The organism is Dokdonella sp., from assembly GCF_019634845.1.
Taxonomy (GTDB): Bacteria; Pseudomonadota; Gammaproteobacteria; order Xanthomonadales; family Rhodanobacteraceae; genus Dokdonella_A.
Genome location: NZ_JAHCAQ010000001.1, coordinates 226,869 through 331,234, shown reverse-complemented (window position 1 = coordinate 331,234; position 104,366 = coordinate 226,869). Strand labels below are relative to the sequence as shown.

Here is a 104,366-nt window from a genome sequence, read left to right as displayed (position 1 = left end):
GTGAGGCCATGCTGCGCACGTTGATCGAGTACGCACGCGCACGTGGCTGGCCCGAGCTCGACCTGCACGCGCAAAGCCACGCGATCGGCTTCTACGAACGCGCCGGCTTCGTCGCCGAAGGCCCCGAATTCCTCGAATGCGACATTCCCCACCGCCTGATGCGCCTGCCACTGCAACCGCTGGCGCCGCCGCCGGCGGCGGCACCGACGCAGCATCCGCCGGCACAGGTGCTGCAGAGCCGCAGCTTCGGCGAGGCACGCGACGCGATGCTGGTGCTGCTCGCCGATGCGCGCGCCGAGGTCGCGCTGTTCAGTCGCGATCTGGAGCCTGCCCTGCTCGACAACGCCACTCTGGTGGAGGCGGTCAAGCGCATCGCGCTGACCGGCCGCCATGCCCGCGTGCGCCTGCTGGTCCAGGAGCCGCGCCGCGCGATCCGGGACGGCCACGGCCTGCTGCGCCTGGCGCAGCAGCTGTCGAGCGCGATCGAGCTGCGCGTACCGGTCGAGGACCGCGATCTCGCCGAGCCATCGGCCTTCCTCGTCAACGATCGCGGAGGCTATTTGCTGCGCCCCCTCGGCAGCCGGCCAGAAGGCGAAGGGCACACCTGCAACCCGGGCCGCCATGCGCAACTGCTGGCCACGTTCAACGAAATCTGGGAGCGCTCGCAGCCCAGCGCCGACCTGCGCGTGCTCGGCATCTGAGCGCGGCTCGAACCAACCACTGCGACGCAGCGGCGCAGGCACGGATCGCGCGAACGCGTGCCGCTGCGATCGATCACTGACTGCGCGCCAACGCACCGGCCAGCGCGCCATGTGCAGACGCAACAAACGACGGGCGAAACGCTATAATCCCGCCGCTGTGCCGGCTGCATCCACCGCAGCGGCGCCCACCAGCCACCGGCGCGCATCGCCGCGCGCCTCATCCCGAGCACGAAGGCAACCGCGTGAGCGCAAATCCGACACCCCACAACCTGTTCGAGCGGTTCCAGGCCACCTCGGCGATCGGCGGCAGCAATGCGGCCTACCTCGACGAGCTCTACGAGGCCTGGCTGGCCGACCCCGACGCAGTCGACCCGGTCTGGCGCCGCTACTTCGGCGAGCTGCAGGGGCGCGGGGTCCGTGATGCCTCGCACCTGGCCGCGATCGCGCGCATCGAGGCGGCACAGCGCCAGCCGCGCGCGGCGCAGCCCGCGTTGACGGCGGTGGTCGACGCAGGTCAGTCGCAGAAGCAGGCCGCAGTGCTCAAGCTCGTCACCGCCTATCGCTCGCGCGGACACCTCGCGGCGAAGCTCGATCCGCTCGAGCTGGAGCAGGCCTTCCCCGAATCCGACCTCAGGGCGATCGGCCTGCTGCCGCGCCCTGGCGCACCCGATCTGCAGCCCGAGTACCACGGCCTCGACGCGGCCGACCTCGAGCGCGAATTCGACACCGGCTCGCTGGCTGGTCCGACCCGTCTCAAGCTGCGCGACCTCGTCGCGCTGCTGCGCGCCACCTATGCCGGCAGCATCGGCGCCGAGTTCATGCACATCTCGGATGTCGAACAACGCCAGTGGGTGCACGAACAGCTCGAACGCGCCGGCGGCAACCCCGGTCTGTCGGTCGACGACAAGAAGCGCGTGCTGGAAAAGCTCGTGCAGGCGGACGGGCTGGAGCGCTATCTGCACACCAAGTATGTCGGCCAGAAGCGCTTCTCGCTCGAAGGCGGCGACAGCCTGATCCCGCTGCTCGACGAATTCGTGCGCCGTGGCGGCGCCGACGGCATGCGCGACATGGTGATCGGCATGGCCCACCGCGGCCGCCTCAACGTGCTCGTCAACATCCTCGGCAAGTCGCCGGAAAAGCTGTTCGCCGAGTTCGACGGCAAGTTCGACCATCCCGACGACCCGGCCCACTCGGGCGACGTGAAGTACCACATGGGCTTCTCGGCCAACGTGAAGACGCCGGGACGTACCGTGCATCTGGCGCTGGCCTTCAATCCCTCGCATCTGGAGATCGTCAATCCCGTCGTGTGCGGTTCGGTCCGCGCACGCCAGGTGCACCGCAACGACGTGGCACGCGAGCACGTGGTGCCGGTGCTGATCCACGGCGACTCGGCCTTCGCCGGCCAGGGCGTCAACATGGAACTGCTCAACATGTCGCAGGCGCGCGGGTTCGCGGTCGGCGGCGCGATCCATGTGGTGGTCAACAATCAGGTCGGCTTCACCACCTCCAACCCGCACGACACGCGCTCGACGCTGTACTGCACCGACGTCGCCAAGATGCTCAGCGCGCCGGTGTTCCACGTCAACGGCGACGACCCCGAAGCGGTGCTGTTCGTGGCGCGACTCGCGTTCGACTTCCGCCAGAAATTCAAGCGCGACGTCGTCATCGACCTCGTCTGCTACCGCCGTCACGGCCACAACGAGGCCGACGAGCCGGCGGCGACGCAGCCGCTCATGTACCAGGTCATCCGTGCCCGCCCGACCGCGCGCGAGCTGTACGCCAGCAAGCTCATCGCGGCCGGCACGCTCGGCCAGACCGACGCCGATCGACTCGTCGAGGACTACCGCAAGCGCCTCGAGGCCGGCACGCCGATCCCCGAGCTCGACCCCGATTTCAAGGACGCCTTCGCCGTCGACTGGAGTCGCCACATCGGTGCACGGCTCGACCAGCCCCTCGACACCGGCGTTGCGCGCGAGTCGCTGGCCGCGCTCAACCAGACCATCCTCGCGCTGCCGCAGGGCCTGACCCTGCATCCGCGCGTGGCCAAGATCTACGCCGACCGCGTCAAGATGGCGGCCGGCGAACAACCCCTCGACTGGGGGGCGGCCGAGAACCTCGCCTATGCCTCGCTGATCGCCGACGGCCATGACCTGCGCCTGGTCGGACAGGACAGCGGCCGCGGCACCTTCTTCCATCGCCACGCGGTGCTGCACGACCAGAACAGCGGCGGCGAATACCTGCCGCTCGCGCGCGTGCGCGAGGGCGCCAGCGTCACGATCGTCGACTCGCTGCTGAGCGAGGAGGCCGTGATGGCGTTCGAGTACGGCTATTCGACCGCCGATGCGAACACGCTGGTGCTGTGGGAGGCGCAGTTCGGCGACTTCGCCAACGGCGCCCAGGTCGTCGTCGACCAGTTCATTTCCTCGGGCGAAGCCAAGTGGGATCGCCTGTCGGGCCTCGTGCTGCTGTTGCCGCATGGTTACGAAGGCCAGGGGCCGGAACATTCCTCGGCGCGACTGGAGCGCTACCTGCAACTGTGCGCCCTCGACAACATGCAGGTGTGCGTGCCGACCACGCCGGCGCAGATGTTCCACCTGTTGCGGCGGCAGATGCGCCGCGACTGCCGCAAGCCGCTCGTGGTGCTGACGCCCAAGTCGCTGCTGCGCCACAAGCATGCGGTGTCGTCGCTCGATGAGCTGGCCACCGGCAGCTTCCAGAACGTGATCGTCGACACCACGGCCAAACATGGCCAGAAGGTCGAACGCGCCGTGCTGTGCTCGGGCAAGGTCTATTACGATCTCGTCGAGGAGGCCGGCAAGCGCGGCATCAGCAACGTGCCGATCATCCGCGTCGAACAGCTGTATCCGTTCCCGCGCGACGCGGTGGCGGCCGAACTGGCCCGGCAGGTTGCGCTCAAGGAAGTCATCTGGTGCCAGGAAGAACCGATGAACCAGGGCGCCTGGTACCAGATCCGCCATCACCTGCAGGCCGTGACGCCCGCGCAGGCGACGCTGGCCTATGCCGGCCGCGGTCGTTCGCCGGCACCGGCGTGCGGCCACCTGTCGACCCACCTGGCCGAGCAGGCCGCGCTGCTGGAGCAGGCCCTCGTCGGCCCGGTCGGCACCCAACCCAGCGCCGAGTGACGTTTTCCCGATGAGACAACGCGGCCGGGACCGGCCGCTTCCACGAACTTCGCGGCCATGGCTGGCCGCCCGCCCAGGACCACGCCATGTCGATTGAACTCAAGGTTCCCGTTCTTCCCGAATCCGTCTCCGACGCCACGATTGCGAGCTGGCACAAGAAGCCCGGCGATGCGGTCAAGCGCGACGAGAATCTCGTCGATCTGGAAACCGACAAGGTCGTGCTCGAAGTGCCCTCGCCGGTCGATGGCGTGCTCAAGGAAATCCGCTTCGACAGCGGTGCCACGGTGACGAGTCAGCAGGTGCTGGCGATTCTCGAGGAAGGCGCCGTTGCCGCCGCCACCGCGGCCAAGGCCGCCGAACCGGCCCGCGCCGCGCCCGCGCCCGCGCCACGCCCAGCCGGCGGCAGCCGGCTCGCACCGGTCGGCTGAGCTGCTGCCGCCGGCCAGCGCATCGCGACCGAGAACCGCATCGACCCCGCCCAGGTGGCCGGCAGCGGGCGTGACGGCCGCGTGACCAAGGAAGACCTCGTCAACTTCATGCGCACGGGTTCGCCCGCCGCCGCCCCCGGCGCCCAGCCCGCCGCGGCGGCTGCCGCGCGCACGAGCGGCGCGCGGCCCGAAGAGCGCGTGCCGATGACGCGCATGCGCGCCCGCATCGCCGAGCGCCTCATGCAGTCGAAGAACTCGATCGCGATGCTGACCTCGTTCAACGAGATCAACCTCGGCAAGGTCGCGGCCATGCGCAAGGAGCTCGGTGAGCAGTTCGAAAAGGCCAATGGCATCAAGCTCGGCTACATGAGCTTCTTCGTCAAGGCGGCCTGCGAGGCACTCAAGCGGCATCCGATCGTCAACGCCTCGGTCGACGGCAACGACGTGATCTACCACGGTTACCAGGACATCTCGGTCGCGGTGTCGACCGACAAGGGTCTCGTCACGCCGGTGCTGCGCGATGCCCAGGACATGGGTTTTGCCGACATCGAGAAGGCCATTGCCGATTTCGCCAATCGCGCGCGCAAGGGCGGGCTCACGCTCGACGACCTGCAGGGCGGCACCTTCACGATCACCAATGGCGGCACGTTCGGCTCGCTGTTCTCCACCCCGATCGTCAATCCGCCGCAGAGCGCGATCCTGGGCATGCACACGATCAAGGAACGCGCGGTCGTCGACAACGGCCAGGTCGTTGCCGCGCCGATGATGTACGTCGCGATCAGCTACGATCACCGCATCATCGACGGCAAGGACGCGGTGCTGTTCCTCGTCGACATCAAGAACCAGCTCGAGAATCCGCAGCGCATGCTGCTGGGCATGTGATGACCCAAGGCGTCGCCGCCGAACCGACGGCGGCGCCGGCAGGCGCCCTGCGCGGCGCCCGCCCGCTGCCTCACCTGGTCGGTTTCCCCGCTTCCGAAGGACCTGTGCAATGGATCAGTTTGACGTTGTGGTGATAGGTGCCGGCCCGGCCGGCTACGTGGCCGCGATCCGCGCCGCCCAGCTCGGCCTCAAGACCGCCTGCGTGGACATGTTCGTGGGCAAGGATGGCAAGGCCGCGCTCGGTGGTACCTGCCTCAACGTCGGCTGCATCCCGTCCAAGGCGCTGCTCGATTCCTCGCGCCAGTTCCACAACCTGACCCACGCCTTCGCGGTACACGGGATCAGCGCCAAGGATCCGGCGATCGATGTCGGCACGATGGTTGGCCGCAAGGACAAGATCGTCAAGCAGTTCACCGGCGGCATCGCGATGCTGTTCAAGCAGAACAAGGTCACGCCGTATTTCGGCAAGGGCCGCCTGCTGCCCGGTCGCCAGGTCGAAGTGACTGCGGCCGACGGCAGCAAGCAGACGCTCGCCGCAAGCAACGTGATCATCGCCACCGGTTCGGTCCCGATCGAGCTGCCGTTCGCGAAATTCGACGGCAAGCACATCGTCGACAATGCCGGCGCACTCGATTTCAGCGCCGTGCCCAAGCGCCTGGGCGTGATCGGCGCGGGCGTGATCGGACTCGAACTGGGCAGCGTCTGGAAGCGCCTGGGCAGTGAGGTGACGATCATCGAGGCGCTGCCCGATTTCCTCGCCGCCGCCGACGCCGAGGTGGCCAAGGCCGCCGCGCGCGAGTTCGCCAAGCAGGGGCTCAAGATCGAGCTCGGCGCCAAACTCGCCAAGGCCGAGATCAAGGGCCAGGAAGTGCATCTGACCTATTCCACCAAGGATGGCGACAAGCAGCTCGTCGTCGACAAGCTGCTGGTCGCGGTCGGTCGCCGCGCCTACACCGCGGGCGTCCTCGCCGACGGCACCGGCGTGCAGCTCGACGAGCGCGGCCGCGTCGTCGTCGACGAGCATTGCTGGACCGGCGTCGAAGGCGTGTGGGCCGTCGGCGACTGCGTGCGTGGGCCGATGCTCGCGCACAAGGGTTCCGAGGAAGGCATCGCCGTCGCCGAGCTCATCGCCGGCAAGGCTGGCCACGTCAATCTCGACACCGTGCCGTGGGTCATCTACACCGAACCTGAAATCGCCTGGGTCGGCAAGACCGAGGCCCAATGCAAGGCCGAGAACATCCCCTATCGGACCGGCTCGTTCCCATTCGCGGCGATTGGCCGCGCCGTCGCGATGAACGAACCGGCCGGCTTCGTGAAGATGATCGCCCACGCCGACACCGATCGCATCCTCGGTGTGCATCTGGTCGGCGCCAACGTCTCCGAACTCGTTGCCGAATGCGTGGTCGCGATGGAGTTCAAGGGCTCCTCGGAAGACCTCGCCCGCATCGTGCACGCGCATCCGACGCTCAGCGAAGCCGTCCACGAAGCGGCACTGGCGGTCGACAAGCGCGCGATCCACAAGGCCAATTGACACGAATCGCACGGGAAGGCGTACGAACTCAAGGAGACTCTCGTGCAAGCAGGGAAATTTGCTGCATCTGCCCTAGCCGCAATCTGCTTGACTGCGTGTGCCGACCCGAAGGCGGCCAGCAAAGCCAATTTCAAGAAGGCGCTGGACGCATACTTTGACCAAACACGCGCACCGGCTTGTATCGACCTTCGCTCCCTCGACGCTCCGTTTCCTGCGACCCTTCCCGACCAGCGCAACGAACTTGGAGACTCGCTGAACAATGCTGTGCAGATTCTCGCCATGGCTTCCGTCGGCCTGCTGACCGGAAGCCCGACCACGATCGCGCCTCGCGGTTTCACGCTCGACAAGCCCACACCGGTGGCCGCAACGCGCTACGACCTGAGCGAACTGGGCAAGAAGTACTACCAAGACCGCGTGATCGGTGGCGGGCTCGGCAAGATGACGCTGCATCAGCTGTGTTTTGGCACACCAAAGGTCGTTGCCATTGACAGCTACACCGAACCCGCAGACTCGATGGGCTATCGCATCTCCAAGGTCAGCTACCGCTACACGATCCAAGGCGCTGCCCAATGGACACAGGATGCTTCAATTCAGAAGGCATTCCCCGCCATCGCCAAACAGCTTGCCGGTGAACACACGGAAACTGACATATTCGTGCTCACGTCTGAAGGTTGGCAGCACCAACGACTTTCCGCACGGTAAGCTTGCACCCCGAAGTCGTCATTCCGGCGAAGACCAGAATGACGAGATTGCAGAGCGTGCGAATCTTCACCTCGTCATTCCAGCGAAAGCTGGAATCCAGCCTTTGGCGGGCGATGAAACAACCCTGCGTCTACATGCTGGCGAGCGACTGGAAAGGCACTCTCTACGTCGGAGTGACTTCCGATCTCGTCAAGCGCATCTGGGAACACAAGAACGACGCGGTGGCTGGTTTCACAAAAAAGTATCGGATACACAACCTCGTTTGGTTCGAGCAGCACGAGACGATGGAGTCGGCGATCGCCCGGGAAAAAGCGATCAAGGCATGGAAGCGCCCATGGAAAATCGACGTGATCGAAGCGTCCAACCCAAGGTGGCAGGATCTTTATCCGAATCTTCTTTGATCCATGCAAGAGCTGGATTCCAGCTTTCGCTGGAATGACGGGCCAAGAGCACACAGCATGACCGCACAAGCCTTCTCCGCCTTCCGCATCCACAACGACGCGGCCGGCTACCGCGCCGGCATCGAAGAAATGTCGACCGAGGAACTGACGCCCGGCGAGGTGCTGGTCAAGGTTGCCTACTCCTCGGTCAACTACAAGGATGCGCTGGCCGGCACCGGCAAGGGCAAGATCCTGCGCCGGTTTCCGCTCAATGGCGGCATCGATGCCGCCGGCTACGTCGCCGCCTCGACGGACCCGTCGTTCCGCGAAGGCGATGCGGTGCTGTGCACGGGCTGCGGGCTGTCGGAAACCCGCGACGGTGGCTACGCGCAATACCTGCGGCTGGACTCGAAATGGACGATCCCGCTGCCCGACGGGCTCACGCTGCGCGAGGCGATGCAGCTCGGCACGGCCGGCTTCACGGCCGCACTCGCGCTGAGCCAGATGATCCGCAATGGGCAGACGCCCGACATGGGCCCGATCGTCGTCACCGGCGCCACCGGCGGGGTCGGCTCGCTGGCGATCGACATCCTCACCCGCGCCGGCTTCGAGGCACACGCGATCACCGGCAAGGTCGAGCAGTTCGACTACCTGATCGGCCTGGGCGCAAGGCAGTGCATCGCGCGCGAAGGCCTGTTCTGGGGCCAGCGCCCGCTCGAGACCGCGCGCTGGGCCGGCGCGATCGACAACGTCGGCGGCGACATGCTGGCCGGCCTCACGCGCGTGATCGGGCCTTACGGCAATATCGCCACCTGCGGCAACGCCGCCAGCATCGAGCTGGCGACCACGGTGATGCCATTCATCATCCGCGGCCTGTCGCTGCTGGGCGTGGCCTCGGCCGGCACCGCGCGCGCGCTGCGCGACGAGGTCTGGCAGCGCCTGGCAGGCCCATGGAAGCCAATGCACCTGGCCACGATCGCGGCACACGAAGTGGATCTGGCCGCCTTGCCGGCAACTTTTGCGACAATGGTCGGCGGCCGTTCGCTGGGCCGCACGATCGTGCGCCTGGCCTGAACGGGCTTGGCGAGCCACCGGAACCGTGACTAGAATTGACCCTCCACAGGGGGAAGGCAGCCCATGTCCAAAGTACTGATCATCGACGATTCACCGTCCCAGCTCGTGAGCATGAAACGTGCGGTCGAAAAGCTGGGCCACGACGTCGTCACGGCCGAAGATGGCGCCGCGGGCGTCGAAGCGGCGCGGCGCGAGCTGCCCGACCTCATCCTCATGGATGTGGTGATGCCCAACCTCAACGGGTTCCAGGCCACACGCACGATCTCGAAGGACCCGAATACGGGCCACATCCCGATCGTGCTGGTCACCACCAAGGATCAGGACACCGATCGCGTGTGGGGCATGCGCCAGGGCGCCAAGGCCTATGTGACCAAGCCGATCGACGACGACGAACTGTCGCGCGTGATCCAGGAATACCTGCCGCACTGAACGCTGCGCGCCGGCGCGACAACCCAGCCGCCGGCGCCACCGTCCCACCCGGGGCCGGCATGACGCGCGCAAAGGCGCGTCGCACGGGTGCGCTGCCTACTGGCGTGGGTCGAAATCCGCGTAGGCGTGAGCGAGCGCCTCATACAGGCCGCGTTGTTCGGTGCTGTGCGCCTTGGGTGTGTGCACGACGAGCGTGACGATCTGGTCACCCGGAGTCTTGCCCGGCCAGCCACGCTCGCGCAGACGCATCCTGCGGCCGCTGTCGGAGCCCGCCGGAATGCGCAGTTCCACGTTGCCGCCGAGCGTGGGGACGGTCACGCTGGCGCCCAGCGCGGCCTCCCACGGCGTGATCGGCAGATTCAGGTGCACGTCGCGCCCCTCGAGCCGAAAGCGCGGGTCCTCGCGCAGGCCGACTTCGAGGATGAGGTCGCCGGACTTGCCGCCCTGCAGGCCCGGACTGCCCTGCCCGGCCAGCCGGATCTGCTGCCCCGGCATGATGCCGGCCGGAATCTTGACCTCGAGCGTGCGCTCGCCGCCGCCGCCATCACGCAGCGCGATGCGCTCGCGCCCGCCCTGCCAGGCCGTGCGCAGGTCGACCGCGATCTGCGCGTGGATGTCACGTCCCGTGCGCGGGCTGCTGCGGCGGCCGCCGGCGCCGCCGCGGGCGCCGAACAATGATTCGAAGAAGTCACTGAAATCGGCGCCTTCCTCGCCGAATTCCTGACTGTGCTGCCAGCCCGGCGGCGGGCCGCGGAACGCGTCGCCACCGCGATAGCCACCGGCGCGCAACTGGTCGTAGGCCTTGCGCCGATCCGGTTCACGCAGCGCCTCGTAGGCCTCGTTGACCGCCTTGAACCGATCCTCGGCCGCGGTCTCCTTGCTGACATCGGGGTGATACTTGCGCGCAAGACGCCGATAGGCCGCCTTGATCTCGGCCTCGCTCGCGTCGGGCTTGACACCCAAAGTCTCGTAGTAGTCCTTGAACTCCATGCGTGGTCCCCGCGTTCAATGCACGACGGCCCGCGGTGGTTCACCGCGGGCCGTCCCTGGGCGGCTGCCGGGCTGCGCCATGCAGGGCATGGCGCAGCACCGCCGTCGTGACCGGCCGCGTTGGCGGCCGGTGGCCGTCAGGCCCTGATCTCGATGCGCCGCGGCGTGGTCTCGGGCTTCTTCGGAATCGAGATCTCGAGTACGCCGTTGCGACCGGCCGCGCTGATGCCATCCGCATCGGCACTGTCGGGCAGCGCGAAGCGACGATAGAACGTGCCGTGCATGCGTTCCACGCGCGTGAACTTGCCGTGGCTTTCCTTGTTCTCGGAACTGCGCTCGCCCTTGAGCGAGAGGATGCCCTTGTCCATGTGCACCTCGATGTCCTTCGGATCCACGCCGGGGATATCGGCCAGGATCACGAAACGCTTGTCCTCTTCCTTGATGTCGACGCGCGGCGTCCACTGGCTCGTCACCACGTTGGACTGGTCGGTGTCGTCATTGCCGAGGAAACGGTCGAAAACGCCCATCAGTTCGGACTGCAGGTTGTTCGGGGTCGACCATGGGTTGTAACGGGTGATCGCCATGAGATCCTCCACTGTCGGAAGCGGCACCAGCGGCCGCGATGGCCCTCAGATGGGGGAAACGGCGCCGCGATTCAAGCCTGCCAGCGGCAGCCGAACCTGGCCGCACCGCGGCCGCGTCGCCATGTCGTGGCGACGCGGCCTTCGATCATGGCGCTGCCGCGTCGTCGCCGGCCGGGCCGGCCTCGGCGGCCTCGTCCTCATCACCGTTGCCGTTGAGACCCTCGACCTTGACCACGCCGGCCAGCGCCTCGTCGTCAGGCAGGCTGATGAGCTTGACGCCCTGCGTGTTGCGCCCGACGCAGGCGATCTCCGCCGCGCGCGTGCGCACCAGCGTGCCCTGGTTGGAGATCAGCATCACCTCGTGCGCGGCATCGAGCAGCACGGCGCCGACGAGGCCGCCATTGCGCTCGGAACACTGGATGCCGATCACGCCCTGGATGCCACGTCCCTTGCGCGGGTAACGCGACAGCGGCGTGCGCTTGCCATAGCCGCGTTCGGTGGCGCTGAGCACGCACGGCTCGCTGGCGACGGTCGCCTCCTCGCTGTCGGGCACATCGTCTTCGTCACCGCCCTGCTCGGCTGCATGCTCGACCACGAGCAGCGACACCACCTGCGCACCGGCCGCGAGGCGGATGCCGCGCACGCCGCCGGCGCTGCGCCCCATCGCCCGCACTTCGTCCTCGGCAAAGCGCACCGCGCGGCCATTGGACGCAAACAGCATGATGTCGCGGCTGCCGTCGGTCAGTTCGACGTCGACCAGTGCATCGCCTTCGTCGAGGTTGATCGCGATCTTGCCGCGCTGCAACTGGAACTCGAACTCGGTCAGCGGCGTCTTCTTGACCGTGCCGTTGCGCGTGGCGAACAGCACGAAGTGATTCGCGTCGTATTCGCGCACGGCCTGGATCGCCTGCACCTTTTCGCCCTCCACCAGCGGCAGCAGATTGACGATCGGCTTGCCGCGCGTGTTGGGGCCGGCATCGGGCAGCTTGAACACCTTGAGCCAGTACACCCGCCCCGCACTCGTGAACACCAGCAGGGTGTCGTGGGTATTGGCGATCCACAGCCGCTCGATGAAGTCCTCTTCCTTCATGTTGGTGGCCGAGCGGCCCTTGCCGCCGCGTCGCTGCGCGCGGTACAGGCTGACCGGCTGGCGCTTGGCGTAGCCGGTGTGCGACAGCGTCACCACCACATCCTCGGGCGCGATCAGGTCGAGGATGTCGAGATCTTCCTGGCTGGCCTGGATCTGCGTGCGGCGCCCATCGCCGTACTGTTCCTTGAGCGCGGCCAGCTCATCGCGGATGAGCTTGAGCAAGACATCGGGCTGTTCGAGGATCTCGATCAGCGCGCCGATCGTGGTGAGCAGCTCGCGGTACTCATCGCTGAGCTTCTCCTGCTCGAGGCCGGTCAGGCGCGCCAGGCGCATTTCGAGGATTTCCTTGGCCTGCAGCTCGGACAACTGGTAGCCGTCGGCCTTGAGGCCAACCAGCGGATCGAGATCCTCGGGCCGCGAGGCATCGGCGCCGGCTGCCGCCAGCAAGGCGCCGACCATGCCCGGCTCCCAGCGCCGCGCCAGCATGCGTTCGCGCGCCACCTCGGGCGAGGGCGAGGTCTTGATCAGCTCGACCATCGCATCGATGTTGGCCAGCGCAACGGTCAGGCCCTCGACGATGTGGGCGCGTGCGCGCGCCTTGCGCAGTTCGAAAATCGTACGCCGCGTGACGACTTCGCGGCGGTGGCGGATGAAGGCATCGAGGATCTCGCGCAAGCCCAGCGTGCGCGGCTGGCCATCGACGAGCGCCACCATGTTGATGCCGAACGTGACCTGCAACTGGGTCTGCTGGAACAGGTTGTTGAGCAGCACGTCGGCCAGCGTGTCCTTGCGCACGTCGATGACGATGCGCATGCCGTCCTTGTCCGATTCGTCACGCAGCTCGGAAATGCCTTCGAGCTTCTTCTCCTTGACCAGTTCGGCGATCTTCTCGATCAGCCGCGCCTTGTTGACCTGGTAGGGAATCTCGGTGACGACGATCGACTCGCGGCCGTTGTCATGGGTTTCGATGTCGGCCTTGGCGCGCACGAGGATGCGGCCGCGCCCGGTCTTGTAGGCCTCGATGATGCCGGCCGCGCCGTTGATGATGCCGGCGGTCGGGAAGTCGGGGCCCGGCACCAGTTGCATGAGCTCGTCGAAACCGAGCTCGGGATCGTCGATCACGGCGATGCAGGCGGCCAGCACTTCGCTGAGGTTGTGCGGCGGGATGTTGGTCGCCATGCCGACCGCGATACCGGCCGAGCCGTTGACGAGCAGGTTGGGAATGCGCGTGGGCAGGACTGCCGGCTCGAGCTCCTTCTCGTCGTAGTTGGGCACGAAATCGACGGTTTCCTTGTCGAGATCGGCCAGCAGTTCGGACGACAGCCGGTCGAGGCGGCACTCGGTGTAGCGCATCGCCGCGGCATTGTCGCCATCGACCGAGCCGAAGTTGCCTTGGCCGTCGATCAGCGGGTAGCGCAGCGAGAACTCCTGCGCCATGCGCACCAGCGCGTAGTACACCGCCGAATCGCCGTGCGGGTGGTATTTGCCGATGACGTCACCGACCACGCGCGCGCACTTGACGTAGGGGCGGTTCCAGACGTTGTTGAGCTCCTGCATCGCGTACAGCACGCGACGATGCACGGGCTTGAGACCATCACGCACGTCGGGCAGCGCACGTCCGACGATCACGCTCATCGCGTAGTCGAGATAGCTCTTCCTGACCTCGTCCTCGATATTGACGCGAATGATCTCTCTGGCCGTCTCAGCCATCGGCAACCTCGAAGTCCATGGTGGGGCGCGACGTGGCGCAAGATCGCCGCTGTCACAACGCGAACGGCGGTTTCGGCCGGGGCCGGAATACGCCTTGCGGCAGTCTTCCGACGCGCCGGGAAACAACGCGCGATTCTAGCACACGGCGCGTCGCGGACGGGCGAATTTTGCCCGCTTTTTCCGCCTTTGCAGGCGTGTCCGCACGCTATTGCGCGTGGTCGCCCTCGACCACCGCCGCCGCCTGCGCCGGCGGGCGGAAGATCCAGTATTTGGAGCTCAGGAAATTGACCAGCGCGCCGGCCACCGACCCCGCTGCCACGCCGATCGCCGGCCACTGCCGCACCAGCGGCCAGCTCGCCACGCACAGCGCATAGGCGCCGTAGTTGAGTGCGAAGCCGCCGGCCATCGCGATCACGTAGCGCAGCCACTGGCGGCGCTTGCTGCCGCCGCCCTGGCCAGCGAACGTGTAGCGACGGTTGAACAGCCAGGTGCTGCTGGCGGCGGCAAGGAACGAAAACAGGCGCGCCAGATACGGGTTCATCGCCAATTCGCGCACGAGCATCTGCACGATGCCGGCGTCGATGACGAAGCCGAGCACGCCGCTCAGCGCGAACAGGCCGAGCTGTCGGCGCAGCGACATCGGGCGTACCTAGCGCGCGCCGAACAGGGCGGCCATGCGCGCCACGTCGGGCCGCTCGACGACACCGCGTTCGCTCACCAGCGCGTCGATGAGCGCATGCGGGGTCACGTCGAACACGGGATTCCACGCGCGGGCACCCGCCACCACCGTGCGCGTGCCGCCATAGCCCAGCAACTCGTCGCCGCTGCGCAGCTCGATGTCGATGTCGGCGCCACTGGCGGTGGCCAGGTCGATGGTCGAGGATGGCGCCACCACCATCAAGCGAACACCGTGGTGCCGCGCCGCGATCGCAAGCTGATAGGTGCCGATCTTGTTGGCGGTGTCGCCGTTGGCCGCGATGCGGTCGGCACCGACGATCACCCATTGCACCTGCCCGGTACGCATCAGGTGCGCCGCAGCGGAATCGGCGATCAGCGTCGCATCGATGCCATCGCGGGTGAGCTCCCACATCGTCAGCCGCGCGCCCTGCAGCCACGGGCGTGTCTCGCCGGCAAACACGCGCGCGATGCGCCCGCTGCTGACACCGGCGCGAATCACGCCCAGTGCGGTGCCGTAACCGGCGGTGGCGAGCGAACCCGTATTGCAATGGGTCAGCACGCCGCTGCCCGGCGCGATCAAGGCCGCGCCGAGCTCACCCATGCGCCGGTTGGCCGCCAGATCCTCGTCCTGGATCGCGCGCGCCTCGCGCGCGAGAACGCGCGGCAACTCCGCGCGCGCCCCAGCCACGGATCCGTCACTGCCGCGCACCGCTTCGATCACGCGCCGCATGCGATCGAGCGCCCACATGAGGTTGACCGCGGTCGGCCGCGCCGCGCGCAGCTGCGCCAGCGCAGCGTCGAGCGTGGCCGGGTCACGCTGCGCCGCGAGCACGACGCCCCAGGCCGCGGCGATGCCGATCGCCGGCGCCCCGCGCACGGCGAGGTCACGGATCGCCTGCGCGACCTCGCCGCTGTCACGACAGTCGAGGTAGCGCTCCCGGGCGGGCAACAGGCGCTGGTCGAGCAGGCGCAGATGGTCGTCCTGCCAGAGCACGGCGCGGATCGAATCATGGCAGTCGGGGGTGGCGTCCATCGGCAGGTCGGGCAAGGATCGGGCGTTCAATTATGCCGCGTCGGTTCGGCGTGCCACGGCTGCACCTGCACACGACCGGCCGCGACCTCGACGCCGATGTCCTCGAAACGACCATCCCGCCAGCGCAGGAAGTGCGTGCCGACGAGCGTGCGCAGGTCGAACCGCGGCGGCGGCGACAGGTAGGCATAGCGCAGATCGCCTACGCGCGGCCACGGCACGGCCTGGCCATCGACCACGAGCGGCGTCCACGGCAGCGCATCGGCCGGACGCGCCGTGGCGTCCTGCAGATGGAACCAGGTCGGCCGGCCATCCTCGAAGATCCAGCACCGCGCAATGGCCGCCCGATCGGCCGCCAACGCCTTGACGATGCCATCCATCGACACGAATCCCCCCCATTCTGCTGGCTGCGGCGCGCCCACGAACACGATGCGGCACGGCGTGGTGACCAACGGCAGCGCCGCGACGGCCGCGACCGCGGCGTGGGCGCTGCGCGCGTTGTCGACCGAGCGTTGGGCGAACTCGCGCACCGCGCGCTGGCCGGCACTGCCAAGCGCCACCAGCGCGAGCAGCGTGGCGGCGCCGGCGAGATGGCGCAGGCGCCCCCGGCAGGCCGCCAACAGTGCGCCGAGCAGCACCGCAAGACCGGCCATGCCGAGGTAATACAGCCGCGACTGCATCGCCGCCTCCACTGCCGAATCGTCGGCGCGCAGCGGAGCGCCATTGAGCATCGCGACCGGCGCCTGCAGCACGGCCGGCAGCAGCAGCAGACCGAGGCCACAGCACAGCAAGGCGAAACGCGCGGCCGGGACCGCCCGCCCGATCGCCGTGGGCGAGCCGCGCCGTCGCCACGCCAGCAGCCCGCACGTGGCGGCGAGGCCGAACAGTGCCAGTGCCAGCAGCACGCGTTGCCACGACGCCAGCCGCGCCGCGAACGAGAAATAGCCCGGTGCCTCGTGCAGCCACACGCCGATCCCGCCAGCGAGGGCATCGACGAGCGCGCGTCCGCCGAGCAGGCCACTGCCGACCGTGCCGAGCACGCGCCAGCGCCACAGCAGGAACAACGCGGCGCACAGGCCGGCAGCGGCCGCCGCCCACAGCGCACGCACGCGCTGCGCCGGCTCGCGCCAGGCGCAGTGCAGCCACAGCAGCGCGAGCAGCGCCGGCGCGATGAGTCCGATTTCCTTGCTCGCCATGGCCGCGAATGCGGCCAGCAGCGCCAGCAGCAGGCTCGTCCCGCGCGGCCGTACACACCAGGCCAATCCCGCCTGCAGGGCACCCAGGATGCACGCAGCGGCGAGAACGTCGAACCGCGCCGACCACCACTGTGCCGGGCCCAGTGCCACCGGATGCAGCGCAAACACGAGCGTCGCCAACACCGCGGCCGGCCGATCGACGCCAGCCCGGCGCAACAGGCCGAACAGCGCGAGCGCCACGCCCACATGCAGCGCCAGGTCGCAGGCGGCATGGCCACGATAGGCACCGCCGAACAACCAGGTGTCGAGCCACATCGAGGCAAACCCGAGCGGGCGGAACACCGAACCCGGCACCGGGTAGTGATCGCTGCCGAACAGCGGCCATGGCGAACCGATCATGCGCGCCAGCGCGAGCTGGAAGTAGTCGTCGCGGCCCCAATCGCCATCGAGCCCCGGCCAACCGACCGCGACGAGCGTGAGCGTGATCAGCAGCGGCGCCCACCAGCCGCCATGCCGCGCCAGCCAGCCGCGCCTGGCGTCGGGCAGGTTCATCGGCGCACCAACATTCAGAGCGGCCGCCGCAATGCGGCGGCGACGAAGCGCGCGCGATCACCGGCGCAGCGGGGGATGTCGGGACTGGGGACTGCGGCGCTCATCGGCGCTCACCCGTGTCGCTGCGAGGCCACCGATTCTACGACTTGCGCGAGTTCGCGCGCGTAACGCCGCACGATGACCTCATCCTCGGCCTCGATCGTGACACGCACCAAGGGCTCGGTGCCCGATGGCCGCAGCACCACGCGGCCGCGCCCCACCAGCTCGGCCTCGATGCGCTCGCGGACCGTGCGCACGGACGTTGCGGCGACCACGGCGCGGGCATCACCCGCGACGGCGACGTTCTCGGTGTGCTGGGCGACCTTGCTCATGCCGGCGACGGCCGCGTCGAGCGGTTGCTGCGCGCGCTGCAACGCATCGAGCACCTGCAACGCGGCGATGATCGCATCGCCGCTGGTGGTGCGATCGAGCGTGAGGATGTGCCCCGAGGTTTCGCCACCGAGCACGCCGCCATGTTGCTTGAGCATCTGCAGCACGTAGCGATCGCCGACATTGGCACGCAGGAACGGTACGCCGAGCCCGGCCATCGCGCGCTCGAGACCGTAATTGCTCATCAGCGTGCCGACCAGCGGACCGCGCAAACGACCGCTCGCGTGCCAGTCGCGCGCGAGCACGTACAGCAATTGATCGCCGTCGACGAGCGCGCCATGGCGATCGACCATGACCACGCGGTCGCCGTCGCCATCGAAGCCGATGCCGACGTCGGCGCCGCGTTCGAGCACTGCCTGCATCAACGCCTGCGGATGGGTCGAGCCGACCTCGCGGTTGATGTTGAGGCCGTCGGGCGCGATGCCGATCGCGTCCACGCGCGCGCCCAGCTCGCCGAATACGGTCGGCGCGACCTGGTAGGTGGCGCCATGCGCGCAATCGAGCACGATCGACAGTCCGCGCAGGTTGAGCGCGGCCGGCACGGTCGACTTGCAGAACTCGACATAGCGCACCACCGCATCGCGCACGCGCACGACCTTGCCGATCGAAGCCGAGGCCACGGTGCTGAATGGCGCCTCGAGTTCGGCCTCGATGGCCGCCTCCAGCGCGTCATCGAGCTTCTCGCCCTCGCCGGAAAAGAACTTGATGCCGTTGTCGTGGTGGCTGTTGTGCGAGGCGCTGATGACGATGCCGGCACTGGCCCGCAGCGAGCGCGTGAAATACGCCACGGCTGGCGTCGGCATCGGTCCCAGCAGGCTCACGCCGGCGCCGGCGGCAACGAGGCCGGCCTCGAGCGCCGACTCGAACATGTAGCCCGAGATGCGCGTGTCCTTGCCGATAACGACGTTGACCGCGCCGCCCCGCGCCGCCAGCACGCTGCCGACCGCACGCCCAAGGCGCAGCATGAAATCGGCCGTGATCGGCCATTCGCCGACGCGGCCACGAATGCCGTCGGTACCGAAGTAGCGTGTGGCGCCCATCATGGCAACGGGGGAGCGGAACAGCTCGGGGGCAACGGCGCGGGCGGGCGCATCGACATCATGGGCGAGTGACGCTGCGGGGCCGACCACGGCCATCCCGCCACCCCATGCCCCGCTCCCGGTTGCCAGCCCGCCACTCAGTCGCCCATCTGTTTCTGGCGATGTTCCCAGCGTTCCTGCGCATCGAGACTGAGCGTGGCGATCGGACGCGCCTCGAGGCGCTCGATGCCGATCTCCTCGTCGGTCTCTTCGCAGAAGCCGTAGCGGCCTTCCTCGATGCGCTTGAGCGCCTTGTCGATCTTGGCGATGAGCTTGCGGTAGCGGTCGCGCGTGCGCAGTTCGAGCGAGTTCTCGGTCTCGCGCGTGGCGCGCTCGGCCTCGTCGCCGACATCACGCACTTCGTCGCGCAGGCTCTCGATGGTCTGGCGGCTTTCCTCGACCAGACTCTCGCGCCAGTCGCTGAGCTTGTTGCGGAAATACTGCAGATGCGGAGGCCCCATGTACTCTTCCTTGGGACCGGGCCGGTAGCCCTTCGGCAACGGGATGGTCGTCGTGGCCGGCAGCGCGTAGCGGCCATCCTGCAGCGTGATGCCGAGATCGGCATCCACGGATCGCTTCACGGCGCGTGCCGTGACACCTTCATTCGGATTGGACTTGCTTTCTTTCACGGATGACTTGCTCGGCGCCGCGACGGGCGCGGCGACCTTGTTCGTTGATGGAGTGGCAGCGGCCTTGGGCCTGGTCACCACGGGGGGCTTGGCTGGTGCCGCCGGCGACTTCGCGGCGCGCGGCGGTGCCTTGGCCGGCGCAGCCTTGCGCGCCACGGGCCGGGCAGGTGCGACCTTCTTCGCCACGGGCTTCTTCGCCGCGGGCTTCTTCGCCGCGACCTTCTTCGCCACGGCCTGCTTCGCAGCCGCCGCCTTCGCCGGCGCGCGGCTGGCAGGCTGGCGTGCCAGCGGCTTGGCAGGCTTCTTTGCGGCAGGCTTTTTTGCAGCAGGCTTGTTGCCGGCGGCCTTCTTGGCCACGGTCGGTTTGGTCGCCTTCGCCGCCTTGCGCGGCGCGGGTGCTTTCGCCTTGCCTTTCGCCTTGCTTGTCGCCATGTCCGGTGTTCGCCTTGTGAGCCGAGCGGTCGCGTGTTATAGCCTAAGTGTCGACCCCCGGCAACCGCGGCAATCGTGCCCGATCGCCGCGCAAATTCGCGCCCCGCCCAGGACCGCCGTCACCTCGCGAGATGTCCCGCCTGCTCATCCACCTGCTGCGCGCGTACAAGCGCGTGGTCAGCCCGCTGCTCGGGCCACGCTGTCGCTTCCACCCGAGTTGCTCGGACTACGCGCGCGTCGCGCTCGCACGCTTCGGCACGGCGCGCGGGCTGTGGCTGGCGAGCTGGCGTATCGTGCGCTGCCAACCGCTGTGTCGTGGCGGCCACGACCCGGTGCCGACGACCTTCCGCTGCTTTCCGCGCCCCCTTCCCCATCCACACGAGCATCCGCATGACTGACCTCGACAGCCACTGGCTCATCACCAACGCCGAACTGGTCAGCGACGGGCGTCGCTGGCACGGCGATCTGCGCATCCGCAATGGGCGCATCGACCAGATCGGCGCCAGCCTTGCGGCGCAGCCGGGCGAGCGGGTGCTCGATGCACGCGGTCGCTGGCTGCTGCCCGGCATGATCGACGACCAGGTGCACTTCCGCGAACCCGGACTCACCCACAAGGCCGACATCGAGAGCGAATCGCGTGCCTGCGCCGCCGGCGGCATCACCAGTTTCATGGAGATGCCCAACACGCGACCGCCTGCCACCGACCACGCCGCGCTCGAAGCCAAGTACGCACGCGCCGCCGAAGTGGCGCGCGTCAACTACGCGTTCTACCTCGGCGCCAGCAACGACAACCTCGACCAGATCCGTCGCCTCGACCCACGCGCCGCACCCGGCATCAAGGTGTTCATGGGCGCCTCCACCGGCAACATGCTGGTCGATGATCCAGCCACGCTCGACGGCATCTTCCGCGACGCGCCGACGCCGATCATCACCCACTGCGAGGACACGCCGATCATCCTCGCCAACGAAGCCGCGGCCCGCGAGCGCTACGGCGAGGACATCCCGATCGCGCAGCATCCGTTGATCCGCTCGCGCGAGGCCTGCCTCAAGTCGACCCGGCTCGCGATCGAGTTGGCACGCCGGCATGGCACGCGCCTGCACGTGCTGCACATTTCCACCGCCGACGAGTGCGCCCTGTTCGATCCGGGGCCGCTGCGCGGCAAGCGCATCACGGCTGAAACCTGTGTCCATTTCCTGCACTACTGCAGCGACGACTACGCGCGGCTCGGCAGCCTCATCAAGTGCAACCCGGCGATCAAGGACGCCGCCGATCGCGCCGCGATCACGCGCGCGCTGGCCGAGGGTCGCATCGACGTGCTCGCCACCGACCACGCACCGCACCTGGTGACCGAGAAATCGGCGCAGTACGCGCGGGCGCCATCGGGCCTGCCGCTGGTGCAGTTCGCGCTGCAGTGCGCGCTCGAGCGCGTGTTCGATGGCGTGCTCACCCTCGAGCGCGTGGTCGAGGCGGTGTGCCATGCCCCCGCCACGCTGTTCGACGTGCACGAACGCGGCTGGCTGCGCGAAGGCTGTCACGCCGATCTCGTACTGGTCGACCCGCAACGGCCGCACACGGTCACGGCCCGCGACGTGCTGTCCAAATGCGGCTGGACGCCATTCGAGGGCTACACGTTCCGCTCCAGCATCGCCGCCACCTTCGTCAACGGCATGCAGGTCTGGGATGGCGCGCACGTCGATGATCGCGTGCGCGGGCAACGACTGGGCTTCGCCCGATGATCACGCGCGCCCTGCGCCAACCGGTGCCGCGCGCAGTGCGCCATGCAGCGGGCCTGCGCGCGCGCTGCGCACTGCTGGCCGTGCTCGGCACGACACTGCTCGCACCAGCGGCCAGCGCCGGCGCGCCGTTCCCGGCCAGCGCGGCGCAGGGTTCGCTCGTGCGCGCGCAGGTCACGCCGCGCACGCGCGTGTACCTGGCCGGGCAAGCGCTGCGGGTCGCCCCCGATGGCGCGGTCGTGTTCGGCATCGGTCGCGACGAACACGGCCCGGTCCGCCTGGAGACGATCACGGCCGACGGCCACCGCGAGCAGGTGCACATCGAGGTCACGCCACGCGACTGGCCGATCGAGCGTGTCGTCGGTGTACCTCCGGCCAGCGTCGAGCCACCGCCAGCGATCGCCGCCCGCATCGCGCGCGAACAGGCACGCGTGAGCGCCGCACGCGAGCGCGACGATGCGCGCGAGGACTACCGCGCCGATTTCCAGTGGCCCGTGCACGGCCGCATCAGCGGCCGCTTCGGCAACCAGCGCATCTACGTGGTCGATGGCAGGGATGTACCGAAGGCACCGCATTCGGGCATGGACATCGCCGTGCCCGAAGGCACGCCGGTGCTGGCCCCTGCCGCCGGCATCGTGAGCTTTGCCGATGCCGACCTGTATCTCACCGGCGGCACCGTGCTGCTCGACCATGGCCACGGCGTCAGTTCGAACTTCCTGCACCTGTCGCGCATCGACGTGCGTGTCGGCCAGCGCATCGAACAGGGCGAGGTGCTCGGCGCGGCAGGCCACACCGGCCGTGCGAGCGGACCCCACGTGCATTGGGGGCTCAACTGGTTCGGCGTGCGGCTCGATCCACTGCTGCTGCTCGACGGCGCGCAGCCCGCCGCCAGCACGCCGCGACGGTGATGGAGCGCGCTGCCGATGTGGCAGCGCATCGCTACAATGGCGTGGCAACAGCCACGATGGGGGAATCCATGCGCAGCCTGCTCACGCTCGTTCTGCTCGTCCACGCCGGAACGCTGGCGGCCGCTCCACACGAATACTCGCTGTCGCCGGCCGGCTTCGCCACGCTCGACTCGGTGACGGTCGACGGCCACCTCGGCATCGACGGCTTTCCCGACGGCGCCGGCATCCGCCATCGCCTGCAGTTCAAGCGCATCGACGTCTACGCGCCGGGCGCGCGCCTGCTCACCAGCGGCGCCGATGGCGAACGCGAAGTCCCGCGCAGCGCGCGCATCCAGCTCATCGGCAGCGACGAGAACGGCCAGACGCGCGTGCATCTGGCCTTCGCGCCGGGCCTGCGCGATATCGCCGGCTCGGGTTCGTCCGCGGCGGGCAGCTTCGTGGTCAGCGCCGAAGGCGAAGCGCCGCGACTGCGCCTCATCGTGCGGCCGAGCGAAGAAGCCTTGCCGGCCGGCGTGACCCTGCGCACGCTCGGCACCGACGATGCAGTCGTCACCGCCGCCGCCAGTGCCACGCTGCCGTTTGCGTTCACACCCGACACGACGATGGCGGCGGCGCGCACGGCCACGGTTGCGGTGGACGTCGACAAGGAGCTGCTGGTCAACCGCTTCGGCGGCACGGCCGCGGCCAACGTGACGGCCGCCAGCAACTGGATCGCGGATCTGTTCGGCAGCATGAACATCATGTACGAGCGCGACCTCAACATCACCCTGCTGCAGGGCACGACGCTGTTCCGTACCACCGGCACGCCGTACACGATCGCCGCCGACGCGGCTGCCAACACGACCGACCTCAACAGTTTCGGCAGCTACTGGCACTCTCACCACGCCAGCGTGCAACGCGCGTTCGCGATGCTGCTCTCAGGCCAGATGACGGGCGGCTACAGCGCCTCGGGCATCGCCTGGCTCGATGCCTACTGCGACAGCACCTACAGCTACAGCGTCAACAAGGTGTTCACGAACCCGGCCGTGCCGGTGAATTCGTCGGCGAATCTCGTCGCCCACGAACTGGGCCACAATTTCGGCGCCGCCCACACCCATTGCGCGAGCGCGACCAATGGCAGCTCGCCGGTCGCGAGCGACACGATCGACCAGTGCTACAAGGGCGAATCGGGCATAGGTTGCTACGGCGGCGCCGTGAGCTGCCCGGTATCGGGACCAGGCGCGCACAACGGCACGGTCATGAGCTACTGCCACATGAGCGCGCCCAATGGCGCGGCCTGCGGCGCCAACGTCGCGCAGTTCCACCCGGTCCAGATCACGCAGCTGAGCGGGCTCATCGCCGCGCACACGCCAGCCTGCATCGTGCCCGTGGGTACCGACCTCATCTTCAAGAACGGGTTCGACTGACCGGCGGCGTCACCGCATGGCGGCCTGGCGTGCGCCGGGAAAGGAACGCATGAACGCCGGCGCGGCGCCCGCAGCGCCGCGCCGGGACACGGTCACTGGCGCTGTCCGGCACTCGACTCGCGCGCGGCCCTGAACTCGGAATCGCGCGGCCAGCCGGGCCAGTCGCGCGAATTGGCCAGCTCACTGCCGACCCGGTACAGCAGCTGCAGATCCTGCGCCAGACCCGTGAACGGCCAGTTCGCCTGCCATTCGTCAGCCGGCTGGTGGTAGCGATCCCTGGTGTAGGCGGCCTGCTCGGCCTCGCCGGCGGCCACCCCGCCATCGACCCAGTCGTTGCCCGAACCGAACGACAGCGCCGGCACGCCGCGCTTGGCGAACGGGAAATGATCGGAACGGAAGAAGTAGCCCGCTTCCAGATGCGGGTCGGGCGTGAACACCAGCCCCATCGCCTTGCCGTCGGCCACGAGCTTGTCGAGCAGGTCCGACGCGGCGTTGCCCGACGTGGTGAAGTTGCGCGCCGGCCCGAACGGGCTGAGCGCATCCATGTTGAGCACCGCCACCGTGGTCGCCAGCGGATACAGCGGATTGGCGGCGTAATACTCCGAACCCAGCAGGCCCTTCTCCTCGGCAGTCACATTGAGGAACACCACCGAACGTTGTGGCTTGGGCCCATGCGCGAACGCGCGGCCCATCTCGATCAATGCCGCGGTGCCGGTGGCGTTGTCGACTGCGCCGTTGTAGATGCGATCACCCTTGGCGTCGGGCGCACCGACACCCAGATGATCCCAGTGCGCGCTGTAGATGACGGTTTCGTCGGGATGGCTGCTGCCCTCGATGCGCCCGACCACGTTGCGCGAGGTGATCACCTGGCTGCGCACGTTGTAGTGCGCGGAGAAGGTCACGCCATCGAGCTGCACGGCCTTGAAGTCGCGCGTGCGCGCCTGCTGCTTGAGGCTGTCGAAATCGAGCCCGGCCTGCTTGAGCAGGTTCGCCGCCACGTCACGCTGGATCCAGCCTTCCAGTTGCGAGTGGCTGGCCTTGGGCTGCTTGCGCACGATGTCGAACATCGTGTTGGTGTTGGAGTTCTTGACCGTGGCCCAGCCGTAGGAGGCCGGCGCGGTCTCGTGGATCACCAGCAAGCCGGCCGCACCACGCCGCGCGGCCTCTTCGTACTTGTAGGTCCAGCGGCCGTAATAGGTCATCGCCTTGCCGCCGAAGTCGCCGCTACCGCTCTCGAAGTCGGGATCATTGATCAGCACCAGCACGAGCTTGCCGCGCACGTCCAGATCCTTGAAATCGTTCCAGTCGCGCTCGGGCGCAGTGACGCCGTATCCGGCAAACACCACCGGCACCTTGTCGATCGCGACCTTGGTGGAGCCGTCCAGCGCCGCACGCACGGCGATGTCCTTGCCCTGCTCGAGCACCTGCGGCTTGCCGTCGTGGGCAAACGCGAGCTTGGGCGTACCGACGATGTCGGCGCGCAACAGCGGCACCGGCTGGGTCCAGGTGCGCTTGCCGGCCTTGAGTTCACCGCCCGGCTGCAAGCCGGCGGCCTGCATCTGCTTGATGACGTAGTCGACCGTGCGCTGCTCGGCCGGCGTGGCTGGGCCGCGGCCCTCGAAGGCATCGGACGACAGCGTCTTGACCTCCTCGGACAGGCGCTGCGGGTCGAAACGCGGCGGATCGTGCGCGAACACGGGAGCCGACACAACAAGCGCGATGGCCGCGCACAGTCTGCTATTCATCGGATGAAGCCCTCGGTGACCGAAAACCGTCCGATGCTAACAGGCCAGCGCGGCGCCGCCCCATGACGAAAGCTGGGACGCCGCCACACCGGGTGTGGCTGGCGCGCCGGTCGCGCGCGGCCGGTCAGGCCGCGGGCGGGTCGTCCGCAGGCTGGTTGTCCTGAAAATAGGGCGCGACGTTGCCCTTGATCTTGAGCGTCATCGGGCGCCCGCGCCGATCGCGCGCACGACCGGCGGCGACCCGCACCCAGCCTTCGCTCACGCAGTATTCCTCGATGTTGGTGCGCTCCTGGCCGTTGAAGCGGATGCCGACGCCACGCGCGAGCACGGCCTCATCGTAGTGCGGGCTCTGCGGATCGACGCTGAGGCGATCGGGCGGCGTTTCGGACATGGCGTGGGACTCGCTGCGCAGGATGGAAAACGCCAAGGATACGTGGACCGGCGGTCACTGCGCGAACGCGCAGCGATCAACGCAACTGGCTGTCCTTGCTGCCACGCCGGTTGTAGGGGCTGAACCGCGCCGCGTCCGCGTCGTGTGCCTGCTGGCAGGGTACGCACAGGCGCACACCCGGCAGCGCCTTGCGGCGCGCCGCCGGAATCGGCGCCGAACACTCTTCGCAGTGGCTGAGACTGGGCCCCTGCTGCAGGCGGCTGCGCGCACGCTGCACCGCGTCGGCGACCGTCGCGTCGATCTGGTCCTGCACCGCGCCATCACCTGCCCAACCGGTTGCCACCCGCATGCTCCGCTGCCGCTGCCGCAGCGGCCAGAGTAGCGCCAACTGCCGGTATCGTCATGCGCCTGCCGCCGCCCCGCGCAGCCGGCGCCGGCGGCCGCGCGGGCGGCAAGGGTTGACACCCGCACGCCAAAACGTATGATGCGCGTCCCACGCGGGAATAGCTCAGTTGGTAGAGCACGACCTTGCCAAGGTCGGGGTCGCGAGTTCGAGTCTCGTTTCCCGCTCCAGGACATGTGATGAAACCCCGGCGCGCCGGGGTTTCGTTTTTTGCAGCGCTTGCGGCTACATCGACGCGTCATCCGCGGGCCCCGCGCAGCGGGCGCCACGGGTCACCGGCAGCAGCGCGGCAGCAGGATGCAGTGTCACCGGCCTGGTGGCAGAGTGGTCATGCAGCGGACTGCAAATCCGCGTACGCCGGTTCGATTCCGACCCAGGCCTCCAACGCTCCCCACGGAGCCGCAACTCCCGCCGACGCGCACCGCGCGCGCCACGCGCCCGGGTGGCGAAATCGGTAGACGCAAGGGACTTAAAATCCCTCGACCGCAAGGTCATGCCGGTTCGAGTCCGGCCCCGGGCACACCCCACCGCACCAACCCGAGCCGCAGCAGGGCGATCCGGGCGCCGACGGGCACCTCGCCTGCCGCGCTATTTCTGCTCGCGCAGGATCGGCCAGGCGGCCAGCACGTATTGCAGGCCCGACCAGATCGTGAGGATGGCGGCGAGCACCAGCAGCGATTCGCCGACGCGAAACAGGCGCAGTTCTTCGGAATCGTGCTGGTAGAGCAACACGACGATCGCGACGATCTGCATCGCGGTCTTGACCTTGCCGATCATCGCCACCCGTACCGTGGCGCGCTGGCCGATCTCGGCCATCCATTCGCGCAACGCCGAAATGCTGATCTCGCGCCCGACGATGACCGCGCTGGTGATCGCGAGCAGCGGGGTCGGATTGTCCTGCACGAGCAGGAACAGCGTCACGGCCACCATCAGCTTGTCGGCAACCGGATCGAGGAAGGCGCCGAAGGCCGAGCCCATGTTCCAACGCCGCGCGATCCAGCCATCGGCCCAGTCGGTGACCGCGGCCGCCACGAACACGAGCGCGGCGGCGATGTTGGCGCCACGGAACGGCAGGTAGTACACGACCACCATGACCGGCAGCAACGCGATGCGGAACAGCGTCAGGATGGTGGGGATCGTGATCGTCATCGCCGGGCATTATCCGTGGAATGCGCCGTAAATGCGCTCGGCCAGCTCGCGGCGGATACCCGCCACCTCCATGAGCTCCTCCACGCCGGCCCGCGCCAAACCGCCCAGGCCACCGAAGTGGCGCAGCAGCGCCGCGCGCCGGCGCGGCCCGATGCCGGGAATCTCCTCGAGCGTGCTGGTCTCGCGCGCCTTCTCGCGTCGCCCGCGATGGCCGCCGATCGCGAACCGATGCGCCTCGTCACGCACCGCCTGGATCAGGTGCGAGGCCGGCGACTCGGGCCCCGGGAACACACTGCGTCCGCTGTCGGCGAGGATCAGCGTCTCGTCGCCGGCGCGGCGCGCCGCGCCCTTGGCCACGCCGACGATCGGCACGCCCTCGACGCCGAGCTCGTTGAGCACGTCGACCGCCTGCCGCACCTGGCCCGCTCCGCCATCGATGAGCAGCAGGTCCGGCAGCACGCCCTCGCCCGCCTGCACGCGCTTGTAGCGCCGCTGCAGGGCCTGGTGCATGGCGGCGTAGTCGTCGCCGGGCGTGATGCCGGTGATGTTGTAGCGCCGGTACTGCGACTTGTCGGCACCGTCGGCACCGAACACGACACACGCTGCCACCGTCGCCTCGCCCATCGTGTGGCTGATGTCGAAACACTCGATGCGCTGCGGCGTCTCCTCCATGCCGAGCAGCTCGCGCAGCGCCTCCAGTCGCACCAGCAGCGTCTGCTTGCTGGCCAGGCGCGCCGCCAGCGCGGCCTGTGCGTTGCGGCGCGCGAGATCGAGGAAGCGCGCGCGCTCGTTGCGCACACGCGACTTGATCTCGACGGCATGGCCACAGCGCTCGCTCAGCGCCGCCACCAGCGCCGCGCCGTCCACCGGCGCGTCGCTCACGACGAGCTCGCGCGGCAGCGGCCGGTCGAGGTAATACTGGGCGAGGAACGAGCCCAGCACCGTCGCCGGCTCGCTGCAGCCGGCCAGACGCGGGAAGAAATCGCGCGAGCCCAGGCTGATGCCGTTGCGGAAGAACAGCACGCTGACGCAGGCGACACCGCCGTCGAGCGCACAGGCGATCACGTCCATGTCGGTGCTCGCACCCTGCACATAGTGATGCGCCTGCACGCGCTTGACCGCCGCGATCTGGTCACGGATCGCGGCGGCACGCTCGAACGCGAGGCCGGCGCTGGCCGCTTCCATCTGCGCAACGAGTTCGTCCATCACCGCACCGGCCTTGCCGTCGAGGAACATCTGCGCATGGCGCACCTGCTCGGCATAGGCTGCCGCGTCGACGTAACCCACGCACGGCGCCGTGCAGCGACCGATCTGGTACTGCAGGCAAGGCCGCGAACGGTTGCGGAAATAGCTGTCCTCGCAGTTGCGCAGGCGAAACAGCTTCTGGATCAGGTCCAGGCTCTCGCGCACCGCGCCCGCGCTCGGGAACGGGCCAAAGTAGCGCCCCCCGCCGTCGCGCGCACCCCGATGGAACTCCAGCCGCGGGTAGCGCTCGCTCGGCGCGGCGTCGGCGGTCGGTGCCTGCGCGCCGCTCCTGGGGCCGGTGAGGTGGATGTAGGGATAGCTCTTGTCGTCGCGCAGCACGATGTTGTAACGCGGCCGCAGCGACTTGATGAGCTGGGCCTCGAGCAGCAGCGCCTCGGCCTCGGTGCGCGTGACGGTGGTCTCCATGCGCGCCACCTGGCTCACCATCGAGGCGATGCGCGGATCCATGTTCGGCTTGAGGAAATAGCTGCCGACCCGCCTGGCGAGGTTGCCGGCCTTGCCGACGTAGAGCAGGTCGCCACGCGCATCGAACATGCGATACACGCCCGGCGCACCGGTCAGGGTGCGCACGAAGGCCTTGCCGTCGAAAGGAGGAAACGCGGTGTCGCTCACGGCCCGATTGTATGCCGCGACGCCACCCGCGCCGCGCCTCAGCGCGGCCCGCCGCGCAGCTCGGCGATCAGTGCCGCCATGCCGGTGCGCGCAAGCTCGATCACGCGCTCGAAGTCGGCCGGCCCGCCGTAGTAGGGATCGGGCACCTCGGCGTCGGGCAGGAACAGCGCCGGCTGCGTGCCGCGACCGCCACGCAGCGCGGCCAGGTCACGCAGGTTGGCGCGGTCGGCAGCGAGGATGCGATCGAAGCGCGTGAAGTCGGCCGCGACGATCTGGCGTGCACGCAACGCCGACAGGTCATAGCCATGGGCCGCACCGGCTGCGATCGACCGGCGGTCGGGTGGCTGGCCGGCGTGGTAATCGGCGGTGCCGGCCGAATCGACCGCGACCGCGAGCCCGGCGCGCGCGAACTCCACGCGCGCCACCGCCTCGAGCGTCGGCGAGCGGCAGATGTTGCCCAGGCAGACGAACAGGATGCGGGTCATCGCGCGCCCTGGGCGAGCATGCGTTCGACGCGCGCAAGATCCTGCGGCGTGTCGACGCCGGCCGGGAACGGCTCTGGCGCGAGCCGCACCGCGATCGCATGGCCATGTTCGAGCGCACGCAATTGCTCCAACGATTCGGCGCGCTCGAGCGGCGTCGGCGCAAGCTGGGCGAACTGGCGCAGGAAACCGGCGCGATAGGCATAAATGCCGATGTGGCGCAGGAACGGCGTGGCCGGCGGCAGCACCTCGCGCGAGCGCGCGAACGCATCGCGCGGCCACGGCAGCGGCGCGCGCGAGAAGTACAGCGCGCGGCCGTCGCCCCGCCGCACGAGCTTGACCACGTTCGGATCGAACAGCTCCTCGCTCGTCGTCAGCGGCGTCGCCAGCGTCGCCATCGGCGCGGCGTCGTCGGCCAGTGCCTGCGCCACCGCGCGGATGCCGCTTGGCGGCGCCAACGGTTCGTCGCCCTGCAGGTTGACCACGATGGCGGCGTCGGCCCAGCGCAGCCGGGTGGCCACCTCGGCCAGGCGATCGCTGCCCGAAGCGTGGTCGGCGCGCGTCATCGCCACCTCGACGCCGCTGCCGGCCAGTGCCTGCGCGATGCGCGCATCGTCGGTGGCGACGACCACCGCGTCCGCACCTGCGGCCAGCGCGCGCCGCGCCACGTGCAGCACGAGCGGCTCGCCGGCCAGTGCCGCGAGGGGCTTGCCCGGCAGTCGCGTGGAGGCGTAGCGCGCGGGAATGGCGACGATGAAGGCAGGCACTGCGGACATCATGAACACCCGGGAAACCAGCGGCGCAGCGTAGCCGAGCGCAGGCCCCGGCGACAATGCGGACAGTGCTAGCATGCGCGGCCGCCCCATCGTTGTCGCCGTACTTGGACGCTCCCGCGATCGCCGTTCCCGCCGCTTCGGCCCTGCCGCGGCGTGCGATCGTCATGATGGTGACGAGCACCGTGTGCTTCGGCGTGATGGCGGTGCTGATCCGCATCGGCGCGAACCACCTGCATCCATTCCAGATCGCCTTCCTGCGCAGCTTCTTCGGCGCGCTCGCGGCCATGCCACTGCTGCTGCGCCATGGCTGGCGCACGCTCTACACCGATCGCCTCATGTTCTATGTACTGCGCTGCGCCATCGGCGCGGTGTCGATGCTGGCCGGTTTCTGGTCGATCGCGCACCTGCCGCTGGCGCAGGCGATCGCACTGTCGTATTCCTCGCCGCTGTTCGTGACGATCGGCGCGGTGATGTTCCTTGGCGAAATCGTGCGCCTGCGGCGCTGGAGCGCGGTGGTGGCCGGCTTCATCGGCGTACTCGTGATCGTGCGCCCCGGCAGCGATGCGTTCACGCAGGCCAGCCTCGTGGCCCTGTTCGCGGCGGCCTGCTCGGGCGCGGTGACGATCAGCATCAAGTTCCTGTCGCGCACCGATCCGGTCGCCACCATCGTGCTGCTGACGACCTGGCTATGGGTGCCGCTGTCGCTGCCGGCCGCGCTGGCCGTTTGGCAATGGCCGAGCGCCGAGCTGTGGCCGCTGCTGATCGCACTCGGCGTGCTCGGCACCGCCGGGCAGTATTTCTGGACCCATGCGCTGCGGCTGTCCGAAGCCTCGACGCTGGCGCCGTTCAGCTACCTGCAGCTCGTGTTCGTGGCCATACTCGCCTGGCTGCTGTTTGCCGAAGCACCCGACCGCTACACCGTGTGCGGTGCGCTCATCGTGGTGGGCGCCAGTCTCTACATCGCGCGGCGCGAGGCGCGCCTGGCGCGGCAGCGCCATCAGGCGGCGCCGCAGGTGCTGAGCCAGCCCGCCGAGTGAGCTGCGGCGCCCTTGGTGCGCTGATCGCGCCGCCCGGCGCTACTGGCGCTGCGCGTAGCGCCGCGCGACGTAATCCTCGACGAGCGTGACGAATTCCTCGGCGATATGTTCGCCGCGCAGCGTCAGCGCCTTTTCGCCGTCGATGAACACCGGCGCCGCCGGCGCCTCGCCGGTGCCAGGCAGCGAGATGCCGATGTCGGCATGGCGCGATTCGCCTGGCCCGTTGACCACGCAGCCCATCACCGCGAGCGTGAGGTTTTCGACGCCGTCGTACTTGATGCGCCACTCGGGCATCTTCGCCCGCACATGGTCCTGCACGGTCTTGGCGATCTGCTGGAACAGCGTGCTGGTGGTGCGACCGCAACCCGGGCAGGCGGTGACCAGCGGTGTGAACGCGCGCAGGCCCATCGTCTGCAGCAGTTCCTGCGCGACGATGACCTCGCGCGTGCGCGACTCGCCCGGCTCGGGCGTGAGCGAGATGCGGATCGTGTCGCCGATGCCTTCCTGCAGCAGCACGGCCAGCGCCGCGCTCGAGGCGACGATGCCCTTGCTGCCCATGCCGGCTTCGGTCAGGCCCAGATGCAGCGCGTAGTCGCAGCGCGCGGCGAGATCGCGGTAGACCGCGATGAGCTCCTGCACACCCGACACCTTGCACGACAGGATGATGTGGTCGCGCGCCAGACCCAGTTCCTCGGCACGCGCGGCCGAATCGAGCGCCGAGCGGATCAGCGCCTCGCGCGCGACTCGCGCGGCGTCCCACGGTTCGGCGCGCGCGTGGTTGTCGTCCATCAGCGCGGCCAGCATGGCCTGGTCGAGCGAGCCCCAGTTGGCGCCGATGCGCACGGGCTTGTCGTTGCGCAGCGCGCTGTCGATGATGGCCGCGAACTGGGTGTCCTTCTTCTTGCCGAAGCCGACATTGCCGGGGTTGATGCGGTACTTGGCCAGCGCGCGGCCGCAGGCCGGTTCGCGTTCGAGCAACTGATGGCCGTTGTAGTGGAAATCACCGATCAACGGCACCGACACGCCCATCATGTCGAGCCGCTCGCGGATATGCGGCACGGCCGCCGCGGCCTCGTGGGTGTTGACCGTGACGCGCACCAGCTCGGAACCCGCGCGCGCGAGTTCGGCCACCTGGCGTGCGGTGGCGGCAACGTCGGCGGTATCGGTGTTGGTCATCGACTGCACCACGACCGGCGCGCTGCCACCGACCGTGATCCTGCCCACCACGACCGGCACGCTCGCGCGGCGCGCAATGCCACTGGAAACGGAAGGATTCATGTCGCGGGTGACTCCGGGAAACGGGTGGCCGCAGGGCGGCAGTCGCGCATTTTCGCACAATGGCCAACCGCACCGGCCCGGCAGCGTCGCCTTCGCTACACTGCCGCCATGCCCGACGCGCCGTTCCGCCCGAGTCCGCAACGCCAGCTCGCCGAGCAGGCCTTGAGCCGCGCCGCCGGCGCGCCGCTCGTTGCCGGCAACGCGCTCGACCTGCATGTCGACGCGGCCAGCGCCTACGCGGCCTGGCTGGCGGCGATCCGCAGCGCCACCGACCATATCCTGTTCGCCAACTACATCTTCCGCGACGACGACGTCGGCCGCGAGTTCGCCGCTGCCCTGGCCGAACGCGCGCGGGCCGGCGTGCGCGTCTGCGTCACGCGCGACTGGCTCGGCTGCCTCGGCCAGTCGGGCCTGCGCCTGTGGCGCGAACTGCTCGCCGCCGGCGGCGAGCTGCGCACCTACAATGCGCCGCGCCTGCTCAGCCCATTCGGCTGGCTCTCGCGCGACCACCGCAAGCTGCTCGTGATCGACCGCACGGTCGGCTTCGTCGGCGGCATCTGCGTCAGCGGCGCCTGGCTCGGTGACCCGGCGCGCGGCGTACCGGCATGGCGCGACAGCGCGGTGGCGATCCGTGGTCCCGCCGTCGACGAGCTCGTGCAGGCGTTCGCGGCCGTGTGGGCACAGATGGGCCCGGCCCTGCCCGACACGGTGCTGCAGGCGGCCACGCCGATCGCCGACGCGGGGACGGTCGACCTGCGCGTGGTGGCAGCCCTGCCCAACACGGCCGGCCTGTACCGACTCGACCAGCTCGTCGCCGGCATCGCGCGGCGCAACCTGTGGCTGGCCGATGCCTATTTCGTCGGCGTCGCGCCGTATGTGCAGGCACTGATCGCCGCGGCGCACGACGGCGTCGACGTGCGTCTGCTGGTGCCCGGTTCGAGCGACATCCCGGCGGTCGGCTCGGTGTCGCGGCTCGGCTACCGGCCGCTGCTCGAAGCCGGCATCCGCGTGTTCGAGTGGAATGGCTCGATGATGCATGCCAAGACCGCGGTGGCCGATTCGCGCTGGGCGCGCGTCGGTTCGACCAATCTCAACCTCGCCAGCTGGATCGGCAACTGCGAGATCGACGTGGCAGTCGAGGACGCCTCGTTCGCGCAACGAATGGAAGCGCAGTACGAGGACGACCTGGGCCATGCCACCGAAGTCGTGCTGCGCTCACCGCGGCCGCGCCGCCATGAAGGCGACGCCGAGCATGGCCGGCCGCAGGGCGGCAGCTCGGGCCGCGCCGCGGCGAGCGCGCTGCGCATCGCCAACTCGGTCGGCGCCGCCATCACCAATCGACGCCTGCTCGGCGCGGCCGAAGCGGCTCCGCTGCTGCTCGGCACGCTCGTCATCCTGCTGCTGTCGGTGGTTGCGCTGCTGTGGCCGCACCTGTTCGCCTGGCCGCTCGGCGTCCTCGGCCTGTGGACCACGCTCGCGCTGGCGGTGCGCCTCGTGCAGTTGCGGCGGCGCCACTGAACGCGGCATCAAGATACGCACAATCAATATCTTGCGGCATACAGTTGTGGTCGCGCCGAGGATCGCGCAGACTCGTTGTCCGCGCCGCATGCTGCCGCCGCGCGGCCATCACGATGCCGACGCCCGCCCCGCCACCTGTTGCCACCCGCGAGGTCTGGACTCCGACCGCGCTAGCGCGGCTCGTCCATGACCTGCTCGAGGACGCGCTGCCGCCGCTGTGGATCGAGGGCGAGATCTCCAATCTGTCGCGGCCGGCGTCGGGCCACCTGTACTTCACGCTCAAGGACGCCGCGGCGCAGATCCGCTGCGCGATGTTCCGCCCGCGCAGCAGCTCGCTGCGCTTCCGCCCCGGCGACGGCATGCGCGTGCTGGCACGCGCCCGCGTGAGCCTGTACGAGGCGCGCGGCGACTTCCAGCTCATCGTCGAATCGCTGGAGGAAGCCGGTACCGGCGCGCTGCAACGCCAGTTCGAGGAGCTCAAGGCGCGCCTTGGCGCCGAAGGCCTGTTCGATGCGGCGGCCAAGCGCGCACTGCCGCGCCTGCCACGCCGCATCGGCGTCATCACCTCGCCCAGCGGCGCCGCCGTCCGCGACGTGCTGAGCGTGCTGCGCCGGCGCTATCCGCTGGTCGAGGTCGACATCCTGCCGGTGCCGGTGCAGGGCAAGGAAGCGCCGCCAGCGATCGTCGCCATGCTCGCCGCGGCCTCGCGCGCGCGGCGCCACGACGTGCTGCTGCTCACGCGCGGTGGCGGTTCGCTCGAGGACCTGTGGGCGTTCAACGACGAAGCCGTGGCGCGCGCGATCCGCGCCAGCGCGATCGCCGTGGTCAGCGCCGTCGGCCACGAAACCGACTTCACGATCGCCGACTTTGCCGCCGACCTGCGCGCACCGACGCCGTCGGCCGCGGCCGAGCTGCTGGTTCCCGATCGCAACGACCTCGCGCGCACGCTGGGCCACCAGCGCAGGCGACTCGATCAGCTTTGGCAGCGCCGGTTCGACATGCGCAGCCAGCGCCTCGACCATCTGCTCGCGCGCCTCAACTCGCAGCGCCCGCAGGCCCGCCTCGCCCACGGCGAGCAGCGCCTGCACCAGCTCCACGCACGACTCGTGCGCAGCGCCCGGCATGCCCTCGAGCGTCGCCACGAACGCCTGGCCAACCTGCAGCGACGCCTGCACCTGCGCGCGCCGGCGACCCTGCTCGCGCAGCGCCACGAGCGCCTGCACCTGCTGGCACGTCGCCTGCGCGGCGCGCAGGCGCAGCAGCTCGAACGCGCCATGGCGCGTCTGGGCCAGCTCGCCCGCGCGCTGCACGCGGTCAGTCCGCTGGCCACCCTCGAGCGCGGTTACGCCATCCTGCTCGATGGCGACAGCGGCCGCCTCGTGCACAGCATCGCGCAGGTCACGCCCGGCCAGCGCCTGCGCGCGCGGCTCGCCGACGGCGAGCTGCCGCTGCGCGTCGAACCGCGGCCGCCTGTGCGATAGCGGCACCCGGCGATACGCGCGCCGTTGCGCGCCACGTTCAGCGCAGCGCTCCACCCATTGCGCGACCATGGTGCGTCGTCGCTGCGGTGGAGGCCGCCATGTCCACGTCCCGCCTGCCCTACTATCTCGCCAACACGGCGCAAGCTCCGAACCATGACCTCGCCGTGCTCGACAAATACAGCGGCGAGGTCGCCGCCGAGGTCGCAGTGGCCGACGCAGCCGCGATCGAGGCCGCGATCGCCGCCGCCAGCGCCGCGCAGGCGGCGATGCGCGCGCTCAAGCCGCATGCACGGCAGGCCATCCTGCAGCACTGCATCACGCGCTTGCGCGAGCGTTTCGACGAGCTCGCACTGACGCTTTGCATCGAAGCCGGCAAGCCGATCCGCGATGCCGAGGGCGAGGTCACGCGGCTCATCGACACCTTCGGCATCGCCGCCGAGGAAACCCTGCGCATCGACGGCCAGATGCCCAACCTCGAGATCAGCCCGCGCACGGCCGGCTATCGCGGCTTCGTGCGGCGCGTACCGATCGGCGCCTGCTCGTTCATCACGCCGTTCAACTTTCCGCTCAACCTCGTCGCGCACAAGGTCGCGCCGGCGATCGCGGCGGGCTGCCCGTTCGTTCTCAAGCCGTCGGAGAAGACGCCGCTCGGCGCGCTCATCATCGGCCAGATCCTCGCCGAAACCGACCTGCCACGCGGCGCGTTCTCGATCCTGCCGTGCCGCATCGAGGATGCCGACCCGTTCGTCAGCGACGAGCGCCTGCGCCTGCTGTCATTCACCGGCGGCCAGGTCGGCTGGCAGCTCAAGGCGCGCGCCGGGCGCAAGAAAGTCGTGCTCGAACTGGGCGGCAACGCAGCCTGCATCGTCGACGGCGACCAGCGCGACAAGCTCGACGCGATCGTCGAGCGGCTCATCCTCGGCGCCTACTACCAGTCGGGCCAGAGCTGCATCAAGGTGCAGCGCATCTTCGTCCACGCCTCGCTCCACGCCCAGTTGCGCGAACGCTTCGTGGCGGCGGCGCGCGCGCTGCGCTGCGGCGACCCCAGGTCGCGCGACACCTTCCTCGGCCCGGTCATCGATGCCGCCGCCGCGCAGCGCCTCGAGCAGTGGATCGCCGAGGCCGTGGCCGCCGGCGCGCGGCTGCTGTGCGGTGGCACGCGCCAGGGCAACATGCTCGCGGCGACCGTGCTCGAGCACGTGCCCGACGACGCCAGGCTCAATCGCCTCGAGGTGTTCGGCCCGGTGGCGCTGCTGTCGGCCTTCGATGATTTCGACGCGGCACTCGCGCGCGTCAACGACTCCGACTACGGCCTGCAGGCCGGCGTGTTCACCGACTCGCTCGCACACACGCTGCGTGCCTGGGACGAACTCGAAGTCGGCGGCGTCATCATCAACGACATCCCGAGCTTCCGCGTCGACAACATGCCCTACGGCGGCGTCAAACTGTCGGGCCTGGGCCGCGAAGGCATCCGCTGCGCGATCGCCGACATGACCGAACCACGCCTGTTGGTGGTGCGCGGCTGACAGCCGATCCTTTTCGCTCGGCGGCGGAAACCGGCCCCTGCCGAACGCGGCGCAGGCCGCCGCGAAACGCCCGACGAGGCAAGCGCCGCGTGCCTGCAGGAGGCCGCCCGCGGCGATGCCGCCAGCAGCTATGCTGTGCAGCCAAAGGGGGCCGACATGCCGTTGAGTCTCAACGTAATCAGGGAGCGCGCCCGCGCCTTCGCCCGAGAGTGGACCGGCGAATCGAGCGAGCGCGCCGAGGCGCAGAGTTTCTGGAATGCGTTCTTCAACGTCTTCGGCGTCAACCGCCGCCGCGTCGCCGTGTTCGAGCAGAAGGCCCAGCGCTTCACCGGCAGCCAGCATGGCCGCATCGACGTATTCTGGCCCGGTGTGCTGCTGATCGAACACAAGAGCCAGGGCCGCGACCTCGACGCCGCCTACGCCCAGGCAACCGACTACTTCGCCGGCCTCAAAGACAGGGAGCTCCCCCGCTACATTCTGGTCTCCGACTTCCAGCGCTTTCGCCTGCACGATCTGGAAAGCGGCGAGCGCAGCGAATTTCCGCTGGCCGAGTTGCACAAGGAAATTGTCCGCTTTGGCTTCATCAGCGGCTACCAGACCCGCACCTACAAGGAAGAAGACCCGGTCAACGTGCAGGCCGCCGAGCGCATGGGCAAGCTGCACGACGCCCTCAAGGCCGCCGGCTACGATGGCCACGCGCTCGAACTGCTGCTGGTGCGGCTGCTGTTCTGCCTGTTCGCCGACGACACCGGCATCTTCCCGCGCCAAGCCTTCCACGACCTCATCGCGCAGCGCACTTCGGAAGATGGCGCAGACCTCGGCCTGTGGATCGGCCGCCTGTTCCAGGTATTGAACACACCCGACGACAAACGCCAGACCACGCTCGACGAGCAACTGGCCGAACTGCCCTATGTCAACGGCAAATTGTTCGAGGAACCTTTGCCGCTGGCCGACTTCAACGCGCAGATGCGCGGCCTGCTGCTCGACGCCAGCCAGCTTGACTGGAGCCGCATCAGCCCCGCCATCTTCGGCTCGATGTTCCAGTCGGTGATGGACGCCAAGGCCCGCCGCAACCTGGGCGCGCACTACACCAGCGAAAAGAACATCCTCAAATTGATCGGCCCGCTGTTCCTCGATGGCCTCAAGGCCGAGCTGGACAAGGCCGGCAACGATGAGAAGAAGCTGGCGCAACTGCACCGCAAGCTGGCCACGCTGAAGTTTCTCGACCCCGCCTGCGGCTGCGGCAATTTCCTCATCATCGCCTACCGCGAATTGCGCCAGCTGGAGCTGGAGGTGCTGACCCGCCAGTTTGCCCGCCAGGGCTCGGTGCTGGTGCAGGTGCAGGATCACGTACTGGTCGACGTGGATCAGTTCCACGGCATCGAGGTCGAGGAGTTCCCGGCGCAGATCGCGCAGGTGGCGATGTGGCTGATGGACCACCAGATGAACCAGCGCGTGTCGGCGCAGTTCGGCGAGAACATCACCCGCCTGCCGCTGAAGAAGTCCGCGACCATCGTGCATGGCAATGCGCTGCGGATCGACTGGAACGATGTTGTTCCGGCGCTGGCGTTGGATTACATCCTCGGGAATCCGCCGTTTATCGGCTCCAAGCTGATGAGTGCCGACCAGCGCGAGGATTTGCTGGCCGTGGCCGGCAATCTGAAAGGCGCAGGTGTGCTGGATTTCGTCAGCGCGTGGTACTTGAAAGCCGCGCAGTTCATTGAAGGCAAGGCGACTCGCTGCGCCTTCGTGTCCACCAATTCCATCTGCCAGGGCGAACAGGTCGGCATTCTCTGGGGCGAAATGCTGGCGCGTGGCATGCGCATTTTCTTCGCCCATCGCACCTTCCGCTGGAACAACGAGGCACGCGGCGTGGCGGCGGTGCATTGCGTGATCGTGGGCTTTGCGCAGGGCGAGATCACGCCCAAGCGCTTGTTCGACTATCAGGACATCGCCGGCCAACCGCATGAAGTGGTGGCAGGCAATATCAATCCGTATCTGGTGGATGCGGTGGATGTGTTGCTGCCAAACCGCAGCAAGCCGATCTGCGATGTGCCGGAGATCGGCATTGGCAACAAGCCCATCGACGGCGGCAACTATCTGTTCACCACCGAAGAGCGTGACGCCTTTATTGCCATCGAACCTGCGGCGGAAAAATGGTTCCGGCGCTGGCTTGGATCAGATGAGTTCATCAACGGCTGGGAGCGCTGGTGCCTGTGGCTGGGCGATTGCCCGCCGCACGAACTGCGTGCCATGCCCGAGGCATTGAAGCGGGTGGAAGCGGTACGCGCCTTGCGCAAGGCGGGCAAAAGCGCACCAACGCAAAAACTGGCGGATACGCCGACGCGGTTCCATGTGGAGAACATTCCAGATGACAACTATCTGGTGATTCCGGAAGTGTCATCGGAACGACGCGATTTCATACCCATTGGATTTATGTCGCCAGATACGCTGTGCAGCAATCTCGTGAAGATTGTTTCGCATGCCACATTGCATGATTTTGGTGTTGTCACGTCCACCATGCACATGGCCTGGGTGCGCACTGTTTGCGGCCGCCTGAAAAGCGACTACCGCTACTCCGCCGGCATCGTCTACAACAACTTCCCCTGGCCCGAACTGGGCGACGACGGCAAACACCGCGCCGTCATCGAGGCTGCCGCGCAAGCCGTGCTCGACGCCCGCACCCAATTCCCCGATGCCACCCTCGCCGACCTCTACAACCCGCTAACCATGCCCCCGGTGCTGGTGAAAGCCCACGCCGCGCTGGACAAAGCCGTGGACGCCGCCTACCTCGCCGCCGAAAAATCCGCCGGCCGCAAACCGCCCAAACTCACCACCGACGCCGAGCGCGTGGCCTTTCTGTTCGAACGCTACCAGGCGCTGACCGAGCTGCTGCCGGCGCCCGCGCCGAGGCGCGCGCGCAAGGCGTCGCGCGCGCCGGGCTGAGCCGCGCCGGACTAGAGGTAGCGCGCCAGCGTCGAGGCGGCATCACCTGCGCCGAATTCCTCGCCCCAGTCCTCCATCAGCGCGATCAGCATGAGCTTTTCGAACTCGGCGCCGAAGCGCGCCACGATCGCGTCGGGGTTGCGGATGCTGCGGTGGTCGGCGATGAGGCCGAAATGGACGTGGCCGTTGTAGCTGAGGATCGACAGGCCCAGGCCGATCGAGCCGGTCTGCGGCACCCAGAACATGAGCTCGCGCACTTCGACGCCGGCCATGAACAGGGGCTGCTGCGGGCCGGGCACATTGGTGGCGACGGCGCTGGCCTTGCGGCTGAACAGCGCGAGTGCCGGCTCCTGCAGCGGCGCGGGCGCCATGCCGAGCGCGGCCAGCAGCCCGAACGCGACCACGGCCTGGCGGCGTCCCTTGAGGTCGCGCATGCAGGCCGCCACGCGTTCGAGCCGGCGCAGTGGATTGGGCTCGCCGATCGGCAGGTCGAGGAACACGAGGCCGAAGTGGTTGCCGAGCTTCCTGGCATGTTCGAGCGGGCGCAGGTTGACCGGCACCGTGGCGCGGATGGTCAGGCCGTCGATGTCCTCGCCGATGTCGCGCAGGTAACCCCGCAGCGCGCCGGCGGCGCAGGCCAGCAGCACGTCGTTGACCGTGCAGCCGAGCGCCTTGCCGAGCACCTTGACCTCATCGAGCGGCAACGGCTCGGCCCAGGCCACGCGCTTGGCCACGCCGAGGCGTCCCTTGAGCGCGGTCCTGGGGTCATCGGGCAGCGTCACGGTCACTGCGAGTTCGCGCGTGATCTCGCTGCCCTCGTGGGCAAACTCGGCCGCGATCGACGGATCGGCCAGCATCTGCGCCAACGTCTGCCAGGTCTTCTCGCCGGCGGCGAGCACCTTCTGCAGGCCGCCCTGCATCGGTTCGAGCAGCCGTTCGAGCACGCTGCCGCGGTCGCGCTTGAGCCAGGTCCGCGCCAGCTCGGCCTTCGCCTCGGGCTGCGGCGCGGTGTCGGTGAGCGAGAGCAGCACCTGCACCAATGCGAGACCATCGGCATAGCAATGGTGGATGCGCGCGACCAGCGCCCCGCCGCCGCGATAGTTCTCGATGACATGGAACTGCCACAGCGGCTTGGACTGGTCCAGCGGGCTCGAGGCCAGGTCGCTGACGAAGTCCTGCAACTCGCGCTTGTCGGCGGCGCCGGGCAGCGCCGCCACGCGCACATGCCAATCGATGTCGAAGTCCGGGTCGATCTCCCAATGCGCGCCGTTGACGCCGAGCACGGGGCGCTGGCGAAAGCGCCGATAGGCGAGAAAACGCTCGGCCAACAGGGCCTTGATGGCGACCGGATCGAGTGGCCCGGCGAACATGAGCACGCCGGTGATCATCATGCGGTTGGTCGGCCGCTCCATGCGCAGCCACGCGGTGTCGACCTTGGACATCGCTTCGCGCGAGCTGGCAAATACATCCTGCATGGGGCTGTTCCGGGCGACCTGGTTGCCTAGCATTGGCGCGGAGCGGTGAAAAACGCAACCACGCCGGGGCGCGCAGGCGGCGCCCGCGCTGTTACCCTAGGGCTGCTCCGCCGCCGTCCACCCGCGCGCGCCGCGCGGCGATCGGCCGGCACACCGCCGCGCCGTGCCGGTGGCCGCACGCCGAATGGCCACCTGCGCGAAACGGCCGGTGCTGTGGATGGAGCCGCCCTTGCGTTGCCCGGAAATCCCGATGGAGAACCCACGATGCGTGTCCGCCTGGCGTTGCTGCTGAGTCTGTTTGCCCCCGCGGCCCGGGCCGATGGCGGCGCGATCAGCCTCGACCTCGTCAACCATCCGGTCGGCTGGATCGCGCTGGCGCTGTTCGTGCTCGCCTACGCGGTGGTCATTGCCGAGGAGCGCATCCACATTGCCAAGTCCAAGCCGGTCATGCTGGCGGGCGGCATCATGTGGGGCCTGCTGGCCTGGTGGACGATCCACGCCGGCGGCGATGCGGCACCCGTGCACGAGGCGTTCAAGGCCATGTTCCTCGAATACGCCGAGGTGTTCTTCTTCCTCGTGGTGGCGATGACCTATGTCACCGCGATCGGCGAGCGCGGCGTGTTCGATGCCCTGCGCGACTGGCTCGTGCAGCGCCGGCTCGGTTACCGGCCGCTGTTCTGGATCACGGGCCTGCTCGCGTTCCTGACCTCGCCCGTGCTCGACAACCTCACCACGGCGCTGGTGATGTCGGCCGTCGTGCTGGCGGTCGGTGGCGACAACCGGCGCTTCGTCACGCTGGCCTGCATCAACCTCGTGGTGGCCGCCAATGCGGGTGGCGCCTGGAGCGCGTTCGGCGACATCACGACGCTGATGGTGTGGCAGGCACAGAAGGTGCAGTTCACCGAATTCTTCGCGATCTTCGTGCCGTCGCTCGTCAACTGGCTGGTGCCGGCCGCGTTCATGCATTTCGCGGTGCCGCAGGGCCACCCGCACGCGCCGGCGCAGCGCAGCCCGATCAAGATCGGCGGGCTCGGCATCTGCGTCGCCTTCGCGGCCACGATCGCGATCACGGTGGCTGGGCGCCAGTGGCTCGACATGCCCGCGGCCTGGGGCATGCTGACCGGACTGGCCCTGCTCAACCTCGTCGCCACGCGCATCGAGCGCCGCGAGTTGCGTTACGCCTTCGCCAACGGCATCGAGAACCCGTCGCGCTACTCGATCTTCCGCATCATCGCCAACGCCGAGTGGGATACGTTGCTGTTCTTCTATGGCGTGTTCGCCTGTGTCGGCGCGCTCGCCGCGATCGGCTATCTCGAACTGGCCTCGCACGGGCTTTACGGCACGCTCGGCCATACCGGCGCCAATACCGCGATCGGGCTGCTGTCGGCGGTGGTGGACAACATCCCGATCATGTTCGCCGTGCTCAAGATGAATCCGCCGATGGATCACGGGCAATGGTTGCTGGTCACGCTGACCGCCGGTGTCGGCGGCAGCCTGCTGTCGATCGGCTCGGCCGCCGGGGTGGCGCTGATGGGAGCCTCGCGCGGTGCCTACACCTTCAACGCCCATCTGCGCTGGATCGTGCCGATCGCAGTGGGCTACGCCGCCAGCATCGCCTGCCACCTGTGGCTCAACGCACGTCATTTCACCCCCTGAGGGCCGCCGAATGCACCACGCCGCCGACATCCTGCTGGCATTGTTCGTGATCTTCGTCGCCGCGCAGGTCGGCGCCGAGCTGGCACAGCGCCTGCGCCTGCCGGGCGTGGTCGGCGAAATCCTCGCCGGCTGCGCGATTGGCCCTTCGGCGCTGGGTTGGATCAGGTTCGACGAGCTTGCCGCGGGCACCCCGCTCGACCTGCTGGCCGAGCTCGGCGTGGTGTTCCTGCTGTTCGCGGTCGGACTCGAAACACGGCTGGACGACCTCAAGAAGGTCGGCCGCAGTGCGCTGCTGGTGGGCGTGCTCGGCGTGCTGCTGCCCTTCGTCTGCGGCGCGCTGTGGGCGCACGGCAGCGGCCTGGACTGGGTCAAGTCGATGTTCGTCGCCGCCGCGTTCGTCGCGACCTCGGCCGGCATCACCGCGCGCGTGCTGCAGGAGCTGGGCGTGCTCGACCGCATCGAGAGCCGCGTGATCCTCGGCGCCGCCGTGATCGACGACATCCTCGCGATGCTGCTGCTGGGCATGGTGACTTCGCTGCAGGAGGACGGCGGCATCGACCTTGCCGGCCTCGGCCTGGTGCTGGTGCAGGCGCTGGGCTTCGTCGCCATCATCGGCTGGGTCGGCACGCGCGTGATGCGCAAGCGCGGCGACTGGCTCGACCGCCCGATCAACCCGCTGTCGCCGCTGACGATCGCGCTCGCGATCTGCCTGGGCCTGGCCTGGCTGTCGACCGGCTTCGGTCTCGCCGCGATCATCGGCGCCTTCCTCGCCGGCATGATCGCCTCGGAAATCCCGCGCCGTGACGAACTCGAACACCAGATGCAGCCGCTGCTGGCGTTGCTCACGCCGTTCTTCTTCGTGCTCACCGGCGCCAAGATCGATCTTGCCGTGTTCGCCAGCGGCAGCGCGCTGTGGATGCTCACGATCGCCAGCCTCATCGCGATCGCCACCAAATTCGTCGGCGGGGCACTCGGTGCGCTCGCGCTCGGCCGCCGCGGCGCGGCGATCGTCGGCGTCGGCATGGTGCCGCGCGGCGAAGTCGGCGTGGTGATCGCAAGCCTCGGCCTCGCCGCAGGCGTGTTCTCGGGCGAGCTCTACGCCGTCATCGTCGCGATGTCGCTGCTCACCGCGATCGTCACGCCGCCACTGCTGGCGCTGCTATTGCGCGGCCACCGCGCCGGTGCAACGGACTGAGCGTGGCGTACCCGCACGGGTGGCACCGGGCCTGACGCGGCTCAATCGGCGATATCGGGCTCGAAGAATGACCAGCGCACCTGGGCGAAGCGCGCCTTCAGGTCGCGTTCCACCGCATTGATCGCGGCGATCAGCTCGTCGCCGCTGGCAGCGCCCTGCATGCGCGCCTTGATCGCCACCATCACGTCGGGACCGAGCTGCAGCGTGATGAGGCGATAGACCTCGGCGATTTCGTCGCGCGCGTCGAGGAACGCCCGCAGGTCCCGCCGCAGTTCGGCGTCGGCGCTCTGCCCGATCAGCAGTGCCTTGACCTCGATCGCGATGAAGATCGCGACCAGCACCAGCAGCACGCCGATCGCGAGCGTGCCCGCGGCGTCGTAGAGCGGATTGCCGGTGATCGCGGTGAGGCTCACCGCTGCGAGTGCGAAGCTCAGGCCGCACAAGGCGGCGAAATCCTCGCCGAACACGACGATGAGCTCGCTCTGGCGGCTGTCGCGGAACCAGCGCCACAGGCTCTTGTCGCCACGCGCCTTGTTGACCTCGCGCAGGCAGCCCCACATCGACAGGCTCTCGGCGACGACACCGAAGCCGAGCACGCCGATCGCAAGCCACGGCCAGCGCAACGGCTCGGGATGCGAGAGCTTGTGCAGACCTTCCCAGATCGAGAACGCGCCGCCGACCGAGAACAGCAGCAGCGCGACGAGGAACGACCAGAAGTACACGGCCTTGCCCTCGCCGAGCGGATGCTCCTCGGAAGCGGCACGCCGCGCGCTGCGCAGTCCGAGCAGCAGCAACAGCTGGTTGGCGCAGTCGGCCAGCGAATGCACGGCCTCGGCAAACATCGCGCCCGAACCGGTGGCGGCGGCGGCCCCGGCCTTGGTGAGGAAGATCGCGAAATTGGCACCGAGCGCGTAGAAGATCGTCTTGAGCGAATCGGCCTGGGTCGACATGGGACAGGGGCTGGCAGGGGGAATGGGGACGTCGGCGCCGCAAGCGCGGCGCGCATCGTGGCAGGTTTCACGACGCGTCGAGTGCGTCCTGGGTCTTCTTCGGCAGCGTGGCCCGCACGAGGTCGTAGGAACCGCGTACCCAGGCCGCAAGATCGGCGGTCGAGAACCGCTCGGGCTCGGTCACGCTGATCCAGAACATGCTGCCGGTGTAGGGCGCCGGCATCATGCCCGGTCGGCCGCTGAGCGCGGCGTACTGCTCGGGTTCGACCTTGAACGACAGCCGGCCGCGGTCGGGGCCGAGCGTGCACAGGGCGACGAACATCTTGCCGGCCACGCTCCACACCAGGTCCACTTCCCACTTGATCGCGCGCGTCGCGCCGGGCCAGCGCGCGCACAGGTCGTCCAGATCGGCATCACGCATGCCGCTTGCTTGGTGGCTCATGTCGTCCCCAACCCAGTGGGTCGCGCCGCCCCCGGCGATGCGCGAACCCCGCCATTATGCGCCACGCGCGACGCTGGCGTCGCGCCGTGGCATGCTGGCGGCCTGTTTGACCGCCGCTGCCGCGCATGTCGACGCCGCGCCCGCCCGCCGCCACCCGCCGCTCGCCCACGCGCGGCCGTGCGTTCCGCGCGCGTGACGGCCGCCTCTACCGCCTGCGCGCGATCCACCCGAGCGACGTGCCGGCCCTGCAACGCGCTTTCCAGCGCCTCGACCCCGAGCAGGTGCGCCAGCGCACGTTTCACCGCATCAATGAGCTGTCGCTGGAGGCGGCCACGCGCTTCGCCACCGTCGATCCCGCCGTCGGCGCCGCCTATGTGGTGCTCGACGAGGACGGCGAGATCCGCGGCGAGGCGCGCTTCTTCGTCGATGCGGTCGGCAGTGGCGCCGAGTTCGCCGTGATCACCGACCCGACCCTGGCCGGACATGGCCTCGGGCGCGCGCTCATGCATCGGCTCGTGCGCGAGGCGCGGCAGCGCGGCGTCGCCAGCCTGTGGGGTACGGTGCTGGCGCAGAACACGCAGATGCTCGAGTTCTCGCGGCGCTTGGGCGCCACCCGCGAGGCGAGTGAGGACGAACCCGGCGTGGTGCGCGTGCGCTTCGACCTGTCACACCGCCTGCGCCGGCGCTGAGGCGCGGGCGCGGCGCCCACGCAGCCGCTCCTGCAGGCGCTCGAAATACAGGTAGATCACCGGCGTGATGTAGAGCGTGAGGAGCTGCGAGGTGACGAGGCCGCCGACCACCGCGAGGCCGAGTGGTCGCCGCGCCTCGGCGCCGGCGCCGACGCCGAGCGCGATCGGCAGCGTGCCCATCAGCGCGGCGAACGTCGTCATCATGATCGGCCGGAAGCGGATCACGCTGGCATCGACGATCGCGTGGCGCGCATCCTCGCCCGCGCGCTGCCTGTCGAGTGCGAAGTCGATCATCATGATCGCGTTCTTCTTGACGATGCCGATCAGCATGATGAGCCCGACCGCGCCGTACAGGTCGAGCTCGCGGCCGAACACGAGCAGCGTGAGCAGGGCGCCGAACACGGCCGTGGGCAGGCCCGACAGGATCGTCAACGGGTGGATGAAGCTCTCGTAGAGGATGCCGAGCACGAGGTAAATCACGAACACGGCCAGCAACAGCAGCATGCCCATGCCCGCCACCGAGGCCTGGAACGACTGCGCGGTACCCTGCAGCGAAGCACTGATCGTCTCGGGCAGCTTGAGTTCGGCCACCACGCGGTCGATCGTCGCCACCGCATCGCTCAGCGCCATGCCGGGCTCGAGATTGAATGACACCGTGGTCGCCGGCACCTGGCCGAGGTGGTTGATCGTGGCGGCGCCGACCGACTGGCCGGTGCGCGTCACCGCCGACAGCGGCACGAGCTGCGCCGGGGGTACGGCCCCGGCGGCACCGCCCGGCGCCTGCGTCGGCGTCAGGTAGATCGACGACAGCACCGCGGGGTCGGCCTGCAGCTGCGGATCGACCTGCATCAGCACCCAGAACTGGTCGGAGTCGGTGTAGATCGTCGACACCTGGGCCGGACCGAAGGCCTGGTACAGCGCGGTCTCGATCGCCTGCGGCGTCACGCCGTAGGCCGCCGCCGCGTCGCGGTCGATCGTCACGTCGAGCTGCGGATTGGCGATGAGCATGTCGCTGCTCACATCGAGGAATCCGCGCTGCCTGGCCAGCGCGGCGACCACGCGCGGCGTCCACTCGAACAGCTGGCGCGTGTCGGTGTCCTGCAGCGCAAACTGGTAGACGCTGTTGGTCGGGCGGCCGCCGATGCGGATCAGCGGCAGGTTTTGCGGAAACGCCTGCAGACCGGGAATGCCCTGCAGCTTGGGGCGCAGCCGCTGCACCACCGCATCGGCACCGAGCCGCTGCCCCATCGGCTTGAGATTGACGATGAGCCGGCCCTGGTTGAGCGCGCCGCCGCCAAAGCCGGCACCGACGAAGGCCATCACGTAGGCGACATTGGGATCGGCGCGGATGATGTCGATCGCCGCGCGCTGCTTTTCGAGCATGGCCTCGAAGCCGATGTCCTGCGCGCCCTGGGTGGAAACGAAGATCTGGCCGGTGTCGTCGTTGGGCAGGAAGCCCTTGGGCACCCGCACGATGAGCACCCCGGTGGCGATGATCAGCGCGAGGAACAGGCCGAGCACCGCGCGCGGATGGTTCACGCAGGCCTCGAGCGTGTGGCGGTAGCCGGCTTGCACGCGCTCGTAGGCGCGCTCGCTCCACTGGTATAGCGGGCCGTGACGAATCGACTGTGGCGCCTGCAGCCAGCGGCTGCACAGCATCGGCGTCAGCGTCAGCGACACCAGGCCCGACACCAGCACCGCGGCAACGATCGTCACCGAGAACTCGCGCAGCAAGCGCCCGATGATGCCGCCCATGAACACCACCGGGATGAACACCGCGGCCAGTGACAGCGTCATCGACACGATCGTGAAGCCGACTTCGCGTGCGCCGTCGAGCGTCGCGCGCAGCCGATCCTTGCCCATCTCCATGTGGCGGGCGATGTTCTCGAGCATGACGATCGCGTCGTCCACCACGAAGCCGACCGCCAGCGTCAACGCCATCAGCGACAGGTTGTCGATCGAGAAATCGAATGCGTACATCACCGCGAACGTGCCGACGATCGACATCGGCAGCGCGAGCGAAGGAATCAGCGTGGCCGACAGATTGCGCAGGAACAGGAAGATCACCAGCACCACCAGCGCCAACGCCAGCATGAGGCTGAACTTCACCTCGTCGACGGACTCGCGGATGCTCTGCGAGCGGTCGTACATGATCTCCAGTTTCGCGCCCGCGGGCAGCGTGCGCTCGAAGCCCGGCAACAGCGCGCGGATGTCGTCGACGACCTGGATCGTGTTGGCGCCGGGCTGCTTCTGCACCGCCAGCACGATGCCGCGCTCGCCGTTGAGCAGCGCACCGCCCTTGTCGTTCTGCACGCCGTCGTAGACCCGCGCCACGTCGCGCAGCCGCACCGGCGCGCCATCGCGATAACTGACGATGAGCTCGCCGAACGCAGCCGCGTCGTGCATCTGGCCATCGACCATGACGTTGTAGACGCGGTCGGGACCATACAGCGTGCCGGTCGGCAGGTTGACGTTGCCGCGACCGACCGCGCCGGCGATGGTGTCGATGCCCAGGCCACGCGCGGCCAGCGCATGCGGGTCGAGATCGATGCGCACCGCATACTTCTGTGAACCCCACACATTGACCTGGGCCACGCCGCCGACCATCGAGATGCGCTGCGCCAGCGTGTTCTCGGCGTACTCGTTGAGTGCCGACAGGCGCATCGTGCTCGAAGTGAACGCGATGAAGAAGATCGGCGATTCGGCCGGATTGACCTTGCGCAGCGTCGGCGGCGAGGTCATCTGCGGCGGCAACTGGCGCAGGGCCGAGGAAATGGCCGCCTGCACATCCTGCGCGGCGGCATCGATGTTGCGGTCGAGCGCGAACTGCAGCGTGATGTTGGTCGAGCCCAGCGAGCTCTGCGAGGTCATCGAGTCGATCGCGGGGATCGTCGAAAACTGCTTTTCGAGCGGTGTTGCCACCGCCGACGCCATCGTCGCCGGCGAGGCGCCGGGCAGGCTCGCATTGACCGAGATCGTCGGGAAGTCGACGTTGGGCAGCGCGGCCACCGGCAACGCGCGATAGCCGACGATGCCGAACACGACGATGCCGAGCATGACCAGCGTGGTCATGACCGGGCGCCGCACGAACAGCGCGGAGATGTTCACGGCCGCGAATCTGCCGCGCTGGCAGCGTCCGCATCGAATTTCAGCTCGCTGCCGTCCTGCACCCGCGACTGGCCATCGAGCACCACGAGGTCGCCATCGGCGACGCCCTGTTCGATGATCGCGACACCCTCGTGCACGCGCGCCACCGTGACCGGCCGCTGCAGCGCGCTGCGATCGGGCCGCACCAGATACACGTAGCTGCCGTGCGGACCGTTCTGCACGGCCTTGGCCGGCAGCACCACGGCGTTGGCATCATGGCCCAGCGTGAGTTCGACGCTGACGAGCTGGCCCGGCCACAGCACATGGCCCGCGTTGGCGAACTCGCCGCGCAGGCGGATCGTGCCGCTGGCACTGTCGACCGCATTGTCGACGAAGGCCAGGTGCCCCTCGACCGGCGGCGCAATGCCGGGCGCGCTCGCCAGCACGAGCAGCGGCGCGGCCTGCTGCGCCGCCAGCACGCGGCCCACCTGGCTGCCCGGCAGGGCGAAGCTGACGTAAATCGGTTCGATCTGGTTGAGCGTGACCAGGGCCGTGCTGTCGTTGGCCTTGACGAGATTGCCGGGCTGCACGGCGATGCGACCGAGGCGGCCGGCCATCGGTGCATGGATCTGCGTGTAGCCGAGCGTCAGGCGCGCCGCCTCGAGGTTGGCTTCGTCGACCTTGACCGCCGCCTGCGCCACACCGAGATTGGTGCGGTACTGCTCCATCTGATCGGCCGAGAGATAGCCCTTGGCCGCGACGTCGCGGTAGCGTTCGACCTGCGAGCGCGCCTGCACCAGCGTGGCGCGATCACGCGCGAGCGCCGCCTGCGCCTGCTGCAGCGCGGCCTGTGCCGGACGCGGATCGATGCGGAACAGGAGCTGGCCCGCCGCCACCTCGGCGCCATCGCCGACCAGCGCCTCGAGCAACTGGCCGTCGACGCGCGACTTGACCGCGACCGCATTGATCGCCTCCACCGTGCCGGGTGCGCTGACCACGATCGGCAGGTCGCGCGTGACCGCGCGCGTGACCGTGACGGGCACGGAGGCAGTCCGGGGCGGCGCCCTCTCGCGCGAACAGGCCGCCAGCGCCCACAGCGCCACGGCACAGGTGCACAGCTGCCAACGCCTGGACCTCATGCCCGGCCCGCTCCTCGTCGTTGCATTGCGCCATTCTCGCCGATTGCGGCGATCGCTTCGCCGCGCGTGGCGTAAACGCGCGGTAAAGGCCAGCCGCCGGCGCCCGCGCTTACGCTGCGCGCGGGCGACCGGCTAAAATGCCGGTTTGGCTCGCCTTGTCGCGGCGCGCGGAATGTCCCGCCGCGGCACCCATCGATGAACTCGCCCCTGCTCCAGCCACCGCTACCGACCTCGCCCCGGCAACGCCGCCAGTGGCTCGCGCCGCATGGCTCGGCACTCGCGCTCGCGCTCGCACGCGCCGGCAGCGCGCGCGACGGGCTCATCGTCGTGGTCACGCGCGACACCCATGCCGCCCATGCACTCGAAGCCGAGATCGCGGTATTCGCCGGCAGCGGGCTCGAGGTATTGCAGTTTCCCGACTGGGAAACACTGCCCTACGACCTGTTCTCGCCGCATGCCGACATCGTCTCGCAGCGCGTGGCGACGCTGTACCGCCTGCCGGCGCTCAGGCGCGGCGTGCTCGTGGTGCCGGCGGCGACGCTGATGCAGCGCCTCGCACCGCGCAGCTACCTGGCGGCATCGAGCCTCATGCTCGGCGTGCGCGAGCGCCTCGACCTCGGCACCGAGCAGCGCCGCCTCGCCGCGGCCGGCTATCGCAACGTGCCGCAGGTCAACGAGCCGGGCGACTTCGCGATCCGCGGCGCCTTGCTCGACCTCTACCCGATGGGCAGCCCCACGCCCTACCGCATCGAGCTGTTCGACGAGGAAATCGAGTCGATCCGCAGTTTCGATCCCGAGACACAGCGCTCGCAGCACAAGGTCGACACCGTGCGCCTGCTGCCCGCGCGCGAGTTCCCGCTGACCGAGGACTCGGCCAAGGCCTTCCGCAACACGCTGCGCGAGCGCTTTGCGCTCGATCCGCGGCGCTGTCCGCTCTACCAGGACATCAAGGAAGGCGGTGCGCCGGCCGGCATCGAGTACTACCTGCCGCTGTTCTTCGAGCATACCGAGACGCTGTTCGACTACCTGCCCGGCGAGGCGCTGTTCGTGCTCGGCGCCGGCGCACTCGAGGCCAGCGAGGGCTTCTGGACACAGACCACCACGCGCTACGAGCAACGGGCGCACGACCTCGAGCGCCCGGTACTGCCGCCCGGCGAGCTGTACCTGCCACCGCAGCAACTGCGCGAACGGCTCAACGCCGCGCTGCGCGTCGACGTGATCGCACGCGCCGGCGACGATGCCGCCGTCGCCACCGCGCAGGGCGCGCATGCGACCGATCTGGGCACCCAGCCGGCACCGATGCTGCCGCTCAATCGCAAGGGCGAGGAACCCGGCGTGGCGCTGCGGCAATTCCTCGCCGCCTACCCCGGCCGCGTACTGCTCGCGGTTGATTCGCCCGGACGCCGCGAGGCGCTCATCGAGCAGCTGGCGCAGGCGCAGTTGCGACCGATGCCGGTCGTCTCGTGGCGCGACTTCGTCGCGGACACCGCCGCCGTCCAGCCCGACCACGCCGCGCGCCCGGGGCTTGCGGCTGCGGAGCCGACCGCGGCGCCATCGGCATCGCCCGGCGCCGGGCAGCGCTTCGGTATCACGGTGGCGCCGCTCGAGCAGGGCTTTGCGCTGTCCCAGCCCGCGCTCACGGTGCTCACCGAACGTGAGCTCTACGGCGAGCGCGCGCAACAGGCGCGGCGCCGCAAGCGTGCCGCGCGCGACCCCGAGGCGGTGCTGCGCGACCTGGCGGAGCTGTCGATCGGGGCGCCGATCGTGCACGTCGATCACGGCGTGGGGCGCTACCAGGGCCTCATCAAGCTCGATGTCGGCGGCCGCCAGCAATACGGCGAGGAGCCGGCCGAGTTCCTCGCCATCGAATACGCCAAGGGCGACAAGCTCTACGTGCCGGTCGCCCAACTGCACCTCGTGTCGCGCTACTCGGGCACGGCGCCCGAGCTGGCGCCGCTGCACGCGCTCGGCGGCGACGCCTGGGAGCGCGCGCGCAAGAAGGCTGCGCAGAAGGTGCGCGACGCCGCTGCCGAGCTGCTCGCGATCTACGCCCAGCGCGAAGCCCGCCGCGGCGTGGCGCTGCCGATCGACCGTGCGCTCATCGAGCAGTTCGGCGCCACCTTCCCGTTCGAGGAAACGCCCGACCAGAGCGCCGCGATCGCCGCCGTGCTCGATGATCTGGCCTCGCCGCGACCGATGGACCGCGTGGTTTGCGGCGACGTCGGCTTCGGCAAGACCGAGGTGGCGCTGCGCGCGGCCTTCGCCACCGCCACGGCCGGCCGCCAGGTGGCGGTGCTGGCACCGACCACGCTGCTGGCGCAGCAGCACTACCAGAACTTCCGCGACCGTTTCGCCGACTGGCCGGTCCGCGTCGAGGTACTGTCGCGTTTCAAGTCGCCGCGCGACATGCGCACCGCGCTCGACCGTCTCGCCGCCGGCGAGGTCGACGTGATGATCGGCACCCACAAGCTCGTGCAGGACGAGGTGCGCTTCAAGGACCTGGGCCTGGTCGTGATCGACGAGGAGCAGCGTTTCGGCGTACGCCAGAAGGAGGCGCTCAAGAAGCTGCGCGCCGAAGTCGACGTGCTCACGCTCACCGCCACACCGATCCCGCGCACGCTCAACCTCGCGATGACCGGACTGCGCGACCTGTCGATCATCGCCACGCCGCCGGCCAATCGCCTCGCGGTGCAGACCTTCATCGGCCCCTACGACAGCGCCACGATCCGCGAGGCCATGCAACGCGAGCACGCGCGCGGTGGCCAGGTCTACTTCGTCCACAACGACGTGGAGACGATCGAAAGGACCGCGCGCGAACTGGCCGAGCTCATGCCCGAGGCGCGCATCCGCTACGCCCACGGCCAGATGCCCGACAAGGATCTCGAGCAGATCATGCTCGACTTCTACCGCCAGCGCTTCAACGTGCTGGTGGCGACCACGATCATCGAATCGGGCATCGACGTACCCAGCGCCAACACGATCATCATCAACCGCGCCGACCGCTTCGGCCTGGCCCAGCTCCACCAGTTGCGTGGCCGCGTCGGTCGCTCGCATCACCGCGCCTATGCCTACCTCATGGTGCCCGAGGGTCGCGCGATCACCGCCGATGCCGAGAAGCGCCTCGAGGCGCTGGCCTCGCTTGACGAACTCGGCGCCGGCTTCACGCTGGCCACCCATGACCTGGAGATCCGCGGCGCCGGCGAGCTGCTCGGCGAGGAACAATCGGGCCAGATCGAGGAAGTCGGCTTTGCGCTCTACACCGAAATGCTCGATCGCGCGGTCCGCGCGCTGAAAACCGGCAAGGTGCCCGACTTCGAGCTCACCAGCAGCAACGAGGCCGACATCGCGCTCAACATCCCCGCGCTCATCCCCGACGACTACCTGCCCGACGTCAACACGCGGCTGACGCTGTACAAACGCATCGCCAGCGCGCGCAACGATGAGGAGCTGCGCGGACTGCAAGTGGAGATGGTCGACCGTTTCGGCCTGCTGCCCGATGCGGTCAAGCAACTGTTCGCGGTCACCTCGCTCAAGCTCGCGGCGACGCCGCTGGGCATCCGCAAGCTCGAACTCGGCGCGCAGGGCGGTCGCGTGATCTTCCAGCCGCAACCGGCGATCGAACCGCTGGCGGTGATCCGCTTGATCCAGTCGCAGCCGCGCGTATACGCACTCGACGGCCCCGACAAGCTCAAATTCAGGATGCCGCTCGAAGGCAGCGCCGAACGCCTGCGCGCCGCCACCGACCTGCTGCGCACGCTCGGCGCACGGGTGGCGGCCTGAGGTCGCGCCGCTTCCGCCGGTGCCGCCAGTCTGCGTTCAGGGCGGCAGCGCAAGCAGCGCGGCCAGACGCGCCCGCGCATCGTCGATGATCAGGGCCGGCGCGCGCTCGCTGCGCCGCGCCTTGCGTGCCACGAAGTCGAGCATGCGGATCGTGTCGAGCAGGGCAACGTCGCCACCACCAGGCTTCGTTGCCGACCGCCGGCGCGCCGTCCCACAGCCGCCTGTCCGCCGGCGGTTCGGCCTTGGGATCGCACGGCGCGATGAGCTTGGCCAGCGTGTAGTTGCGGCTCGGCGCAAGCACGATACGTCCGTGCGCGTTGGTCTCCAGCGCCATGGCCTGACCCGCCGCCAGGCCGAGTTCCCTGAGCAACGCCGACGGCAGTACCGCGACCGTGCTGTTGCCGTATTTGCGCAGTACCACGTGCATGCGCTCGCCTCGAAACCAGCCGTCGTCGAGGCCAAGGGCCGGTCACTCGAATCGTCAGGCATCGTTGAACGGAACCGACCACGCCATTGCAACCACCCCCGCGCGTCCCCATACACTGCGCCCCATGAAAGACGCCCTCTCCCGCTTCCAGCTCGACCGCGCCGGCGTGCGCGGCGCCCACGTCCGCCTCGATGCCGCCTGGCAGGAACTGCGCAGTCACGGCGACTATGCCGGCGCGCTCGGTGAACTGCTCGGCCAGGCGCTGGCGGCGAGCGCGCTGTTCACGAGTTCGATCAAGTTCGACGGCCGGCTGTCGGTGCAGCTGCAGGACAGCGGCGCGCTCAAGCTGTTGTTCGCCGAGTGCAGCCACGACGGCCGCGTGCGCGGCATCGCCCGCATGACGGCGCCGGCGAGCGCGCACGAGGCGCGCGTGGAACCACAGGCGCGGCTGGCCATCACGATCGAGAACCAGACGACCCAGGCGCGCTACCAGGGCATCGTGCCGGTCGAGGGCGGCGATCTGGCGCAGGCGTTCGAGCACTATTTCGTGCGCTCCGAACAACTGCCCACGCGCATCATGCTCGTGCAGCAAGGCGATCACTGCGCCGGCCTGCTGCTGCAGCAGGTCGCGGCGGCCGGCGGTGGCGGCGTGCGTGACGCCGACGGCTGGAACCGCGTCAACCACCTGCTGGCCACGCTCGGCAGCGACGAGCTCGCGCGCGTGCCGGTTGCGACATTGCTGCTGCGTCTGTTCCACGAGGAGGACGTACGCCTGCAGGAACCGCAACCACTGGCCTTCGGCTGCAGTTGTTCGCGGCAGCGCGTGGCCGACATGCTGCACTCGCTCGGTGAGGCCGAATGTGCGGCGGCGCTGGCCGAACAGGGCTCGCTGCAGGTGGATTGCGAGTTCTGCAATCGCCGTTACGTGTTCGATTCCGACGAGGTGGCCATGCTGTTCGCGAGTGAACCACCGGCCGCGACGACGCGGCATTGAGCGCCATGCATCCACGCGCCCGCGAGCTGATCGGCCTGCTCGATCTCGTCCCCCACGTCGAAGGCGGCCACTACCGCCGCACCCACGTGGCGCAACGCCAGTTCCGCGACGGCGAGCGCGAGCGGCCACTGGCAAGCGCGATCCACTACCTGCTCGCCGCCGGCGAACTCAGCCGCTGGCATCGCATCGACGCCGACGAGGCATGGCACCATGTCGAAGGCGATGCGCTGGAACTGTCGATCTTCGATGCCGAGGTCAACGCGCTGGTGCGCCGGCGACTCGGCCGTCCCGATGCGCATGGCACCTGCCCGCTCATCGTGGTGCCGGCCGGCTGCTGGCAGGCGGCGCGGCCGCTCGGCGACTATGCGCTGGTCGGTTGCAGCGTCGCGCCCGCATTCGAGCCGACCGGCTTCGCGCTGCTGGCCGACGATCCGGGCGCAGCAGCCATCCTGAGCCGCCACTGGCCCGAGGCGAGCGCCCTGCTCTGACCGCCTCGGCGGCCACGTCGCTCGACCGCGCGCGATCGCGGCGCCACTGCCGCGCGCCGTGCAGGTCAGATCGGTGCGCCCGGCGGGATCGTCGGCAACGGCCGCAGCGTGACCGACTTCGGGTCCGCGAGGTAGCGCGCGATGAGGTCGGCGGCGGCACTGCGGCTCGCGCGCGCGGGCGCCTCGCCGCGCGCCTTGCCGAGTTCGCCCTGCCACTGCTGCAGGCTCGCGCGCACCTGCGCGGCCACCTGCGCATGCAGCTTGCCCTCGTCGAGCACGTGCAGCAGCGCATCGAGCACGACCCAGTTGGCCGCGTCCTGCACCGCGGCCGCCGCGTCGCCGCGCGGCGCCTGCTGCCAGGTGCCGGCAAACACCGCCGCCAGTGTGTCGGCAACGCCTGGCTGCTGCGCATCGCGCGCATGCTGCCAGGCCAGGCGGTTGAGCCGCTCGGGTGCGAACAGGAACAGCGTGGTCTGCGCCGCGGCGGCAGCGGCGGCGGCCAGCGGATCGAACAGCGGATCCATGCGCGTGGCGAAATACTCGCGGTTGCGCGCGTATTCGCCAGCCGGCGGTGTCAGCAGGTCGAGCACGCTGGTCGGCAGCGCCAGCGTATCGGCGCCGAGCGTGGCCACCAGGCGCGCCAGTGCGGCGCGCTGGCGCGCGGCCGCCACCGGCGTGGTGCCGGCGCGATGGTCGCCGGCCGTGGCATAGGCATAGCCCGCGCCGCCAAGCAGACGCGCCACCGCCTCGGTCTGGTAGCGATGCAGCAGGTAGAGCGGCACCAGGCGCGCCTCGAGCTCGCCGACCTGACGCTGCGGCGGCAGCACGCCGGCCGAAAAGCCGCGCAGCGCCGTCGCGCGCGCCGTCAGCAGTGCATCGAAGGTTTGCAGCGTGTCGGGCCCGGAATCCCACAGCAGCCCATCGGGCTCGGCATCACCGGGACTGCGCGTGTCCTGGTCGCTGAAGTACGCGTAGCCGGCCTGCACGATGGCCGCGCGCAGCCGTGCCAGTGCAGCCTGCTCGTCGCCCGGCGCAAACTGCGCATAGGCGTGGGCGACGATGAAGTCGTCCCACGGCCCCAGCCCCACGCCATAGGCGTCGGCCAGCGACAGCGTACCGTCGGCATTGGCCTTGAGCAGCGGATGCGGGTAGTCCATCACCGAACCGTTGCCGTGGCGGCTCGCCGCGAAGTTGTGGGCAAAGCCGAGCGCATGCCCGACCTCGTGCGCGCCGAGCTGGCGCAGCCGCGCCAGTGCCATCTGCTGCGCCTGGTCGGCGAGCGCGGCCGAGTCGGCCTTGTCGTAGGGCGCGAGCAGGGTCTCGGCGATGAGGATGTCCTGGCGCACGCGCTGCGAGCCGAGCGTGACGTTGCCGCGGATGATCTCGCCCGTGCGCGGGTCGACGATGGGCTGGCCGTAGGACCAGCCGCGCGTGGCGCGATGGGCCCAGCTGATGAGGTTGTAGCGCACGTCCATCGGGTCGACGCCCTCGGGCAGCAGCTCGGCGCGGAAGGCATCCTTGAAGCCGGCCTTGTCGAACGCACTGCGCCACCAGTTGGCGCCCTCGAGCAAGGCCGAACGCACCGGCTCGGGCGTGCCGCGGTCAAGGTAGAACACGATCGGCTTGCGCACATGGCCGGCCGCATCGATCTTCTCGAGGCGGAAGCGCGGCTGTACGCGCTGGTCGACGCTCGCCGCGAGCGGCTGCGCGAAATCGACCCAGCCCACGCTGAGCCCGCCCGAGGCCGGATGGAACGCGCGCGGCGTGTAGCCGGGCGGCGGCAGGCGCACGAAACTCAGATGCTGGCGCAGCGTGAGGCTTTGCGCATCCATCGCCACGTCACGCACGTAGCGCCCCTCGCCCGGACCCTTGAACGTGAGCATGGCCTCGAGCTCGGTGTTGTCGGGAAAGCTGCGCGCCTGCGCGAGCACGGGCGCGCTGCGCTGCGGATCGACTTCGTAGCGACCCTGCTTGGCCCACTCCAGCCGCGCCGCAACGCCGTGGCGATCGCTCACCAGCAGCGAGGTCGCATCGACCAGCGCCACGCCCTGCCCCTGCGCGATCACGTCGCCGGCCCAGAGGACCGATTCGGGGAAGGCCTCGCGCACACTGGCAGCCTCGTCGGCATCGCTCGTCGCCGCGCGGAAGCGCGTGTTGTCCTCGACCAGGTAGACGCGCGCGCCGATGCGGCGGAACTCGACCCGGTGCGACTCGCTGCTCTGGCCGCGATCGAGGCCGATGTCGTTGGAGCCCAGCGCCGCCGGCAGCGAACTCAGCAGCAGGAACGGCTGGTCGAAGTCGCGCAGCCCAAGCAGCACGCGGCCCTTGGCCTCGTCGCGGTAGACGTCGAGGAAACCCGGCTGATGCGCCATCCCCTGGGTCGCCGCCGCCACCGTCACCGCCGGCGCGGCCTTACCCGCCGCTGTCTCGACCGCGCCCGCGTTGCACATGCCCAGCGCCAGCAGCGCGCAGACACCGATCGCCATCCGATTCATCGCCATGCTCCGCGCCCAGGACAACGCGCAGTGTGCCTGCAAGCGGCCCGCCGCCCATGCGCCGAAAGGCATGCCTGCACCGGCTGCCGGCGTGGCCTCAGGCGCCGACGGCATCAAGGCGCTGGCGCAGCGCCTCGACCTGCGCGCGCAGTTCGGCGACTTCGGCTTCGAGTTGTTCGACGCGGTCGGCGAGCGCGCCGGCGGCGGGTTCGCGTGGTGCAGCGGCGCTGGCCGCGGCGAGCGCCTCGAGATCGATCGGACCGCCGAGCAGATGCATGTAGCGGATCTCGCGCTGGCCCGGCGCCAACGGCAGCGCCGTGACCAGCGCGGGTTCGCGTTGCAGCAGCCGCTCGAGCGTGTCGCGCACGTCATCCAGTCCCGGGAAATCGGCCAGCCGCTCGCCGCGCGTGAGCAGTTCGGCCACCGTCTGCGGACCGCGCAGCAGCATCACGCAGAGCACCGCGCGCTGGCGCGCGGTCACGTTCCAGCGGCTTTCGAAGCGGTGCTCGTAGCGCTGCGCACGCTGCGAGGAGGCCGCCACGCGCACGAGTCCCTTGCCTTCGAGCACGCGCAGCGTATGGCCGACCACGCCGGGCTCGAGCTGCATCACCGGCTCGCGGCTGGTCTTCTGGTTGCAGGCAGCGACCAGCGCGTTGAGCGTCAGCGGATACAGCTCGGGGGTGGTCGCCTGCTTCTCGATGAGGCAACCGAGGATGCGCGCCTCGACCGCATCGAGCGCCGCGTCCGCGCCGGCAACCACCTGCCCCTCGTCCATCGCCCGGCCTCCGCCATTGCACTGGCGCCGATTCTAGCGCCTGCGCTCAGGGATCGGCCTCTTCGTCAGCCGCCGCCGCGGGGTCGGCAGCCGGCACGCAACCGGGCACGACCGCATCGGCGCCGAGCAGCCACCACTCGCGGCGATTGGCGTGGCCGATGTACTGCGCGTGCGTGGTATCGACGCAGCGACCCATGCGCCGCATCGCGTCCTCGAGGATGAAGATGCGCCGCTGCTGCGGCGCCACGGCCAGCCACTGCGCCGCGCGCGTGTACTGCTGCTGCCACGGCGCGCGGAAGCCGAAATCGCGCACCGGCCCGACCGCCATCAGCAGGTTCTGCTCCTTCCACGCCACCAGGCCGAGCTCGACGCCGGGCCCGGCCAGTTCGCGTGCGGCGCGCATGAGGCCTGCGGCCGAACTCGAGTCATTGAGCACCGGCTGCACGACGAAGCCGATCAGCAACCACAGCCAGGCGCTGCCCGCGAGCAGCGCGACCACGCCGCCGCGCAGGCGCAGCAGCGCGGCCGCGGCGACGAAACCCGCGCCGACGGCGATCACCACGCCCCACACGAGATGTGCGTCGGCGCCGAGCTCGCGCTGGGCGAGGAATTTCTGCGCCGCCGGCAGATGACCGCCCCACGCCAGGCTGCCGACCACCAGGCACAACAGGCCGATGGCGAGCGTGAGCATGAGCGCGCCCAGGCGCAGCCAGCGGCTTGCCACGATCTGCTGCCACCACGGCGCGATCGACAACGCCACCATTGGCAGCGCCGGCATGAGGTACACGTCACGCTTGCCGCTGGGGATGCTGAAGAACACCAGCAGCAACAGGCTCCATGCCAGCGGCAGCATCACGCGCGGCTCGCGCGCGCGCAGCGCATGCCACCAGCGCGGCAGGGCCGCCGGATAGGCCAGCGACAGCGGCAACCAGTTGAACAGCACCACCGGCAGGAAGTACCACACCGGCTGCACATGCGCCCACGAGCGCGCGTAGCGCCCGGCCGTCTGGCGCAGGAACAGGTCATCGACGTAGCCGGCGTACTCGGCCGTGCCGTGCATGCTGGCCGCGATCAGCACGGCGCCGCCCCACAGCAGGATCGGCGCGAGGAACGCGACCGCACCGAGCGCCCAGCGCCCGGCTTCGCCGCGGGTGCGCGTGACGCCGTCCCAGCCGCGCACGCGCGCCCACGCATACGGCAGCAGCATGAGCAGCGCGAGCACGCCCACCCCCTTGGTGATGACGCCGACGCCGGCGGCGAAACAGCCCAGCCAATAGGCGCGCCAGTTCGGCCCGCGCAGGCAGTGCAGCAACAGGCCCCAGTTGGCGAGCGTGATCCAGCCCATGACGAGCGGATCGATCTGCGCGCGCTTGACCTGGTACAGGAACTGGAACGCGAACAGCACCGCGATGGCGCTGTACAGCCCGGCGCGCGGATTCCACAGGCGCCGTCCGAGATCCCAGGTCAACGCCAGCGTCGCCATGCCGGCCGCCAGCGACGGCAGCAGGAAGGCCACGCGCCAGTTGCGCACCAGTGCATGGGCGAGTCCCATGAGCCAGAACATCACGGGCGGCTTGTCCGAGTACAGCTCACTGCCGCGATGCGGGAACAGCCAGTCGCCCGATTCGAACATCTGCCGCGCCACCAGCACGAAGCGCGGCTCGTCGGCCGGCCACGGATCGCGCAGGCCGATGCCCGCGGCCAGCAGCAGCAGCGCGAGCAGCAGAAACCAGATCAGTTCGCGCCGGTCACGGGCGGTCAGCGGCAATGGCTCGGCCATCGGTCTTGCCTTGTGCCTCGCGGCACGGTCGCGGGGTTCAGGGACTCAACTCGAAGCGGTCGGCATCCAGCCACGCCGGGAAGCGCTCGCGATGCGCGGCCAGCGCGGCTGCGTCGAGCGCCACCGTCACCACCTGTTCCTGCGCGCCGACCTCGACCAGCGGCTGACCGAGGAAGTCATGGGCGACACTGTCGCCGGCGTAGTGCAGGTCGTTGCCGTCGTAGCCGACGCGGTTGACGCCGACGCAAAAGGCGAGGTTCTCGATCGCGCGCGCGGCGAGCAGCGTGCGCCAGGCGTGACGCCGCGCGCTCGGCCAGTTGGCGACGTAGACGACGAGGTCGTAGTCGAAGCGCTGCGCAGCCTCGTCGTAGCGGTTGCGCGACCACACCGGAAAGCGCAGGTCGTAGCAGACCATGAGGGCGATGCGCCAGCCGCGCCACTCGAGCACGATGCGCTCGCTGCCGGCTGCGTAGCGCTTGTGCTCGTCGGCATGGCGGAACAGGTGGCGCTTGTCGTAGTGACGCACCGCGCCGTCAGGCGTGGCGAACAGCAGGCGGTTGAACACCTGGTCGCGCACGCGCAACTGCACGCTGCCGCAGACTGCGGCATCGAGCCGGCGCGCCTGTGCCGCCAGCCAGGCCACGGTCGGGCCGTCCATGTCCTCGGCGGAGTGGATCGCCTCGTTGGAGAAGCCGCTGGTGAAGGTTTCGGGCAGCACCACGAGGTCGCTGCCGCGCAGCGGCGCGATGAGTTGCCCGTAGTAGTCGCGGTTGGCGGCCGGATCGTGCCAGCGCGTGGCACCCTGCACCAGCGCAACGCGCAATGGCTGCGGCGTGGTCATGTCACAGGGCCTCGAGTCGCTGCGCGGCTTCCTCGAGCAGTGCCTCACTCTTGGCAAAGCACAGCCGCACCAGGCGCTGTCCCGGCGGCGGTTCGTCGTAGAACGAGGACAGCGGAATCGCCGCCACGCCGCCTTCCTTGACCAGCCATTCGCAGAAGGCAAGGTCATCGGCGTCGCTGAGCGCGGAGTAGTCGACGATCTGGAAATACGAGCCACCCACCGGACGCAACCTGAACTTCGATCGCGCCAGCAGCGCGCGGAAATGGTCGCGTTTGGCCTGGTAGAACGCGGGCAGGTCGAGGTAGTGCTGCGGGTCGGCCTCGAGCACTTCGGCCAGCGCCCACTGCGCCGGCGTGAAGGTGCAGAAGGTCAGGTACTGGTGCACCTTGCGGAACTCGGCCGACAGCGCCCGCGGCGCGATGCAGTAGCCGATCTTCCAGCCGGTGCAGTGGTAGGTCTTGCCGAACGAGGAGATCACGAAGCTGCGTTCGGCGAGCTCGGCGTGGCGCAGCACGCTCTGGTGGGCAGCCGCGTCGAACACGATGTGCTCGTAGACCTCGTCGGAGACCACGAACAGGTCGTGGCTGCGTGCCAGCGAGGCGAGCTCGGCGACGTCGTCGGCGCTGAACACCGAGCCGCAGGGATTGTGCGGCGTGTTGACGAGGATGAGGCGCGTGCGCGGCGTCACCGCGGCCTCGATGCGCGCCCAGTCGGGCAGGAAGCTGGCCGGATCGAGTGGCACGTGCACGGCACGGCCACCGCACAGCGTGATGGCCGGATCGTAACTGTCGTAGCACGGATCGAGCACGATGACCTCGTCACCGGCCTGCACGACCGCGGCAATCGCCGCGAACAGTGCCTCGGTCGCCCCCGACGTCACCGTGATCTCGGTATCGGCATTGACCTTGCGGCCATACAGGCGCTCGGTCTTGCGCGCGATCGCCTCGCGCAGCGCCGGCACGCCGGTCATCGGCGCGTACTGATTGCGCCCCTGCGCCATCGCGCGCGTGAGCGCATCGCGCAACGCGGGCGGGCCGTCGAAATCGGGGAAGCCCTGACCGAGGTTGATCGCCTTGTGCTCGAGCGCGAGCTGGCTCATCACCGTGAAAATCGTGGTGCCGACCTTGGGCAGCTTGGTCTGGATCTGCATGGCGTGGCGCACACCGTGATGCGAAAGCGGAACGACGATGCTAGCACGCGGCTCCGCTGCCGCCTTGGCTTGCGCGGGGTTCAGTCACGCCGGCGTATACCACGCCAGTTCATTCCGACACCGGAGCATGCCATGACCGAGGACGAGGTTCGCCAACAAGCCTTTGCAATGCCGATCGACAATCCGGCCTATCCGCCCGGGCCGTACCTGTTCGTCGACCGCGAGTATCTGGTGGTCACCTACCGCACCGATCCCGAGGCGCTGCGCCGCGTGGTGCCGGCGCCGCTGGAGGTGACCGAGCCGCTGGTCAAGTACGAGTTCATTCGCATGCCCGACTCGACCGGCTTCGGCGACTACACCGAGTCGGGCCAGGTGATTCCGGTGCGGTTGCGCGGCGAGGACGGCGGCTACGTGCGCATGATGTTCCTCGACGACCATCCGCCGACCGCCGGTGGGCGCGAACTGTGGGGATTCCCCAAAAAACTCGGCAAACCCGAGCTCAAGGTCCACCGCGACACGCTGGTGGGCGTGCTGCGCTATTCCGATATCCCCGTCGCGATCGGCACCATGGGCTACAAGTATTCGCGCATGGATGAGCGCAAGGCGATCGCAAGCCTCGAAGCGCCATCGTTCCTGCTCAAGATCATGCCGCATGTCGACGGCACGCCGCGCGTGTGCGAGCTGGTGCGCTACGCGATGAAGTGCGTGCAGTTCAAGGGCGCCTGGAGCGGCCCCGGCGCGTTGCAACTGTTCGCGCATGCGCTCGCTCCGGTCGCCGACCTGCCGGTGCGCGAGGTCGTCTCGGCAGTGCACCTCAAGGCCGACCTGCTGCTGCCCTACGGCGAAGTCGTGTACGACTACCTGCAGCGCTGAGCATCCGGTCCGCAGGCGGGCCGCGGCCCGACGCCCTCGGCCGCCCAGTCACGCAGGCGGCCGGGTCGCGGCAGACGGATGCGCCACCGCATGCGGACGAAAAGGCACGGTGTCGATCGCCACGGCCGCGCCGCGACGATCGACGCTGCGGATCACGCGCCGAGCACGATCCGGTTGACGCGCGCGATGAATGCGCTCGGGTCGGGCAACTGGTCGCCGGCGGTGAGCTGCGCTTCCTCGAGCAGCAACTGGGCCAGATCGGCGCTGCGCGCGGCGTCGGTCTCGGCGGCGAAGCGCTGCACGAGCGCGTGCTGCGGGTTGATCTCGAGGATCGGTTTGCTGGCCGGCACGTCGTGCCCGGCCTCGCGCAGCAGGCGCTGCATGTGCGGCGCCATGTCGTACTCGCCGAGCACGATGCAGGCCGGCGATTCGGTGAGGCGGTGACCGACCTGCACCTTGTCGACCGCGTCACCGAGTGACTGCTTGAGGCGGTCGAGCACGGGCTGCGCGGCCTGCGCCGCCGCCTCGCGCGCCTGCGCGTCGCCGCCATCGGCGGCGTCGAGCTCGCCCTTGGCGGCGTTGCGCAGCTTCTTGCCGGCGTATTCGTGCAGGTAGCCGATCATCCACTCGTCGATGCGGTCGCCGAGCAGCAGCACCTCGATGCCGCGCGCCTTGAGCGACTCGATCTGCGGACTGTTGCGCGCGGCGAGCCACGAATCAGCGGTGATGTACCAGATGACTTCCTGGCCGGCCGCCATGCGCGCGATGTAGTCGTCGAGCGAGACGGTCTTGTTCGCATCCTCGCCCTGGGTCGAGGCAAAGCGCAGCAGTTTGGCGATGCGCTCGCGGTTGGCGCCATCCTCGGCGATGCCCTCCTTGAGCACGTTGCCGAACGCCGCGGTGAACTGCGTGAACTTCTCCGGCTCGTCCTTGGCGAGCTTGTCGAGCAGGTCGAGCGTGCGCTTGACGCAGGCGCTGCGGATCTGCGCGACGAGGCGGTTCTCCTGCAGGATCTCGCGGCTCACGTTGAGCGGCAGGTCGTCGGAGTCGACCACGCCGCGCACGAAGCGCAGGTAGGTCGGCAACAACTGCTCGCTGGCGTCCATGATGAACACGCGGCGGATGTAGAGCTTGAGGCCGTGGCGCTCGTCACGGCCGCTGAACACCGCGTCGAAAGGCGGCTTCTCGGGCACGTAGAGCAGGCTCGTGTAGCTCTGCGCGCCCTCGACGCGGTTGTGCGTCCACGCCAGCGGCTCATTGAAGTCGTGGCTGAGCGACTTGTAGAACGCGCGGTAGTCGTCGTCGCTGATGTCGGCCTTGGGCCTCGCCCACAGGGCGACTGCATGGTTGACGGTTTCGAACTCGCCGCTGGGCTTGTCGCCGTCTTCGGCGCGCAGGCGGATCGGGAAGGCGACGTGATCGGAATAGCGCTTGACCAGTTCGCGCAGCTTCCAGCCGTCGAGAAACTCCTCCTCACCGGCCTTGAGATGCAGCGTCACGCTGGTGCCGCGCGCGGCAAGGTCGGCTGCTTCCAGCGTGTACTGGCCGCTGCCGGTCGACTCCCAACGCACGCCGTCGGCACTGTTGCCGCCGGCCTTGCGCGTCAGCAGCGTGACCTTGTCGGCGACGATGAACGCCGAATAGAACCCAACGCCGAACTGGCCGATGAGCTGGGTGTCCTTGCGGGCGTCACCCGACAGCGATTCGAGGAACTTGCGCGTGCCCGAGCGCGCGATGGTGCCGACGTTGTCGATCACCTCCTCGCGCGTCATGCCGATGCCGTTGTCGCGGATCGTGAGCGTGCGCGCGTCCTTGTCGTACTCGATCTCGATGCGCAGCTCGGCATCGCCCGCGGTGAGCGCGGCGTCGGACAGCGCGGCGAAGCGCAGCTTGTCGCAGGCGTCGGATGCATTGGAGACCAGTTCGCGCAGGAAGATGTCCTTGTGCGAATACAGCGAATGGGTGACCAGGTGCAGTACCTGGGACACTTCGGCCTCGAATGGGCGCGTCTCGGTTTGGCTCGTCATGGCTCCCTCGGCAAAAAATGGCTGCGGCGCAGATGGTGGCGCCCGGCGCGGGCTTCAAGCCGGCACGCCGCGAAGTCGGGGTCACTGGGCGTGGCCACTGGCCGACGGGTCGCTGGGCGCCGAGCCGGGCCTGACCACGGCGCGCCATCGCTGCGCCGGCAGTGCCGTCGTCGTCAGCACCACACGCAAAAGAACGGCCCCGTTGCCGGGGCCGTTCCGACGAGGAGCACAGACGCGACTCGATGCTCCAAGACCAATGAGGGAGGAATTACTTCCTGGCGGTGGCGCCGAGGTCTTCCTGGATGCGGGCGGCCTTGCCTTCCAGGCCACGCAGGTAATACAGCTTCGCGCCGCGCACCTTGCCATGACGCTTGACCACCACCGAGTCGATGGCCGGGCTGTGCGACTGGAACACGCGCTCCACGCCATGACCATGCGAGATCTTGCGCACGGTAAAGGCCGAGTTGAGGCCGGCGTTCTTGCGCGCGATGACCACGCCTTCGTAGGCCTGCACGCGCTCGCGGTTGCCTTCCTTGACCTTGACGTTGACGATCACGGTGTCGCCGGGGGCGAATTCCGGCAGGGCGCGGGTCATCTGGGCGGCTTCGAATTGCTGGATCAGGTTCATCACGTTCACCAATGGGTCCGATGTTTCATTCGCCCGAACCGCTGTCGCGATCGCGCGTGGTCTTTGCCTCGTGCTCGCGCCGGAACTCGTCCAGCAGCGCGCGTTGCCTGTCATCCAGCTCGAGCTGCGCCAGCAGGTCGGGCCGCCGCAACCAGGTGCGTCCCAGCGACTGCTTCAGACGCCAGCGCGCAATGGCCGCATGGTCACCCGAAGTCAGCACCGCCGGTACCACGCCCCACGCGTGCCGCTCCGGGCGCGTGTAGTGCGGGCAGTCGAGCAGGCCATTCGCGAACGAATCCTGCAACGCCGACTGCGCATCGTGCAGCACACCTTCCTGCAGGCGCCCGACCGCGTCGATGATGATCGCCGCCGCCAACTCGCCGCCGGAGAGCACGTAGTCGCCGACGGATATCTCCTCCTCGACCGCGTGCTCGATGAATCTTTCGTCCACGCCTTCGTAGCGGCCGCACAGCAGGATCAGATGATCGCGCCGCGCGAGTGCCTCCACCTTGGCCTGGTCGAGCCGCCTTCCCTGCGGGCTCAGGTAAATCGCCTTGCCTTCGCTCGACCCACTGGCGGCGCGCGCACTGGCCAGCGCCCTTGCCAACGGATCGATCATCATCACCACGCCGGGACCGCCGCCATAGCAGCGATCGTCGGCCGAGCGGTAGTTGTCACTGGCGAAATCGCGCGGATTCCATGTCGCGATCTCGATCAGCCCGCGCTCGCAAGCGCGCCCGACCACTCCCACTCTCGCACAACCTTCGACGAAATCCGGAAACAGCGTGATGACATCGATGCGCATGCGTGTTGTCGCACCTGTCCCTGCTGCCGCCGGTTTAGCCGTTGCGATCATCCCTGAGCGCGTCGATCAGAACTCCGGATCCCAGTCGACGATGATGCGCCCGCCGACCAGATCCACCTGCGTCACGAACGAACCGACCAGAAACGGAATCAGCCGCTCGCGCATTGCGTCCTTCACCACCAGCACATCGTTGGCGCCGGTTGCCACCAGATGCGACACCGTGCCCAAGGACACGCCGTGCACCGTTTCCACCACCAGGCCCTCGAGATCGACCCAGTAATACTCGCCGGGACCGACCGCAGGCAGCGCACTGCGCTCGACCCGGATCTCGCTGCCGACCAGCGCCGCCGCAGCGTCGCGATCGGCAATGCCGGGCAACGTCGCCACGATGCCCTTGCCTTGTTCACGCCCGCGGCTGCCCGCGATCGTGGTTTCACCTGTTGCCGAACGCAGCTGCCACGGCTGGTAGCGGAAGATCTGCGTCCTGGGCTCGGTATACGACTCGAGTTTGACCTCGCCGCGGATACCGTGCACCCCGACCACCTTGCCGAGCAGGACGAGCTTGGCCGCCCCGGTCACGGCAGTCAGGCTGCCTGCTTGCTGGCTTCCTTGTACAGCACGCGCACCTTGTCGGTGAGCTGGGCGCCCTTGTCGAGCCAGGCCTTGACCTTGCCCGTGTCCAGCTCCAGGCGCACTTCCTTGCCGGTCGCGATCGGGTTGAAATAACCCACGCGCTCGATGTTGCGGCCATCGCGGGCGTTGCGGCTGTCCGTCACGATGATGTGGTAGAACGGACGGCTCTTCGCACCGCCGCGGGAAAGGCGAATCTTGACCATTGATTTTGCTCGGTTTTTTTCGGAGTCTGCGCCGTCGTCGGCGGAACCGGAAGCGGTCCCTGCGCGTCGGGAGCCCGCCATTCTAGCGGCAATCGGGAAAAAATAAAGCCCCGCAACGACTTGGCATGAGTGGCGGGCGCACGCGGCTGGCGCCGTACGGGCGCCAGTCAGGGCACGAAGCCGCGGATCTCGAAGCCGTCGCGGTACAGCGTGTCGCTGGTGCCGGGCTGCGCACCGTTGGCAATCCAGTCGTAGATCAACGCCTGTTGCTCGGGCAGCAGCCCGCCGCCATAGCCGTCGAGCGGCATGCGCCCACCGACGCCAGGATCGTCGCAGTTGATCTTGCGGAACAACAGGCTGCGCGCGGGATCGCCCGGCACGACATACAGCATCGACGGATCCTCGTGGCTCGGCACGTTGACCAGATGGGCCCACGACGTACCGGCACTGAGGTCGAGCCCACCACTGGGTTGTGGTGGCGGCGCGAAGTGACAGTCGACGCAACCGGCGCTGCCGCCGTTGGTCGCGTAGTCGTCGAACAGGCCCTGCACCGCCGCGCCGTAGGTGATCGTGTAGAGCGGCGCGATATCGGCAATGCGCGTGCAGCCGCCCGGTGGCGGCGTGCCGGCAGCGGCGCCGGCGCCGGCCAGCAGCAGCCCCAGCGCGAGCAGACGCGGCGCCACCTACACGAAACCGAGGTTGCTGCTGCCGAACTGCGCGAGGTTCGGGAAGATCGCGGCAAGGTCAGCCGGCGCGGTGACCCCAAGCCATTGCGCCAACGTGGCGGCGTACTGGTCGACGCTGATGCCGGGGATCATCTGTCCGCGCGAGAAATTGTTGGGTGCGGTCAGGCTCTGGTTGGGGAAGCCGCTGATCGGGCCGCCGCCATCGCTGTACAGGCGCCCGCCATTGACCGCGCCGCCGAACGCGAACTGCACGCCACCCCAGCCATGGTCCGAGCCCGAGCCATTGGATTGCAGCGTGCGCGCGAACTCCGAGGCGCTGAACACCGTGACCTCGTTGCGCGAATTGATGTCGCCGGGCCCGAGCGCGTCCCAGAACGCCCCCAGCGCCGCATCGACGTTGGCCAGCAGTGCGGCATGATCGCTGTTGCCACCGGACATGAGCCCGGCGTGCAGGTCGAAGCCGCCATAGCGCACGTAGTAGATCTGCCGCGCCGCATAGTTCTGCTGGCGCGACAGCTTGATCAGCTTGGCGACGGTCTGCAGTTGCGCCGCGAGCGTGTTGCCCGAGGGGAACGTGGTGGCCAGTGTCGTCGCATCGAGTCCGGCCTTGAGCAGGTTGTACAAGTCGCGACCACGGCCGAACACCTTGGCGTATTCGCCAGCGAGGTCGCTCTCGTAACTGGCCTCGAGCATCGCGTTGAGCGCGTTGTCGCGCACGCTGGTCGCGCTCACGCCTGAGCATGGCGTCGGATTGCACATGCCACTGAGCGCGGTCAGCCCGCTCGATGACATCTGGTAGGGCACCGTGTTGAAGCCGATCTCGAATCGGTTGGCGCCAGCGATCGAAATGCACGGCGACAGATCCTGGTTGGCGTTGGACGAACGCACGATGTCGCCGCTGCGCCCGCCCCAGCCACGCACCGAACCGGCGGTGGTGTTGGCCTGGTGCCAAAGGTTTTCCTGGTCCGAATGCGAGAACAGTTGCGGCGGCCGGTTGCTGCTGGTCGCGTAGTCGGCCATCGTGATCGGGCGCACCAGCGGACCCACGTTGACGGCGAAGGCGAGTTTGTTGGCACGGTAGATGGCCGCCAGCCGTTCCAGCGAGCGATGCATGAAGTACTGGCTGACGTCGCCCGTGGTGGCGGCGTCGACGATCGTCTGCAACGGAATCTGGCTGCCCGTGGGCAAGGGCAGCGCAAGCCCCCCGGGGTTGCCGCTGGCGTTGTAGACGCCGCCGCGCGAGGTGGCGTAGACCGCATGCCGCGCCGCGTCGTAGGGCACCAGCATGTTCCACGAGTCGTTGCCGCCGGACAGGTATACGCACACCAGCGCCTTGTAGCCGGTCAGCGCGCGCGTCCCGGCCAGTGCAGTGCCGATCATGCGCAGCTGCGGAAACAGCGCCGGAACGCCACCGCAACAGGCAGCCGCGGCGAGACCGCGCAGGAAGTCACGACGGGTCTGGCGAATCTGGCTCATGGTCGTGTCCTCAGCGCTGGGTGGCGTAATCGGGCGACAGCATCGTCAGGTACAGCGCCGACCAGGCCTTTTCGGCCGCGCTGGCGCCGTTGAGGTTGATCAGCATGCCGGTCAGGGTCGCTTGCAGCATCGGCGACATCGAGCCATACAGCAGACGCTGGTTGATGGTGGCGACCATCGCCGCCGGCGCAGTCGCGTTGGCGGTAAGCGCGGCGAGGTTCACCAGCGGCCGGTCGACCGGGGGATTGCTCATGCCCAGGTAGGCGCGCGCGGTGAAGTTGTACCAGGTGTTGCCCGTGCTGTAGGTCGTGCTCTCGCTGACGATTTCCAGCTCCGGCGCGTAGCGACCGGCGTCGGCCAGCGCACCGGGCGGCTGGTAGTCGGGCACGTAGAAGTTGAACACGCTCGGCGACTGCAGCGGTCCCTGCGCGAGCGCGCCGATGAGACTGCTGCCGGCCGTCATCTTGACCTCGCCATAGGCGTCGGGCGCCGGGGGCTGCGCATCGAACGCGCGCCACATCGCCGTCAGGCGCAGCACCGGCTCGCGCAGCTTGCCGTAGGAATCGCCGGCCGTGAGCACGGGCGCCTGACGCGCCTCATTGTCGAGCAGGATCGCCTTGATCACGTCCCCCAGGTCGCCATAACTGGTGTCGAATACGGTGGCCACGCGCTCGATGTAGGCCGGCGACGGATTGCTGGTGACGAAGCGTTGGATGAGCTGACGCGAAATGAACGGCGCGACGTTGGGATGGGCGGCGATGATGTCGAGTTCGTCGCCGACATCCTGCGCGCAGGTCTGTCCCGCCGGAATCGTGAGGCCCGCCAGCACCGACTTGGCGCTGATGTCATGGCGCATGTTGTTGCTGCCGGTGCCGGTGGCCGGGAACAGCTCGGTGCCCCAGCAGGCCATCGGCGCCGACTGCGCGGCGAAGGTCTGGCCACCGCCGTAGAAGTTCGGCGAGGGGCTGGTCGGCGCATCGTTCCAGGTGAAGCCGGTGAACACCTTGGCGGTCTGCGTGATCGTGGTCTGGTCGTAGGTCGGGATCGGCACGCCGCCGCCGAGGACCGGCGTGAAATCCATGTTGCGCTTGATGAGCCCCACCGAGAACAGCTGCATGACCTCGCGCGCGTAGTTTTCGTCCGGGCTGGTGCTGGCGCCGGCCTTCTGGTTGCGGAACGAGGACAGGTAGCGCCCCATCATCGGATGCAGCGTGACGTCACCGAGCAGCGTGCGGTACGGCTTGAAGGCGTCGCGCGCAAGCATGTCCTGGTAGCCCGCCATCGGTACCACGTACTGGCTGATCGAACTGCCCTGGTCGGAAATCACGAAGATCTGGCTGAGCGCGAACGCCATGCGCTGGCGCAACTGGTCGGGGGCGTAGGCCGCCTGCCAGTACCAGCGCTGCAGGCGCTGCATCGAACCGACGTTCTGGCCACCGGCGGTGCGTGCGTTGACGACCTGCTCGACGGTCGGCTGGCTCAGGGTGGCCGGCTTGCCGAGCTGCTCCTCGATCCACGCGTCATAGCCGAGCGCCATGAGGCGTGCGATGTCGGCCTGGGTCGGTCCGAACGTGGCCTGGGTCAGGAACCGCGCGGCCTCGTTGGCATTGGCCGGCGCATCGCTGGCCGGATCGAATCCATAGCGGAAAATGCGGTCGTGGACCGCCGCCTGCAACGTCCCCGCGCCCAACACGCAGGCGCACACGCACCCCGACAGTGCCCGCAACAGCTTGTTCATGATGGCCCCGCACTGACCCCGAACCCGAGGTCGCAGCATAGCGCCGTGCCGAGCGCCCGGGTTGTGACACAACCCACGACGCGGCATCGCGGCGATGAACGCATCCAACGCGCCGACGCGCGGCCGGTTGACCGCCGCGGCGCCTTCAGCGGCGGGGGAAGCCGCCGGGCGGCATGCCACCGCCACCCATGCCCTTCATCGCGGCGCCCATCTGCCGCATGAGTCCCTTGATGCCGCCGCCACCGAGCTTGGCCATCATCTTCTCCATCTGCTGGTACTGCTTGAGCAGGCGGTTGACGTCGGCGGGCTGGGTACCCGAGCCGCGCGCGATGCGGGCACGACGCGAGCCGTTGAGCAGATCGGGGTGGCGACGTTCCTTTTTCGTCATCGAGCCGATGATCGCGATCATGCGCTTGACCTCACCGTCGTTGGCCTTGCCCTTGACGTGCTCGGGCAGGCTCGACACACCCGGCAGCTTGTCCATCAGCGAGGCGATGCCGCCCATGTTGATCATCTGCTCGAGCTGGTCACGCATGTCGTTGAGGTCGAAGCGCTTGCCCTTGATCACCTTCTCGGCCAGCTTGCGCTGCTTTTCCTGGTCGACGCTCTGCTCGACCTGCTCGACCAGCGACAGCACGTCGCCCATGCCGAGGATGCGCGTGGCAATGCGATCGGGGTGGAACGGCTCGAGCCCGTCGGGCTTTTCGCTCACGCCGATGAACTTGATCGGCCGACCCGTCACGTAGCGCACCGACAACGCGGCGCCGCCGCGCGCATCGCCGTCGGTCTTGGTCAGCACCACGCCCGTCAGCGGCAGCGCCTCGGCAAAGGCCTTGGCCGTATTGGCGGCGTCCTGGCCCGTCATCGAATCGACCACGAACAGCGTTTCGACCGGGTCGAGCGCGGCATGCAGGGCCTTGATCTCGTCCATCATCGCCGCATCGACATGCAGGCGGCCGGCGGTGTCGACGATGAGCACGTCGGCAAAGTTGCGGCGTGCCGCGTCGTGCGCCGCGCGCGCGATCGCCACCGGATCCTCGCCAGCGGCCGACGGGTGGAACAACACATCGACCTGTGCGGCCAGCGTGCGCAACTGCTCGATCGCCGCCGGTCGGTACACGTCGCAGCTCACCACCATCACCTTCTTCTTGCGCCGCTCCTTGAGCAAGCGCGCGAGCTTGGCCACGGTGGTGGTCTTGCCGGCACCCTGCAGGCCGGCCATCAGCACGATCGCCGGTGGCGCGGCAGCAAGGTTGAGATCGCTGTTGGCGCTGCCCATGACCGCGGTCAGCTCGTCGCGCACGACCTTGACCAGTGCCTGGCCCGGCGTGAGGCTGCGCAGCACCTCCTGGCCAAGCGCCTTGACCTGCACGCGCTGGATCAGCGCCTGCACCACCGGCAGCGCCACATCGGCCTCGAGCAGGGCGATGCGCACCTCGCGCAAGGCCTCGCGGATGTTCGATTCGGTCAGGCGCCCCTTGCCGCGCAGGCGCTGGACGGTGGCGGACAGGCGTTGGCTCAGGGACTCGAACATGACGATTGGCGCAGTCGGCAAAGCGCTGATTGTAGCGGAGGGCGCGCGGCCGGGCCGAGGCCGGCGCGGCGCCACCCGGTGCGGCCCTGGCGGCAGCGCCGCGCCGAACCCGCTGCAGGCCGGCGCGGCAGCACGCGGCGTGCCTCGCCGCGGGTCGATTCCGCCTTGCCTCTCGTGCGAAACTCGCGCTCATGGCCATCCCTGTCCTCGCGCTGTGCGCGCTCGCGCTGTACCTGCTGGCAGCCGCGCTGATCGCGCGGCCGCTGCTGGCCGACAGCACGCCGCAGCCGCGCCTGCCGATGGCGTTGGCCACGCTGGCCTTCCTTGCCCATGCCGGCGTGCTGTTGCTCGCCCACCGTGGCGCGCTGGACCTGCATTTCTTCGCGGCGTTGTCGCTCGTCGCCTGGGTGGTGGCGGCGCTGACGATCCTCGTCAACCTGTCGCGTCCGATCGCCGCGCTTGGCGTCATCGTGTTTCCGGCGGCGGCCCTGTTGCTGGGCCTGGACGTGTTTGCGGCACCGCCGACGGCACCGCAGCCGATGGACTGGCAGATCAAGCTGCATGTGACGATCGCCCTGCTCGCCTACGGCGTGCTGTCGATCGCCGCCGCGCTGGCGCTGCTGCTGGCGGCGCAGGAACGCGCGCTGCGCCATCGCCGCTTCGGTGGCCTGCTGCGCGCGCTGCCGCCGCTGACCCTGACCGAAACCCTGCTGTTCCGCCTGATCGGCGCCGGTTTCATCCTGCTCACGCTGACGCTGCTGACCGGCATCCTGTTCGTGCAGGACCTGTTCGGCCAGCATCTGGCGCACAAGACCGCACTGTCGATCGCCGCCTGGCTCGTGTTCGGCGTGCTCGTCTACGGGCGCGTGCGCCACGGCTGGCGCGGTGCGCGCGCGATCAACCTGACGCTCGCCGGCATGGCCTTCCTGCTGCTGGCGTTCTTCGGCACCAAGTTCGTGCTCGAACTGGTCCTGCACCGCACGGCGTGAGCATCAGGCGCCGGCGAACACGTCGGCCGGCACGCGCACCTGTCCCTCCATCAGCACGCGCGCCGAGCGCGACATGATCGCCTTGGTCACCGTCCACTGGCCGTCGACGAGTTTGGCTTCCGCACCGACGCGCAGCGTGCCGGATGGATGGCCGAAACGCACCACGTCGCGCTCACCACCGCCGGCGGCGAGGTTGACCAAAGTGCCCGGTACGGCGGCAGCGGTGGCGATCGCCACCGAGGCGGTCCCCATCATCGCGTGGTGCAGCTTGCCCATCGACAGCGCGCGCACGTTGAGATCGATGGCGGTCGCGTTGACGATCCTGCCGCTTGCCGCGCGATAGTCGCGCGCCGGCGCCACCATCGCGACCTTGGGCGTGTGCTGACGCGTGGCCGCTTCGGCCGCGTCGCGGATCAGTCCCATGCGCAGCGCGCCGGCGACGCGGATCGCCTCGAAGCGTGCCAGCGCCGCCCGGTCGTCGTTGATGGCCGCCTGCAATTCGGTGCCGTCGTACCCGAGAGCGGCCGCAGCGACGAACACGGTGGGAATGCCGGCGCTGATCAGCGTCGCCTGCAGTTGGCCGATACCGGGCACCTCGAGCGTGTCGACGAGGCGCCCGGTCGGGAACATCGCCCCACCCGCCTCGCCGTCGTCGGCCGGATCGATGAACTCGAGCACGATCTCGGCGGCCGGAAACGCCACGCCATCGAGCTCGAAGTCGCCGATCTCCTGCACCTCGCCGTCGGCGATCGGCACGTGCACGAGAATCGTCTTGCCGATATTGGCCTGCCACACGCGCACCGTGACCGTGCCATCGCGCGGGATGCGCGCGACCGGGAGAAAGCCGTTGGCAACCGCGAACGGGCCAACGGCGGTCGACAGGTTGCCGCAGTTGCCCGACCAGTCGACGAAGGCCTGGTCGATGCTGACCTGGCCGTAAAGATAGTCGACGTCGTGATCGGCGCGCGTCGACGGCGCGATGATCACGCACTTGCTCGTGCTCGAGGTCGCCCCGCCCATGCCATCGGTGTGCTTGCCGTAAGGGTCCGGGCTGCCGATCACGCGCAGCAGCAGCGCATCGCGCGCGCGCCCGGCCACGCGCGCGGGTTCGGGCAGGTCGGCGAGGCGGAAGAACACGCCCTTGGAGGTGCCGCCACGCATCCAGGTGGCGGGAATGCACAGTTGCTTGCCCTTGCTCATGCGGTCCTCGAATCGGTGCGCGGGGCGGCGCCGGGCGCCCAGCGTATTGGCTCGGCCGCGCGCCGTCGACCGGCGCGCATCAGCCGCCGGCCAGCCGCGCCGCCGTGGCCAGTCGCACGCGCCCCCAACTGCGCAGGCCATGCGCGGCCAGCAGCAGGAATACGGCATACAGCACCGCCGTGATGTAGAGCTCCTTGTAGATGTACTGGCCGATGTAGAACACGTCGACCACGATCCACAACCACCACGCGGCCGCATGGCGGCCGGCCTGCCAGCCCTGGGCGACGAGGCTGAACGCAGCCAGCGCGGCATCGAGCCACGGCAGGCTGGCGTCGGTCTGGTGATGCATGAAGGCACCCAGCGCCAGTGCACCGAGCGCGCCCAAGCCAACATGCAGCGCCGCGCGCGATGCGGGCAGTGGCGCGATGCGCACGCGGCCATCGTCGGCCAGATGGTGCAACCAGCGCCACCAGCCATAGACGATCATCAGCGCGAACGCGCCCTGCAGCAGCGCGTCGGAATACAGCTTGCTGTCGATGAACACCCAGCCGTAGACGGCCACCGACAGCAGGCCAAGCGGCCAGCACCACGGGCGGCGGCGTGCGGTGAGCCACACGGCCCAGGCGCTCAGCACGGCGGCGAGCAGTTCGATCCAGTCCATGCTCAGAACCCCAGCGTCAGCGTGAGCCGGGCGCTGCGCGGTGCACCGGGGAACAGATAGTTGTCGCCATCGGAGCTGCCCGTGTCGCGCCAGTAGAAGCGGTCGAACACGTTGTCGACCGCGAGGCGCCAGGTCAAGGGATGCTGCTGCCACTGCGTCGTGTAGCGCAGGCCCAGATCGAATACCTGGTACGCCGCTGCGCCGATGCGACCGTCGGGCGTGGCCGGATTGCGCGCCGCAAAGCGCCAGCCGGCGACGAGGCCCAATTGCGGCGATGCCGGCAGCGTGTAGTCGAGCTGCACGCTCGCGCGCAGGCGCGGCACGTTGACGACCTGGTGACCGTCGTAGGCTGGCGTGCCGCTGCGCCGCCCCTGCGCACGGATGAAGTTGAGGCCGGCATCGATGCGCAGCGACTCGCCGACGCGACCGTGCGCGGACAGTTCGAGCCCCGTGTGCACTTCCTCGCCGCGCTCGACGAAGGTGTAGCCGGCCGCGCTCGCGTCGGGCTGCGCGAACTGCCATGGCAGGCGGATCCGGTACAAGGCCGCACCGAGGTCGAGCGCCGCAGCCATGCGGTACTTGGCGCCGAGTTCGAGCTGGCGTGAATGACGCGGCCCCAGCGTGGCGCCGTCGTTGCTCGTCCACCACGGCGCTTCCTTGCCGAGCGACAGGCCTTCGCTGTAGCTCAGGTAGGTCGTCAGCGCGTTCGACGGCAGCCACAGCAGTGCGGCCTGCGGCAACCATTGATCGAGCCGCGTGTCGCGCTCGAGTTCGCCGCGCTTGCTCCAGGCACGATCGTGCACGCGCGCCAGGCGTGCGCCGGCGATGAGCTGCCACTGCTCGCCGAGGCTCACGCGGTCCGCGGCAAAGACCGCGTGCTGCCAGCTGGCCAGGCGCCGTACCGACGGTCCCGGCTGCCGGCTCGACGGCGCAAACGGCGGTACCTGTGCCGCATCGATGTTGGCGCTGCCGACCCAGGCGTTGACGTTGACGTGGCGGTCGATCGTGCGCGCGAACGCGTCGCCGCCAAGGCTGAGCTCGTGCGTGAGCGGGCCGCTGGCGAAGCTGCCTTCGAGCGTGGCACGCAGCTGCCTCCCGACGCGGCGATCGTCCGGACTGCGATAGTCGTAGATGTCGTAGCCGCCATCGGGGGCGAACCAGGCGCCGGGCGGATTGTCGGCGCAACTGTCCTGGTAGAAGCAGCCGTAGGCGAAGGCGACGCTGTCGTCGATCACGCTGCGGCTCTGCGCCGCGGCCAGACGCAGCCGCCAGTCGGCGCCGAATGCCTGGGTGTAGCGGGCCGACAGATTGCTGCTCGCGATCGCGACCGGCTCCTGCCACGCCTGGTAGCCGAGCATGCGGCGGCGGTCCACCGGCGACGGCATCACGCTGCCGCCGAGCAACTGGTAGCCCGAGGCCGAGCGCTGCGCACTGGTCTGGTAGTTGGCATCGAACTCGAGCGTTGCCTCGGGCGTCGGATGCCAATCGGCCGCGAGGGCAAGGAAATTGCGACGCCCGTCGCCATGCTCGATGTATGAGTGCAGGTCTTCCCAGGCCGCGTTGGCGCGCAGACCGAAGCTCGGCGTCAGCCAGGCGCCGACATCGAATGCGGCGTAGCGCGAACCGCGCGCATCGGTGCCCAAGGTGACGGCGCGGACGTCGGCGCTGCGCTTGCTGACGAAATTGACGACTCCGCCCGGCTCCATCACACCGGCCTCGAGACCGGCCAGTCCCTTGAGGATCTCGACCGCCTGCTTGTCCTCGAGCGCGATGCGCTGCTCGCCGGTCATGACGAGGTCGTTGGCGCGATAGCCGGTGCCGAGATCGAGCGCGTAACCGCGGATCGACAGGTTCTGGTAATAGCCCTCGGGCGCGTAGTTGTCGCCCAGTGCGGGATCGAGCCGCGCCAGCTCGCTCAAGGTCCGTGGCTGCCGGGTGTCGAGCCAGGCGCGGTCGATGACCGTGATCGTGGCGGGCGTGTCCTGCAGCGTGGCGCTGCCCCACGCCGTCAGCATGGCGCCCTCGTCGCGGGCCGGTGGCGCTGCGGTCACATCGACCGTGGTCAGGGTTGGTGGCGAATCGAGCTCATCGTCGGGGGCGGCCAGGCATGTGCTGGCCGGCAGGACGAGCAGAAGGCAGATACGGTGGAGATTCATGGTCGCGGTTCGTCGGCGGAGTGGACGAAGCGACGGCGCGCGACTGGCCGCGAACGCGACCGGTCACCGCATGCAAGCTCCCTACGCCGGTGCAAACCGGATCAGGTTCCAAGGGACTCTCTCAGCCCGGCGACGCCGGGCACCCCCGCTTCAGGGCGCCATTGAACCACGAATCGTCGGCGACGTGTTGCCTCAGGCGGCGCGCAAGGCATCGAGCATGGCGCGACCGTGCGGCGTCGTGAACCAGCGCGCGTGGCCATGCAGGAAGGCACTCCAGGCCAGCTCGGCATTGGCCCGATTGCGCGTGATCGCATCGAAATACTCGACCTCCGACAGCGCGAAGTCGACGTGCACGAGCGGCAGCAGGTCGGCCAGCACGGCCAGGTCCTGTGCGCCGAGTGGCCGCAGGCTGCGGTAACCGGCAACGAGTGCCAGCGCGATCGCGTTGCGCGCGCGATCCTCACCGGCCTGCAGCCAGGCGATCGCGCTGCGCTCGATCGCGGTGGCGAGATCGAACAGCGCAAACGTGCGCGCACACAGACCGAAGTCGACCACGGCCGTGACCTGTGCCGCATCGCCGGCGGTGCTCCAGAACAGGTTCGAGGCGTAGAAGTCGCCGTGCGTCCACGCTCTCGGCTGGCACACCAGCGCGGGCTGCAAGCGCGCGTGGAACGGCGCCAGCGTGACGGTCAGTTCGCGGCGCCAGTCGCGGGCGGCGAGAAACCTGGCCAAACCGGGGCGCGCCGGCAGTTGCGCGGCGAGTGCGGCAACGGGATCGGCGGCCTCGATGAGCTCGCTGCGTGCGACCAGCACATGCGTGCTGCGCTGAGGCGCCACGAACCCTGTGGCCGCCGCATGCAGGCGGGCCAGCGTCGCGCCGACGCAGCTTGCGTGCGCCGGGCGCGTCAGCGGCAGCCACGAGCGCGTGTCGCGATACAGGTCCAGCCCCGCTGCCGGCTCCTGCACGACGTACACCCAGTCACCGAGCGCGACCGTCTCCTGCCCATCGCAATCGCGATGCAGCGGCGGGATCGGCATGCCGTGTGTGCGCAGCCAGGCGGCGAAGGCATGCTCTTCGCCCAGGCTCGCGGCATCGCGCACGCTGCGATGGTGGCGCTTGACGAACACGCGGCCGCCCGCGCAATCGACCAGCGCCGCCGCCGACAGTGGCCGCGGGCTGTGCCAGACGATCGCCCGCAGCGCGCCAAGCGCGGGATAGCGCGCCAGCAGCGGGACCAGCTCGCCAGCATTGAGCGGCGGCCAATCGGGCTCGGCCATGTCGCTGTCGCCGGCCAGACCGTGCACGCGATTGCCGGCGCCGCTCATCGACGCGCCGAGCGAAGCCGCACGCGCCGACAGCGAGGCAGGCTTGGTGGCGTGGGTACGCCGGCAGGCAGGACATCCATGGCGGCCAGGCGCGCGTCGACAGTGGAAATGGCGCGACAGTCTGCGCGAGCGTTCCGCGCCGCACAAGCGGCGTCGTTCACGGCACCAGCAGATCGATGAACTCGCGAACCGGCATTGCCTCGAGTCGGGCCTGGTCGAGCGCGACCGCGAGGATGCGTTGCTGCCGCGCCGCATCGAAGCAGCGCGCGAGGTTGCGGCGGAACTTGGCCTCGAGCAAGGCAAGGCCCTCGTCGCGGCGCCGGCGATGGCCGATCGGATAATCGACGCGCACCTCGTCGAGCACGCTGCCGTCGACCAGCGTGACCGTCAGCGCATTGGCGATCGAGCGTTTGTCGGGATCGTGGTAGTCGGCCGTGAACTGCGGGTCCTCGACGCAGCGGATCTTCGCCCGCAGCGCATCGATGCGTGGATCGGCGGCGACCGCGTCCTCGTAGTCGGCGGCGCCCAGGCGCCCGAAGATCAGCGGCACGGCCACCATGTACTGGATGCAATGGTCGCGGTCGGCTGGATTGTCGAGCGGTCCCTGCTTGTCGATGATGCGCATGCAGGCGGCCTGGGTGCGGATCACGATCGCGGCGATGTCGTCACTGCCGCGCCCCATCGCCGCGAGCCGCGCCTGCAGCGTCAGCGCGGCTTCGACCGCGCTCTGCGCATGAAACTCGGCCGGATAGCTGATCTTGAACAGCACGTTCTCGATCACGTAGCTGGCGAACTCGCGTTCGAAGCGGAATGGCCGTCCCTGGAACGAGACATCGTAGAACCCCCAAGCGGGCGCCGTGAGCGCGCTCGGGTAGCCCATCTCGCCGCTGCGTGCGATCAGCGCCAGGCGCACGGCGCGACTGGTCGCATCGCCGGCGGCCCAGCTCTTGCGCGAACCCGTGTTGGGCGCGTGGCGATAGGTGCGCAGCGCCTGTCCATCGACGAACACCTGTGACAGCGCGGCCAGCGATTGCGCGCGGTCGAGCTCGAGCAGGCGGCAGGCGACCGCCGTCGAGGCAAGCTTGACGAGGGCGACATGATCGAGACCGACCTGGTTGAACGAATTGCGCAGCGCGAGCACACCCTGGATCTCATGCGCCTTGATCGCGCATTCGAGCACGTCGCGCATCGTCAGCGCGGCGCCATTGCGGCTGCGCCAGTCGGCCAGCGCCAGGATCGCACCGAGATTGTCCGAAGGATGCCCCCACTCCGCCGCGAGCCAGGTGTCGTTGAAGTCGAGCCAGCGGATCGTCGTGCCGATGTCGAACGCGGCCTTGACCGGGTCGAGTTCGAACCCGGTGCCCGGCACGCGCGCCCCGTTGGCGAGCGTGGCGCCGGGCACGACCGGCCCGAGCAACTTGGTGCAGGCCGGGTATTGCAGCGCCTCGAACGCGCAGCCGAGCGAATCGAGCAGCATGTGGCGCGCGGTATGCCAGGCCAGTTCGTTGCGCGGTTCGAAACGCTCGACGTAATCGACGATCGCGACAAGCACCTCGTCCCAATCGGCGCGCCCCTGGACAGCAATCGATGTCATCGTGGTTGGCCTCCCACCCGCATCCGCGCGCCGGCACGCTGCCCGCGGCGGCGGCACCGATCTGCCGCAACCCGGCATGATGCGCCGGTCTGGATGAACGCCGCCGACCCGAAGCGGTCGCCATGGCGAGGCGGCGAGCGCAGGTCAATCCTCACCTGGCGAGGTCCATGGCCGCTCGGGCGACTGGGCTGCGAGTCGGTTCGACCACCTCGGCGCCCTGCGCGCCGCTCCGATGGATTGGCGCCTGCGCTTGGCCGAGCGCATCTTCGCCAACGGTCTTGAACCCTTCCGAGCGCGGTCATGCGGCGCCGGCAAGGCCGGCGCCAGCCGTTCCATGCGCTCAGGCCGCGCTGCTGGCGGCCATGAAATCCTGCGCAAAGCGCTGCAGCACGCCACCGGCCTCGTAGATCAGCAGGTCTTCGTCCGAATCGAGGCGACAGGTGACGCGGACCTCGACCGCGCTGCCATCGCGGCGCTCGATCACGAGCGTGAGGGTGGCACCGGGCGCGCGCTCGCCGCGCACGCTGAAGGTCTCGCTGCCATCGATCCCCAGCGTCCGGCGCGTGGTGCCGGGCTCGAACTGCAACGGCAGCACACCCATGCCGACGAGGTTGGTGCGGTGGATGCGTTCGAAACCTTCGGCCACGATCGCCTCGACCCCGGCCAGCCGCACGCCCTTGGCCGCCCAGTCGCGGCTCGAACCCTGGCCGTAGTCGGCGCCGGCGATGATGATGAGGGGCTGCTTGCGCTCCATGTAGGTTTCGATCGCCTCCCACATGCGCATGACCACGCCATCAGGCTCCACCCGCGCCAGCGAACCCTGCACGACCGTGCCATCGACCACGGCCATTTCGTTGACGAGCTTGGGGTTGGCGAAGGTTGCGCGCTGCGCGGTGAGGTGGTCGCCGCGATGGGTGGCGTAGGAATTGAAGTCCTCCTCCGGCAGCCCCATGCGGGCAAGGTATTCACCGGCCGCGCTGGCGGGCAGGATCGCGTTCGACGGCGACAGGTGGTCGGTGGTGATGTTGTCGCCGAGCACGGCGAGCGCCCGCATGCCGCGCAGTGTGCGCGCCCCGGCCAGCGCGCCTTCCCAGTACGGCGGGCAGCGGATGTAGGTGCTCGCTGCGCGCCACTCATACAGCGGCCGGGCCCGCGCCACGCTGCCATGACGCGCGAACATCGGCTCGTAGATGCTGCGGAACTGTTCGGGTTTGACGCTGGACTTGACCACCGCATCGATCTCGGCATCGCTCGGCCAGATGTCGCGCAGGCGAACCTCGTTGCCCTGCGCATCGACGCCGAGCACGTCCTTCTCGATGTCGAAGCGCACGCTGCCGGCGATCGCATAGGCGATCACGAGCGGCGGCGAGGCCAGGAACGCCTGCTTCGCGTAGGGGTGGATGCGCCCGTCGAAATTGCGATTGCCGCTCAGCACCGCCGTGGTGTACAGGTCGCGCTCGAGGACTTCGCGCTGGATCGCCGGATCAAGCGCGCCGCTCATGCCATTGCAGGTGGTGCAGGCGAAGCCGACGATGCCGAAGCCGAGTCGTTCGAGCTCGCCGAGCAGCCCGGCTTCGCGCAGGTACAACTCGACCGCGCGCGATCCCGGCGCGAGCGAGGTCTTGACCCACGGCTTGCGCACCAGTCCGCGCTGGTTGGCGTTGCGCGCGAGCAGGCCGGCAGCGATCACGTTGCGCGGATTGGAGGTATTGGTGCACGAGGTGATCGCGGCAATGATGACCGCGCCGTCGGGGATGAGGCCGCGCGCCTCTTCGCCGCGCGCGGCAGCGAGCTTGGCCTCGTCGGCCACGCCGCGGTCGCGCAATGCACTCACCGGCAGGCGCCGATGCGGATTGCTCGGCCCGGCCAGGTTGCGCACCACGCTGCCGAGGTCGAAATGCAGCGTGCGCTCGTAGCGCGCCTGGGCCAGATCGTCGGCCCACAGGCCGGCGGCCCTGGCATAGGTTTCCACCAGCGCCACCTGTTCGTCGCTGCGGCCGGTCAGGCGCAGGTAGTCGAGCGTGTTGGCATCGATCGCGAACATCGCCGCGGTGGCGCCATACTCGGGCGCCATGTTCGAGATCGTGGCGCGATCACCGATCGTGAGCGCCGCCGCGCCGGGTCCGCGCAGTTCCAGATACGCGCCGACGACCTTTTCCTTGCGCAGGAACTCGGTCAGCGCCAGCACCACGTCGGTGGCGGTGATGCCAGCACCGGGCCGGCCGGCCAGCTCCACCGCCACGATGTCGGGCAGGCGCATCATCGAGGCGCGTCCCAGCATGACGCTCTCGGCCTCCAGGCCACCGACGCCGATCGCGATGACGCCAAGCGCATCGACGTGCGGCGTGTGCGAATCGGTGCCGACGCAGGTGTCGGGGAAGGCGACGCCGTCGCGCACGTACACGACCGGCGACATCTTCTCGAGATTGATCTGGTGCATGATGCCGTTGCCGGCCGGGATCACGTCGACATTGTCGAAAGCGCGCTTGCACCAGTCGATGAAATGGAAGCGGTCGGCGTTGCGGCGGTCCTCGATCGCGCGGTTCCTGGCAAAGGCATCCTTGTCGAAACCGGGCGCCTCCACGGCCAGCGAATGATCGACGATGAGCTGCACCGGCACCACCGGGTTGACCTTGGCCGGATCGCCGCCGGCGGCGGCGATCGCCTCGCGCAGGCCGGCCAGGTCGACCAGCGCAGTCTGGCCGAGGATGTCGTGGCACACCACGCGGGCCGGAAACCACGGGAAATCGACATCGCGGCGCCGTTCGATGAGTTGTCCGAGAAAGGCGTCGATGCGCACCGGATCGGCACAGCGCACGATGTTCTCGGCGTGCACGCGTGCGGTGTAGGGCAGGCCCGCCCATGCGCCCGGTTGCAACGCCTCGACCACCTCGCGCGCGTCGTACCAGTCGAGCGTGGTGCCCGGCAAGGGCTTGCGGTGGAGTCGGTTCATGGCGGTGATCCTTGGCGGCTGGGCGGCGTCGCGACCGGCATGACCGATCGCCGGCAACACGACTGCGGGGAGTGGCCCCGGGCGCGATGCGCGCCGGCGCCGGGGCGCCATTTTGCCAGCCGCGGCGCGTCGGCGTCAGTGCTCGTAGGCGCCGATGTCGAGCGCGGTGCCGTTGATGCGCGGCCGGCCCGCGAAGTCGAGCGCACCGGCCAGGCCACTGCCGGGATCGGCGCCGGCATCGATCGCGGGCGAACCCGCGGCCACGCGCAGATCGGGCGCGATCGCGTCGACGATGAGCGGATCGGCGATCAGCGACTGCGCGTCCTGCCCCGAAGCGGCGCGAAATGCCGCCAGGCTCGCATACTCGCTGCCGAGCCAGACCCAGCTCGCGCCAGCCGCGCCCGCTGCAGTGAAATACAGGTTGTTATCGAGTGTGGCCGGCTGCGGCACATCGCCCGTGTAGGCGCTCAGCAGCACGCCGTCGGTGCCGGCGTACACGAGATTGTTGGCGAACCGGTTGTTGCTGGCGTGGTACTGGATCTGGAACTCGCCCGAACCGGTGCCGGCCTGGTCGTTGCGATAGAGCGTGTTGCCGAGGATGGTCACCGCCTCGCTGCCGCCGACGCTGGCCGCATAGCCGCCGATCGAGATGCCGGCCGAGTGGCCGAAGTAGACGAGGTTGTTGCGCACGACGACCTCGCTGCTGGTGTGGCCGGCATGCTCGCTGGCAACTTCGATGCCGATGTCGACGTGATGCACGCGGTTGCGTTCGATGAGGATGCGCGTGCCGCCATCGACGTAGATGCCGTCAGCCGCGTATTCGTTGCCGTAGGCCGGGTTGCCGTAGGAGCTGATCGCGTGGACGGTGTTGCCGACGATGACGCCGTCGCGGGCCTGGTCGTAGGCCGGGTCGGGCGCGACGCCCTCGAAACCGATCGCGCCGATGCCGATGTTGTTGGTGTCGTGCACGAGGTTGTCGCTGATCACCCAATGCTCGACATTGCCGTCGAGCGAGAACGACTCGCTGCAGCCGAGCACGAGGTGGTCGATCTCGTTGCCGGCGATCACGAGCTGGTTGATCGAGGCGGGTGCGCGGGTGCCGTCGACCTTGAGGCCGAACGCATTGGCCGCGCAGCCGTTGCCGGTGTTGCGAATGTCGTGGATGTGGTTGCGCTCGATGCGGATCTGGCTGCCGGCGCCGGTCACATACAGCCCGATCGGCACCTTGCTGGTCGAGGCGGTCACGTAGTTGCGCAGCTCCAGGCCACGCACCACGACGGGGCTCACATCGCTGAGCGTGACGAGTCCGTGCTGGCCACTCGGGATCGGCAGACCGGCGCCGTCGATCACCACCGTCTCGCCCGGCACTGCCTGCAGCACGATCGGCCCGGCGTCCGCCGAGCCCGAGCGCGTCACCGTGACGAGCGCGTTGTAGACGCCGCCGCGCACGCATACCGCCGTACCTGGCGCCACCGTGTCGACCGCGTGCTGCAGCGTGCGCCACGGCGCCGCCACCCCGCCAGCGGCAGCGTCGTTGCCATCGAGCGCAACGTAGCGCGCCGCCAGCGGCACGCGCTCGAAGCCACTCGCGAACACGCTGTCGCCGGCGCGTTCACATTCGCCGGCGACGGCCGCGCCGCTCGTGACGATCAGCAGCAGAACCCACGCGCGCATCCGGGCCTCCCTCACGACGATGCCGCAGCATGCCACCAGCGCCGGCGCAATGGCACTGGCAGCGCCGACGCGGCGGTGCGCCGATGCCGGCGCTTGCCGTGAGCCCGCGCTCGCGGCATCTTCATACGATCGTTTGACTGCGAGCGCCGCCTCCCCATGCCCTACCCGCACCTGTTCAGCCCACTCGACCTGGGCCACCTGACGCTGCCCAATCGCGTGATCATGGGTTCGATGCACACCGGGCTGGAGGATCGCGCGCGCGATTTCGACAAGCTCGCCGCCTACTTCGCCGAGCGCGTCCGCGGTGGCGTCGGCCTCATCGTCACCGGCGGCATCGCGCCGAGCATCGAAGGCTGGCTCACGCCGCTGGGCGGACGGCTGTCGATGCCCTGGCACGTGGCGCGCCATCGCAAGGTGACGCGCGCCGTGCATGACGAGGGTGGCCGCATCTGCCTGCAGATCCTGCATGGCGGGCGTTACGGCTATCACCCGTTTTCGGTGGCACCCTCGCGGCTCAAGGCGCCGATCACGCCGTTCACGCCGCGCGCACTCGGCGCCCGCGGCGTCGAGCGCACGATCGCCGACTTCGTCAACTGCGCGCGCAAGGCCCGCGAGGCCGGCTACGACGGTGTCGAGGTGATGGGCTCGGAGGGTTATCTCATCAACGAGTTCCTCGCCGAACGCAGCAACCAGCGCCACGATGCCTGGGGCGGCAGCGTCGAACGGCGGCAGCGTCTGCCGGTCGAGATCGTGCAGCGCATGCGCGCCGCGGTCGGACCGGACTTCCTCATCATCTATCGGCTGTCGATGCTCGACCTGGTCGACGGTGGCCAGACCTGGGACGAGATCGTGGCCCTCGCCCGCAAGATCCAGAGCGCCGGCGCCAGCCTCATCAACAGCGGCATCGGCTGGCACGAGTCACGCGTGCCGACCATCGTCACCAGCGTGCCGCGGGCCGCCTTCAGTTGGGTCACGCGGCGACTCAAGGCCGAGGTGTCGATCCCTCTCATCACCAGCAACCGGATCAACATGCCGGCGGTGGCCGAGCGCATCCTCGCCGACGGCGATGCCGACATGGTGTCGATGGCACGCCCGTTGCTGGCCGATCCGCACTGGCTGCGCAAGGCACGCGAGGACCGCGCCGCCGACATCAATACCTGCATCGCCTGCAACCAGGCCTGCCTCGACCACGTGTTCGAGCACAAGCGCGCGAGCTGCCTCGTCAACCCACGCGCCTGTCACGAGACCGAACTCGTGGTGACAGCGGCCGCCAGCAGCAGGCGCATCGCGGTGGTCGGCGCCGGTCCGGCCGGACTGGCCTGCGCCACCACGCTGGCCGAGCGCGGCCATGCGGTGACGCTGTTCGAACGCGCGGCGCAGATCGGCGGCCAGTTCAGGCTGGCGATGCGGATTCCTGGCAAGGAGGAGTTCGCCGAGACGCTGCGCTATTTCAGCCGGCGCATCGAGCAGACCGGTGTCGAACTGCGCCTTGCAACCGAGGCCACGCCCGATGCGCTCGGCGGCTACGACGAGGTCGTGCTGGCCACTGGCGTGACGCCGCGCGCGCTGGTGCTGGCCGGCGCCGAGCGCGCCAACGTGCTCAGCTACGTCGATGTGCTGCAGGGCCACGCCGCGGTCGGGCAGCGGGTGGCAATCATCGGCGCCGGCGGCATCGGCTTCGATGTGGCGGAGTTCCTCATCGAACCGGCCCCCTCGCCGAGCACCGATATCGCGCGCTGGGCGCGCGAATGGGGCGTGGACACGAGCCTGGCTGCACGCGGCGGCCTGCTGCCGCCGGCACCGGCCCCGGCCGCGCGTCAGGTCTGGCTGCTGCAACGCACGCCCGGCAAGCTCGGCAAGCGCCTCAACCGCACCACGGGTTGGGTGCATCGCGCCACACTGGCCGCCAAGCAGGTGACCATGCTCGGCGGCGTCGAATACGAACGCATCGACGATGCCGGTCTCCACATCCGCATCGACGGTCAGGCGCAGGTGCTGGCCGTGGATACCGTCGTCGTTTGCGCCGGCCAGCAAGCCAACCGCAGCCTGCATGCGGCGCTGGCGGCGCGTGGCCTGCGCGGCCACCTCATCGGCGGCGCCGACGTCGCCGCCGAACTGGACGCCAAGCGCGCAATCGCACAGGGCACGCAACTGGCGACGACGCTGTGACGCGATGCCCGAACGCGAATCGGCCGCCACGGCCGCGGCGGGCGCGCCACACTCGGCCGGTTATCATCGACCGGTCACGTCAACCCAACGGGGAAACTCCATGCAACGCCTCTTGACCTGTTTCCTGCTGGCGCTGCTTGGCGCCTGCAGCGCCACCGCGCAGCAGCGCGCCGCGCCCGCGGATGCGGTGTTCCGCATCGAGCCGGCGCGGCCGGTCGAACAACTGCTGCCGCTGGCACTGGCGGCAACGCCGCCGCACGAGACGGGCGAGTTCCATCCCAGTGATCTCGTCGAGCTCGTCACGCTCGACCCCACGCTGCGGCTCGACATCCGCTATGCCGGCACCCGCAACTTTCTCGGCGTGGCGCTGTACAGCCAGCCGCGCGCCTTCCTGCAGCGCCCGGCTGCCGAGGCGCTGGCGCGCGTGCAGCGTGCGTTGGCGACCGAGGGGCTGGGCCTGCTGGTCCACGACGGCTATCGGCCCTGGTACGTCACCAAGATGTTCTGGGACGCGACACCGGTCGAACAGCACCGATTCGTCGCCGATCCCGCCAAGGGGTCGCGCCACAATCGCGGCTGCGCGGTCGACCTGACCCTCGTCGATCTGAGCACCGGCAAGGAACTCGAAATGCCGAGCCTGTACGACGAATTCTCCGAGCGTGCCTACCCCGACTGGAGCGGCGGCAGCGCGACGGCGCGGGCCAACCGCGACCGCCTGCGGCAGCACATGGAACGCGAGGGTTTCACCGTCTACCAGTACGAATGGTGGCACTTCGACTATCGCGGCTGGCAAGCCTGGCCGATCGGCAACCAGCGCTTCGAAGACCTTGGCGCGCGCTGAGCGCCGCCTCGCGGCGAGGCCGCCTGCGTCGCGCCCTGACCTTCACCGCGTCGACGCAGCGCTGCGCCGCGCGTGCGGGACGAAGCGCCTTGGCGCGCCTGCGCCCTTGCATCCGCCAGCGCGTACCACCATTTGAGCCGTGCTTTGCGCACTCGACTTTCCACCACCCAAGGACATCCGATGAAACTGTATACCTCGCCAGGCGCCTGCTCGACCGCCGACCACATCGTGCTGGAATGGATCGGCAAACCCTACCAAGTGCAGGTTGTCACGCGCGAGATGCGCGCCACGCCCGAGTTCCGTGCACTCAATCCGGCTGGCGCGGTGCCCGTGCTCGAGGACGATGGCTGGGTCCTGACCCAGAACATGGCGATCCTGCACTACCTGACCGATCTCAACCCCGAAGCGAAACTCGATGGCGACGGCACCCCCAGGGGCCGCGCCGAAGTCAATCGTTGGCTGGCCTTCGTCAATGCCGACCTGCATCCGGCCTTCAAGCCGCTGTTCGGCGCCACCGCCTACCTCGACGACGCTGCCGCGATCGACAAGAGCAAGGACAATGCACGCGCGACCTTGCGCATGCTGTTCGGCCGCGCCAATGAGCAGCTCGGCAAGCACGAGTGGATCGCCGGCAAGACGCGTTCGATCGCCGACCCGTACCTGTTCATCACGTCACGCTGGACCAAGGGCGTCGGCGTGGACCTTGGTGGCTACGAACATCTGGCGCGATTCTGCGCCCGCATGGAAGCCGATCCGGCGGTGCAGAAGGTGCTCGCGGTCACGACCTGAACCGCGCACCCGGAATCGATCGCGCAGCCCCCGGCGGGGCTGCCGCGATCCTGCCGGGCCGAGCTGCTGCCGCCTCAGGCGATCGAACTGCGCACGATCGATTCCCACTGCGCGCCAAACTCGCGCGAGCGTGCCTTGCCGATCGCCGCGGCCAGGTCGGGCAGCAGTGCGAGCAGCTCGTCGATGCTGCCGCAGCGCTCGATGCGCAGCTGCATCATGAAACCGCGCATGCCCAGATACGCACGCACGCCCTCGGACATGAGGCCACTGAGCGTGATGTAGCGGATGGCGGCATCGGTCGGCGCCGGGCCTGCCGGGTCGGCGGGTGCCGCCTCGCCCTTGCCCGAACCCAGCGCAATGAGCCCCAACTGCTGCAACTGTTCGATCGCATCGCCCGGCGCATGCAGCGACAGCGCGAAATGCCGCAGTGTCGCCACGTCGCGCTGGCCGTCGATCAGCAGCAGCAACGAGCGCACCGCCGGCGGCAGCTTGTGTTGGCGCTGGCTGACTTCGGAACGGCCGATATCGGTCTTCACATAGGTCGTCATGACACCCCCTTGCAAACCCGCTCACGGCCAGTATTGGGGTGGTCCGCAGGGCAGTCAAGGCGACCCGGTGGCCTCGGCCGCAGGCGCCTGACGCGCCAGCGCGAGCGGTCGCGGCGCGGCCACCGCGCGGCCCCAGCGCTCAGCCGCGCTGGTCGAGCGGTACGAACGCGAGGTTTTCCGGGCCGGTGTAGTTGGCACTGGGGCGGATGATCTTGCCGTCGATGCGCTGCTCGATCACGTGGGCGCTCCAACCCGAGGTGCGCGAAATCACGAACAGCGGTGTGAACATCGCTGTCGGCACGCCCATCATGTGGTAGCTGACCGCGCTGAACCAGTCGAGGTTGGGAAACATCTTCTTGATGTCCCACATCACCGTCTCGAGCCGCGCGGCGATGTCGAAGATCCGCATGTCGTGCTGCGCGGCCGACAGCTCGCGCGCGACTTCCTTGATGACCTGATTGCGTGGATCGCCGGTCGTATACACCGGATGGCCAAAGCCGATCACGACTTCCTTGCGCTCGATGCGGGCGCGGATGTCGGCCTCGGCCGCGTCAGGCGTGTCGTAACGCTGCTGGATCTCCAGCGCGACCTCGTTGGCGCCGCCGTGCTTGGGGCCACGCAGCGCGCCGATCGCGCCGGCAATCGCTGAATAGATGTCGCTGCCGGTGCCGGCGATCACGCGCGCGGTGAAGGTCGAGGCATTGAATTCATGCTCGGCGTAGAGGATGAGCGAGGTGTGCATCGCCCGCACCCACAGCTCGCTCGGCGCGCGACCATGCAGCAGATGCAGGAAGTGGCCACCGATGGAATCGTCGTCGGTCTCCACCTCGATGCGCTTGCCGTTGACGGCGAAGTGATGCCAGTACAACAACATGCTGCCCAGGCTCGCCATGAGTCGATCGGCGATGTCGCGCGCGCCGGGATGGCTGTGGTCGTCTTTTTCCGGCAGCGCGCAGCCCAGTGCCGATACCGCCGTGCGCATCACATCCATCGGATGGGTGCCGGCAGGCAGGCTTTCCAGCACGGTCCTGACTGCAGCCGGGATGCCGCGCATGGCCTTGAGCCTGGTCTTGTACGCGGCCAGCTCGGCCCGATTGGGCAGCTTGCCGTGCACGAGCAGGTGGGCGATTTCCTCGAACTCGCAGCTGGTCGCGAAGTCGAGGATGTCGTAACCGCGGTAGTGCAGGTCGTTGCCGCTGCGGCCCACTGTGCACAACGCGGTATTGCCTGCGGCCACGCCCGACAGGGCAACCGATTTCTTGGGTTTGAAGGCGACAGCGGTCTCGCTCATGGCATGCTCCAGAGTCATTTTGTCGAAGCGAACAACTCATCGAGCTTGCGCTCGTAGTCGTGGTAGCCGAGGACGTCGTACAGCTCCTCGCGCGTCTGCATGGTCGCCACGGCGGCCGCCTGCGTGCCGTCGCGGCGGATCGTCTCGTAGACGTTGAGTGCCGCCTTGTTCATCGCGCGATAGGCGCCGCAGCAGTACAGCGCAATGTCGACGTTGGCTGATTTCAATTCGTCGGTCGTGAAAAACGGCGTCGAGCCGAACTCGGTCAAGTTGGCGAGGATCGGCACCTGCACCGCGGCCTTGAAGCGGCGGTAGTCATCCAGTGTCCGCATCGCCTCGGGAAAGATCATGTCGGCACCGGCTTCGACATAGGCCATCGCGCGCTCGATCGCGCTGTCGATGCCCTCGACCGCCGCCGCATCGGTGCGTGCCATGATGACGAACGAGGCATCGCTGCGCGCATCGACGGCGGCCTTGACGCGATCGACCATCTCGGTCGCCGGCACCACTTCCTTGCCGGGGCGGTGGCCGCAGCGCTTCTGCCCCACCTGGTCCTCCATGTGCACGGCGGCGACACCGACACGCTCGAAACTGCGGATCGTGCGCGCGATGTTGAAGGCGCCGCCCCAGCCCGTGTCGATGTCCACCAGCAGTGGCAGTGCGCTGGCCTCGACGATGCGGCGGGCGTCGATCAGCACGTCCTCCATCGTCGAGATGCCAAGATCGGGCATGCCCAGCGAGTTGGCGGCAACGCCGCCACCGGACAGGTACAGCGCGCGGTAGCCGACGCGCCTGGCCATCAACGCGGCATAGGCCGTTATCGTGCCGACCACCTGCAGCGGGTTTTCCTCGGCAAGGGCAGCGCGGAAACGCGCGCCGGCCGGTGCGATCGCAGTCATGGGAGCTCCCGTAAGAACGCCTATTCTAGCCGATCGCGTGGCACGCTCCCGCCCCGGCAGCCATGGCCGGCATGGAACGCGCGCCGGCTGCGCACCGGATCGAGCAGCGGCGCCGCGTCGCGATGCCGCAGCGCCTTCGCGGTGCGTGACTCCGGCGCGCCGGCCACGTACATTCGCGCCGATGAGCCAGCCAATGACACTCGCCAACCGCATCCTCATCGGCATGGGGATCGGCATCGTCGCCGCCGTCGCCACACTCGGGATCGGCCACTTCCACCCGCCCACGCTCGATTTCATGCGCAAGGTCGCAAGCGCGGTATTCGATCCGTTTGGCCAGGTGTTCCTGCGCATGCTGTTCTTCGTGGTGATGCCGCTGGTATTCGCCTCACTGACCGCCGGCGTGGTGCAACTGGGGCGGCCCGGGCGACTCGGGCCGCTGGCGCTGCGCACGTTTGCGGTGTTCTTCGCCAACATGGCCATCGGCGTGACGCTGGGCCTGGTGATGATGAATCTGCTCGAACCCGGCCGGCACCTGCCCACCGACGTCATGCAGCAGTTGCTGGCCGAGTATGGCGGCGCCGCCAAGGGCATTGCCGATCGCGGCGCGGCGCAGCCGACGATGAGCCTGGCGCTCATCGTCGACATGTTCATGCCGCGCAACCTTCTCGGCGCCATCACCGGCCACGAACGTGGTTCGATCGGCGAAGTGCTGCCGCTGATCCTGTTCGCGATCCTGTTCGGTGCCGCTGCCACCCAGCTCGTCGAGGCGCGCCGACAGCGCGTGCTCGAAGGCCTGGAGACACTGGCCCAGATCATGACGCGCATCGTCGATTTCGCCTTGCGCCTGGCGCCCTATGCGGTGCCGGCAATGATCTACAGCGTCATCGTCAAGGTCGGCCTCAGCGTGCTGGCGGCGCTGGCGTGGTTCGTCGTCGGCTGCACGATCGCGTTCGCGTTGCATCTGTTCGGCACGATGTCGCTGTGGATGCGTTTCCTCGCCAAACGCTCGCCGCTGCAGTTCTTCCGCCAGATCCGCCCGGTGCTGGTGACGGCGTTTTCGACCAGCTCGAGCAATGCCACGCTGCCCACTGCACTGGCGGCTGCGCGCGAGGACCTCAGGCTCAGCGAGAGCACGTCGAGCTTCGTGCTGTCACTGGGCACGACGATGAACATGAGCGGCACGGCCCTGTTCGAAGGCTGCGTCGTGCTGTTCATCGCCCAGGTCTTCGGGGTGGAGCTGTCCCTGACCCAGCAGACCATCCTCATGCTGATGGCCGTGCTCAGCGCGGTGGCCGTGGCCGGCATCCCGGGCGGGTCCCTGCCGCTCATTGCCGGCCTGCTGGCGACCTTCGGCGTGCCTCCCGAAGGCATCGGCATCATCATCGGCGTCGATCGCATCCTCGACATGATGCGCACCACCGTCAACGTCGGTAGCGACGTCGCCACTGCGGTGGTGGTCGATCACCAGATGCGCCGCGCCGGCCTCGTGGGCGGCGATGATTGACGCCTGACCGGCCGCACCACGCGGACGTGGCCACGTCCGCATGGCTCCGGTTCGGTGGCGGCGCGCGGCTTGCCGTTCGAACGCGGTCCGATGCGGCAGCGCGCTTGCCGCGACGGCGGTATCAGAGCGCGCCGGGCAGCGGCGCGGGCCGGCCGAGCAGGAATCCCTGACCGAACTCGCAACCCATGGCGCGCAACGCGGCATGCTGGCGTTCGGATTCGATGCCTTCGGCGATGACTTCGATCCCCAACGCTCGACTCAGCGCGAGGATCGCACCAACGATCGAGTGCGCAGTGATCTGGTTGTCGTTGAGCGACACCACGAATGAACGGTCGATCTTGATCATGCGCAGCGGCAGCGAATGCAGGTAGCTGAGCGAGGAATAGCCGGTGCCGAAATCATCGAGCGCCGCGCCGACGCCGAATGCGCGCAGGCGTTCGAGCGTGGCGTGCACGCAAATCGGATCATCGAGCAGCGAGCCCTCGGTGACCTCGACGATGAGCCGGCCCGGCGCCAATCCGCTGCGCTCGAGCATGGCCAGCAACCGCTCGTCGAAATCGTCGTGGCGCAGGTGCTGCGCGGCCACGTTGACGGTGACGAACGTGTGCGGGTCGCTGTGCCCGGCCATCGTGCGGCAGGCGCGCTCGAACAGTTGCCAGTCGATGGCTTCCATGAGGCCGGCTTCCTGGGCGGCCTTCACGAACAGGATCGGTTCGAGCACGCCACGGTCGGGATGATTCCAGCGCAACAGCGCCTCGTAGCCAACGATGCGACCACCATCGAGGCGCTGCACGGGCTGGAAATACGGCTCGAATTCGCCGCGCTGCAGGCCATGACGCAGCTCGGCCTCGAGCAGCAGCACGTCCATCATGTTGCGCGCGAGGGTGTCGTCGAATACGACATAACGATTGCGCCCGAATTCCTTGGCACGGTACAGCGCGAGGTCGGCTTCGCGCAGGATGTCGTCGGGCGTTTCGTGGCGCGGGTCGCCCACGGCGATGCCGATGCTGACCGAAGGTTCGATGTCACGTCCGGCCAGGTGCACGGGCCGGTTCAGGGCGGCCAGCAATCGCGCCGCGAACGCTGCCGCACTGGCGGCGGTGCGCGCATCGTCGAGCAATACGGCGAACTCGTCGCCGGACAGCCTTGAGACCAGATCGGCGCTGCCGGCACAACTGCGCAGGCGGTTGCTGATCTCCTTGAGGAAGCTGTCGCCGGCCAAGTGGCCGAGACTGTCATTGATGACCTTGAAGCGATCAACATCGAGGTAGAGCAGCGCGAACGCACCATCGGGATCGTTGCGCTCGCGTTCGAGCACGAACTCCAGTCGTTCGCGCAGCGCGCGACGATTGGGCAGGCCCGTCAGCGTGTCGTGCATGACCTGGTGCTCGAGCTGCTTCTGCATCGACTCGCGACGGGCGATCTGCTCGCGCAATTCGTGGGTACGCTCGAGCACGCGGCGTTCGAGATCGGTATTGGCCTGCTGCAAGGCCATGGCAGCACGGCGGCGCTGGATGCTGGTGGCGATCTGGGTTGCGACGAAGCCGAGCAGGTCGCGCTCGACCGGCCCGTAGGCCGACTCTTCGCTGTAACTCTGCACGACGACGACGCCGATGACATCGTCGCCGACCCGCAGCGGCACCCCAAGCCAGCACAACGACGGGCGACCGAAACGACCGACCTCGATCTCGCCGCGCATGCCGAGCTGGTCGAGCTCGCTGCGGCTGCCGAGCAGCGGACGACCGGTCCGCATCACGTACTCGCTCAGACCGCGGCCCACCTCGCGCGACACCTGGCGCCGCTCGCCGGCATCGACATAGTACGGAAAGTCGAGCAGACCCTTGTCCCCGGACAGCAGGCCGATGAAGAAATTGTCGGCGTTGATGAGCTCACCAACGGCCTCGTGCATGCGCTTGTAGAAGGTTTCCTCGTCGATGTCGACGGTGGCCAGCTGCGCAATGTGAAACAGGCTCGCCTGCAGCCGCTCGGCGCGCTCGCGCTCGACGATCTCCTGCTGCAGGCCGCGATTGGCCTGCGCCAGCTCCAGCGTGCGCTGGCGCACCTGGGCTTCGAGCTCGTCCTTGCGCTCCTTGCGCGCGAGCGCGGTGAGGATATGGCTGCCGACGAATTCGAGCAGGGTGCGATCCTCGTCGGTGTAGCGAATCCCTTCCTCGTAGCTCTGCACCACCAGTGCGCCATGCACCTGCCCTTCGCTGAGCATCGGCACGCCGAGCCAGTCGCGGCTGATCGGCCCCTTGCGGCGGAAGGTATCGGGCAGCATGGCCTGGATCTGCTCCATGCTGCCCATGATCGGCTGCCCGGTGACCAGCAGGTGCCAGGTCAGGGTGCCTTCGCAGGCCGCCAGCGGAATGTCCTCGCCAATCGGATTGTCGGCGTCGACCACGTCCGAGAAATACAGGAAACGCAGCGTCTGCCGCACGGGGTCGTGGCGCACGATGAAGAAATTGGCGGCATACATCAGCGTGCCGACGATGCCGTGGATGCGCTCCAGCATCTCACCCATGTCGAGCGTGGAACCGGCCAGGTCGGAGATCGCGAACAGCGCGCGCTGCAGCACTTCCGAGCGCAGCAACTGGCGGTGGGCGCGCTGCAACGAGGCGAACTTGAGCGCCTGCTTGAGGTGCGCGCCGATCAACGGCAGGAAGTCGGCCAGATCCTCGGCGCCGCGCGGCGGCCGCTCTCCGGCACAGCGCAGCAGCAGCAGCGCGCTGGGTGGCACGCGCAGGAACAGCGTGCTGCCACGCGCCTGGACGAGGCCGGCGCCGAGCAGGAACTCGGTGGCGGCGCCGAGTTCGGTCAGGTCGAGCAGCTCGAGATCGTTGCCGCACAGCAGGCGGTCGCTGTCGAGCCACAGCAGGACGACTTGCTGCGCATCGGTGAGCGTGCGCGCGAACGCCTCCACCTGCTGCGCCAGTGCGTGCGGAGAGGTCGCCTCGACCAGGCGCAGCATCCACGCCGACCCATCGGGCTGGATCTGCGTGCGTGCAAGCACGCTGTCGCCGGGCCTGCCCGCGGCAACTGGATCCCCTGCATCGCGATGTGCACCCGAACTTGCCAATCCGGCCCCTGCCCCGATGGCTGCGGTCTGCGCCACGCGCGCAGCCTACGCTGTTTGCGCCGCCGGCGCGACCGGCGCCGATACGCCCGCCGGTGGCATCGCCAAGACGAGCGCACCGGTGCCCGATCCTCGTCGCCGCGGTCCGGCCGGCGCGGCGCCGGGCGAGGTCAGACCGGGCGAGATTCCCGGCCCGGCATGTCTTGGCGCAGGCCGCCGTTCCCCGACCAGCGGGGAGCGGCGCCCCGCGCGATCAGCGCTTGCCCGCCGCCTCGATCTCATCGACCAGACGGTCGGCGTGGTAGACGTTGCGCAGCGTCTCGATAATCGCGCCGCTGTGCACCGAAACCGTACGGTTGAGGCGCTCGTCATACCAGTAGTTGCCGCCGAGCGAGTGGATGTTGCCGTCGAACACGAGGCCGACGACTTGTGCCTTGCCGTTGATGACGGGACTGCCGGAATTGCCGCCGATGATGTCGTTGCTGCTGACGAAGTTGTAGCGCTGGGCCAGGTTCAGGGCACCCTTCGCCTTGGCGTCGAGCCAGCTCTGCGGCAGCGCGAACGGATAGGCTCCGGTCGCGTGCTCGAACGCGCCGCCGATCGTCGTGAACGGTTCCACCGGCACACCCTTTTCGTCCCAGCCCTTGACCTCGCCGAACGAGAAGCGTTGGGTGAAGGTCGCGTCCGGGTAGACGCTGGTGCCGTACTTCTCGAAGCGCGCGGCGGCAATCAGCGCCGAATTGCTGTCGATGACCGATTCGACTTCGTTCTCGTAGCGCGCGCGGATTGCACGCGCGTCGCCATCGACCGCGCGAGCGAGCACGATGAACGGATCGTCGGATTTCGCGATCGCGTCCGCGCCGCCGTCCCACAGTGCCTTGCGCACCGCCGGATCGCCGAGCTTGCTGCCCTCGACCAGGCGCTTGGCCAGCGCTTCGGGCGACTCGTTGCCCAGCACCTTCTTGACGAACGCATCACCCGTGCCGAGGGTCTCGCGCAGCTTGGTCAGCGACCAGCCGAACTTGACCTGCTCGTAGTTCGCATAGATCGGCGCGGTCGAGAACAGGCGCTGGGTCAGCGCCGGCAGTTTCGAATCGGTGAATTCGCGCAGCCGCTCGGCATCGGGCTTGTTGCGCTCGGCGGCGCCGCGCACGAGCATGCGGGCATAGTCGTAGTAGCGCGTGTAGAAGCCGCGGCCACCTTCGAGGTAGCTGTCGCGATCGAGATTGTTGCGCTCGACGGCAACCGCCTCGGCGATCTCGTCCCACGCCGCACCATACTTCCGTTGGCGCGCCGGATCGGCGGCAACGAAGTCGCGCAGTTCGGTTTCCTGCGCACGCTTGAGGTTGAACACGGTCGGATCCTGCAGCGCGGACAGACGACCGCGCAGCACCTTGTAGGAATTTTCGGTAGCGAACAGGTCGCTCTGCGCAACGCGCCAATTCTCGGCGTTCTCGTTGCGGAACTGCGTCAGCAGGCCGCGACGCTCGGCCAGGAACAACAGGTACGAGACGAGCTCGTCGTCGCGCGCCAACTCGAGCTGCGCGACCGTGAGCTGGCGGTCGGTGCCGCCGGGGTTGCCGACGATGACCGTCATCTCGCCTTCCGCGGCGCCGTCCTTCGAGAACGGGAAGTAGTCCTTCGGCCGGACCGGCTTGCCGTTCTCGTACGCGCGCAGCAGGCCCATGTCGAGGTCGTAGCGCGGGAAGTTGAAATTGTCCGGATCGCCGCCGAAGAACGCGGCTTCGAGTTCGGGCGCAAACGCCAGGCGCACGTCCTGGATGCGGTGATACTGGTACAGGCTGAACACGCCGCCGTGATAGAGATCGACCACGTCGCAGCGCGTGCGCGCGCTGTCCTTGCCGGCACATTCCTTCTCGATCGCCGACTTGATCGCCTTCTCGGCCTTGCTGTATGCCTCACCGGACTTGCCCGCGGTCGCCGCCTTCACGCGCGCGGTGACGTCGCTGATCCGGTCGAGGCGGTTCAGCTCGATCTCCGGGCAGCGCAGCTCGTCCTTGGCTTCCTTGGCGAAGAAGCCATGCTTGATGTAGTCGTGCTCGGCGCTCGACAGCTGTTGCACGCAGGCATTGATGCAATGGTGGTTGGTCAGCACCAGGCCGTTGGGCGACACGAACGATCCCGAGCAGCCGCCGGCCAGGCGCAGCGCGGCCTTCTGCACGTGCTCGGCCCACTTCGCATCCGGCGTGAAGCCGTGGTTGGCCTGCACCCGTGCCTTGGGCAGGTTGTCCGGTGTCCACATGCCTTCGCCGGCGACCGCGCCGACACTGGCCAGCGCGAGCGCGAGGCAAACCACGAGCTTGTTCATCGATGTCTCCGTAGAGTGTGCACGCCCCGCGCGGCCTCGTCATGCCGGCAAGCCGGCATGACGGAGTCGAGGGCATCGGGTTGGATGGAATGGCGCGAGCGAGAGTCGCGCAGCCAGCGCGTCAGCGCCGGGCGAACAGGTGCTCGACGCCGGCACGTTCCTCGCGCAGTTCCTTGTCGGTCGCGTCCATGCGCGCGCGCGAGAACTCGTTGATGCCCAGGCCCTGCACGATCGCGTACTTGCCATCCTTGCAGGTCACCGGGTAGCCGTAGATCACTCCCGGCGCGATGCCGTAGGAGCCGTCGGACGGAATACCCATCGAAACCCAGTCGCCGTCGGCGGTGCCGAGCGCCCAGCTGCGCATGTGGTCGATCGCGGCCGAGGCGGCCGAGGCGGCCGACGAGGCGCCGCGCGCCTTGATGATCGCCGCGCCGCGCTGCTGCACGGTCGGGATGAACGTGTCCTGATACCAGGCCTGGTCGACCAGCTCCGTCGCGGCCTTGCCGTCGACGCTGGCGTGATGGATGTCCGGGAACTGGGTCGAACTGTGGTTGCCCCAGATCGTCATGCGCTTGACCTGGCTGGAGTGCTTGCCGGTCTTCTCGGCAAGCTGGCTCTTGGCGCGGTTGTGGTCGAGGCGCACCATCGCGGTAAAGCAGTTCGGATCGAGATCGGGCGCATTCTGCTGCGCGATCAACGCGTTCGTGTTGGCGGGGTTGCCGACCACCAGCACCTTGACGTTGCGCTTGGCGTGGTCGTTGAGCGCCTTGCCCTGCGGGGCGAAGATCGCGCCATTGGCCTCGAGCAGATCCTTGCGCTCCATGCCCGGGCCGCGCGGGCGCGCACCGACCAGCAGCGCGTAGTCGACATCCTTGAAGGCGACATTGGCGTCATCGGTGGCGACAACGCCGGCCAGCGTCGGGAACGCGCAGTCGTTGAGCTCCATCACCACACCCTGCAGCGCCGGCAGTGCCGGGGTGATCTCGAGCAGGTGCAGGATCACGGGCTGGTCGGGGCCGAGCATGTCGCCGGCGGCGATGCGGAACAGCAGGGCGTAGCCGATCTGGCCGGCAGCGCCAGTGACGGCGACTCGAACGGGAGCTTTCATGACGATACCTCGGAGTGAAAGGCTGGGACGGGGAAACGGGGGACGGCACGCCGGTCACGCCACGGCACCGCTGCCGCGCGGCGACCGGCACGCTGCACCGGCCTCATTTCAGCTCGGCAAAGAACTCGGCGATGCGCGCCATGCCCGGTTGCAACTGCTCCACCGGACAGGTGTAGGAAATCCGCAGCGCATTGGGGTCACCGAAGGCCGAGCCCGGCACGCAGGCCACGCCCTTGGCTTCGAGCAAGGCGTTGCAGAAGTCGACGTCGTTGCCGATGCGCTGGCCGCCATGGCTCTTGCCGAATGCGCAGGAAATGTCGGGAAACACGTAGAACGCCCCTTGCGGCTGCGGGCAGGCCACGCCCGGGATCGCGCGCAACGCGGCCACGACCTGGTCGCGGCGCGCCTGGAAATCGGCGCACTTGCGCTCGGGCACGTCCTGCGGCCCCGCCAGCGCGGCGACTGCAGCGGCAGTGACGATCTCGGGCAGGTTGGTGATGTGGTTGGAGTTGAGCGTGGTGAAGGCCTGCGCGACGCTTTCGGGCGCGGCGATGAAACCGACACGCCAGCCCGGCATGCCGTAGGTCTTGGACAGCGAGTCGACCTGGATCGTGCGCTCGCGCAGCTCGGGCCGCGCGGTGACGAAATTGTGATAGCCGACGCCGTCGAACACCATGCGGTTGTAGATGTCGTCGCAGATGATCCACACGTCCGGATGCTTGACCAGCACCGCGGCCAGTGCGGCGATCTCCTCGCGCGTGTAGACCATGCCGGTCGGGTTGCAGGGGTTGTTGAACAGGAACACCTTGACCCCCGCCAGCGCCGCATCGAGCTGGGCGGGCGTGAGCTTGTAGTCCTGGCTTGCCGGACACGGCATCAGCCGCATCTTCGCGTCGACGATCTCGGCGATGTCGACATAGGTGGTCCAGTACGGCACGGCGAAGGCGATCGTGTCGCCCGGGTCGAGCAGCGCTTCGGCCAGGTTGTACAGCACATGCTTGGCGCCGATACCGACGGCGATGTTCTTGCGCGTGTAACCGTCCAGCCCGCTGCCGTGCAGATGCGTGAGGAAGGCGTCGAGCAGGACGTCGGCGCCGCGGTTGGAACCGTACTGGCCGCTGTCCCTCGCCAGCGCCTCACGCGCGGCAACGTAGACATGTTCACCCGGCAGGAAATTGGGTACGCCGATCGAGAAACTCACGATGTCGCGGCCGGCGGCCTTGAGTGCCTTGGCCTTGTCGGCCACGGCCATGATGGCACTGGGTTTGGCGCGCCCCATGCGCGTGGCAAGTTTGGGCATGACGATCCTGCTCGAAGGGGAAAATGCGGCAACTGGCAACCGCCAATTCTAGCACAGCGCAGCAGCCGCCCTGCCGCGCTGGCTCATGAAATCCGCGCCAGAATCCTGAGCATTTTCTCGGTGAAAGGCCCGTACGGTGGATACAGCAGGCTCACGCCGGACCAGCGCGACTGGATGAACACGGGCTTTTCCTTCGAGAACTGGCGAAAGCCGAATTCGCCGTGGTAGTGCCCCTGCCCCGATGGACCGACGCCACCGAACGGCAACGACTCCTGCGCGATGTGCAGCAGCGTGTCGTTGATGGTGACGCCACCGGCAACCGTGCCTGCCAGCACGCGCTCGCGTGCCGCGCGATCGCGGCCGAACCAGTACAGCGCGAGCGGCCGCTCGTGTGCATTGACATGATCCAGGGCCGCCTGCGCATCGTCGACGGCGACGACCGGCAGCAGCGGGCCGAAGATCTCCTCCTGCATGACGCGCATCGAGTCATCGACGTCGAGCAACAGCACCGGCGCCAGCTTGCGCGTGAGCGCATTGCCGCCGCCGGCGTCGCCAGCCAACTCGACGAGCTGGGCGCCGCGCGCACGCGCATCGGCGAGAAGCTCCTGCAGACGCTGGTAGTGGCGCTCGTTGATGATGCTCGTGTAGTCGGGATTGTCATGGATCGTGGGATACAGGGCCGCAACCGCACGACGCAGCTCGGCGACGAACTCATCGCGCAGCGCGCGCGGCACCAGCACGTAGTCGGGCGCGATGCAGGTCTGACCGGCATTGAGCAGCTTGCCGAAGGCCAGCCGCCGCGCGACCAGCGCAAGGTCGGCCGAGGCATCGACGATCGCCGGAGACTTGCCGCCGAGCTCGAGCGTCACCGGGGTGAGATTCTTCGCCGCCGCCTGCGCCACGCTGCGACCCACTGCGGTCGAACCCGTGAACACGAGATGGTCGAACGGCAGCGCCGCAAAAGCCTTGCCGACCTCGGCATCGCCGATCACGACGGCGACTTCCTCGGGCGCGAACGCGGCCGCGATGCGCTGCGCCAGTACCTGCGAAAAGCGCGGCGTGAGCTCGGATGGCTTGAGCAATGCACGGTTGCCGGCCGCCAGCGCCCCCACCAACGGTGCCAGCGCGAGCTGCAGCGGGTAGTTCCACGGACTGATGATGCCGACCACGCCCAGTGGCTGGCGCAGCAGGCGCGAACGGCCAGGCCAATAGATCGGCGACGTCGGTACGCGGCGCGGTTTCATCCACGATTTCAGCTGGCGCCGCGCGTGGCGCAGCGCGCTGCGCGTGAACACCGCTTCGGCAAGGATCGTCTCCACCCGCGAGCGGCAGCCGAAATCGCCGGCGATGCTGGCCGCGAACTCGCGCTCGGCGTCGGCGTCGAGCAGGCGTTCGAGCCTGGCCAGTCGATCCAGGCGCTGTTCGCGCGAGGGCTGCATGTCGCGCGCGAAGGCCTGCTGCTGGGCGCGCAACAGCGCCTGCAGGTCATGGCCTGCGGCGACAACCGGTGTCGAGTCGGGGGCAACGACGGCGACCATGGCACGTCTCCGGAGCGGGGGATGCTTCACCCTAATGCCCGATGTTGACGCTGTCAACATCGGCCCGCTAACCTTGCGCGATGAACAGCACGCTTCGATCGCCACCCGCCCGCGCAGCGCGCACGGCC

Annotated in this window: 79 protein-coding genes, 3 tRNA genes, 1 pseudogene and 1 riboswitch (1 of these 84 only partly in view); of the genes and pseudogenes, 33 read left to right on the top strand and 50 right to left on the bottom strand. The window is 68.8% G+C overall.

Annotation, left to right across the window (positions count from 1 at the left end):
* The 8 genes and pseudogenes from KF903_RS01460 to pilH form a co-directional block, all read left to right on the top strand.
* The coding region (locus tag KF903_RS01460) for a GNAT family N-acetyltransferase (protein WP_291210025.1) at positions 1-701 on the top strand (701 nt) is incomplete at its 5' end.
* Between the two features lie 242 nt (positions 702-943).
* A complete protein-coding gene (locus KF903_RS01455) occupies positions 944-3,844 on the top strand; it encodes a 2-oxoglutarate dehydrogenase E1 component (protein WP_291210023.1) in 2,901 nt (966 codons plus the stop codon).
* A gap of 86 nt (positions 3,845-3,930) precedes the next feature.
* A pseudogene (odhB, locus tag KF903_RS01450) lies at positions 3,931-5,154 on the top strand (2-oxoglutarate dehydrogenase complex dihydrolipoyllysine-residue succinyltransferase).
* A 109-nt stretch (positions 5,155-5,263) separates the two neighbouring features.
* Positions 5,264-6,685 (top strand): dihydrolipoyl dehydrogenase, encoded by a 1,422-nt coding sequence (lpdA, locus tag KF903_RS01445; protein ID WP_291210021.1) that lies wholly within the window; start codon positions 5,264-5,266, stop codon positions 6,683-6,685.
* Between the two features lie 42 nt (positions 6,686-6,727).
* Positions 6,728-7,387 (top strand): hypothetical protein, encoded by a 660-nt coding sequence (locus KF903_RS01440; RefSeq protein WP_291210019.1) that lies wholly within the window; start codon positions 6,728-6,730, stop codon positions 7,385-7,387.
* Between the two features lie 38 nt (positions 7,388-7,425).
* Positions 7,426-7,788 (top strand): GIY-YIG nuclease family protein, encoded by a 363-nt coding sequence (locus tag KF903_RS01435; RefSeq protein WP_345777726.1) that lies wholly within the window; start codon positions 7,426-7,428, stop codon positions 7,786-7,788.
* A 57-nt stretch (positions 7,789-7,845) separates the two neighbouring features.
* On the top strand, positions 7,846-8,841 hold the full coding sequence (locus tag KF903_RS01430) for a YhdH/YhfP family quinone oxidoreductase (RefSeq protein ID WP_291210017.1): 996 nt from the start codon (positions 7,846-7,848) through the stop codon (positions 8,839-8,841).
* Between the two features lie 63 nt (positions 8,842-8,904).
* Complete coding sequence (gene pilH / locus KF903_RS01425) at positions 8,905-9,270, top strand: twitching motility response regulator PilH (protein WP_291210015.1); 366 nt, start codon at positions 8,905-8,907, stop codon at positions 9,268-9,270.
* Positions 9,271-9,366: 96 nt separating this feature from the next.
* Here the strand turns inward: pilH and KF903_RS01420 are convergent, their stop codons facing one another.
* From KF903_RS01420 to dksA, 8 genes are all read right to left on the bottom strand, one after another.
* The gene (locus KF903_RS01420) at positions 9,367-10,260 is read right to left on the bottom strand and encodes a DnaJ C-terminal domain-containing protein (RefSeq protein WP_291210012.1); all 894 of its coding nucleotides are present in this window, start codon (positions 10,258-10,260) and stop codon (positions 9,367-9,369) included.
* 137 nt (positions 10,261-10,397) lie between these two features.
* Entirely contained in the window at positions 10,398-10,844 is a 447-nt protein-coding gene (locus tag KF903_RS01415) for an Hsp20/alpha crystallin family protein (protein WP_291210010.1), read from the bottom strand.
* Between the two features lie 145 nt (positions 10,845-10,989).
* The gene (gyrA, locus tag KF903_RS01410; protein ID WP_291210008.1) at positions 10,990-13,644 is read right to left on the bottom strand and encodes a DNA gyrase subunit A; all 2,655 of its coding nucleotides are present in this window, start codon (positions 13,642-13,644) and stop codon (positions 10,990-10,992) included.
* A 205-nt stretch (positions 13,645-13,849) separates the two neighbouring features.
* Complete coding sequence (locus KF903_RS01405) at positions 13,850-14,284, bottom strand: GtrA family protein (RefSeq protein ID WP_291210006.1); 435 nt, start codon at positions 14,282-14,284, stop codon at positions 13,850-13,852.
* Between the two features lie 9 nt (positions 14,285-14,293).
* Positions 14,294-15,355 carry an S-methyl-5-thioribose-1-phosphate isomerase gene (mtnA, locus tag KF903_RS01400; RefSeq protein WP_291210004.1) on the bottom strand — a complete coding sequence of 354 codons (1,062 nt, stop codon included), beginning with the start codon at positions 15,353-15,355 and terminating at the stop codon, positions 14,294-14,296.
* Between the two features lie 26 nt (positions 15,356-15,381).
* The gene (locus KF903_RS01395; protein ID WP_291210002.1) at positions 15,382-17,100 is read right to left on the bottom strand and encodes a hypothetical protein; all 1,719 of its coding nucleotides are present in this window, start codon (positions 17,098-17,100) and stop codon (positions 15,382-15,384) included.
* 110 nt (positions 17,101-17,210) lie between these two features.
* Positions 17,211-18,569: a phosphoglucosamine mutase gene (glmM, locus tag KF903_RS01390; protein WP_291210043.1), complete on the bottom strand. Its 1,359-nt coding sequence runs from the start codon at positions 18,567-18,569 to the stop codon at positions 17,211-17,213.
* Positions 18,570-18,706: 137 nt separating this feature from the next.
* Positions 18,707-19,189, bottom strand: coding sequence for an RNA polymerase-binding protein DksA (dksA, locus tag KF903_RS01385; protein WP_291210000.1), 483 nt, complete (start codon positions 19,187-19,189; stop codon positions 18,707-18,709).
* A 611-nt stretch (positions 19,190-19,800) separates the two neighbouring features.
* Here dksA and yidD point away from each other — a divergent pair.
* From yidD to KF903_RS01365, 4 genes are all read left to right on the top strand, one after another.
* On the top strand, positions 19,801-20,067 hold the full coding sequence (gene yidD / locus KF903_RS01380) for a membrane protein insertion efficiency factor YidD (protein ID WP_291209998.1): 267 nt from the start codon (positions 19,801-19,803) through the stop codon (positions 20,065-20,067).
* Complete coding sequence (locus KF903_RS01375) at positions 20,060-21,406, top strand: dihydroorotase (RefSeq protein ID WP_291209996.1); 1,347 nt, start codon at positions 20,060-20,062, stop codon at positions 21,404-21,406. Before yidD ends, KF903_RS01375 begins: the two co-directional genes overlap by 8 nt.
* Positions 21,403-22,311: a M23 family metallopeptidase gene (locus tag KF903_RS01370; protein ID WP_291209994.1), complete on the top strand. Its 909-nt coding sequence runs from the start codon at positions 21,403-21,405 to the stop codon at positions 22,309-22,311. The genes KF903_RS01375 and KF903_RS01370 overlap by 4 nt, the downstream gene beginning before the upstream one ends.
* Before the next feature lie 68 nt (positions 22,312-22,379).
* Positions 22,380-23,717, top strand: a complete 1,338-nt coding sequence (locus tag KF903_RS01365) for a M12 family metallo-peptidase (RefSeq protein WP_291209993.1) — start codon at positions 22,380-22,382, stop codon at positions 23,715-23,717.
* A 92-nt stretch (positions 23,718-23,809) separates the two neighbouring features.
* On the opposite strand, the gene KF903_RS01360 is transcribed toward KF903_RS01365, so the two are convergent.
* The 3 genes from KF903_RS01360 to KF903_RS01350 form a co-directional block, all read right to left on the bottom strand.
* Positions 23,810-25,462 (bottom strand): M28 family metallopeptidase, encoded by a 1,653-nt coding sequence (locus tag KF903_RS01360; RefSeq protein ID WP_291209992.1) that lies wholly within the window; start codon positions 25,460-25,462, stop codon positions 23,810-23,812.
* Between the two features lie 124 nt (positions 25,463-25,586).
* Positions 25,587-25,853: a DUF3297 family protein gene (locus KF903_RS01355; RefSeq protein ID WP_291209991.1), complete on the bottom strand. Its 267-nt coding sequence runs from the start codon at positions 25,851-25,853 to the stop codon at positions 25,587-25,589.
* Between the two features lie 76 nt (positions 25,854-25,929).
* The gene (locus KF903_RS01350; protein WP_291209990.1) at positions 25,930-26,196 is read right to left on the bottom strand and encodes a DksA/TraR family C4-type zinc finger protein; all 267 of its coding nucleotides are present in this window, start codon (positions 26,194-26,196) and stop codon (positions 25,930-25,932) included.
* Positions 26,197-26,350: 154 nt separating this feature from the next.
* Between KF903_RS01350 and KF903_RS01345 the strand changes: the two genes are divergently transcribed.
* The 3 genes from KF903_RS01345 (at position 26,351) to KF903_RS01335 (ending at position 26,776) form a co-directional block, all read left to right on the top strand.
* Positions 26,351-26,426: transfer RNA gene (locus KF903_RS01345), tRNA-Gly, on the top strand.
* A gap of 140 nt (positions 26,427-26,566) precedes the next feature.
* Positions 26,567-26,640 (top strand) — tRNA-Cys (locus KF903_RS01340).
* A gap of 52 nt (positions 26,641-26,692) precedes the next feature.
* Positions 26,693-26,776: transfer RNA gene (locus KF903_RS01335), tRNA-Leu, on the top strand.
* Between the two features lie 68 nt (positions 26,777-26,844).
* On the opposite strand, the gene pgsA is transcribed toward KF903_RS01335, so the two are convergent.
* The 4 genes from pgsA to kdsB are packed head-to-tail and all read right to left on the bottom strand — an operon-like array spanning position 26,845 to position 30,544.
* On the bottom strand, positions 26,845-27,405 hold the full coding sequence (pgsA, locus tag KF903_RS01330) for a CDP-diacylglycerol--glycerol-3-phosphate 3-phosphatidyltransferase (protein WP_291209989.1): 561 nt from the start codon (positions 27,403-27,405) through the stop codon (positions 26,845-26,847).
* A 9-nt stretch (positions 27,406-27,414) separates the two neighbouring features.
* Positions 27,415-29,283 (bottom strand): excinuclease ABC subunit UvrC, encoded by a 1,869-nt coding sequence (gene uvrC, locus KF903_RS01325; RefSeq protein ID WP_291209988.1) that lies wholly within the window; start codon positions 29,281-29,283, stop codon positions 27,415-27,417.
* Between the two features lie 38 nt (positions 29,284-29,321).
* A complete protein-coding gene (locus tag KF903_RS01320; protein WP_291209987.1) occupies positions 29,322-29,768 on the bottom strand; it encodes a low molecular weight protein-tyrosine-phosphatase in 447 nt (148 codons plus the stop codon).
* Complete coding sequence (kdsB, locus tag KF903_RS01315) at positions 29,765-30,544, bottom strand: 3-deoxy-manno-octulosonate cytidylyltransferase (protein ID WP_291209986.1); 780 nt, start codon at positions 30,542-30,544, stop codon at positions 29,765-29,767. The genes KF903_RS01320 and kdsB overlap by 4 nt, the downstream gene beginning before the upstream one ends.
* A 161-nt stretch (positions 30,545-30,705) precedes the next feature.
* Between kdsB and KF903_RS01310 the strand changes: the two genes are divergently transcribed.
* On the top strand, positions 30,706-31,578 hold the full coding sequence (locus KF903_RS01310) for a DMT family transporter (protein WP_291209985.1): 873 nt from the start codon (positions 30,706-30,708) through the stop codon (positions 31,576-31,578).
* A gap of 39 nt (positions 31,579-31,617) precedes the next feature.
* On the opposite strand, the gene ispG is transcribed toward KF903_RS01310, so the two are convergent.
* Positions 31,618-32,856, bottom strand: a complete 1,239-nt coding sequence (gene ispG, locus KF903_RS01305; protein ID WP_291209984.1) for a flavodoxin-dependent (E)-4-hydroxy-3-methylbut-2-enyl-diphosphate synthase — start codon at positions 32,854-32,856, stop codon at positions 31,618-31,620.
* Positions 32,857-32,964: 108 nt separating this feature from the next.
* On the opposite strand from ispG, the gene KF903_RS01300 reads away from it, so the two are divergent.
* The 4 genes from KF903_RS01300 (at position 32,965) to KF903_RS01285 (ending at position 40,327) form a co-directional block, all read left to right on the top strand.
* The gene (locus KF903_RS01300) at positions 32,965-34,374 is read left to right on the top strand and encodes a cardiolipin synthase B (protein WP_291209983.1); all 1,410 of its coding nucleotides are present in this window, start codon (positions 32,965-32,967) and stop codon (positions 34,372-34,374) included.
* A gap of 113 nt (positions 34,375-34,487) precedes the next feature.
* Entirely contained in the window at positions 34,488-35,855 is a 1,368-nt protein-coding gene (gene xseA, locus KF903_RS01295; RefSeq protein ID WP_291209982.1) for an exodeoxyribonuclease VII large subunit, read from the top strand.
* A 98-nt stretch (positions 35,856-35,953) separates the two neighbouring features.
* Entirely contained in the window at positions 35,954-37,381 is a 1,428-nt protein-coding gene (locus tag KF903_RS01290) for an aldehyde dehydrogenase family protein (RefSeq protein ID WP_291209981.1), read from the top strand.
* Positions 37,382-37,537: 156 nt separating this feature from the next.
* Positions 37,538-40,327, top strand: coding sequence for a DNA methyltransferase (locus KF903_RS01285; RefSeq protein ID WP_291209980.1), 2,790 nt, complete (start codon positions 37,538-37,540; stop codon positions 40,325-40,327).
* Positions 40,328-40,338: 11 nt separating this feature from the next.
* On the opposite strand, the gene KF903_RS01280 is transcribed toward KF903_RS01285, so the two are convergent.
* Positions 40,339-41,802 (bottom strand): wax ester/triacylglycerol synthase family O-acyltransferase, encoded by a 1,464-nt coding sequence (locus tag KF903_RS01280; RefSeq protein WP_291209979.1) that lies wholly within the window; start codon positions 41,800-41,802, stop codon positions 40,339-40,341.
* A 264-nt stretch (positions 41,803-42,066) separates the two neighbouring features.
* Here KF903_RS01280 and nhaD point away from each other — a divergent pair, with 264 nt between their 5' ends.
* Entirely contained in the window at positions 42,067-43,458 is a 1,392-nt protein-coding gene (gene nhaD, locus KF903_RS01275) for a sodium:proton antiporter NhaD (RefSeq protein ID WP_291209978.1), read from the top strand.
* A 10-nt stretch (positions 43,459-43,468) separates the two neighbouring features.
* Positions 43,469-44,653 carry a cation:proton antiporter gene (locus KF903_RS01270; RefSeq protein ID WP_291209977.1) on the top strand — a complete coding sequence of 395 codons (1,185 nt, stop codon included), beginning with the start codon at positions 43,469-43,471 and terminating at the stop codon, positions 44,651-44,653.
* Positions 44,654-44,694: 41 nt separating this feature from the next.
* On the opposite strand, the gene KF903_RS01265 is transcribed toward KF903_RS01270, so the two are convergent.
* A complete protein-coding gene (locus KF903_RS01265; protein ID WP_291209976.1) occupies positions 44,695-45,603 on the bottom strand; it encodes a cation diffusion facilitator family transporter in 909 nt (302 codons plus the stop codon).
* Between the two features lie 67 nt (positions 45,604-45,670).
* A complete protein-coding gene (locus KF903_RS01260; RefSeq protein WP_291209975.1) occupies positions 45,671-46,045 on the bottom strand; it encodes an MmcQ/YjbR family DNA-binding protein in 375 nt (124 codons plus the stop codon).
* Positions 46,046-46,170: 125 nt separating this feature from the next.
* Between KF903_RS01260 and KF903_RS01255 the strand changes: the two genes are divergently transcribed.
* Entirely contained in the window at positions 46,171-46,734 is a 564-nt protein-coding gene (locus tag KF903_RS01255; protein ID WP_291209974.1) for a GNAT family N-acetyltransferase, read from the top strand.
* Here KF903_RS01255 and KF903_RS01250 read toward each other — a convergent pair.
* Positions 46,711-49,842 carry an efflux RND transporter permease subunit gene (locus tag KF903_RS01250; protein ID WP_291209972.1) on the bottom strand — a complete coding sequence of 1,044 codons (3,132 nt, stop codon included), beginning with the start codon at positions 49,840-49,842 and terminating at the stop codon, positions 46,711-46,713. The two genes, KF903_RS01255 and KF903_RS01250, sit on opposite strands and share 24 nt — an antisense overlap.
* The gene (locus KF903_RS01245) at positions 49,839-50,864 is read right to left on the bottom strand and encodes an efflux RND transporter periplasmic adaptor subunit (RefSeq protein WP_291209971.1); all 1,026 of its coding nucleotides are present in this window, start codon (positions 50,862-50,864) and stop codon (positions 49,839-49,841) included. Before KF903_RS01245 ends, KF903_RS01250 begins: the two co-directional genes overlap by 4 nt.
* A gap of 291 nt (positions 50,865-51,155) precedes the next feature.
* Between KF903_RS01245 and mfd the strand changes: the two genes are divergently transcribed.
* The 3 genes from mfd to KF903_RS01230 all read left to right on the top strand — a co-directional run bounded on the left by mfd (position 51,156) and on the right by KF903_RS01230 (position 56,649).
* Positions 51,156-54,740: a transcription-repair coupling factor gene (mfd, locus tag KF903_RS01240; RefSeq protein ID WP_291209970.1), complete on the top strand. Its 3,585-nt coding sequence runs from the start codon at positions 51,156-51,158 to the stop codon at positions 54,738-54,740.
* 551 nt (positions 54,741-55,291) lie between these two features.
* On the top strand, positions 55,292-56,161 hold the full coding sequence (locus KF903_RS01235; protein WP_291209968.1) for an Hsp33 family molecular chaperone HslO: 870 nt from the start codon (positions 55,292-55,294) through the stop codon (positions 56,159-56,161).
* Between the two features lie 5 nt (positions 56,162-56,166).
* Entirely contained in the window at positions 56,167-56,649 is a 483-nt protein-coding gene (locus tag KF903_RS01230; protein ID WP_291209966.1) for a cupin domain-containing protein, read from the top strand.
* A gap of 65 nt (positions 56,650-56,714) precedes the next feature.
* On the opposite strand, the gene KF903_RS01225 is transcribed toward KF903_RS01230, so the two are convergent.
* The 5 genes from KF903_RS01225 to KF903_RS01205 all read right to left on the bottom strand — a co-directional run bounded on the left by KF903_RS01225 (position 56,715) and on the right by KF903_RS01205 (position 63,690).
* Positions 56,715-59,144: a zinc-dependent metalloprotease gene (locus KF903_RS01225; protein ID WP_291209965.1), complete on the bottom strand. Its 2,430-nt coding sequence runs from the start codon at positions 59,142-59,144 to the stop codon at positions 56,715-56,717.
* Positions 59,145-59,241: 97 nt separating this feature from the next.
* The gene (locus KF903_RS01220) at positions 59,242-59,919 is read right to left on the bottom strand and encodes a YceH family protein (protein ID WP_291209963.1); all 678 of its coding nucleotides are present in this window, start codon (positions 59,917-59,919) and stop codon (positions 59,242-59,244) included.
* Between the two features lie 46 nt (positions 59,920-59,965).
* Positions 59,966-61,699 (bottom strand): glycosyltransferase family 39 protein, encoded by a 1,734-nt coding sequence (locus tag KF903_RS01215; protein ID WP_291209962.1) that lies wholly within the window; start codon positions 61,697-61,699, stop codon positions 59,966-59,968.
* A 37-nt stretch (positions 61,700-61,736) separates the two neighbouring features.
* Positions 61,737-62,540 carry an amidohydrolase gene (locus KF903_RS01210; RefSeq protein WP_291209960.1) on the bottom strand — a complete coding sequence of 268 codons (804 nt, stop codon included), beginning with the start codon at positions 62,538-62,540 and terminating at the stop codon, positions 61,737-61,739.
* Position 62,541: 1 nt separating this feature from the next.
* A complete protein-coding gene (locus tag KF903_RS01205) occupies positions 62,542-63,690 on the bottom strand; it encodes a pyridoxal phosphate-dependent aminotransferase (RefSeq protein WP_291209958.1) in 1,149 nt (382 codons plus the stop codon).
* Between the two features lie 132 nt (positions 63,691-63,822).
* On the opposite strand from KF903_RS01205, the gene KF903_RS01200 reads away from it, so the two are divergent.
* Positions 63,823-64,563 carry an acetoacetate decarboxylase gene (locus KF903_RS01200; protein WP_291209956.1) on the top strand — a complete coding sequence of 247 codons (741 nt, stop codon included), beginning with the start codon at positions 63,823-63,825 and terminating at the stop codon, positions 64,561-64,563.
* Positions 64,564-64,715: 152 nt separating this feature from the next.
* On the opposite strand, the gene htpG is transcribed toward KF903_RS01200, so the two are convergent.
* From htpG to ffh, 9 genes are all read right to left on the bottom strand, one after another.
* Positions 64,716-66,590 carry a molecular chaperone HtpG gene (gene htpG, locus KF903_RS01195; protein WP_291209954.1) on the bottom strand — a complete coding sequence of 625 codons (1,875 nt, stop codon included), beginning with the start codon at positions 66,588-66,590 and terminating at the stop codon, positions 64,716-64,718.
* Positions 66,591-66,858: 268 nt separating this feature from the next.
* Positions 66,859-67,227 (bottom strand): 50S ribosomal protein L19, encoded by a 369-nt coding sequence (gene rplS, locus KF903_RS01190; protein WP_291209953.1) that lies wholly within the window; start codon positions 67,225-67,227, stop codon positions 66,859-66,861.
* Between the two features lie 16 nt (positions 67,228-67,243).
* Entirely contained in the window at positions 67,244-68,023 is a 780-nt protein-coding gene (trmD, locus tag KF903_RS01185) for a tRNA (guanosine(37)-N1)-methyltransferase TrmD (protein WP_291209951.1), read from the bottom strand.
* Positions 68,024-68,089: 66 nt separating this feature from the next.
* Entirely contained in the window at positions 68,090-68,602 is a 513-nt protein-coding gene (gene rimM / locus KF903_RS01180; protein WP_291209950.1) for a ribosome maturation factor RimM, read from the bottom strand.
* 5 nt (positions 68,603-68,607) lie between these two features.
* Positions 68,608-68,859, bottom strand: coding sequence for a 30S ribosomal protein S16 (rpsP, locus tag KF903_RS01175; RefSeq protein ID WP_291209949.1), 252 nt, complete (start codon positions 68,857-68,859; stop codon positions 68,608-68,610).
* A 167-nt stretch (positions 68,860-69,026) separates the two neighbouring features.
* Positions 69,027-69,542, bottom strand: a complete 516-nt coding sequence (locus tag KF903_RS01170) for a hypothetical protein (RefSeq protein ID WP_291209948.1) — start codon at positions 69,540-69,542, stop codon at positions 69,027-69,029.
* The gene (locus tag KF903_RS01165; protein ID WP_291209947.1) at positions 69,543-71,021 is read right to left on the bottom strand and encodes a DUF1501 domain-containing protein; all 1,479 of its coding nucleotides are present in this window, start codon (positions 71,019-71,021) and stop codon (positions 69,543-69,545) included.
* 10 nt (positions 71,022-71,031) lie between these two features.
* Positions 71,032-72,759, bottom strand: a complete 1,728-nt coding sequence (locus tag KF903_RS01160) for a DUF1800 domain-containing protein (protein WP_291209946.1) — start codon at positions 72,757-72,759, stop codon at positions 71,032-71,034.
* Positions 72,760-72,904: 145 nt separating this feature from the next.
* Positions 72,905-74,293 (bottom strand): signal recognition particle protein, encoded by a 1,389-nt coding sequence (gene ffh / locus KF903_RS01155; protein WP_291209944.1) that lies wholly within the window; start codon positions 74,291-74,293, stop codon positions 72,905-72,907.
* Between the two features lie 191 nt (positions 74,294-74,484).
* Between ffh and ccsA the strand changes: the two genes are divergently transcribed.
* Positions 74,485-75,282 (top strand): cytochrome c biogenesis protein CcsA, encoded by a 798-nt coding sequence (gene ccsA, locus KF903_RS01150; protein WP_291209942.1) that lies wholly within the window; start codon positions 74,485-74,487, stop codon positions 75,280-75,282.
* A gap of 3 nt (positions 75,283-75,285) precedes the next feature.
* On the opposite strand, the gene prpF is transcribed toward ccsA, so the two are convergent.
* From prpF to KF903_RS01115, 7 genes are all read right to left on the bottom strand, one after another.
* Positions 75,286-76,482 (bottom strand): 2-methylaconitate cis-trans isomerase PrpF, encoded by a 1,197-nt coding sequence (gene prpF / locus KF903_RS01145; RefSeq protein WP_291209940.1) that lies wholly within the window; start codon positions 76,480-76,482, stop codon positions 75,286-75,288.
* A 79-nt stretch (positions 76,483-76,561) separates the two neighbouring features.
* Positions 76,562-77,143 (bottom strand): nicotinamide riboside transporter PnuC, encoded by a 582-nt coding sequence (pnuC, locus tag KF903_RS01140; protein WP_291209938.1) that lies wholly within the window; start codon positions 77,141-77,143, stop codon positions 76,562-76,564.
* 2 nt (positions 77,144-77,145) lie between these two features.
* The gene (locus tag KF903_RS01135) at positions 77,146-79,299 is read right to left on the bottom strand and encodes a TonB-dependent siderophore receptor (protein WP_291209936.1); all 2,154 of its coding nucleotides are present in this window, start codon (positions 79,297-79,299) and stop codon (positions 77,146-77,148) included.
* Between the two features lie 61 nt (positions 79,300-79,360).
* Positions 79,361-79,456: riboswitch (TPP riboswitch) on the bottom strand.
* Between the two features lie 35 nt (positions 79,457-79,491).
* Positions 79,492-80,625 carry a phosphotransferase gene (locus KF903_RS01130; protein ID WP_291209934.1) on the bottom strand — a complete coding sequence of 378 codons (1,134 nt, stop codon included), beginning with the start codon at positions 80,623-80,625 and terminating at the stop codon, positions 79,492-79,494.
* Positions 80,626-80,782: 157 nt separating this feature from the next.
* Positions 80,783-82,219, bottom strand: coding sequence for a bifunctional 2-methylcitrate dehydratase/aconitate hydratase (locus tag KF903_RS01125; RefSeq protein WP_291209932.1), 1,437 nt, complete (start codon positions 82,217-82,219; stop codon positions 80,783-80,785).
* 340 nt (positions 82,220-82,559) lie between these two features.
* Positions 82,560-85,172, bottom strand: a complete 2,613-nt coding sequence (gene acnD, locus KF903_RS01120; RefSeq protein WP_291209931.1) for a Fe/S-dependent 2-methylisocitrate dehydratase AcnD — start codon at positions 85,170-85,172, stop codon at positions 82,560-82,562.
* Positions 85,173-85,307: 135 nt separating this feature from the next.
* Positions 85,308-86,846, bottom strand: a complete 1,539-nt coding sequence (locus KF903_RS01115; protein ID WP_291209930.1) for a right-handed parallel beta-helix repeat-containing protein — start codon at positions 86,844-86,846, stop codon at positions 85,308-85,310.
* A 156-nt stretch (positions 86,847-87,002) separates the two neighbouring features.
* Here KF903_RS01115 and KF903_RS01110 point away from each other — a divergent pair, with 156 nt between their 5' ends.
* The 3 genes from KF903_RS01110 to KF903_RS01100 all read left to right on the top strand — a co-directional run bounded on the left by KF903_RS01110 (position 87,003) and on the right by KF903_RS01100 (position 90,645).
* Positions 87,003-89,015 (top strand): NADPH-dependent 2,4-dienoyl-CoA reductase, encoded by a 2,013-nt coding sequence (locus KF903_RS01110; protein ID WP_291209928.1) that lies wholly within the window; start codon positions 87,003-87,005, stop codon positions 89,013-89,015.
* Positions 89,016-89,115: 100 nt separating this feature from the next.
* Positions 89,116-89,856 (top strand): M15 family metallopeptidase, encoded by a 741-nt coding sequence (locus KF903_RS01105; RefSeq protein WP_291209926.1) that lies wholly within the window; start codon positions 89,116-89,118, stop codon positions 89,854-89,856.
* 180 nt (positions 89,857-90,036) lie between these two features.
* The gene (locus tag KF903_RS01100) at positions 90,037-90,645 is read left to right on the top strand and encodes a glutathione S-transferase N-terminal domain-containing protein (protein ID WP_291209924.1); all 609 of its coding nucleotides are present in this window, start codon (positions 90,037-90,039) and stop codon (positions 90,643-90,645) included.
* A gap of 74 nt (positions 90,646-90,719) precedes the next feature.
* Here KF903_RS01100 and KF903_RS01095 read toward each other — a convergent pair whose 3' ends face one another.
* The 3 genes from KF903_RS01095 to prpB all read right to left on the bottom strand — a co-directional run bounded on the left by KF903_RS01095 (position 90,720) and on the right by prpB (position 93,383).
* The gene (locus KF903_RS01095) at positions 90,720-91,193 is read right to left on the bottom strand and encodes a hypothetical protein (protein WP_291209923.1); all 474 of its coding nucleotides are present in this window, start codon (positions 91,191-91,193) and stop codon (positions 90,720-90,722) included.
* A 139-nt stretch (positions 91,194-91,332) separates the two neighbouring features.
* The gene (gene prpC, locus KF903_RS01090; RefSeq protein ID WP_291209921.1) at positions 91,333-92,484 is read right to left on the bottom strand and encodes a 2-methylcitrate synthase; all 1,152 of its coding nucleotides are present in this window, start codon (positions 92,482-92,484) and stop codon (positions 91,333-91,335) included.
* Positions 92,485-92,498: 14 nt separating this feature from the next.
* Positions 92,499-93,383, bottom strand: coding sequence for a methylisocitrate lyase (prpB, locus tag KF903_RS01085; RefSeq protein ID WP_291209919.1), 885 nt, complete (start codon positions 93,381-93,383; stop codon positions 92,499-92,501).
* Positions 93,384-93,564: 181 nt separating this feature from the next.
* Here prpB and KF903_RS01080 point away from each other — a divergent pair, with 181 nt between their 5' ends.
* Positions 93,565-94,887, top strand: a complete 1,323-nt coding sequence (locus tag KF903_RS01080; RefSeq protein ID WP_291209917.1) for a dicarboxylate/amino acid:cation symporter — start codon at positions 93,565-93,567, stop codon at positions 94,885-94,887.
* Between the two features lie 121 nt (positions 94,888-95,008).
* On the opposite strand, the gene KF903_RS01075 is transcribed toward KF903_RS01080, so the two are convergent.
* The 5 genes from KF903_RS01075 to KF903_RS01055 all read right to left on the bottom strand — a co-directional run bounded on the left by KF903_RS01075 (position 95,009) and on the right by KF903_RS01055 (position 104,238).
* Positions 95,009-97,900: an EAL domain-containing protein gene (locus KF903_RS01075; RefSeq protein ID WP_291209915.1), complete on the bottom strand. Its 2,892-nt coding sequence runs from the start codon at positions 97,898-97,900 to the stop codon at positions 95,009-95,011.
* A gap of 316 nt (positions 97,901-98,216) precedes the next feature.
* Positions 98,217-100,292 carry a S46 family peptidase gene (locus tag KF903_RS01070; protein WP_291209913.1) on the bottom strand — a complete coding sequence of 692 codons (2,076 nt, stop codon included), beginning with the start codon at positions 100,290-100,292 and terminating at the stop codon, positions 98,217-98,219.
* Positions 100,293-100,413: 121 nt separating this feature from the next.
* Complete coding sequence (locus KF903_RS01065; protein ID WP_291209911.1) at positions 100,414-101,400, bottom strand: malate dehydrogenase; 987 nt, start codon at positions 101,398-101,400, stop codon at positions 100,414-100,416.
* A gap of 103 nt (positions 101,401-101,503) precedes the next feature.
* Positions 101,504-102,700, bottom strand: coding sequence for an aminotransferase class I/II-fold pyridoxal phosphate-dependent enzyme (locus tag KF903_RS01060; protein WP_291209909.1), 1,197 nt, complete (start codon positions 102,698-102,700; stop codon positions 101,504-101,506).
* Between the two features lie 83 nt (positions 102,701-102,783).
* Positions 102,784-104,238: a coniferyl aldehyde dehydrogenase gene (locus KF903_RS01055; RefSeq protein ID WP_291209907.1), complete on the bottom strand. Its 1,455-nt coding sequence runs from the start codon at positions 104,236-104,238 to the stop codon at positions 102,784-102,786.
* Positions 104,239-104,318: 80 nt separating this feature from the next.
* Between KF903_RS01055 and KF903_RS01050 the strand changes: the two genes are divergently transcribed.
* Positions 104,319-104,366: the 5' portion of a TetR/AcrR family transcriptional regulator gene (locus KF903_RS01050; protein WP_291209905.1), read on the top strand. Its footprint extends 573 nt past the window's final position; the window shows 48 of its 621 coding nt (coding positions 1-48); it begins with the start codon at positions 104,319-104,321; its stop codon lies off the right edge, out of view.

Coding starts and splice junctions, on each gene's coding strand:
- lpdA (WP_291210021.1), top strand. CDS start 5,264: ATGGATCAGTTTGACGTTGTGGTGATAGGTGCCGGCCCGGCCGGCTAC.
- KF903_RS01435 (WP_345777726.1), top strand. CDS start 7,426: ATGACGAGATTGCAGAGCGTGCGAATCTTCACCTCGTCATTCCAGCGA.
- KF903_RS01430 (WP_291210017.1), top strand. CDS start 7,846: ATGACCGCACAAGCCTTCTCCGCCTTCCGCATCCACAACGACGCGGCC.
- pilH (WP_291210015.1), top strand. CDS start 8,905: ATGTCCAAAGTACTGATCATCGACGATTCACCGTCCCAGCTCGTGAGC.
- KF903_RS01420 (WP_291210012.1), bottom strand. CDS start 10,260: ATGGAGTTCAAGGACTACTACGAGACTTTGGGTGTCAAGCCCGACGCG.
- KF903_RS01415 (WP_291210010.1), bottom strand. CDS start 10,844: ATGGCGATCACCCGTTACAACCCATGGTCGACCCCGAACAACCTGCAG.
- gyrA (WP_291210008.1), bottom strand. CDS start 13,644: ATGGCTGAGACGGCCAGAGAGATCATTCGCGTCAATATCGAGGACGAG.
- KF903_RS01405 (WP_291210006.1), bottom strand. CDS start 14,284: ATGTCGCTGCGCCGACAGCTCGGCCTGTTCGCGCTGAGCGGCGTGCTC.
- mtnA (WP_291210004.1), bottom strand. CDS start 15,355: ATGGACGCCACCCCCGACTGCCATGATTCGATCCGCGCCGTGCTCTGG.
- KF903_RS01395 (WP_291210002.1), bottom strand. CDS start 17,100: ATGAACCTGCCCGACGCCAGGCGCGGCTGGCTGGCGCGGCATGGCGGC.
- glmM (WP_291210043.1), bottom strand. CDS start 18,569: ATGGGCGCCACACGCTACTTCGGTACCGACGGCATTCGTGGCCGCGTC.
- yidD (WP_291209998.1), top strand. CDS start 19,801: ATGTCCCGCCTGCTCATCCACCTGCTGCGCGCGTACAAGCGCGTGGTC.
- KF903_RS01375 (WP_291209996.1), top strand. CDS start 20,060: ATGACTGACCTCGACAGCCACTGGCTCATCACCAACGCCGAACTGGTC.
- KF903_RS01370 (WP_291209994.1), top strand. CDS start 21,403: ATGATCACGCGCGCCCTGCGCCAACCGGTGCCGCGCGCAGTGCGCCAT.
- KF903_RS01365 (WP_291209993.1), top strand. CDS start 22,380: ATGCGCAGCCTGCTCACGCTCGTTCTGCTCGTCCACGCCGGAACGCTG.
- KF903_RS01360 (WP_291209992.1), bottom strand. CDS start 25,462: ATGAATAGCAGACTGTGCGCGGCCATCGCGCTTGTTGTGTCGGCTCCC.
- KF903_RS01355 (WP_291209991.1), bottom strand. CDS start 25,853: ATGTCCGAAACGCCGCCCGATCGCCTCAGCGTCGATCCGCAGAGCCCG.
- pgsA (WP_291209989.1), bottom strand. CDS start 27,405: ATGACGATCACGATCCCCACCATCCTGACGCTGTTCCGCATCGCGTTG.
- KF903_RS01320 (WP_291209987.1), bottom strand. CDS start 29,768: ATGACCCGCATCCTGTTCGTCTGCCTGGGCAACATCTGCCGCTCGCCG.
- kdsB (WP_291209986.1), bottom strand. CDS start 30,544: ATGATGTCCGCAGTGCCTGCCTTCATCGTCGCCATTCCCGCGCGCTAC.
- KF903_RS01310 (WP_291209985.1), top strand. CDS start 30,706: ATGATGGTGACGAGCACCGTGTGCTTCGGCGTGATGGCGGTGCTGATC.
- ispG (WP_291209984.1), bottom strand. CDS start 32,856: ATGAATCCTTCCGTTTCCAGTGGCATTGCGCGCCGCGCGAGCGTGCCG.
- KF903_RS01300 (WP_291209983.1), top strand. CDS start 32,965: ATGCCCGACGCGCCGTTCCGCCCGAGTCCGCAACGCCAGCTCGCCGAG.
- xseA (WP_291209982.1), top strand. CDS start 34,488: ATGCCGACGCCCGCCCCGCCACCTGTTGCCACCCGCGAGGTCTGGACT.
- KF903_RS01290 (WP_291209981.1), top strand. CDS start 35,954: ATGTCCACGTCCCGCCTGCCCTACTATCTCGCCAACACGGCGCAAGCT.
- KF903_RS01285 (WP_291209980.1), top strand. CDS start 37,538: ATGCCGTTGAGTCTCAACGTAATCAGGGAGCGCGCCCGCGCCTTCGCC.
- KF903_RS01280 (WP_291209979.1), bottom strand. CDS start 41,802: ATGCAGGATGTATTTGCCAGCTCGCGCGAAGCGATGTCCAAGGTCGAC.
- nhaD (WP_291209978.1), top strand. CDS start 42,067: ATGCGTGTCCGCCTGGCGTTGCTGCTGAGTCTGTTTGCCCCCGCGGCC.
- KF903_RS01270 (WP_291209977.1), top strand. CDS start 43,469: ATGCACCACGCCGCCGACATCCTGCTGGCATTGTTCGTGATCTTCGTC.
- KF903_RS01265 (WP_291209976.1), bottom strand. CDS start 45,603: ATGTCGACCCAGGCCGATTCGCTCAAGACGATCTTCTACGCGCTCGGT.
- KF903_RS01260 (WP_291209975.1), bottom strand. CDS start 46,045: ATGAGCCACCAAGCAAGCGGCATGCGTGATGCCGATCTGGACGACCTG.
- KF903_RS01255 (WP_291209974.1), top strand. CDS start 46,171: ATGTCGACGCCGCGCCCGCCCGCCGCCACCCGCCGCTCGCCCACGCGC.
- mfd (WP_291209970.1), top strand. CDS start 51,156: ATGAACTCGCCCCTGCTCCAGCCACCGCTACCGACCTCGCCCCGGCAA.
- KF903_RS01235 (WP_291209968.1), top strand. CDS start 55,292: ATGAAAGACGCCCTCTCCCGCTTCCAGCTCGACCGCGCCGGCGTGCGC.
- KF903_RS01230 (WP_291209966.1), top strand. CDS start 56,167: ATGCATCCACGCGCCCGCGAGCTGATCGGCCTGCTCGATCTCGTCCCC.
- KF903_RS01225 (WP_291209965.1), bottom strand. CDS start 59,144: ATGAATCGGATGGCGATCGGTGTCTGCGCGCTGCTGGCGCTGGGCATG.
- KF903_RS01220 (WP_291209963.1), bottom strand. CDS start 59,919: ATGGACGAGGGGCAGGTGGTTGCCGGCGCGGACGCGGCGCTCGATGCG.
- KF903_RS01215 (WP_291209962.1), bottom strand. CDS start 61,699: ATGGCCGAGCCATTGCCGCTGACCGCCCGTGACCGGCGCGAACTGATC.
- KF903_RS01210 (WP_291209960.1), bottom strand. CDS start 62,540: ATGACCACGCCGCAGCCATTGCGCGTTGCGCTGGTGCAGGGTGCCACG.
- KF903_RS01205 (WP_291209958.1), bottom strand. CDS start 63,690: ATGCAGATCCAGACCAAGCTGCCCAAGGTCGGCACCACGATTTTCACG.
- KF903_RS01200 (WP_291209956.1), top strand. CDS start 63,823: ATGACCGAGGACGAGGTTCGCCAACAAGCCTTTGCAATGCCGATCGAC.
- htpG (WP_291209954.1), bottom strand. CDS start 66,590: ATGACGAGCCAAACCGAGACGCGCCCATTCGAGGCCGAAGTGTCCCAG.
- trmD (WP_291209951.1), bottom strand. CDS start 68,023: ATGCGCATCGATGTCATCACGCTGTTTCCGGATTTCGTCGAAGGTTGT.
- rpsP (WP_291209949.1), bottom strand. CDS start 68,859: ATGGTCAAGATTCGCCTTTCCCGCGGCGGTGCGAAGAGCCGTCCGTTC.
- KF903_RS01165 (WP_291209947.1), bottom strand. CDS start 71,021: ATGAGCCAGATTCGCCAGACCCGTCGTGACTTCCTGCGCGGTCTCGCC.
- KF903_RS01160 (WP_291209946.1), bottom strand. CDS start 72,759: ATGAACAAGCTGTTGCGGGCACTGTCGGGGTGCGTGTGCGCCTGCGTG.
- ffh (WP_291209944.1), bottom strand. CDS start 74,293: ATGTTCGAGTCCCTGAGCCAACGCCTGTCCGCCACCGTCCAGCGCCTG.
- ccsA (WP_291209942.1), top strand. CDS start 74,485: ATGGCCATCCCTGTCCTCGCGCTGTGCGCGCTCGCGCTGTACCTGCTG.
- prpF (WP_291209940.1), bottom strand. CDS start 76,482: ATGAGCAAGGGCAAGCAACTGTGCATTCCCGCCACCTGGATGCGTGGC.
- pnuC (WP_291209938.1), bottom strand. CDS start 77,143: ATGGACTGGATCGAACTGCTCGCCGCCGTGCTGAGCGCCTGGGCCGTG.
- KF903_RS01135 (WP_291209936.1), bottom strand. CDS start 79,299: ATGAATCTCCACCGTATCTGCCTTCTGCTCGTCCTGCCGGCCAGCACA.
- KF903_RS01130 (WP_291209934.1), bottom strand. CDS start 80,625: ATGAGCGGCGCCGGCAATCGCGTGCACGGTCTGGCCGGCGACAGCGAC.
- KF903_RS01125 (WP_291209932.1), bottom strand. CDS start 82,219: ATGACATCGATTGCTGTCCAGGGGCGCGCCGATTGGGACGAGGTGCTT.
- acnD (WP_291209931.1), bottom strand. CDS start 85,172: ATGAACCGACTCCACCGCAAGCCCTTGCCGGGCACCACGCTCGACTGG.
- KF903_RS01115 (WP_291209930.1), bottom strand. CDS start 86,846: ATGCGCGCGTGGGTTCTGCTGCTGATCGTCACGAGCGGCGCGGCCGTC.
- KF903_RS01110 (WP_291209928.1), top strand. CDS start 87,003: ATGCCCTACCCGCACCTGTTCAGCCCACTCGACCTGGGCCACCTGACG.
- KF903_RS01105 (WP_291209926.1), top strand. CDS start 89,116: ATGCAACGCCTCTTGACCTGTTTCCTGCTGGCGCTGCTTGGCGCCTGC.
- KF903_RS01100 (WP_291209924.1), top strand. CDS start 90,037: ATGAAACTGTATACCTCGCCAGGCGCCTGCTCGACCGCCGACCACATC.
- KF903_RS01095 (WP_291209923.1), bottom strand. CDS start 91,193: ATGACGACCTATGTGAAGACCGATATCGGCCGTTCCGAAGTCAGCCAG.
- prpC (WP_291209921.1), bottom strand. CDS start 92,484: ATGAGCGAGACCGCTGTCGCCTTCAAACCCAAGAAATCGGTTGCCCTG.
- prpB (WP_291209919.1), bottom strand. CDS start 93,383: ATGACTGCGATCGCACCGGCCGGCGCGCGTTTCCGCGCTGCCCTTGCC.
- KF903_RS01080 (WP_291209917.1), top strand. CDS start 93,565: ATGAGCCAGCCAATGACACTCGCCAACCGCATCCTCATCGGCATGGGG.
- KF903_RS01070 (WP_291209913.1), bottom strand. CDS start 100,292: ATGAACAAGCTCGTGGTTTGCCTCGCGCTCGCGCTGGCCAGTGTCGGC.
- KF903_RS01065 (WP_291209911.1), bottom strand. CDS start 101,400: ATGAAAGCTCCCGTTCGAGTCGCCGTCACTGGCGCTGCCGGCCAGATC.
- KF903_RS01060 (WP_291209909.1), bottom strand. CDS start 102,700: ATGCCCAAACTTGCCACGCGCATGGGGCGCGCCAAACCCAGTGCCATC.
- KF903_RS01055 (WP_291209907.1), bottom strand. CDS start 104,238: ATGGTCGCCGTCGTTGCCCCCGACTCGACACCGGTTGTCGCCGCAGGC.